At 42.7% G+C, this 115,343-nt stretch carries 106 protein-coding genes and 3 pseudogenes (2 of these 109 only partly in view); 30 read left to right on the top strand and 79 right to left on the bottom strand.

Annotation, left to right across the window (positions count from 1 at the left end):
• Positions 1-325: the 5' end (the start) of an Hsp33 family molecular chaperone HslO gene (gene hslO / locus DQQ01_RS02250; protein ID WP_111918069.1), read on the bottom strand. Its footprint begins 557 nt before the window's first position; only the first 325 of its 882 coding nucleotides appear in the window; it begins with the start codon at positions 323-325; the stop codon falls past the left edge of the window.
• A gap of 39 nt (positions 326-364) precedes the next feature.
• The gene (locus DQQ01_RS02245) at positions 365-1,138 is read right to left on the bottom strand and encodes a class I SAM-dependent DNA methyltransferase (protein ID WP_111918067.1); all 774 of its coding nucleotides are present in this window, start codon (positions 1,136-1,138) and stop codon (positions 365-367) included.
• Between the two features lie 154 nt (positions 1,139-1,292).
• Here DQQ01_RS02245 and DQQ01_RS02240 point away from each other — a divergent pair, with 154 nt between their 5' ends.
• Entirely contained in the window at positions 1,293-1,571 is a 279-nt protein-coding gene (locus DQQ01_RS02240; RefSeq protein ID WP_111918065.1) for a type II toxin-antitoxin system HicB family antitoxin, read from the top strand.
• 33 nt (positions 1,572-1,604) lie between these two features.
• Here DQQ01_RS02240 and hisD read toward each other — a convergent pair whose 3' ends face one another.
• Positions 1,605-2,870, bottom strand: a complete 1,266-nt coding sequence (gene hisD / locus DQQ01_RS02235) for a histidinol dehydrogenase (RefSeq protein ID WP_111918063.1) — start codon at positions 2,868-2,870, stop codon at positions 1,605-1,607.
• Between the two features lie 170 nt (positions 2,871-3,040).
• Between hisD and DQQ01_RS02230 the strand changes: the two genes are divergently transcribed.
• Positions 3,041-4,288 carry a MerR family transcriptional regulator gene (locus tag DQQ01_RS02230; RefSeq protein ID WP_111918061.1) on the top strand — a complete coding sequence of 416 codons (1,248 nt, stop codon included), beginning with the start codon at positions 3,041-3,043 and terminating at the stop codon, positions 4,286-4,288.
• A gap of 38 nt (positions 4,289-4,326) precedes the next feature.
• On the opposite strand, the gene ybaK is transcribed toward DQQ01_RS02230, so the two are convergent.
• Together ybaK and DQQ01_RS02220 are read right to left on the bottom strand one after the other, a co-directional pair.
• A complete protein-coding gene (gene ybaK, locus DQQ01_RS02225; RefSeq protein WP_111918059.1) occupies positions 4,327-4,818 on the bottom strand; it encodes a Cys-tRNA(Pro) deacylase in 492 nt (163 codons plus the stop codon).
• 15 nt (positions 4,819-4,833) lie between these two features.
• Complete coding sequence (locus DQQ01_RS02220) at positions 4,834-6,177, bottom strand: MATE family efflux transporter (RefSeq protein ID WP_111918057.1); 1,344 nt, start codon at positions 6,175-6,177, stop codon at positions 4,834-4,836.
• A 133-nt stretch (positions 6,178-6,310) separates the two neighbouring features.
• Between DQQ01_RS02220 and DQQ01_RS02215 the strand changes: the two genes are divergently transcribed.
• A complete protein-coding gene (locus DQQ01_RS02215) occupies positions 6,311-6,517 on the top strand; it encodes a GTPase (protein ID WP_111918055.1) in 207 nt (68 codons plus the stop codon).
• Between the two features lie 15 nt (positions 6,518-6,532).
• Here the strand turns inward: DQQ01_RS02215 and DQQ01_RS02210 are convergent, their stop codons facing one another.
• Positions 6,533-8,044 (bottom strand): CapA family protein, encoded by a 1,512-nt coding sequence (locus DQQ01_RS02210; RefSeq protein ID WP_111918053.1) that lies wholly within the window; start codon positions 8,042-8,044, stop codon positions 6,533-6,535.
• Positions 8,045-8,265: 221 nt separating this feature from the next.
• Here DQQ01_RS02210 and DQQ01_RS02205 point away from each other — a divergent pair, with 221 nt between their 5' ends.
• On the top strand, positions 8,266-9,330 hold the full coding sequence (locus DQQ01_RS02205) for an acyltransferase family protein (RefSeq protein ID WP_111918051.1): 1,065 nt from the start codon (positions 8,266-8,268) through the stop codon (positions 9,328-9,330).
• A gap of 85 nt (positions 9,331-9,415) precedes the next feature.
• Here the strand turns inward: DQQ01_RS02205 and DQQ01_RS02200 are convergent, their stop codons facing one another.
• The 13 genes from DQQ01_RS02200 to DQQ01_RS15810 form a co-directional block, all read right to left on the bottom strand.
• Positions 9,416-11,017, bottom strand: a complete 1,602-nt coding sequence (locus DQQ01_RS02200; protein WP_111918049.1) for a xylulokinase — start codon at positions 11,015-11,017, stop codon at positions 9,416-9,418.
• Between the two features lie 80 nt (positions 11,018-11,097).
• Positions 11,098-12,141 carry a GNAT family N-acetyltransferase gene (locus DQQ01_RS02195; RefSeq protein WP_111918047.1) on the bottom strand — a complete coding sequence of 348 codons (1,044 nt, stop codon included), beginning with the start codon at positions 12,139-12,141 and terminating at the stop codon, positions 11,098-11,100.
• 23 nt (positions 12,142-12,164) lie between these two features.
• Positions 12,165-13,091 (bottom strand): DUF2156 domain-containing protein, encoded by a 927-nt coding sequence (locus tag DQQ01_RS02190; RefSeq protein ID WP_111918045.1) that lies wholly within the window; start codon positions 13,089-13,091, stop codon positions 12,165-12,167.
• Positions 13,088-13,927, bottom strand: coding sequence for a DNA-3-methyladenine glycosylase family protein (locus tag DQQ01_RS02185; protein WP_111918043.1), 840 nt, complete (start codon positions 13,925-13,927; stop codon positions 13,088-13,090). Before DQQ01_RS02185 ends, DQQ01_RS02190 begins: the two co-directional genes overlap by 4 nt.
• Positions 13,917-14,351 carry an RrF2 family transcriptional regulator gene (locus DQQ01_RS02180; RefSeq protein WP_111918041.1) on the bottom strand — a complete coding sequence of 145 codons (435 nt, stop codon included), beginning with the start codon at positions 14,349-14,351 and terminating at the stop codon, positions 13,917-13,919. The genes DQQ01_RS02185 and DQQ01_RS02180 overlap by 11 nt, the downstream gene beginning before the upstream one ends.
• Positions 14,352-14,627: 276 nt before the next feature.
• Positions 14,628-15,113 carry a deoxycytidylate deaminase gene (locus tag DQQ01_RS02170; RefSeq protein ID WP_111918037.1) on the bottom strand — a complete coding sequence of 162 codons (486 nt, stop codon included), beginning with the start codon at positions 15,111-15,113 and terminating at the stop codon, positions 14,628-14,630.
• A gap of 12 nt (positions 15,114-15,125) precedes the next feature.
• Entirely contained in the window at positions 15,126-15,755 is a 630-nt protein-coding gene (upp, locus tag DQQ01_RS02165) for a uracil phosphoribosyltransferase (protein ID WP_111918035.1), read from the bottom strand.
• 26 nt (positions 15,756-15,781) lie between these two features.
• Entirely contained in the window at positions 15,782-16,210 is a 429-nt protein-coding gene (gene rpiB / locus DQQ01_RS02160; RefSeq protein WP_111918033.1) for a ribose 5-phosphate isomerase B, read from the bottom strand.
• Between the two features lie 11 nt (positions 16,211-16,221).
• Entirely contained in the window at positions 16,222-17,271 is a 1,050-nt protein-coding gene (locus DQQ01_RS02155) for an L-threonylcarbamoyladenylate synthase (RefSeq protein ID WP_111918031.1), read from the bottom strand.
• A gap of 58 nt (positions 17,272-17,329) precedes the next feature.
• Positions 17,330-18,028 (bottom strand): N-acetylmuramoyl-L-alanine amidase, encoded by a 699-nt coding sequence (locus tag DQQ01_RS02150; protein ID WP_111918029.1) that lies wholly within the window; start codon positions 18,026-18,028, stop codon positions 17,330-17,332.
• A 163-nt stretch (positions 18,029-18,191) separates the two neighbouring features.
• Positions 18,192-18,656: a hypothetical protein gene (locus DQQ01_RS02145; RefSeq protein ID WP_162624225.1), complete on the bottom strand. Its 465-nt coding sequence runs from the start codon at positions 18,654-18,656 to the stop codon at positions 18,192-18,194.
• A 251-nt stretch (positions 18,657-18,907) separates the two neighbouring features.
• Positions 18,908-19,351: a hypothetical protein gene (locus DQQ01_RS02140; RefSeq protein ID WP_207657636.1), complete on the bottom strand. Its 444-nt coding sequence runs from the start codon at positions 19,349-19,351 to the stop codon at positions 18,908-18,910.
• A 194-nt stretch (positions 19,352-19,545) separates the two neighbouring features.
• The gene (locus tag DQQ01_RS15810) at positions 19,546-19,800 is read right to left on the bottom strand and encodes a hypothetical protein (RefSeq protein WP_162624223.1); all 255 of its coding nucleotides are present in this window, start codon (positions 19,798-19,800) and stop codon (positions 19,546-19,548) included.
• A 71-nt stretch (positions 19,801-19,871) separates the two neighbouring features.
• Between DQQ01_RS15810 and DQQ01_RS02135 the strand changes: the two genes are divergently transcribed.
• Positions 19,872-20,288, top strand: a complete 417-nt coding sequence (locus DQQ01_RS02135; protein ID WP_207657635.1) for a hypothetical protein — start codon at positions 19,872-19,874, stop codon at positions 20,286-20,288.
• A 474-nt stretch (positions 20,289-20,762) separates the two neighbouring features.
• On the opposite strand, the gene DQQ01_RS02130 is transcribed toward DQQ01_RS02135, so the two are convergent.
• From DQQ01_RS02130 to DQQ01_RS02120, 3 genes are all read right to left on the bottom strand, one after another.
• Positions 20,763-22,118: a glucose-6-phosphate isomerase gene (locus DQQ01_RS02130; RefSeq protein WP_242980492.1), complete on the bottom strand. Its 1,356-nt coding sequence runs from the start codon at positions 22,116-22,118 to the stop codon at positions 20,763-20,765.
• A gap of 63 nt (positions 22,119-22,181) precedes the next feature.
• On the bottom strand, positions 22,182-22,925 hold the full coding sequence (locus tag DQQ01_RS02125) for a hypothetical protein (RefSeq protein ID WP_111918021.1): 744 nt from the start codon (positions 22,923-22,925) through the stop codon (positions 22,182-22,184).
• A 153-nt stretch (positions 22,926-23,078) separates the two neighbouring features.
• Entirely contained in the window at positions 23,079-23,777 is a 699-nt protein-coding gene (locus DQQ01_RS02120; RefSeq protein ID WP_111918019.1) for a 5'-methylthioadenosine/adenosylhomocysteine nucleosidase, read from the bottom strand.
• Positions 23,778-23,921: 144 nt separating this feature from the next.
• Between DQQ01_RS02120 and DQQ01_RS02115 the strand changes: the two genes are divergently transcribed.
• Positions 23,922-24,167: a TIGR03905 family TSCPD domain-containing protein gene (locus tag DQQ01_RS02115; RefSeq protein WP_111918017.1), complete on the top strand. Its 246-nt coding sequence runs from the start codon at positions 23,922-23,924 to the stop codon at positions 24,165-24,167.
• An 89-nt stretch (positions 24,168-24,256) separates the two neighbouring features.
• Here the strand turns inward: DQQ01_RS02115 and DQQ01_RS02110 are convergent, their stop codons facing one another.
• Positions 24,257-27,475: a UvrD-helicase domain-containing protein gene (locus DQQ01_RS02110; RefSeq protein ID WP_111918015.1), complete on the bottom strand. Its 3,219-nt coding sequence runs from the start codon at positions 27,473-27,475 to the stop codon at positions 24,257-24,259.
• A gap of 87 nt (positions 27,476-27,562) precedes the next feature.
• Between DQQ01_RS02110 and DQQ01_RS02105 the strand changes: the two genes are divergently transcribed.
• A complete protein-coding gene (locus DQQ01_RS02105) occupies positions 27,563-28,924 on the top strand; it encodes an MATE family efflux transporter (RefSeq protein WP_111918013.1) in 1,362 nt (453 codons plus the stop codon).
• A 186-nt stretch (positions 28,925-29,110) separates the two neighbouring features.
• Here DQQ01_RS02105 and DQQ01_RS02100 read toward each other — a convergent pair whose 3' ends face one another.
• From DQQ01_RS02100 to DQQ01_RS02090, 3 genes are all read right to left on the bottom strand, one after another.
• The gene (locus DQQ01_RS02100; protein ID WP_111918011.1) at positions 29,111-30,718 is read right to left on the bottom strand and encodes an MBL fold metallo-hydrolase RNA specificity domain-containing protein; all 1,608 of its coding nucleotides are present in this window, start codon (positions 30,716-30,718) and stop codon (positions 29,111-29,113) included.
• 174 nt (positions 30,719-30,892) lie between these two features.
• The gene (locus DQQ01_RS02095) at positions 30,893-31,360 is read right to left on the bottom strand and encodes a DUF6147 family protein (RefSeq protein ID WP_242980491.1); all 468 of its coding nucleotides are present in this window, start codon (positions 31,358-31,360) and stop codon (positions 30,893-30,895) included.
• Positions 31,361-31,375: 15 nt separating this feature from the next.
• Positions 31,376-32,323, bottom strand: a complete 948-nt coding sequence (locus tag DQQ01_RS02090) for a DUF4367 domain-containing protein (protein ID WP_111918007.1) — start codon at positions 32,321-32,323, stop codon at positions 31,376-31,378.
• Between the two features lie 86 nt (positions 32,324-32,409).
• Here DQQ01_RS02090 and DQQ01_RS02085 point away from each other — a divergent pair, with 86 nt between their 5' ends.
• The gene (locus tag DQQ01_RS02085) at positions 32,410-33,477 is read left to right on the top strand and encodes an undecaprenyldiphospho-muramoylpentapeptide beta-N-acetylglucosaminyltransferase (RefSeq protein WP_111918005.1); all 1,068 of its coding nucleotides are present in this window, start codon (positions 32,410-32,412) and stop codon (positions 33,475-33,477) included.
• 148 nt (positions 33,478-33,625) lie between these two features.
• On the opposite strand, the gene DQQ01_RS02080 is transcribed toward DQQ01_RS02085, so the two are convergent.
• Both DQQ01_RS02080 and DQQ01_RS02075 read right to left on the bottom strand, forming a co-directional pair.
• Positions 33,626-34,042: an RNA polymerase sigma factor gene (locus tag DQQ01_RS02080; protein ID WP_242980490.1), complete on the bottom strand. Its 417-nt coding sequence runs from the start codon at positions 34,040-34,042 to the stop codon at positions 33,626-33,628.
• 17 nt (positions 34,043-34,059) lie between these two features.
• The gene (locus DQQ01_RS02075) at positions 34,060-34,443 is read right to left on the bottom strand and encodes an HIT family protein (protein ID WP_111918003.1); all 384 of its coding nucleotides are present in this window, start codon (positions 34,441-34,443) and stop codon (positions 34,060-34,062) included.
• A 182-nt stretch (positions 34,444-34,625) separates the two neighbouring features.
• Here DQQ01_RS02075 and DQQ01_RS02070 point away from each other — a divergent pair, with 182 nt between their 5' ends.
• Positions 34,626-35,324: a sensor histidine kinase gene (locus DQQ01_RS02070; RefSeq protein ID WP_111918001.1), complete on the top strand. Its 699-nt coding sequence runs from the start codon at positions 34,626-34,628 to the stop codon at positions 35,322-35,324.
• Positions 35,325-35,327: 3 nt separating this feature from the next.
• Here the strand turns inward: DQQ01_RS02070 and DQQ01_RS02065 are convergent, their stop codons facing one another.
• The 12 genes from DQQ01_RS02065 to DQQ01_RS02010 all read right to left on the bottom strand — a co-directional run bounded on the left by DQQ01_RS02065 (position 35,328) and on the right by DQQ01_RS02010 (position 45,406).
• The gene (locus DQQ01_RS02065) at positions 35,328-35,993 is read right to left on the bottom strand and encodes a rhomboid family intramembrane serine protease (RefSeq protein ID WP_111920802.1); all 666 of its coding nucleotides are present in this window, start codon (positions 35,991-35,993) and stop codon (positions 35,328-35,330) included.
• Positions 35,994-36,094: 101 nt separating this feature from the next.
• Positions 36,095-37,402, bottom strand: a complete 1,308-nt coding sequence (locus DQQ01_RS02060) for a DUF6382 domain-containing protein (protein ID WP_111917999.1) — start codon at positions 37,400-37,402, stop codon at positions 36,095-36,097.
• 19 nt (positions 37,403-37,421) lie between these two features.
• A complete protein-coding gene (locus DQQ01_RS02055) occupies positions 37,422-37,856 on the bottom strand; it encodes a hypothetical protein (RefSeq protein ID WP_242980489.1) in 435 nt (144 codons plus the stop codon).
• Positions 37,823-38,290 carry a prepilin peptidase gene (locus tag DQQ01_RS02050; RefSeq protein WP_162624221.1) on the bottom strand — a complete coding sequence of 156 codons (468 nt, stop codon included), beginning with the start codon at positions 38,288-38,290 and terminating at the stop codon, positions 37,823-37,825. Before DQQ01_RS02050 ends, DQQ01_RS02055 begins: the two co-directional genes overlap by 34 nt.
• On the bottom strand, positions 38,287-39,120 hold the full coding sequence (locus tag DQQ01_RS02045) for a hypothetical protein (RefSeq protein WP_242980488.1): 834 nt from the start codon (positions 39,118-39,120) through the stop codon (positions 38,287-38,289). The genes DQQ01_RS02050 and DQQ01_RS02045 overlap by 4 nt, the downstream gene beginning before the upstream one ends.
• Before the next feature lie 44 nt (positions 39,121-39,164).
• Positions 39,165-40,535 carry a DUF5702 domain-containing protein gene (locus DQQ01_RS02040; protein WP_111917995.1) on the bottom strand — a complete coding sequence of 457 codons (1,371 nt, stop codon included), beginning with the start codon at positions 40,533-40,535 and terminating at the stop codon, positions 39,165-39,167.
• A 12-nt stretch (positions 40,536-40,547) separates the two neighbouring features.
• Positions 40,548-40,715 carry a Flp1 family type IVb pilin gene (locus DQQ01_RS02035; RefSeq protein WP_111917993.1) on the bottom strand — a complete coding sequence of 56 codons (168 nt, stop codon included), beginning with the start codon at positions 40,713-40,715 and terminating at the stop codon, positions 40,548-40,550.
• A 13-nt stretch (positions 40,716-40,728) separates the two neighbouring features.
• Positions 40,729-41,946 carry a type II secretion system F family protein gene (locus DQQ01_RS02030; RefSeq protein ID WP_111917991.1) on the bottom strand — a complete coding sequence of 406 codons (1,218 nt, stop codon included), beginning with the start codon at positions 41,944-41,946 and terminating at the stop codon, positions 40,729-40,731.
• On the bottom strand, positions 41,936-42,700 hold the full coding sequence (locus tag DQQ01_RS02025) for a type II secretion system F family protein (RefSeq protein ID WP_111917989.1): 765 nt from the start codon (positions 42,698-42,700) through the stop codon (positions 41,936-41,938). Before DQQ01_RS02025 ends, DQQ01_RS02030 begins: the two co-directional genes overlap by 11 nt.
• Positions 42,697-43,902, bottom strand: coding sequence for a TadA family conjugal transfer-associated ATPase (locus tag DQQ01_RS02020; protein WP_111917987.1), 1,206 nt, complete (start codon positions 43,900-43,902; stop codon positions 42,697-42,699). Before DQQ01_RS02020 ends, DQQ01_RS02025 begins: the two co-directional genes overlap by 4 nt.
• Positions 43,871-44,893, bottom strand: coding sequence for a P-loop NTPase family protein (locus DQQ01_RS02015; RefSeq protein ID WP_111917985.1), 1,023 nt, complete (start codon positions 44,891-44,893; stop codon positions 43,871-43,873). Before DQQ01_RS02015 ends, DQQ01_RS02020 begins: the two co-directional genes overlap by 32 nt.
• 3 nt (positions 44,894-44,896) lie before the next feature.
• Positions 44,897-45,406 carry a prepilin peptidase gene (locus DQQ01_RS02010; protein WP_111917983.1) on the bottom strand — a complete coding sequence of 170 codons (510 nt, stop codon included), beginning with the start codon at positions 45,404-45,406 and terminating at the stop codon, positions 44,897-44,899.
• Between the two features lie 306 nt (positions 45,407-45,712).
• Between DQQ01_RS02010 and DQQ01_RS02005 the strand changes: the two genes are divergently transcribed.
• A complete protein-coding gene (locus DQQ01_RS02005) occupies positions 45,713-46,327 on the top strand; it encodes an SGNH/GDSL hydrolase family protein (RefSeq protein WP_111917981.1) in 615 nt (204 codons plus the stop codon).
• 110 nt (positions 46,328-46,437) lie between these two features.
• Here the strand turns inward: DQQ01_RS02005 and DQQ01_RS02000 are convergent, their stop codons facing one another.
• From DQQ01_RS02000 to DQQ01_RS17990, 3 genes and pseudogenes are all read right to left on the bottom strand, one after another.
• Positions 46,438-47,124 (bottom strand): hypothetical protein, encoded by a 687-nt coding sequence (locus tag DQQ01_RS02000; protein ID WP_111917979.1) that lies wholly within the window; start codon positions 47,122-47,124, stop codon positions 46,438-46,440.
• A gap of 18 nt (positions 47,125-47,142) precedes the next feature.
• Positions 47,143-47,925, bottom strand: a complete 783-nt coding sequence (locus DQQ01_RS01995) for a histidine racemase CntK family protein (RefSeq protein ID WP_111917977.1) — start codon at positions 47,923-47,925, stop codon at positions 47,143-47,145.
• A 445-nt stretch (positions 47,926-48,370) separates the two neighbouring features.
• Positions 48,371-49,821 (bottom strand): annotated as a pseudogene (locus tag DQQ01_RS17990) (IS66 family transposase).
• Between the two features lie 172 nt (positions 49,822-49,993).
• Here DQQ01_RS17990 and DQQ01_RS01980 point away from each other — a divergent pair.
• Together DQQ01_RS01980 and DQQ01_RS01975 are read left to right on the top strand one after the other, a co-directional pair.
• Entirely contained in the window at positions 49,994-51,358 is a 1,365-nt protein-coding gene (locus DQQ01_RS01980; RefSeq protein WP_111917973.1) for an MATE family efflux transporter, read from the top strand.
• Positions 51,359-51,379: 21 nt separating this feature from the next.
• On the top strand, positions 51,380-53,293 hold the full coding sequence (locus DQQ01_RS01975) for a beta-N-acetylhexosaminidase (RefSeq protein ID WP_111917971.1): 1,914 nt from the start codon (positions 51,380-51,382) through the stop codon (positions 53,291-53,293).
• 16 nt (positions 53,294-53,309) lie between these two features.
• On the opposite strand, the gene DQQ01_RS01970 is transcribed toward DQQ01_RS01975, so the two are convergent.
• Positions 53,310-54,221 carry an AraC family transcriptional regulator gene (locus DQQ01_RS01970; protein WP_242980487.1) on the bottom strand — a complete coding sequence of 304 codons (912 nt, stop codon included), beginning with the start codon at positions 54,219-54,221 and terminating at the stop codon, positions 53,310-53,312.
• A gap of 196 nt (positions 54,222-54,417) precedes the next feature.
• On the opposite strand from DQQ01_RS01970, the gene melA reads away from it, so the two are divergent.
• Positions 54,418-55,881 carry an alpha-glucosidase/alpha-galactosidase gene (gene melA, locus DQQ01_RS01965; protein WP_111917969.1) on the top strand — a complete coding sequence of 488 codons (1,464 nt, stop codon included), beginning with the start codon at positions 54,418-54,420 and terminating at the stop codon, positions 55,879-55,881.
• 147 nt (positions 55,882-56,028) lie between these two features.
• On the opposite strand, the gene DQQ01_RS01960 is transcribed toward melA, so the two are convergent.
• On the bottom strand, positions 56,029-57,588 hold the full coding sequence (locus tag DQQ01_RS01960) for a DUF3794 and LysM peptidoglycan-binding domain-containing protein (protein ID WP_111917967.1): 1,560 nt from the start codon (positions 57,586-57,588) through the stop codon (positions 56,029-56,031).
• A gap of 53 nt (positions 57,589-57,641) precedes the next feature.
• A complete protein-coding gene (locus DQQ01_RS01955; protein WP_242980486.1) occupies positions 57,642-58,013 on the bottom strand; it encodes a protease complex subunit PrcB family protein in 372 nt (123 codons plus the stop codon).
• 228 nt (positions 58,014-58,241) lie between these two features.
• On the opposite strand from DQQ01_RS01955, the gene DQQ01_RS01950 reads away from it, so the two are divergent.
• Complete coding sequence (locus DQQ01_RS01950; protein ID WP_111917965.1) at positions 58,242-58,985, top strand: lysophospholipid acyltransferase family protein; 744 nt, start codon at positions 58,242-58,244, stop codon at positions 58,983-58,985.
• A 77-nt stretch (positions 58,986-59,062) separates the two neighbouring features.
• On the opposite strand, the gene DQQ01_RS01945 is transcribed toward DQQ01_RS01950, so the two are convergent.
• The 13 genes and pseudogenes from DQQ01_RS01945 to DQQ01_RS01890 form a co-directional block, all read right to left on the bottom strand.
• On the bottom strand, positions 59,063-60,463 hold the full coding sequence (locus DQQ01_RS01945) for an alanine/glycine:cation symporter family protein (protein WP_111917963.1): 1,401 nt from the start codon (positions 60,461-60,463) through the stop codon (positions 59,063-59,065).
• Between the two features lie 124 nt (positions 60,464-60,587).
• Entirely contained in the window at positions 60,588-61,958 is a 1,371-nt protein-coding gene (locus tag DQQ01_RS01940) for a UDP-N-acetylmuramoyl-tripeptide--D-alanyl-D-alanine ligase (protein ID WP_111917961.1), read from the bottom strand.
• 13 nt (positions 61,959-61,971) lie between these two features.
• Positions 61,972-63,000 (bottom strand): D-alanine--D-alanine ligase family protein, encoded by a 1,029-nt coding sequence (locus DQQ01_RS01935; protein WP_111917959.1) that lies wholly within the window; start codon positions 62,998-63,000, stop codon positions 61,972-61,974.
• Between the two features lie 41 nt (positions 63,001-63,041).
• Entirely contained in the window at positions 63,042-64,445 is a 1,404-nt protein-coding gene (locus DQQ01_RS01930; protein ID WP_111920798.1) for a L,D-transpeptidase family protein, read from the bottom strand.
• Positions 64,446-64,564: 119 nt separating this feature from the next.
• Positions 64,565-64,708 (bottom strand): hypothetical protein, encoded by a 144-nt coding sequence (locus DQQ01_RS15805; protein WP_162624219.1) that lies wholly within the window; start codon positions 64,706-64,708, stop codon positions 64,565-64,567.
• Between the two features lie 92 nt (positions 64,709-64,800).
• Positions 64,801-66,093, bottom strand: a complete 1,293-nt coding sequence (locus tag DQQ01_RS01925) for an aspartate aminotransferase type Ic (protein WP_111917957.1) — start codon at positions 66,091-66,093, stop codon at positions 64,801-64,803.
• 196 nt (positions 66,094-66,289) lie between these two features.
• Positions 66,290-66,721, bottom strand: a complete 432-nt coding sequence (locus DQQ01_RS18340) for a cation transporting ATPase C-terminal domain-containing protein (RefSeq protein ID WP_330407603.1) — start codon at positions 66,719-66,721, stop codon at positions 66,290-66,292.
• A gap of 19 nt (positions 66,722-66,740) precedes the next feature.
• Entirely contained in the window at positions 66,741-68,882 is a 2,142-nt protein-coding gene (locus DQQ01_RS01920) for a cation-translocating P-type ATPase (RefSeq protein WP_330407602.1), read from the bottom strand.
• A 66-nt stretch (positions 68,883-68,948) separates the two neighbouring features.
• Entirely contained in the window at positions 68,949-69,152 is a 204-nt protein-coding gene (locus DQQ01_RS01915; protein WP_111917955.1) for a hypothetical protein, read from the bottom strand.
• Positions 69,153-69,263: 111 nt separating this feature from the next.
• Entirely contained in the window at positions 69,264-69,872 is a 609-nt protein-coding gene (locus DQQ01_RS01910) for an aminotransferase class IV (protein ID WP_242980485.1), read from the bottom strand.
• Positions 69,873-70,002: 130 nt separating this feature from the next.
• Positions 70,003-71,362 (bottom strand): annotated as a pseudogene (pabB, locus tag DQQ01_RS01905) (aminodeoxychorismate synthase component I).
• Positions 71,343-71,957 (bottom strand): anthranilate synthase component II, encoded by a 615-nt coding sequence (locus DQQ01_RS01900; RefSeq protein WP_111917953.1) that lies wholly within the window; start codon positions 71,955-71,957, stop codon positions 71,343-71,345. Before DQQ01_RS01900 ends, pabB begins: the two are co-directional and overlap by 20 nt.
• 463 nt (positions 71,958-72,420) lie before the next feature.
• On the bottom strand, positions 72,421-73,353 hold the full coding sequence (locus tag DQQ01_RS01890; protein WP_111917951.1) for an RpnC/YadD family protein: 933 nt from the start codon (positions 73,351-73,353) through the stop codon (positions 72,421-72,423).
• 449 nt (positions 73,354-73,802) lie between these two features.
• Between DQQ01_RS01890 and DQQ01_RS01885 the strand changes: the two genes are divergently transcribed.
• The 6 genes from DQQ01_RS01885 (at position 73,803) to DQQ01_RS01860 (ending at position 80,164) form a co-directional block, all read left to right on the top strand.
• Entirely contained in the window at positions 73,803-74,666 is an 864-nt protein-coding gene (locus tag DQQ01_RS01885; RefSeq protein ID WP_111920797.1) for a class I SAM-dependent methyltransferase, read from the top strand.
• A 3-nt stretch (positions 74,667-74,669) separates the two neighbouring features.
• Positions 74,670-75,698 carry an asparaginase gene (locus DQQ01_RS01880; protein WP_111917949.1) on the top strand — a complete coding sequence of 343 codons (1,029 nt, stop codon included), beginning with the start codon at positions 74,670-74,672 and terminating at the stop codon, positions 75,696-75,698.
• Positions 75,699-75,701: 3 nt separating this feature from the next.
• Positions 75,702-75,980 carry a DUF1294 domain-containing protein gene (locus tag DQQ01_RS01875; protein WP_330407598.1) on the top strand — a complete coding sequence of 93 codons (279 nt, stop codon included), beginning with the start codon at positions 75,702-75,704 and terminating at the stop codon, positions 75,978-75,980.
• A gap of 14 nt (positions 75,981-75,994) precedes the next feature.
• A complete protein-coding gene (aroC, locus tag DQQ01_RS01870) occupies positions 75,995-77,098 on the top strand; it encodes a chorismate synthase (RefSeq protein ID WP_111917947.1) in 1,104 nt (367 codons plus the stop codon).
• A gap of 146 nt (positions 77,099-77,244) precedes the next feature.
• Positions 77,245-77,958, top strand: coding sequence for a response regulator transcription factor (locus DQQ01_RS01865; protein WP_111917945.1), 714 nt, complete (start codon positions 77,245-77,247; stop codon positions 77,956-77,958).
• Positions 77,930-80,164 (top strand): sensor histidine kinase, encoded by a 2,235-nt coding sequence (locus DQQ01_RS01860; protein ID WP_111917943.1) that lies wholly within the window; start codon positions 77,930-77,932, stop codon positions 80,162-80,164. Before DQQ01_RS01865 ends, DQQ01_RS01860 begins: the two co-directional genes overlap by 29 nt.
• 79 nt (positions 80,165-80,243) lie before the next feature.
• Here DQQ01_RS01860 and DQQ01_RS01855 read toward each other — a convergent pair whose 3' ends face one another.
• The 7 genes from DQQ01_RS01855 to DQQ01_RS01825 form a co-directional block, all read right to left on the bottom strand.
• On the bottom strand, positions 80,244-80,909 hold the full coding sequence (locus DQQ01_RS01855) for a DUF6320 domain-containing protein (RefSeq protein WP_111917941.1): 666 nt from the start codon (positions 80,907-80,909) through the stop codon (positions 80,244-80,246).
• Between the two features lie 2 nt (positions 80,910-80,911).
• Positions 80,912-82,192: a condensation domain-containing protein gene (locus DQQ01_RS01850; protein WP_111917939.1), complete on the bottom strand. Its 1,281-nt coding sequence runs from the start codon at positions 82,190-82,192 to the stop codon at positions 80,912-80,914.
• 19 nt (positions 82,193-82,211) lie between these two features.
• The gene (locus tag DQQ01_RS01845; RefSeq protein WP_111917937.1) at positions 82,212-83,180 is read right to left on the bottom strand and encodes an alpha/beta hydrolase; all 969 of its coding nucleotides are present in this window, start codon (positions 83,178-83,180) and stop codon (positions 82,212-82,214) included.
• Positions 83,181-83,209: 29 nt separating this feature from the next.
• Positions 83,210-84,523: a putative ABC transporter permease gene (locus DQQ01_RS01840; protein WP_111917935.1), complete on the bottom strand. Its 1,314-nt coding sequence runs from the start codon at positions 84,521-84,523 to the stop codon at positions 83,210-83,212.
• A gap of 138 nt (positions 84,524-84,661) precedes the next feature.
• Positions 84,662-86,302 carry a Na/Pi cotransporter family protein gene (locus tag DQQ01_RS01835; RefSeq protein WP_111917934.1) on the bottom strand — a complete coding sequence of 547 codons (1,641 nt, stop codon included), beginning with the start codon at positions 86,300-86,302 and terminating at the stop codon, positions 84,662-84,664.
• Between the two features lie 213 nt (positions 86,303-86,515).
• Positions 86,516-87,205, bottom strand: a complete 690-nt coding sequence (locus tag DQQ01_RS01830; RefSeq protein WP_111917933.1) for a response regulator transcription factor — start codon at positions 87,203-87,205, stop codon at positions 86,516-86,518.
• A complete protein-coding gene (locus DQQ01_RS01825) occupies positions 87,198-88,694 on the bottom strand; it encodes a sensor histidine kinase (protein ID WP_111917932.1) in 1,497 nt (498 codons plus the stop codon). The genes DQQ01_RS01830 and DQQ01_RS01825 overlap by 8 nt, the downstream gene beginning before the upstream one ends.
• 212 nt (positions 88,695-88,906) lie before the next feature.
• Between DQQ01_RS01825 and DQQ01_RS01820 the strand changes: the two genes are divergently transcribed.
• Entirely contained in the window at positions 88,907-90,289 is a 1,383-nt protein-coding gene (locus DQQ01_RS01820; RefSeq protein WP_111917931.1) for an ATP-binding protein, read from the top strand.
• A 122-nt stretch (positions 90,290-90,411) separates the two neighbouring features.
• Positions 90,412-90,645, top strand: coding sequence for a helix-turn-helix domain-containing protein (locus DQQ01_RS01815; protein WP_111917930.1), 234 nt, complete (start codon positions 90,412-90,414; stop codon positions 90,643-90,645).
• Positions 90,646-90,757: 112 nt separating this feature from the next.
• On the opposite strand, the gene DQQ01_RS01810 is transcribed toward DQQ01_RS01815, so the two are convergent.
• The 5 genes from DQQ01_RS01810 to DQQ01_RS01790 all read right to left on the bottom strand — a co-directional run bounded on the left by DQQ01_RS01810 (position 90,758) and on the right by DQQ01_RS01790 (position 95,525).
• Positions 90,758-91,711 (bottom strand): DnaJ C-terminal domain-containing protein, encoded by a 954-nt coding sequence (locus DQQ01_RS01810; RefSeq protein WP_111920795.1) that lies wholly within the window; start codon positions 91,709-91,711, stop codon positions 90,758-90,760.
• Positions 91,712-91,991: 280 nt separating this feature from the next.
• The gene (locus DQQ01_RS01805) at positions 91,992-92,888 is read right to left on the bottom strand and encodes a putative manganese transporter (RefSeq protein ID WP_111920794.1); all 897 of its coding nucleotides are present in this window, start codon (positions 92,886-92,888) and stop codon (positions 91,992-91,994) included.
• A gap of 224 nt (positions 92,889-93,112) precedes the next feature.
• Positions 93,113-93,649, bottom strand: a complete 537-nt coding sequence (gene rbr / locus DQQ01_RS01800) for a rubrerythrin (protein WP_111917929.1) — start codon at positions 93,647-93,649, stop codon at positions 93,113-93,115.
• 129 nt (positions 93,650-93,778) lie between these two features.
• The gene (locus DQQ01_RS01795; RefSeq protein WP_242980484.1) at positions 93,779-95,176 is read right to left on the bottom strand and encodes an MATE family efflux transporter; all 1,398 of its coding nucleotides are present in this window, start codon (positions 95,174-95,176) and stop codon (positions 93,779-93,781) included.
• 199 nt (positions 95,177-95,375) lie between these two features.
• Positions 95,376-95,525: a glutamyl-tRNA amidotransferase gene (locus tag DQQ01_RS01790; protein WP_111917928.1), complete on the bottom strand. Its 150-nt coding sequence runs from the start codon at positions 95,523-95,525 to the stop codon at positions 95,376-95,378.
• A gap of 368 nt (positions 95,526-95,893) precedes the next feature.
• On the opposite strand from DQQ01_RS01790, the gene DQQ01_RS01785 reads away from it, so the two are divergent.
• The 7 genes and pseudogenes from DQQ01_RS01785 (at position 95,894) to DQQ01_RS01755 (ending at position 103,257) form a co-directional block, all read left to right on the top strand.
• On the top strand, positions 95,894-96,706 hold the full coding sequence (locus DQQ01_RS01785) for a methyltetrahydrofolate cobalamin methyltransferase (protein WP_111917927.1): 813 nt from the start codon (positions 95,894-95,896) through the stop codon (positions 96,704-96,706).
• 32 nt (positions 96,707-96,738) lie between these two features.
• A complete protein-coding gene (locus DQQ01_RS01780; RefSeq protein WP_111917926.1) occupies positions 96,739-97,371 on the top strand; it encodes a cobalamin B12-binding domain-containing protein in 633 nt (210 codons plus the stop codon).
• A 250-nt stretch (positions 97,372-97,621) separates the two neighbouring features.
• Positions 97,622-99,232: an ASKHA domain-containing protein gene (locus DQQ01_RS01775; RefSeq protein WP_111917925.1), complete on the top strand. Its 1,611-nt coding sequence runs from the start codon at positions 97,622-97,624 to the stop codon at positions 99,230-99,232.
• 38 nt (positions 99,233-99,270) lie between these two features.
• On the top strand, positions 99,271-99,822 hold the full coding sequence (locus DQQ01_RS01770) for a DUF2284 domain-containing protein (protein ID WP_308778815.1): 552 nt from the start codon (positions 99,271-99,273) through the stop codon (positions 99,820-99,822).
• A gap of 35 nt (positions 99,823-99,857) precedes the next feature.
• Positions 99,858-100,493 carry a cobalamin B12-binding domain-containing protein gene (locus DQQ01_RS01765; protein ID WP_111917924.1) on the top strand — a complete coding sequence of 212 codons (636 nt, stop codon included), beginning with the start codon at positions 99,858-99,860 and terminating at the stop codon, positions 100,491-100,493.
• A 21-nt stretch (positions 100,494-100,514) separates the two neighbouring features.
• Complete coding sequence (locus DQQ01_RS01760; RefSeq protein WP_111917923.1) at positions 100,515-102,038, top strand: PucR family transcriptional regulator; 1,524 nt, start codon at positions 100,515-100,517, stop codon at positions 102,036-102,038.
• A 228-nt stretch (positions 102,039-102,266) separates the two neighbouring features.
• A pseudogene (locus tag DQQ01_RS01755) lies at positions 102,267-103,257 on the top strand (uroporphyrinogen decarboxylase family protein).
• Positions 103,258-103,359: 102 nt separating this feature from the next.
• Here DQQ01_RS01755 and DQQ01_RS01750 read toward each other — a convergent pair.
• From DQQ01_RS01750 to DQQ01_RS01715, 8 genes are all read right to left on the bottom strand, one after another.
• Complete coding sequence (locus DQQ01_RS01750; RefSeq protein ID WP_111917922.1) at positions 103,360-104,337, bottom strand: isoaspartyl peptidase/L-asparaginase; 978 nt, start codon at positions 104,335-104,337, stop codon at positions 103,360-103,362.
• Positions 104,338-104,350: 13 nt separating this feature from the next.
• On the bottom strand, positions 104,351-105,073 hold the full coding sequence (locus tag DQQ01_RS01745) for a glucosamine-6-phosphate deaminase (RefSeq protein WP_111917921.1): 723 nt from the start codon (positions 105,071-105,073) through the stop codon (positions 104,351-104,353).
• Between the two features lie 4 nt (positions 105,074-105,077).
• Positions 105,078-108,404 (bottom strand): DUF5107 domain-containing protein, encoded by a 3,327-nt coding sequence (locus DQQ01_RS01740; protein ID WP_111917920.1) that lies wholly within the window; start codon positions 108,402-108,404, stop codon positions 105,078-105,080.
• 18 nt (positions 108,405-108,422) lie between these two features.
• The gene (locus tag DQQ01_RS01735) at positions 108,423-109,361 is read right to left on the bottom strand and encodes an aldose epimerase family protein (RefSeq protein WP_111917919.1); all 939 of its coding nucleotides are present in this window, start codon (positions 109,359-109,361) and stop codon (positions 108,423-108,425) included.
• A gap of 15 nt (positions 109,362-109,376) precedes the next feature.
• A complete protein-coding gene (locus tag DQQ01_RS01730; protein ID WP_111917918.1) occupies positions 109,377-111,473 on the bottom strand; it encodes an alpha-galactosidase in 2,097 nt (698 codons plus the stop codon).
• A 19-nt stretch (positions 111,474-111,492) separates the two neighbouring features.
• Positions 111,493-112,317: a carbohydrate ABC transporter permease gene (locus tag DQQ01_RS01725; protein ID WP_111917917.1), complete on the bottom strand. Its 825-nt coding sequence runs from the start codon at positions 112,315-112,317 to the stop codon at positions 111,493-111,495.
• A gap of 11 nt (positions 112,318-112,328) precedes the next feature.
• A complete protein-coding gene (locus tag DQQ01_RS01720; protein WP_111917916.1) occupies positions 112,329-113,255 on the bottom strand; it encodes a carbohydrate ABC transporter permease in 927 nt (308 codons plus the stop codon).
• 95 nt (positions 113,256-113,350) lie between these two features.
• Positions 113,351-114,631, bottom strand: a complete 1,281-nt coding sequence (locus DQQ01_RS01715; RefSeq protein ID WP_162624218.1) for an ABC transporter substrate-binding protein — start codon at positions 114,629-114,631, stop codon at positions 113,351-113,353.
• A 273-nt stretch (positions 114,632-114,904) separates the two neighbouring features.
• Between DQQ01_RS01715 and DQQ01_RS01710 the strand changes: the two genes are divergently transcribed.
• A protein-coding gene (locus tag DQQ01_RS01710; RefSeq protein WP_111917914.1) for an AraC family transcriptional regulator crosses the window boundary here: on the top strand, positions 114,905-115,343 show its 5' portion. 401 nt of this gene lie beyond the right edge of the window; 439 of the gene's 840 nt are visible here — the first part of the coding sequence; the start codon lies at positions 114,905-114,907; the stop codon falls past the right edge of the window.

The raw sequence follows: 115,343 nt of genomic DNA, 5'->3' as shown, positions 1-115,343 counted from the left end.
CAACGTCCAGTTTCCCTTTGTCATTGGCGTGAAGCACCACATTCGGATTCCCTACATAGCCCTTTACGTTTCCTTTGGAATCCGCTGTCACAGTCATGCCGTTTAAGGGGCCGCCTGCCTTTACCTGCAAGGTCAGAAGGTCCTTCTCTCCCTTCATCATAACGCCCATCATGGCGCCGCCTGTCAAAAGGCGTCCCAAGGCTGCTGTTGCTACCGGACTTGTGTTATGGGCGGCTCTTGCATACTCCACCAAATCTCTTGTTGTTGCCGCAAACGCACGAATCTGGCTGTTTGCCGCAGTTGCTCTTACTATATAATCTCCCATTTTGTATCTCCTTGTTTCTTCATTTCTTTTTCGTTCTCTTTATTTTTCCGGGTGTTTGCCTTTTTCTCTGGCTATAATATACACTCTCTGGCTGTCTGCCCCCGGAGCCTTCCGTGTAAAGGCGTCATAAACTGTGACAAATTCCATTCCCGCCTGTTCCAAAAGCCCCTTTACAACTTCCAGGTCATAGGCTCTCTGATAATGCACTTCCTCATATTTCCGGTACAGCACTTCGTCCTTATGTTCCTCTGGAATAAACAGAGCCAACTCGTATTCATTGATCTGCTCTTCCTCATCATAATAATTATCCCAGATAAAGCTGGCGTCCTCCCTGTTTTCCGCGATGGTATTTTCCCCCAGAATCTCCTCATATTTATACTTTGTATTCATGTCAAAAATGAAAATACCTCTCGGATCCAGATAATTATTCACAAGACGAAAGACTTCCAAAAGATCTTCCTCTTCTGTAATATAATTCATACTGTCGCAAATAGACACCACAGCCTTCACAGTTCCATAAAGCTCAAACTCCCGCATATCCTGAAGAAGATAGAGGATATCTTTCCCACTCTCTTCCTTTTTTTCCATGGCAATTTCCAGCATATCCATGGAATTGTCTATCCCTATCATGTCATATCCCGCCGCAGACAGCCGCTCTGTCACGCTTCCGGTGCCGCAGCCCAGTTCCAGCACAAGCCCATCGTCTATATTATATTCCTTCAGCAGTCCGATGAGATAGCCACACCATTCGTCATAGGGGATATTGTCCATAAATAAGTCATATACCCTTGCAAAACTTTCGTAAGAACCCATAAGGGATTCCTCCTTTACTTTCAATTCCAATTCATACTATCACGAAATGCGGGGTTGTGTAAACATTTTCCCTTGTCCCATTCTAAAATTTATTATATACTCCTTAAAGAAGCATCTTACATTTATTCATAACAGGAACGAGAGGAGTTTTTTCATGAAATTTATATATCCTGCGGTTTTCCGCAAAACAGAAGACGGAACATATGAGGGGCATTTCCCTGACCTGGAATGCTGCTATGCAAAAGGCGACACCCTGGAAGACGCAGTAGACAATGCCAACGAGGCTGCTTATAACTGGCTGAGCCTGGAGCTTTCGGAAGAAGACTGCAATCTTCCTTCCGTGTCAGATGAAAGTGATATGGATTTGCAGGACGGAGATGTGGTACGGAATATTTCCGTAAATATCCGATTCTATGAAGGCTGGGACGAATGACCCAGCCTTTGCTTTTATTTTTTGTTTCTTTTTCTATTTCTTTTCCCGAACTTTTGCTGCCTCTGCATGCCCCATCAGACCCTCGCCTTCTGCTAGTCTGGCTACCAGGGGCGCCAATTCTTTCATGGCCTCCTTTGTCATACTCTGGTAAGTACAGGTTTTTAAGAAGGTTCCAACCCAAACGCCTCCGGTATAGCGGGCAGCTCGGAGGGTAGGAAGGGTGTGATTCGTTCCGGAAGCATAATCCCCGAAAACCTCTGCCGTATTTTCACCGATAAAGAGAGAGCCGTAATTATACAGATTATCTGCCATTTCCTGTGGATTCTGCATATTTATTTCCAGGTGCTCCGGGGCATAGGCATTTGCCAGTTCTGCCATCTCTTCTTCACTTTCAGCCAGAAGCACCTCTCCAAAAGTATTCCAGGATTTTTCTGCGATTTCTGCAGTAGAAAGCAGGCACAATTCCTTTTCCACTGCTGCCATGACTTTTTTAGCAAATGTTTCATCTGTAGTTACCAGAATGCCCTTTGCATTGGGGTCATGCTCAGACTGTGCCAATAAGTCTGCTGCCACCACCTCCGGCGTGCCGCTGCCATCTGCCAGTACCATTACTTCGCTTGGACCTGCTACAAAATCAATTCCAACCTGCCCATAGCACTGACGCTTCGCTTCTGTCACAAAACGGTTTCCGGGTCCCACAATCATATCCACAGCCGGAATTTCCTCTGTCCCATAAGAAAACGCAGCTACTGCCTGAGCGCCTCCCACAGCGTAAATTTCGTCTGCTCCCGCAATGTCCATGGCTACTAAAGTTTTAGGATTTATCTCATTCGTCCCCTTCATCACCGGAGAGCAGGCTGCTACCCGCTTCACCCCTGCTGTTTTGGCAGGAATAATTAACATCAGGGCAGTAGAATACAGGGGATAATTTCCTCCCGGCACATAACAGCAGCAGGATTCCACCGGAATAATCCTGTGTCCCAGAAAAATCCCCGGCATGGGACTGAAATTTGTCAACGGTCTTATGGTTTCTCTCTGCGCCTTTGCAAACGCCCTTATATTAGCTGCCGCTGTTCTTAAATCCTCGATTTCCTGAGAAGTAAGCTGGTTGTATGCTTTCTGAATTTCTTTCCGGCTTATCCGGAGCGTTTCTCTGGTGCAGCCGTCAAACTGCAGATTGTATTTTCTTAAAGCCTCGTCTTTTTTGCTTCTTACTTCCTCTATCATGCAACTTACCGTTTCTGTAAGATTTCTCCTGTCCTCTTCTGTTCTCTTTGCTGCCTCTTTTAAAATTTTCATATTCCCACACTCCTGTTCCAATCTATGATTCCTGTTCTTCTTTCTGGCAAAATTGTAAAACCTTTAGCTTCCCCTGTGTCAACTGTCTTTTTCCCGGATATTTTTCGAAAACCTTGAGTATACTCCAGATTTATGCTACAGTGATTTTAAGAAAACAGGAGGTTTCTTTTATGCGTATCGGTGAAGTATCCAGACAATACCACATTTCTGTGGATAACCTTTATTATTATATTAATTACGGGCTTTTAGTTCCCCCAAAGCCCAGGGGACAATATATTTTTAATAAAACTGTGCTTCAGGATTTGGAATGGATTCTGGAATTAAAAGAGTTGGATTTTACCCTCCGGGAAATTCATATGCTGCTTTCTCTCAAACGTATTTCCGGACTTGCAGATTCCCAGGACATCGAAGAATTAAAGGCTGTTTATGAGGGAAAGCAGGAATTTTGCCTGCAGGAAATCAACCGGAAACAGGAAATTATCCAACAACTGGATAAAAAGATTGCAGCTTTAAAAGAAAATCAGTCTGACAAAATTCCTCAGACAGGCGTTCCTGTTTCCGCCCTGCCTCTTTTGTGTTGTCCTGTGTGCGGCAGTCCTCTGTCCCTGAAAGATGTGGAGATGAATTCCCGTTTTCTCTACAGCGGCACTCTTTCCTGCAGCTGCGGCTATCAGGCTCAGATTCAGAACGGAATCCTCATGACGCCAAACAAAAATACCAGCCTGCACGATACCCCGGACATTACCAGAGAACTGTACAAGGATTTGCCTCCTGAGCTTATCACCATGTTTGAACGCTCTTATCAGCAGATGTTAAAGCAAATGGAGGAAACAAATCTCCGCGGAAAGGTGATTGCGGAAACTTATATCAATGCCTGGTTTTTCATGCACAATCATCTGGCTGCCCTCCCGGAAGACAGCCTGTATCTTGTGATTGACAAATACCCGGAAACTCTGCTGATGTACAAGCATCTCATTGAAAAACAGCGCCCGGATTTGAATATTTTGTATCTGGCGGACAGCAGCACCCGCTTTCCCCTGAAGCCGGAATGCATTGACGTGCACCTGGATTTTTTTGCTGCCAATGAGCACAACTTTTATCATAACAGCTTTCTGTATGAACGACTTCTGCCTTATCTGAAAAAAGACGCAGACCTGATTGGCACTTATTTTTATTTTGAGCATGCTGCCAAATCCATGAAGCTGCTTTTGAGCCAGTATCCGGAATGCTCGGAAAACAATTTCAATCTCCGCTATTTCCGGGAAGAATTAAGGAAAAATGGATTTAAACTGCTGTATGAGGAAGACTGCGGCTGCACCACAGATTCCGGAAACAATCTTGGATTCGGATTTCATGTAAAGGGCGAAAAAATGCACCTTCTTCCATATCATGGAAAAAGAGAACTTTCGGGAAGATAAAATCTCCTGAAAGTTCTCTCTTTTTTTCTATATCCTGTTTATTTCGCCGTAATCTCACAAAACCTCGCCCCTGTCACCTCAGCCAGCTTTTTGGGTGACAGCTTTAAGGTTGTTCCGATTCTCCCGCCGCTTACATAAATCTCATCAAAGTCCTGTGCGCTTTCGTGAATCACGGTTGTATACTGCTTTTTCATACCCAGAGGACTGCAGCCGCCCCGGACATATCCCGTCACCTTATTAATATCCTTCACATGAATCATTTCCACAGACTTCTCCCCTACTGCCTTTGCAGCAATCTTGAAGTCCACCTCCTCTGCAATGGGAATCACCAGCACATAATACTCCCGGCTCTTCCCCTGCACCACAAGAGTCTTAAAGGACTGTTCCACAGGCGCACCTGTTTTTTCAGCTGTATGCAGACCGTCAATAAACTCGTCGCATTCATACTGCAGCACTTCATAAGGCACCTTGTTCTTTTCCAGGATACGCATGGCGTTTGTCTTGATTTCCTTTTCCTTATGCTTACCCATTTTTTCGCCTCCTATTTATAGTGTCAGCTTTTTCATAAACCTTCCGTACAGCACACAGCCCACTGCGGCTGCCAGAAATTCTGCCACAGGGAAGGTAATCCACACGCCAAAAAGCCCCATGGTTTTTGCCAGAATCACAGAAAGAGGGATAATAATCACCAACTGGCGCAAAAGAGAAACTATGAGGGACTGTACTCCCTTTCCCAGCGCCTCAAACGCACCGGATAACACGCAGCCAACCGTAGAAATCAGAAATCCGGCTGCAATAATACGCAGCATGGGAACACCGATTTTCATCATTTCCTCATTAGCGTCAAACAATTTCATAATTACCTGGGGAAATGCCAGAAACAGCACTGTACCCAACGCCATAATCACACCTGTAACCTGAATACTCGCCTTTAAGGTTTCCTTCATTCTCTTTCGGTTTTTTGCCCCGTAATTATAGCTCATAATCGGGCGCATTCCCTGTATCACGCCATTGGCAGGCATGTATACAAAGGTCTGAATCTTAATATACAGCCCGAACACGGCAATGGCTGTGGCAGAAAAGGCTGCCAGCACAGAGTTTAAAGCTGCCACCAGCACAGACGGCAGGGACATCATTATGGCAGAGGGAATTCCCACTGTGTAAATCTTCCACAGCATGGTTTTGTCCAGCCGAAATCCCTTTAAACAAATGGGAACCTCTTTGCACTTCTTCACAAAAAATGTCATAGACAGGATTCCCGCCAGAATCTGGGACGCCACTGTGGCAATGGCTGCGCCTGACACGCCCATGGCAGGCAGACCGAACCAGCCAAAAATAAGAATCGGGTCTAAGATAATATTAAACACGGCCCCCACGCCCTGGAAAATCATAGGCAAGACCATATTTCCCGTTGCCTGAAACAGTTTTTCAGAATACAGATGATACATACTTCCAATACTAAAGCAAAGCACAATCCGGGTATACTGACAACTCATTTTATAGATTTCAGGATTATCCGTAAATCCTCTTAAAAACGGTCCTGTGAGAAACAGTCCCATCAACACAAACAGCAGCCAGTGAACCCCACAGAACCAGAATCCATGGGCAGCCGCTGACTTTACTTCCTTTTCGTCTTTTGCCCCTAAGGCTCTTGCCACGCAGGCATTTAAGCCGATTCCAAAACCGCAGGACACGGCAATAATCAGATTCTGCAAGGGAAACGCAATAGACACCGCAGTCAGGGCGTCCTCGCTGACCCTTGCCACATACATGCTGTCTACTATATTATAAAGTGCCTGAATCAGCATGGAAATCATAGGCGGCACAGACATGGAAACCAAAAGAGGAAGTACCTTTTTCGTTCCCATTACATTTTCAGTTTTTTCCATTTTCTATACCTCTTCTTTTTTTATACCTTATACAGGATAGTCATTTCACAAAAATTTGTCAATCCGTATAATTTTTCTCTTTTCCGCCATACTATACAACACACAGATTTTCTATCTTTCAGGAGGTGTTATTATGGAACAGAAAAACAGCAAAAAAGATGCGGCTTCCCAGGATAAATACCGGGTAGAAGCCACATCTACAAACGACCTGGACGGCTGCGCCACTACGGAAGCCACAGGCATGATTCCCACACTGCCCCAAACCCAGGGAGAATTAAATTCCTACAAGGCAATTCTGCCCTATTCCCCGGACTGCTATGTGGAAAAAACAAAGGATTAAAACGTTGATGAACTTTTATTCGTAGTCCTGTTCCCCGTCACTGTCTGAACTGCCATCTGTATTTCGACTGCGGTTCTCCCCATCAGAATCATCGCCTGCACTCTGACTGCTGTCTTCGTCATCGGAATCGCCGTCTGTACTCCGGCTGCCGTCCTCGCTGTCAGAATCACCGTCTGTATTCCGGCTGCTGTCCTTGCTGTCAGAATCCCCGCTGTCCCCGTCCTCATCAGACAGACTGCTTCCCACGGTCAGCTCCCCGATTTTTGCCGCCGCGCTCTCAAGAGCCGCCCGGCTAAAGGTTGCCTCTTCATTTACCTCATGGATACCATGGTCCTTTGCCAGAACCTCTGTATAGTCCTCCAGTTGGTACACTCCGACTTCTGTATAATCAGAATTATAATGCATAACTACCGGAATCAGACCATAGTCTTCAATAGTCACTTCCCCTGTCTTTGCATCTTTCTTTAAGGTGAAATCTGCCAGACCGCCCAGCAGGTTTTCCAGCGAAGACTGATTGCTGACAAAATTTCCCAGAGAATAATATACCAGCATATCCTCCCCATCCGGTCTTTCTCTCAGTTCATATCCCTTCAAAATATGCGGGTGAGAGGCAATTACAATGTCTGCACCCTCCTCTGCCAGAAAATCAATTCTCGTCTGCAGCTTTTCGTCCGGCTCCGGCGTGTCTGATTTTCCTCCGTGCAGATATACAATGGTAACATCTGCTTCTTTTTTCGCGCTTTCCAAATCAGCGGCAACTCTTTTCTCGGAATAGGTATCCACCATATATTCTTCGTCCTCAGGGATACTGTGATTCTCACTTAGCATACAGCTGTAATTCATCACCGCCACCTTAAAGTTTTTCTTCTCAAGAATCTGATACCGCTCTTCTTCCTTGCTGTGAATACCCAGAAGAGATACCTTTGGATAATTCTTTGTCCAGAAGGATACCGAAGCCGCAATACCGTCCTCCTGCTGGTCAAAAGCATGCTCGGTGGCCTGTGTCACAATGTCAAAGCCCGCCTTTACCAGCGCGTCGCCTACCTCTGTGGGCGTGGCAAAATCAGGATACCCTGCTGCTTCCTCATGGCTTTTCACAAAAGGGGTTTCCTGATTTACAGACGCCAAATCCGCATCTTTGATAATATCTTTTACATTTTTATACAGGAAATCAAAATTCCAGTCATTTTCTTTCCCTGCGTCAATAATGGCATCGTGAATAAGATTATCCCCTGCCGCAACCATATGTAAGGTATTCTGCTCTTCCTCTGCCTTTTTCTTTGCTTCCGCCTCTTTTTGCTGCTGCTGGGCTTCTTTTTCCTTTTTTGCTTCTATTTTTCCATGTATGGCAAAGCCTACCGCAGTTACCCCTGCGATGAGCAGAACCAGGCCTGTTCCGGCAAGCATCAGTTTCCGGCGTCTGACCTGCTGACGTCTTTTTCTTGCTCTTGCAATTCTTCTGCGTCTTTCCAGTTCTAATCTTCTTTCCTCTTCTTCCCGTTCTCTTCTTGTACGACGTTCACTCATAGTCCTGTCCTTTCTCTGCTTCTTTTTACAAATCTATGGTTTTTTGCACTTCCGTCTTTTCTTTTTATAGAAAAATATACGAAAAGTGCGATTCTATCCTTATTTTTTTCTATTTGCAATTCTTAAAAATCAGTTGTATGATAGTTTCCATGTTAAAATTATGAACAATTTATTGCTCATTTATGAACTATACTACTCATAATAATATGAAAGTGAAGATTATGTCAACGAAATCAAGAAATTATTTTTTAGACAATTACAAAGCCCTGTTGATTCTGCTGGTTGTCACAGGACATTTCATTGAGCCCTGCCACACCAACAATGCTTTTCTGGAAGCGCTGAAATGGATTATCTTTTCCTTCCATATGCCTGCCTTTATTTTTATCTCAGGCTTCTTTTCCAAAAAAGACATGGGCTTTGAAAAGCTGATTCAGAAGCTGGTGATTCCTTATTTTGTCTACGAATTTTTATACTATTTTCTGTATGTTTTCATTATACATAAGGAAACTGGGCTATATTTAAACCGTCCTAAATTTTCCCTGTGGTATCTCATGGCTCTGTTTTTCTGGAGAGTCCTGACTCCATATGTTCGGAAAATACCGGGAAATATGTTTATTGCTTTTACTGCAGGACTGCTTGTTGGATTTACGGAACTTGGCAACTTTTTCAGTATTCCAAGGACGCTGGTGTTCTACCCCTTTTTCCTTGCAGGCTACTATTTTCAGGAAAGCTGGTTTGAAGCCCTGCGCAGGCACTGGAAAGCCCTTACTTTTGGTCTGTCTGCCTTTGTAGCTCTGTTTTTGGGATTGACTGCCCTTTCCGGTACAGAACTGACCACCTTTATTTTTTACGGCAGATATTCTTATCAGGATATGAACATGCCCGGCATAGAGGGGCTTCTGGTTCGGGCAGGCTGCTATGCGATTTCCTTTTTGGCGCTGTTTGCCCTGTGTGCGTTTATTCCACGGAAACAGCACTTTTTCTCTGTGCTGGGTGTCCGCACCATGCCGATTTACCTGTTCCACGGAATGATTTACAGTGCGCTGAAGGAAACACCATTGCTTAAAAGCATAAATACTCCCGGAGAAACGGCTCTGCTTCTGGTTTCCTGTGTGGCGCTTACCTTTTTGCTGGCAGGGAATCTGCCAACCCGGTTTGTAAATGCCGTATCCTCTGTGCAGGTATCTCTTCCCAGACTGCCAAAACTGCCCGGTTCTTTCAAAAGGCCAACGCGACCGGGAAGTTTTCCATTCCTTACCCGATTCAAAAAAGGAATGGCGCCATAAAAAACTGCCTCGTGAAGCAGCAATCAGAAATATTCCTGATATGCGCTGCACGGGGCAGTCTTTTTTATTTCCTATTTCTTTTTTCTTATTTCAGATGATCTACAGCAGCTCTCTCAATGGCAAGTCCTGCCGCATATTTCTCCATAAAGGCGTCAAAGCCCTTTACATCTCTTTCGTCCGGCTGTACTTCCACGCCTTCCTGTCCTGCGAAAACCTTGTTGTCCAGATATTGCTCCAGAGTTTCATTTTCCTCTTTATTCACCAGATAAGATGCCAGCACTGCAATGCCCCAGGCGCCGCCCTCTCCTGCTGTTTCCATAACAGAAACAGGGGTGTTGATTGCGCCTGCTAAAAGATTCTGTCCCACACCTTTTGTCTTAAACAAACCGCCGTGTCCCAGAATTTTATCCAGCTTTACGCCCTCTTCTTTTAACAGAATATCCATACCTGTTTTCAGTGCGCCAAGAGCAGTAAAAAGATGCACTCTCATAAAGTTCGCCAGATTAAATTTACTCTCCGGTGTACGGACAAACATGGGGCGTCCTTCTTCAAATCCTGTAATATGCTCGCCTGAGAAATAATTGTACGCCAAAAGTCCGCCGCAATCTGCGTCCCCTTCCATTGCCTTTCTGTACAGGGTTTCAAAAAGCCGGTTCATGTCCACCTTTATGCCCATGCTTTCCGCAAATTCTTTAAAAATTCCCACCCAGGCATTCAAGTCAGAGGTACAGTTGTTGCAGTGTACCATTGCCACCAGATTCCCGGTAGGAGTTGTTACCAAATCAATCTCCGGATATACCTTAGACAGCTCTTTTTCCAGAACCACCATGGCAAACACAGAAGTTCCGGCAGACACATTTCCCGTACGCTGCGCCACACTGTTGGTTGCCACCATACCGGTTCCGGCATCGCCTTCCGGCGGACAAAGCGGTACGCCTGCTTCCAGCTCTCCTGTAATATCCAGCAATTTCACACCTTCCTCGGTCAGTCTTCCTGCCTCTTCTCCTGCCAGGAGCACCTTTGGCAGAATATCCTCCAGTTTCCACGGAAAATGGTAAGGCGCTGTCAACTCATCAAACTGCTCCATTCTCTTTTTGTCATAATTACGGATATTCATATCTACAGGGAACATTCCTGAGGCTTCTCCTACACCAAGTACCTTTTCCCCTGTTAATTTCCAGTGTACATAGCCCTCCAGAGTTGTCATAAAGTCAATATCCTTTACATGCTCTTCTTTGTTTAAGATTGCCTGATACAGGTGTGCAATGCTCCATCTCTGAGGAATATGGTAGGCAAAAAGCTGTGTCAACTCTTCACTTGCCTGCTCGGTCATGGTGTTTCTCCAGGTACGGAAGGGCACCATGAGATTTCCTGCTTTATCAAAGGGCATATAACCATGCATCATTGCGCTGAAACCCAATGCAGCCAGTTTTTTTACCGGTACGCCGTATTTTTCCTTTACATCTCTTACCATGTCCTGATAGCTGTCCTGGATTCCCTTCCAAATTGCTTCCTCACTGTAAGTCCAGATATTATTTACCAACTGATTTTCCCATTCATGGCTTCCTGATGCAATAGGTTCATTTTTCTCATTTACCAGAACTGCCTTGATTCTGGTAGAGCCCATCTCAATACCCAGAACCGCCTTTCCGTTTACTACCGTACTTTTATTTGCTTCCAAACTCATGTATGTAACCTCCTTATGGCTTACGAATTCTTCTTAACCTCTATTATACATACTTGTACGGTTGTAATGCTACTTGTTTTTCACACAATCTCGTCTAAAAATACGCCGCAAAACGGACGGATCCGCTCTCTCCAGACTCCCAGGGAATCCGGAACAGAATACCCGAAAAGCCAGGCTGTAATCTCTGAAATCTCAAGGGAAATATCTGCCTTTTCTTTGCTCTCTGACTTCTCCTCTGCTTTTGGGCAAATCCTTTTTGCCCCAGAGCTGCTCCGGTTGAGCGTCCATTTCCAAAGGCCTGCATTTTCCGGTAAAATTCTGTCCTCAACCCCCAAAATTACCGTATATTCCTCCTTTTCCGCCGTTTCTCTTAAACGGATACAGGAAAGAAACTCCGGCAGATTGACAATTCTTCCCATAATGGCAGGAGTAGCTTCTCCCTGAAGCCGACTGTAATTTTCTTCACAAAACAGCAGTCTTTCCTCCGGCTTGTCCATTCCCCAGTAAGCCTTCATTCCCGCAAGGGTATCTTTTTCAAACAAAAGCTCCAGACAGCCGTTTTCACTTTCGATTTCTCTTTTCAGTCTTTCTATATAGGAGAAATCTCTTTTGGCATAGACCTCATATCTTTTGGAAAGCCAGGCTTCCATATAAGCAGCGGCTGCCTGCAAATCTCTGTTCTCCGCTCTTCTAAGCTGCAGATTGGAGAATTTCTCCTGTTGCAGCTCCCGGCTCTGCTTTTTATAAATATAAGTAAAATCAAAAGGCAGATACAGGGCTTCAAAGGCAGGCATGAGAAAACAGAAGGGCATGCCCTCCTCTCTCATATCCTTCAGCGCCTTTTCCATAAGCTGCCTCATATAGCCCTTTCTTCTGCTGTTTTTGTCCGTTGCCACGCCTACAATATAATCGCAAACCGCCGTTTTTTCTCCCGTCTGGAGCAGATAGGGATTGCGATGCAGCATGGACAGAATCTGTCCCCCCTCTTCCAGAACCAGCAGCCTGTTATCCCTGGTCTTCTCTGTATAATAATAATCCCGGAAACAATCCGAATCTTCCGGAAACGCCTGTTCCCAAAGCTCTCTGCTTCGGTTCTTTTCCTCTTTATTTAAATAATGAAGCATCTTATCCGCTCCTTTCCAAGACCTTATTCTCCCTGAAAATCAATCTGCCGGATTTCGTATTTCCGTGCAAAATCCAGTGGATTGTAGGACATTTTGGCCTTCCTTAAACCTTCGATTCCCAGGTCGTCCTCTCTGTTAATTAAATGCACTTCCGGGAATTCATGGACTAAAAACTGCTGGTTAATATACTGATACAGACCTCTGATTTCCGGATTTGCCTTTTCAATATGAATCACCGCCATATCCTCAAAGGAATTATAACTTCCAATGGTAAAGGCCTCCAGTTTATCATCAATATACACACCGCCCATACGCACCTGAAAGCTGGAACAGTTTTTCAGGATATCGTGAATTCCATGCACCTCATAGTCCAGATGCTCCTCGGTTTCCTCTCCTTTTGCCTCTCTCCATCTGTCCAGAAATTTCCACACATCATCTCGGTCTGAGCAACAAAGACTGCGGTACTCAAACCTGCCTTCATAATTTTTCATAAAAGAATTCAGGTTGTTTTTCTTTTTATGCAGCTTTTTCCCGGAAAGGGTACGCAGTTTCTCTCCGTCATATAAATAATCCTTTAAATCTTCCTGCTCTGTTACCAGAAAGCGGTCTGTCTGCTCTTCCAGCTTTAACGCCTTCACAGCTTCTTCATCAGCCAGGTTGATAATCAGAGGCTTGTGCAGCTCTTCGTTAAAATAACGTACAAGCTCCTCAAAATAATGTTCCAAATCCTGTTCTTCACAAATGGGCATGGCGCTGCTTACCACGCCTTCGTGTTCCATCAACCACTGTATCGCCTTATTATCGCTGACTGCATAGCGCACCTGATAATAAATTCTCCATAAATAACTGTCCAAAAGCACACTGTCACAGGTCTTATTGGGACGTTTACAAAAATAAGGATTCAATTCCTCAATCGCTTCCACATCAATGGGTTTAAATTCTAACTTCATACGTTCTCCTGTTCTTTCTTGCCTTTCAGCTCATAATAAAAAATATACTGCTGCAGGATTCCCTGCATACCTTCATATTGTTCCATGGGAAAACCGTCTGCATAATTCTGCTCCAGCGCCTGACGGATATGGGTATCCACAGGAAACGCCTGCATCTGATGCAAGGCAAACAGACAAATACAGTCTGCCACCTTTTCTCCCACGCCAAACAGCTTTAAAAGCTCCTCCTTTGCGGCAGCATAATCCATTTTTGCCACCTTCTCCAGATTGATTTCTTCCGTTACCACGCTTCTCGCCGTCCGCACCACATATTTGCTGCGGTAGCCCAGATTACAGGCTTTCAGTTCGTCCTCGTCCAGTTCTGCCAGAACCTCCGGCTTGGGAAAACTGTAATAAGTATTTCCATACATATCCGGCCTTTCTTCTCCGTATTTCTCACAGATATTTTGAATGCACCGCCGGATTCTCACAATATTATTCTGCTGGGAAATCAAAAAGGAAACAATCATTTCCCATAAATCCTGCTTCAAAATCCGAATACCGCTTCCAAATCTGGCAGCCCTTGTCAAATACAAATCCTCTGCCGGAATTTTAGAAATACAGAGGGCATAATCTCTTTCCAAATCAAAGTAGGGCTTCCAAAAAGTTTCAAAATCTGCCTCTTCACAGAAAAAGGTACAGACCTCTCCCTTTTGTTCTATTTCCAGACAGCGGTCCTTTGCCAGAACTCTGTACCTTCCGTTTTCCATGGCTTCCATGCGGAAGCACTGACCGGAATTGCAGATTTCCTCTATATTAAAGTTTTTCACTGTCTTTTTTATCTTCTTATATGACATACTCGTCCGCCTTTGCTGCCTGCCAGCTGATTAAATCTTCCAAAGTAACCTCATCTACCACACTGTTTATGGCATCATTGAGTTTTTTCCAGAGTATTCTGGTTACGCATTCATTTCCCCTGCTGCAGGCTGCAAATTCTTCTTCCGCACATTCCACCGGCGCAAGGCTGCCCTCTGTAAGCCGCAGGATCATGCCTACGGTATATTCTTCTGGCGCCCGCTGCAGCATATAACCTCCCTGAGGTCCGCGGATACTTCGCACATACCCTGCCTTATTCAATACGCTGATAATCTGTTCCAGATACTTTTCGGAAATTCCCTGTCTGGCTGCCGCGTCCTTCAGACGTATGGGATTGCCGGAATTATTGGTTGCCAAATCCAGCATCAGGCGAATGGCATATCTTCCTTTTGTTGAAATTTTCATCTTGTCTTATTTCCTCCACATGTCCGATTATACTCAAATTAACCTAGTATTTCAATATGTTTTATGGATTCATAATGCTTCTATAGAAAACGGGGAACTTTCTGAAAAAAAGAAAAATGGAATATTTTTGATATTCTACTCAGAAAAAGAAAGAAAAAATAGAAAAAATCTGAAATCCCACAGGCAGCGGTTTCTGTTTTATGACTATCCCTGTTCACGGACAGACATACGTCTTACGGCAAAACCGCTGCCGGGATTTTCTCCTGTCTTACATGCTTACACTTCCAGTTCCAGCTTTCTGCCGGTATGGGTGTACTGATAATAACGGACTCCCGCCGCGTCCAGCATACGCTTGGATGCCTTTACTGCCGGAGAATCCGCATACTTGTCACATTCGTAGACAATGGTTTTAATTCCTGCCTGAATAATGGCTTTCGCACATTCATTGCAGGGAAACAGGGACACATATAGCTTTGCCCCCTCTAAAGAGCCGCCTCTGTAATTCAAAATCGCATTCAGCTCACTGTGGGTCACATAAAAATATTTGGTATCCAGCTCGTCCCCTTCTCTTGCCCAGGGAAACTCATCATCCGAACACCCCATAGGAAATCCGTTATATCCCATGGACAGAATCTTATTGTCCTGGCTGACAATACACGCTCCTACCTGAGAATGGGGGTCTTTGGAGCGCATGCCTGAAAGCTTTGCCACGCCCATAAAATACTCGTCCCATGAAATATATCCATCTCGTTTTCCCTTCATACCCTTCACCTCTTATTTTGTTCCAAAAATACGATCTCCTGCATCTCCAAGTCCCGGTACAATGTAGCCGTGGTCATTTAAGTGGTCATCCAGGGCCCCAATATAAATATCCACGTCCGGGTGCGCCTCAGACAGCGCTTTTACACCTTCCGGCGCTGCCAGAATACACATAAAATGAATGTTTTTTACGCCCTTTTCCTTCAGCATGGTAATGGCTGCCACAGCAGAACCGCCGGTTGCCAGCATTGGGTCTGTAACGAAAACCTCTCTCTCTCCGCAGTCAGCCGGAAGCTTGCAGTAATATTCCACCGGCTTTAAGGTTTCCGGGTCGCGGTAAAGTCCGATATGCCCCACCTTTGCAGCCGGTACCATGGTCAGCATACCTTCTACCATGCCAAGACCTGCGCGGAGAATCGGCACAACTGCCATTTTCTTTCCCGCCAGCTCTTTTACCGTTGTTTTTGTAATCGGTGTTTCAATTTCCACATCAGCAAGTTTCAGCTCTCTGGTTGCCTCATAAGCCATGAACATGGCAACTTCACTTACCAGCTCCCGAAATTCCTTTGAGCTTGTGGATTTTCTGCGGATAATTCCGATTTTGTGCTGAATCAGCGGGTGCTCCATAACTAATACTTTTGCCATTTTACTTCTCCTTTGTCTTTGTGTGATTATTTTTCAATCAAGTCAATTCGCTTCTGATGTCTTTCTGCATGGGAAAATTCTGTATTTAAAAAAGTATCTACAATCTTTACAGCAAGTCCCGGTCCTACCACTCTGCCGCCAAGCGCCAGTACATTAGCGTCATTATGCTCTCTGGTTGCCTCTGCACAGAAGCAGTCTGTACAAAGGGCTGCACGGATTCCCTTCATCTTGTTTGCCGCAATAGAAATACCGATTCCTGTACCGCAAATCAGGATTCCCTTATCGCATTCTCCGTCCTGAATCGCCTTTCCTACTTTTCTTGCATAAACAGGATAATCCACTGCCTCTGTACTGTCACAGCCAAAATCCTTATAAGCCAACTGATGCTCCTTGAGATACTTGATAATCTCCTGTTTCAGTTCATAACCGCCGTGGTCACAGCCTAATGCTATCATGTTCTTCCTCCTTAAAGATAAATAATATGGTGTCCCGCTGCCTTTAGCAGTCTGTTCATAATTGCCTGTCCCATTCTAGGGGTATCAAAGGATTCCGAAAAAATGCAGTCTGCCTTTTCCTCGTCAAATTCTCTTAAAATGCCGAAAAGATGTCTTGCAATTCCTTCCTCGTCCTGTCTTGTGCCAATGCTCTTTACCACAGACCCCTGATAACGTTCCCTGGTTTCATCGGTTCCGATTACACCTGTTTTCTTTCCCTCTGCCTGAAGCATCTGACACTGCTCATTAATATACTTCACAACCTTTTCCGTACTTCCCCGGACAATGGTCAGCTCTGCATTTGGCGCATAATGACGGTATTTCATACCCGGCGCCTTTGGCTTTACTTTCTCATCTGTAATGAGAAGACCCTTGTCCATGCGCACCTCTCCAATCACAGCTTCTATCATGGACTGGTTAATATAACCCGGACGCAGAATTACCGGAATTTCCTCTGTAAAATCTACAATGGTAGACTCCAGACCAATTCCAACCTCACCGCCGTCCACCAGTACGTCTATTTTCCCGGTTAAATCCTCAGCCACATGGGCTGCACTGGTGGGACTTGGACGCCCGGAAGTATTGGCGCTTGGCGCTGCAATAAAGCCGCCGCCTGCCCGGATTAACCCCAGAGCTACCGCATGATTGGGCATACGCACAGCTACGCTTTCCAACCCGCCTGTGGTTTCATATGGTACGCAGTCGCTCTTTTTAAAAATCATCGTAAGAGGTCCGGGCCAGAATTTTTCTGCCAGAAGCTTTGCTTTTTCCGGCACCTCTTTTGTAATCTTTTCCAGACTCTCCATGTCCGCAATGTGTATAATCAGCGGATTGTCAGAGGGTCTGCCCTTTGCTGCATAAATTTTCTGTGAGGAACCGGCATTTAAGCCATCGCCGCCCAGTCCGTACACGGTTTCTGTGGGAAATGCAGCCAGACCGCCTTTTTTGATAGTTTCTCCCACTTTTTGAAGTATTTCCTTATCCGGGTTTTCTTTGTCTACCCTGACTATCTTTGTTTTCAATCCGCACCCTCTTCTCTCATAAGCTTCGTTTCTCTTACGTTCCCTATCATACCATATTTCACGCTTCCTTTTCTACCGTTTTTAAAAAATTTAAAATTCCGTCACAAATGGCTTTTGCACACTTTTTCTGATACTTCTTGGTTCCCAGCAGCTCTGCCTCCCTGGGATTTGTCAGAAATCCGGTTTCCACAATGTTCAAAATTCCTTCGCTGCGCTTTAAGAGATAATAGGTCTGATTTGCCTTTTCCACTCTGGGACGTTTTGCCTCAAGCTGGGTATTCAATTCCTGCTGAATGCATTTTGCCAGCTGTGCCCCCTTTACAGAACCGGAATAATAGAACACCTGAGGACCGCACACAGACTGGTCCGGATAGCTGTTCTGATGGATACTGACTGTGAGAAGAGGCTTTGTTTCTTTAATCAGCGCACATCGGTTCTGCATATCCTGCACCTTTTTGTTCCTGCTGTCTTCCTCATAAAGTCCTTTGTCTGATTCTCTGGTCATGACTGTTTCATATCCTTCTTTTTTCAGATACTCTGCCAGGTATCCGGCAATTTTCAGGTTTACGTCCTTTTCTTCCAGTTTTCCGATTCCCACAACTCCTGGATCTATACCGCCGTGTCCACTGTCAATGACTATGCTTCCTCTGCTGCCTCCGGCTGTCTTTCCCACCAGCAGAGCCCCTTCCCCGGCAAGCAGATAAACAGCGCAGAGCATACAAAGCGCCATGATTCCCTTTAACCATTTTTTCTGCATGATTCCTCCGAAACTTCCCGTTGTCTGTAGAGTATATGCAGATGTGAGGAGGGGCAGAACAGGGGGGACTGCGTTTGTAAAGGCAAAAGGCAGATGCAACTCATACGAGCCACACCTGCACCTGAAATTTTTCCAAATAAAGATTTAACGTTTAAAATCGGTATTAACCGTCAATCCTTTTTGGACACTCTTTGGAAGTGCGCTCCCAAAGGCCATAATATTCCATTATTTCTTTTCTTCTTTTTTCGTAATATGATTCAACAAAAAAAGTAGCTCCAGGACTCTGAAATAAGGTATACTCAGAAAAAATCCGACGAGATTTACTCGGCTTATCCGGAAATATAAAGGAACCTGAAGTAAAATCCCCCCAGCCTTTCAGTTCTAAATATAACGCAAAGGGATTCTCCTTCCTATGTTCTTCCGGAGAAGCTTTTTCATCATATGTAAAAAAAGTTCTGAAATAATCTCCAAGAGATTCCGGAATGTTTTTCTTCCCTATGAAGTTCTTAGCCAGCGCTATAATTTTTTCTTTTACATCATTACGGTTTCCCAATATCCATAATGGTATCGATACAACACATACTCCGCATTTAAAACTGCCAATTTCCAGGGTTATCTTGATTTTCACTATAAATAGCGTTTATTTCTTTCTCATATTTTGATAAGTCATCTTTATGCAAATGACTATGAAGTTTCCAAAGCAACAACCATATACGGTATTGATAACACGGGTTCTTTATTTTTTGCAAAACTCTAAAACAGCTTTTTTCAATATCATCTGGATTTCCGCCAATAATACAGCCAAAAATGGATTTAGATATCCTAGTGATAAAAATGATATGACTCTATCCACATTCTACTGCTGCTAACAACTCCTCGTCATCTGATTCTATTGCCTGCAATATATCTGAAGCAGAACGCAACCATCTGATATACGGTAAATTCGTCGTAATGATTCACATAAAGAAGACAGGATTTAAAAAACGGCCAATTAAAAAGATGCGCTGTGTACCATTTGATATATGCTACTTTTTTATCCGCCACATCAGAAATGTTATAACCTTCAATGCATGTATTAAATAATGAAAATAATTCCTTCAGGTCACATTGTTTCTTTAAGGGAAGCTTTTCATATTCCATAATTTTCTTATATATTTTTTCTACTGTTAATTTCTGCTTTTCTTCCGGATATTGAGATAGTATATTTTTATAACTGATAATTGAATAATAATTTTTTTCGATATATTGAAGGTTACGAAAAATCCATGCCACTGTACAATTCTCCACCATCTGTCCATAAATAAATCTTCGTTTATCTTTCATTCCATTATAACACTCTTTAATCTCATTATCGTTCGTACATTGAAGAGATATTTTTGAAGAGTCTTTTCCCAAACAGTATTCTTCCCGTCCACATAAATATTTTGAATTCCTGACTATAGAAACTGCCTTTTCCAAAAAATAAGAATCAATCCTATTTTCTCCCTTTTCTTTTATACAAAGCAAAATAAAATCGGCTAACACTGTATTTGTAAAAACATTCTGCGTACGCTTTTCTTCTTTAAATTTGTTAGAAAAAGGTTTACTTCTGTTATCTGTCCACTGATTCCACGGAATGGAACTGTTATAAGAGTTCCATGCCCAAGGCCACTCTTGAAGCCAATTTCCCATAGGAGTATTCTCCACATCCACCAGTCCTTATCTGTTCCCTTTTGGAACCAGTTGTTTATCACTTTTTCATTTTTCCTTTTTACTTCATTCTTTTTATTCATTTTTCGCCTCCAATAAGTACACCCAACGGATCACTTATCCCGATATAACCCTTCTACCAGCATTAGCACGTTTGCTTAAAATCGACTTGAATACGTTAATGTCTTTCAATGACGATTTAACAGATATAGAAATTGAAAATTTTGTTGATGAAGTCGATAAGACCGTTCAGGAACATGATTATGATACCGCTTTTCAAAAAGCAATCAACAAAATACATGAATATCCCACTTGCGATAGATTGATATATTCGGTCGTTCTTTATTTAGAGGGCGCACTTACTCTTTACAATGTATCTGCAATTGAGCAATATCAAGAAATATATGAAACATTTTATAATCGCTTAGCCACAAGTGAAATTCCTGAAATAAGAGATACTGCAACCAGTATGTTGATTTCATATTCACGAAATCGAGGAGATTTTTCAAAAGCAGAGGAACTTATAAATTCATTGCCATTTTCTGCAATAGACCAAAGAAGAGCCAATTAGCTATCCTTTACCAACGACAGGAACGATATCAAGATGCAGAAAAATGGGAACATCGTAATAATTAAAGTATAACTGATATACAAACTGCTTTAGTAAATATGCTGGAAATCGCATTACAGGAAAAACGAGAGAATGACGCAGACTTTTTTCGCAGATGTATATGAAACTGTTACCCGTCAGTTTTATTTTCCGGAATGGCTGTGCTATAATGCCCCTTTACAACTTGCTTTGGTAAGAAAGATAAGGATAGAAGTCTGTCTATTCTTCAAAAATGTTGCCTTCCCATGAAAAAAGAATGGAATACTCCAAGACTCTCCCACTATATCGTAATGCAAATGGCAGTGATTCTACCATGGTTTTCCAAGTAAACTGGCACAAATAAGCCAGCTAAGTATGTTATCTCACTTGAGCCAAAAACAGGGACTGCCACATGAGGAGGCAGCCCCTTATTTTAAAGTTCTCTCTTACTATAAATTATAATCTTTTCAGCAATTCTTCTCTCTGTTCTTCATATCCCGGTTTTCCAAGAAGTGCGAACATATTCTTCTTGTAGCTTTCCACGCCCGGCTGATTAAATGGATTTACCCCTGTCAGGTATCCGCTGATGCCGCCATGCAAACTCAAAGAAGTAGAACCAGCTGTCCCTAAATAGAACTCGTTCTGCTGTGGAATTTTCACCATCAGGTTTGGTGTATTTCCGTCTGTATGCGCCAGAATGGTTCCGTTCATAGCGCTCTTGTTTACGAAATCCATACCTTTGCCTGCCAGATAGTTCAGTCCGTCCAAATCATTTTCCGCTTCTTTGATAACCACATCGTCCTTTGGCTCTTCGATTGCCAGAACAGTTTCAAACATATAATGCGGGAGCCGTCCTGAATAAACTGTCCCAGAGAATGTAAATCTGTAGTAAAGTCTACCAGATGCAGGATAAATACCCTTCTGGTCTTTTCCTTCACTTTCGCCGTAAAGCTGTTTCCACCATTCTGCTACATAGTGAAGAGTTGGTTCATAGTCAGCCAGAATCTCTACGGATTTGCCTTTTCTGTGAAGAATGTTACGTACTGCCGCATACTGCAGAGCATCATTTTCTGCATATGGTTTCTGTAAAGCCAGCTCTCTTCCTGATGCTGCGCCTTCCATTAATTTATCAATGGATACACCGCTTACTGCGATTGGAAGAAGACCTACGGCTGTCAGGACAGAGAAACGTCCGCCTACATCGTCCGGTACTACAAAGGTTTCATATCCTTCTTCTGTTGCAAGAGTCTTTAACGCTCCCTTTGCTTTATCTGTAGTTGCGTAAATTCTCTTTGCAGCCTCTTCCTTGCCGTATTTCTCTTCAATCATTTCTTTGAATACACGGAAAGCAATAGCAGGTTCTGTTGTTGTTCCTGATTTTGAAATTACATTAATGGAGAAGTCCCTGTCGCCGATTACCTCTGCCAGACCTTTTACATAGGCACCGCTGATGTTGTTTCCTACATAATAGATTTCCGGTGTCTTGCGGTTTTCTTTGCTCAGATTATTGTAAAATGGGTGATTCAGGAAATCAATGGCAGCTCTTGCTCCCAGATAGGAACCGCCGATACCGATAACAAGCAGTACATCGGAATCCTTCTGAATCTTTTCTGCAGCTTTTTTAATTCTTTCAAACTCTTCCTTGTCATAGTCTACAGGAAGGTCAATCCAGCCAAGGAAATCATTTCCCAGTCCTGATTTGGATACCAGCACTTCTTTGGCTGCTTCCACCATTTTTTCCATTGCTGCCACTTCTTCTGTGCCAACAACATTTACTGCTTTTGAATAGTCAAACGTAACTTTATTTTCCATGTTCTCTTCTCCTTTGACTTGTAAAAATTTCTCCCTCTAGTTTAGCAGGTTCATAATGGTTTATCAAGTTAGAAATTCCTTCACCACATCTTTTACAATCTCTTCCTCCTCTTTATTGAGCAGATGACTGTAACGGCTGTCTGTCGCCGCTGCCTCCAAAATTCCCTGCTCCATCTGACGTGCAGCCTTTTCCTTCTTTTCGCTGCTCTGCCGCTCCTTTCTTTTGTTGTCCCGGATTTCCCTGCTGCCTGCTGCCTTTCCCTCTTCTATAGAAATAATTTTCGCAGGTTCTTTCTGGCAGTTTTCCACATAATCTAAGAGATTGGTTTCCAGCTCTTCTTCCTGATATCCTGTCCCTGCAAGAAGTCTGACAAGCAAAAGCACAATCCCCATACCGATTCCCGTAAATACGGTAAGACTCATAAGGGGCATTTCACTTCCCGGAAACAAAACAGGCTCCATGATATTCTCTCCCTGACGCAAAAGTACAAGCTCCACTCCCACAAAGAAAAAAGAGAGGAGAAAGGTTCCCCATGAAATCCCTTTTATCTGACGGATATTCCACAGCGCTATCTTTCGTCCTCTCATTCGTTTTGTTACATAAACGGAAGGGTTATGTATTTCTATCTTGTCCTTTAACAGCTTTTGATACTCCTGTATAAAGCCGCTTAACCACTTATCCTTTGTTTCCCTCGGATTTTTTAAATCTCTCAACACTCTTTTGTTACTGCTGTAAATTGCCAGCATACTTACAAGGCTTGCCAGTCCCATAAGGCAGGCGCCCAGGTAGAAAATCAGGTACTTCATAGTTCCTCCTTTTGGCAGATACTCTGCCCTTTTTCTGACAGGCTGTCCTCTTACAAAATACCTGTCCGTGAAACTATTATACAGCACCCGGTTCTGTTTGCAAACCAAAATCGCTCGACAAATCCGTGGCTTCTGCGACATCTTTTTCGCATCTTACAGCGCCTTCATCATGCCTTCCACCAGTCTTACACTATGGCGAATCGCCTCTTTTTCAAAGGTAGGATAATCCATATGTGCACTGTCATCTGCTTTGTCAGAAATGGCACGGATAACCAGATACGGAAGCTTATTCAGATAGGCTGCCTGTCCAATGGCCGCCCCTTCCATTTCTGTACAAAATCCCTCTGTGTTCTGAATAATTTTTTCCTTTGTTCCATGGTCTGCCACAAACTGATCGCCGCTTGCCACTCTTCCCTCAAAGACCTGAATATCCGGATTTACCTCACGGCACACTCTTACTGCCAGGCTTCGCAGTCCTTCATCTGCAGGGAAAGTCAAAGTATCCATACGGGGAATCTGTCCAATGGCATAGCCAAATTCTCTTGCGTCCACATCATGCTGCATGGTGTCTGTGGAAAGTACAATATCCCCAATGTTGATTTCTGCTTTTAAAGAGCCTGCAATGCCTGTGTTAATGACAGCCTCTACCTCAAACTTATCTGCCAGAATCTGTGTACAGATACCTGCATTGACCTTTCCGATTCCGGAACGGACAACAACAACCTCATGTCCGCTTAATCTTCCGCTGAAAAATTCCATTCCTGCTCTCTCAAGCACAGAAACCTCTGTCATTTTTTCTTTTAAAATTGCCACTTCCTCTTCCATGGCTCCGATAATTCCAATTCTGTTCATTTTTCTCACCTCATATTCTGGTTTTTCATAATGTCCTTATTGTACACTGTTTTTCCTTTTTTGGCTACAACTTTCCTTTACCTTTAGAGGCAGCCATGCTATAATGCTTTTGAAAACTTTTGAAAAACAAAGGAGGACATCAGCATGGCTGTATACAAAACAAAAGGCGTATGTTCACGCTCTATTGAATTTGAAATAGAAAACGATACGGTTAAATCCGTAAAATTCAACGGTGGCTGCAACGGCAACACCCAGGGAATCGCAAGTCTTGTAAAGGGAATGAAAGTAGACGAGGTAATTGCCAGATTAAAAGGCACGGACTGCAACGGAAGAGGAACCTCCTGTCCGGACCAGCTGGCAAGAGCGCTGGAAGAAGCAAAGGCTCAGTAAAACAGCTTTCTGTACAGATTTCAAAAGGGTATCACACGAAACTGCACTCCTGCTATTTCGTATGATACCCCTTTTTCTACCTGTTTTTCTTAAAGAAATTCAAACAGACTCATCTGTTCTCCCTGCTTCTCTTTCGCCGCTTTCCCTGCTCTTTCCTTTCGGATACACGCCTCTGGGATATCTGCCAAAAACGGGGAAGGCTTATCTGCATAAGTCAGAATCAGCTCTTCCTTCGCTCTGGTCATACCTACATAAAACAGTCTTCGCTCTTCCTCTATATCTGTTTCATAAGCCGCGCTTTCCAGCGGAACCTTTCCCTCCTGCGCGCCCAAAACCAGCACCACAGGAAACTCCAGCCCCTTTGCCCCATGCATGGTCATCAAAGTCACTGCGTCAGACGCATAGGATTTTCCGCTGCAACAAAGAATATCGCTTTCCTGACCTGTGCTTAAAGTTTCCAAAAGCTCTCCCATATTTTTATGCAGAATTGCCATGCGCTCCAGGCAATCCATGGCCGCATCTTCCTCCTGCCTCATCTCCTTTCTCCAACGCTGAATCAGCTTGTGAGGCTTTGTCCGCTTTAAAAGAGGCTCATACGTTTCTCTCTGGATTTCATAAACCTGACTGGTCACTGCGTTTTCCGGTAAATCCCACAAAAGCTTCAGCGCCTCTCTTCTGGCAAGCAAATCCTTTGGGTTTAAAATGCTTCTGAAAAAACTGATACAGCCCTGTACCTCTAAGCTATCCAGAAATTCATCTCTTCCTGCAATCACATAGGGAATGCCCTCCTGTTTCAGACATTTTTCCAGAAGCCGCGCCTGATGATGGGTTCTGTAGAGAATAGCAATGTCTGAAAAACGCCTTTGTCTGCGCTCGGTCTCCCGCTCAAAGCTGTTTTCAATGTCCAGCATATCAATGCCTCCGATTTGGCGGTTGATTTCCTTTGCTGCAAAAATGGCCTGTGCCATTTCACCGGAGGCTTCTACAATCCGCACTTTTTCTCCGTCCCCTTTTACCGCATGAAGCTTCCGCTCCTGTCCGGGGTTTTGAGAAATCACTGCCAAAGCGCTGTCCACTACAGAAGATACTGAGCGATAATTTTCCTCCAGCCGTATCACCCTGGTCTCCGGGTAATCCTTCTGCAGATTCTCAAAACATGCTGCGTCAGAGCCGCGGAAGCCATAAATAGACTGTTCCGGATCTCCGATGACAAAAAGCTCTCTGCCGCCCTGATTCCAAAGCTCCATTAGCTCATACTGTACAGGATTAATATCCTGAAATTCATCTACAAACAGATAGGAAAAACTTTTTCCCTTCACTTTAGGATCATCCTTTAAAAGCCTGATAGTTTCTGTGAGAATATCATCAAAATCCAGCGCCTTTAAGCTGCCAAGCCTGTCCTGATACTGCCTGACACATGCTTCCGGAAGACTTTCCCCCTTTGGAATCCGATGCTCCTGCCTGTTCTTTATGAGAGAAAGACTGCTTTGAAACTGCTTCACATTCAGGTTCAGTCCATACTCCCCTATCAGTTCCTCTGCCAGTTCCCTTGTCTGCATTTCATCTGCAATGGTAAATTCCAGCCCCTGCTTTTGCAGAAGCTCTATACAGATTTCATGAAAGGTTCCTATGTGCATATTTTTCAGAGAACGCCTGGAACCAAGCTGACTCTGCAGGCGCTGCCGCATCTCCAGAGCTGCCTTGTTGGTAAAGGTAACGGCTGTTATTTCCGAAGGCTTCACCTTTCTGCGTTCCATAAGATACTGGATTCTGGAAATCAGAGTTTTCGTCTTTCCTGTACCCGGACCCGCAATTACTGCCATGGTTCTCTCCAACGCTTCTACGGCTTCCTGCTGTTTTATATTCAGAATTTCCACCTGACCCTTTTGTGCAGAATTTTTATTTTCCCGCTGCATGTTTTCTTTCCGTGCGTTTCCCTTTTCCTGTCCCTGTGCCTTTTCCTCAGAAAGCTGCTTTTTCCCCGAAAGTAACATTTTCAGAGCTTCTTCTGCTTTTCCCTCATGGGAAATTCCCAGAGAAGAGAAAAAGTCAAGCTGTCCTTCTGTATCTTCCAACTCCTGCTTCCGAAACAGGCTGATTGTGCCGTATTCTCCGTCAAATCCGGGGTGGCGCTCTACCTCGCCGTTTCTTAACCTGCGGATTCCCTCTGCAATTCTGGTACCTGCTGCTTTCTGAATATCTTCTATGGGAACCTCTCTTAAAATCTCAAATTCTGCCCCCAGATTTTCCAGCATATTCCGATATTCCTTTTGTACCTTCATACTTGCGGCAGAATGACCGGTCGCCTCTGCAAGAACTTCAGGCAGGGGCATTAAATTTTCAAAGGGCTTTCGATTCTGCTTTTCATATCCTTCCGGACGGTCTGCAAGAGCCTCTATACGATGCTCTACGCCTATGGTCAGCTTTCTTCCGCACACCGGGCATTTCCCACCATAGGCTTTGGTCTGGGCTGGCGTCAGGCATAAGTGGCATTTTCTGTGTCCGTCATAATGATATTTTCCCTCTTCCGGAAAAAATTCAATGGTTCCATACAACCCTTCTCCTGTTTCCACTGCCTTTTTCAGATTGTCATAAGATAGCTCTATTTCCATAAGATTTGCCTCTCGTCCCAGTTTCGCAGGAGAATGTGCATCTGAATTGGAAATAAGCTGATATCTGTCCAGATTGGAAACCCTCCAGTTCATAGGCGGATCTGAGGACAGTCCGGTTTCCACAGCATGAACATAGGGCGTCAGGTCTTCAAAACATTCCTCCACAGAATCAAACCCGGAAAATGCTCCAAACATAGCAAAGTGAGGCGTCCAGATATGCGCTGGCACATAAATTCCCTCCGGCACAGTTTCCAGCATAATTTCCAACAAATCCCTGCAGTCCAGACCCAGAATCGGCCTTCCGTCTGAATGAAGGTTTCCAATCAATTCCAGCCTGGCTGACAGCATATCTGCCTCCTCCAGGCCCGGAAGCAGCAAAAGACTGTGTACCTTGCGAACCTTATCTCCCTTTTTATAAATAGAACTGATTTCTCCGGTGACAGCAAAACGGGGTTCCATGGTATCCGGGACGCCCTCCTCCTGTATTCGATATTCCTTTTTCAGCTTGTATAGACCTTCCTCTGCCGGTTCCAGCTTTTCTTTTAATTCTTCTCTCCAAGATGGGTGGGTAAAATCCCCTGTTCCAATAATGTGAATCCCCTTTTTTCTTGCCCAGAGATCTAAATGCTCCGGATCTCCTTCTTTGCTGGTTGCTCTGGAAAACCGGGAATGTATATGCAAATCTGATATAACCATAATACTGTTCTCCTTTTATAACATCTTGCTTTTCTTCTTTTCTGCTCTTATACTGTATTATAGTATTAAAACGGAGGCATCACAATTATGAACAAAAATTCTTCAGCTACTCTTATGACAAACGGCTCCATCTGGAAAAGAATCATTGCTTTTGCCATTCCACTCTTCTTTGGAAATTTGTTTCAGCAGCTTTACAACACTGCTGACTCTCTGATTGTGGGAAATTTTCTGGGAAGCAGCGCACTGGCTGCAGTCAGCTCGTCGGGAAATCTGATTTTTCTTATGGTGGGATTTTTCAACGGCATTGCTATCGGCGCCGGTGTAGTGGTTGCCAAATATTTTGGGGCAAAAAAATTTGATATGGTGCAGAGAGCAATCCATACCATTGTGGCTCTTGGCATTGTATCCGGTATTCTGCTTACCCTTATTGGCGTCCTTGCCGCACCTCAGATTCTGGTGCTTATGGGTACTCCTGCTGACGTATTGCCAAATTCTGTTACCTATTTCCGCATTTATTTCTGCGGTTCTCTGGCTTTTGTCATGTACAACTTCCTGGTTGGAATTCTTCAGTCTGTGGGCGACAGCAAGCACCCTTTAATCTACCTGATTATTTCCTCTGTAATTAACATTGTGCTGGATTTAATCCTGGTTGCAGGCTTTCATTTCGGTGTAGGCGCGGCTGCTCTGGCAACCATTATCTCTCAGTTTATCAGCGCGCTTTTATGTCTGCGTCAGCTCTTAAAAAGCCCGGAGGAATACAGAATCTATCCCTCTCGTATCCGCATGGACTGGCTGATGCTCAGACAGATTGTCAGCAATGGACTGCCTGCCGGTCTGCAGAACTCCATTATTTCTCTGGCAAATGTGGTTGTACAGTCTAACATTAACAAATTCGGACAAATGGCTGTGGCAGGCTGCGGCTCTTACTCTAAAATTGAAGGCTTCGGCTTCCTTCCGATTACCTGTTTTGCCATGGCTCTGACTACTTTCATCAGCCAGAACCTTGGGGCAAAAGAATACAAACGGGCGAAAAAGGGCGCTGCCTTTGGGGTGCTTTGCTCTATCACCATTGCAGAGCTGGTAGGTGTTGCGATTTACTTCTTCTCCCCTTATTTTATTGCTGCCTTTAATGATACGCCAAAAGTAATTTCCTACGGTACTGCCCAAGCTCATGTGGTTACACTTTTTTACTTTCTCCTTGCATTTTCCCACTGCATGGCCGGGATTCTGCGAGGCGCCGGAAAATCCACGGTTCCCATGTTTGTCATGCTTATCTGCTGGTGTATTATCCGCGTAACCTATATTTCCGTTGCTGTAAAGTTTATTCCTGACATACGGGTTATTTTCTGGGCCTATCCGCTTACCTGGACGTTAAGTTCCATTGCCTTTATTCTGTATTTCCTGAAATCAGACTGGCTGCACGGACTGGAAAAGAAAGACAGCCTCTAAAAACAGAACGCAGAACCGAAAAACAAAACTCTTTTGCTTCCATATGAGATTTTGTCCCTATAACATGCTGCAGGCAACAGTGTTCTGCTGTTCCGCTCCAGTGAGGTCAGACCTTCTGTCTACTCAGGTCTGGCCTCACTGCTTTATATAAGGCAGTTCTCTGCCTTTCTTTTAACTTTTGAATTGTCATCTGTCCCATTTATCACAAAGGGAATTAATCTGGTCTGCAAATCTTGCCAGATCCTTATTTGCCCCACCTTCATTATGACGGATAACTGCCATAAGCCGCTGGCCTGCTGCCACCAGTCTGGCAAATACCCCTGCTGCTTTCCGGCTTCTTGCCTTCTGCTCTGCATGGGTCACAACAATTCCCACAGTTTCTTTAACAATCTCATTAGTAATTAAATCCACCTCTGTACCGCTGTAAGGCGCCATGGCTGAATATCCCAGCTCATCTTCCAGACGTTTTGCAAAAATATCACACACCTGGTCATCACCATGAGCTACAAATACTCTTTTCGGCTTTTCCTTAAAAGCTGCCGCCCAGCGCATCAGACCTTCATTGTCCGCATGACCACTGATTCCCGGCAGACGGATAATTTCTGCATTTACATGAATTTCCTCTCCGAAAAGATGAACGTCCTTTGCACCCTCCACCAACGCTCTCCCCAGCGTATTAACTGCCTGATATCCTACAAATAAAATCGTGGATTCTCTTCGCCACAAATTATGTTTCAGATGATGTTTAATACGACCTGCATCACACATACCACTGGCAGATAAAATAACCTTTGGCTGCTCATTAAAATTAATGGCTCTGGACTCATCGCTGGTGATAGAAAGCTTCAAGCCGGGAAAGGTAATAGGGTTGATGCCTCTGTTAATCAAATCCATGGCTTCTTCATCATAACATTCCCGGTAATGCTCTTTGAAAATACTGGTGGCCTGCACTGCCAGAGGACTGTCTACATAGACTTCAAAATCTGCATATTCGGGAAGCAGATTATCTGCTTTGATTTTTCGGAAGAAATAAAGCATCTCCTGGGTTCTGCCCACTGCAAAGGAAGGAATAACCAGGTTTCCTCCTCTTGCAAAGGTTCTTCGCAGTATTTTTACAAGCTCACCCACATAATCCGGCTTTTCCCCATGGCTTCTGTCCCCATAAGTAGACTCCATAATAACATAATCCGCACTGTCCAGATATTCCGGGTCTTTGATTAAGGGCTGCTCTGTATTTCCGATATCACCGGAAAATACCAGCTTGCGCTCTTCGTCCCCTTCCTGAATCCAAATTTCAATACTGGAGGAACCCAGCAAATGTCCTGCGTCCGTAAACCTTACCTTAATGCCTTCTGCCAATTCAATCACAGTGCTGTAGTTACATGGAACAAACTGCTGAATCACCCCTAAAGCATCTTCCATGGTATAAGCTGGCACAAACTCCGGCTGTCCGTTTCGTCTTGCCTTACGGTTTCTCCACTCTGCCTCAAACATCTGAATGTGGGCGCTGTCACGAAGCATAATATCGCACAGATCGCAGGTGGCTGCTGTGGCATATATCGGCCCTTTGAATCCCTTTGCATATGCCAGAGGGAAATTACCGGAGTGATCAATATGTGCATGAGTCAGCAGTGCAAAATCCAAATCCGAAAGCGCTACCGGAATATCCTGATTTTCGTACTGATCCGGTCCCTGTTCCATACCACAGTCAACAATGAATTTCTTCCCCGCCGCTTCCAGGAAATAACAGCTTCCTGTTACCTCATGGGCAGCCCCTATAAAAGTCAATCTCATAAGAAAACCCCCTTTGTGGTAAAATGAATATTGCTATACTCATTATACCCCAACAAAGGGAGTTTTGACAGAAATTTATTTAATTTTTAGAAAGAAATAAGCAGAGTTTGGAAATAACTGTAAATTAGTAGACAGTTTATAGAATGGTGTGGCTTTTTCTGGAAATGGGAGAGGTTAATCTACCCAAATGCCATCGGTAATGGGCACTCTACTCTCAGAAACCCCATTTTTTTGTGCTACACATGCAGCTTTTACTCGATACGAATATCCTTTTGCAACTTTCACATTATAACTTTTCGTCAATAAAGAAGTGTTGTATGCTGTATCTGAAAATGATTTCACATTTATCCATGAGCCATTTGAATATCTCTGTAGAGTTATTTCTAAAATCATTTTATCACAAACGACACTTCCGAACACAGCTCCGTATACATTAACCGTTCCGTTTTCATTATCCGATATACTTGCTGTGCCCTGATTTAAAATATTCCCTTTTGCATTATTTTCCAGTGTGGTTGTGGAACTATTTTTTCTTAATTCTTCACTATTCATACCACTATCTGCTTTTATACCTGTAGTTGTTCCTATTGTAGCAAAAATCACACAAAATAATACTAACATATATTTTTTTAGACGCTTCATTTTTCCCTCCATTAATTAATATGCTAATTTTTGAGCTATCCTTATTATTTCCCTTTTTTCTATTTTTCCAAAAATTTGATTATATACATTCTTATAATTCCACTGTAATGTATAAGTTTCCTTTTCATCTCCCTCTTCTTTCATTTCCCACAATTCAGATTTAAGATTCAATGTTAGACTACTCTCTATAAGTTCCACATGTTCTCCCTTATATCCTTGAGAGTATCTACTGGATTCTTTATCATTGGAAACAATCAACCAATTAACAATCTGTTCACCATATGTATATTGCATAATAGCCATCTGCGCCTCTGTATCAATACTGCAATCCATATATTCCATACCGTCTGGCATATAAAACAGCTGCGGCATTTTAATATCAAAAGCATCTTCAATACTTTTAATTGCCTCCGCCTCTGTTCTATTAGACTGCATGACTTCGCTATTATTGACCTTGGTACTCACATCATTCCCAATCAGCTTATTTACTTCCTGCATAACATAAGTCCTGTTTGCCTCGCTGCTCATGCTGACGCCAAAAATCCCAAATACCGTCACTGCAGCATAAGCAGCATATTTTACCACTCTCCTTCTCCAATATCCACCTTCTCTACGGCAGTTCCTGTTCTCTGCCTTTTCTTCCATATTCAGTTTTTCTGTTTTTACATTTTCTTCTTTTAATGTTTTTTCTTTTGTAATTGCTTCTCTATCATCTATCTCTCTACTGTCTGCAGAATTGTTCTCTTCAAAAAATCCCTGCTCTCTGGCTTTACTCATCAGCGCCTGAAATTTTTCATCTGTCGGCTTCCAGTCTTCGGAATCAGGAATCCTGTTCAATTCGCTTTCAATATCCGCAGCCTCCTCCAGAAATCGCTCATGAATCCACTGATTGAATTCTTCATCACTTAATTCCCGGGGTAAAGAAGATATTTTATCTTTATTTTTTTCTTTTAATTTACCCATGAAACTCCTATCTTTCCTTGACTTTTCCTGACAAGTGTATCATATTATCTTATAGCTACTATTTTGAACCAATCAGGAGGAACACCATGAAACATATCGTACTTACCGGCGGTGGTACTGCCGGACACGTTACCCCAAATATAGCAATGATTCCACGTTTAAAAGAACTGGGTTACCAGATTTCCTATATCGGTTCTTACGAAGGAATCGAAAAAAAACTCATCGAAGAACTGGGAATCCCTTACTATGGAATTTCTTCAGGTAAGCTAAGACGTTATTTCGATGTCAAAAATTTCACTGACCCGTTCAAAGTTCTGAAAGGCTTCTTTGAAGCAAAAAAACTTATGAAACAATTAAAACCCGACGTCGTATTCTCCAAAGGAGGGTTTGTCACAGTACCTGTTGTTATCGCATCAAGCAGGAAAAAAATTCCTACCTTTATCCATGAATCAGATATGACACCCGGACTTGCCAACAAGCTTTCCATTCCCTTTGCCACTAAAGTATGTTGTAATTTCCCGGAAACTGTCGAACACCTTCCAAAAGAAAAAGCTGTTCTTACCGGCACACCCATCCGTCAGGAATTGCTGTCCGGAAACCCTGAACGGGCAAGAAAATTCACAGGATTTTCTTCTGACAAACCTGTTATCATGATTATAGGAGGCAGTCTGGGCGCTGCTGCTGTAAATGATGCAGTCAGAGCTATTCTTCCTCAGCTTCTTGAGGACTTCCAGGTTGTTCATCTCTGCGGAAAAGGCAAGCTGGACGATTCCTTAAATAACACCAAAGGATATGTACAATACGAATATATCAAAAAAGAACTGGCCGATTTATTCGCCCTTGCGGATATTGTAATTTCCCGTGCAGGCGCTAACGCTATCTGTGAACTCAGTGCACTGAATAAACCCAATCTTCTGATTCCTCTTTCTGCCCGCGCAAGCCGCGGCGACCAGATTTTAAATGCACATTCCTTTGAACGTCTGGGATACAGCAAGGTTCTGGAGGAGGAAGAAATTACAAAAGAAAGTCTGTTAGATGCAGTACGCGATTTATACGAAAACCGCGAATCCTACATCACCGCAATGTCTTCCAGCAAACAACAGAACTCCATCGAGCAAATTGTTCAACTATTTGAAAATGCAGTAAACAAATAACTACAAATTTTCGAACTGCTCTCTGTAATATTTGTTTATCCATACTTTTATCCTGTGCCTCTTGGCTCTCAGATTTTCTATTGAGATGCCAAGAGAACGGGCTGTTTCTTCTGCACTTTCTCCTTCTACATTCATCTTCATAACAATTTCATACCAGGTGCTGTTCTTTTTTTTCTAAATCTTCAAACAATCTCCCTGTCAGCTCATTCAGTGCCATTTTATGAGTTACCTCATCTTCCGCAGACTTACAGGTATCCTTTCTGTCGGAAGCCCACAGAATGCTCTGTGTCCGGAGTCCGTTTTCATCTTGTGAAGGTACTGCTGCAGTTGTTTCATGTACCTGATATGATTTTCTGCAAAAATCAATTGCTTTTCTTTTGGCATTTACCAGAAGCCATTGCTTATAATACTGTTCTTCAAGAGAATCTGCTTTCTCTAAAAAGGCAAGAAATACCTCCTGGCAAATATCTTCGGAAAAGCCTTTATCATGCAGCACGTTATATACAACTTTTATCACCAGTTGATAATATTGATGATAGATTTCACGAAATTTTTCCTCTGTCATCTTTTGTATATCCAATTTTATTCCATTGAAAACTTTGTCAGAATTTCATCTCTGTCCTCAGAAGTTAAGGTCCCTGCGTTCCATGTAATTCCTGCATGATCGCCCTGATTTCTGGGAATCAAATGCATATGAAAGTGGAATACAGTCTGACCTGCTGCTTCTCCGTTGTTCTGCACAATATTATAACCGTCGCAGTTTACAACTTCTTTCATTTTCGTGATGATTCTTTTCGCAAGCACCATCGCATGCGCCGCAAGTTCATCTGGAAGTTCATATAAATTCTCATAATGCGCTTTGGGCAAAATCAATGCATGACCCTTGTTTGCCGGGCCCAAATCCAGAATCACTCTGAACTCCTCGTCCTCATATAAAGTGGCAGACGGAATTTCGCCATTTGCAATGTTACAAAAAAATACAGTCCTTCATTTTCATTTCTCCTTTCATTAATATATCCGAATTTAAAACGGATATTATTACTCCTCTTTTGTCGAATTTTGACATTTTTTGTCCTATGAATTTCATTGCTATTTAAAACCATCAGTGCTACACTACTATTGAAAAAAATAAGGGGGTTCTCAACTTTATGTCTTCAAGAAACATAACACCTGATTACAAAACATTGTATCAAGAGCTTCAAGCGCAGCACCAGTTTACTTTATCTCAAATATCTCATGAAATCAGAAATCCTGTTGCATTAATCAACAGTTTTTTGCAGCTCTTAGAAAATCATCACCCGGAAATCTCTCAGGATTACTGTTGGGATAAAATCATAGAAAATATGGACTTTTTAAAAGCTCTGCTAAATGAATTTTCTGCCTTTAATAATTCCGGAAGGCTTCACATGCAGAAATTAGAACTTGCACCACTCTTTCACGAAATCATTGCTTCTGTTACTCCGGCTTGCCAAAAGCAGAACATTTCCATTTCCCTGACAACAGATTCCTCCATTCCTCCCATATATGCAGATAAGACAAAACTCCAACAACTCATATTAAATCTGCTCAGAAATTCTATGGAAGCCATGGATTCAAAAGGCTCTATTGTATGCTCTTTAACAGCAGATCATGACATGGTACATATTTCTGTCAAAGACACCGGGGAAGGCATTCCTGACGATTACCGCAGCACACTTTTCGAGCCTTTTATTACACATAAACAGGAAGGAACAGGACTTGGCCTGGCAATCTGCAAACGCATTGTCATTGCACATGGAGGCACTATCTCTTATACATCTGCTCCCAACAAAGGGACAGAATTTAAAATCCTGCTTCCGATTGCCTGAGTTTTATTGAAAGCTCTTTCTTACTGGCTTTCGATACAACAGCAACCCCAGCAAAAACCCACAAAGAAAGCCGCCAAAGTGTGCTGCATTATCCACACCTGTACTGGTCACACCAAAATAAAGGCTCAGACCTGCCATAAGAATTAACTGCCGGGTAGTAAAGTTTTCAATTCTTCCTCTGTTGACAATGACTACATAAATTAAAGCGCCAATAACTGCAAATACTGCTCCCGATGCACCCGCTGAAACAAAATATTCTCCATTTTGCAGTTCCAGCCATACAGAAAGACAGTTAGCGCCCACTCCTCCCAGAAAATAAATCAAAAAATACTTTATTTTTCCTACATTGCGTTCCAGACAATCACCCAGAAAAAGAAGCACCAACATATTATTACATAAATGCTGTATTCCGAAATGTAGAAACATTGCTGTTATCAGTCGATAATATTCCTTTTGCTGCAGGATATCCGGCACATAAGCCGCACCCCAGTGTAGCATATGGCTGGTATCCAGTGCGGAACCTGTCAGTTCTACTGCCAAAAACACCAGGATATTTATCAAAATCAGTCCAGTATTTACCGGAACTCTTTTTCTGGTTCTTAAAAACTGCCGGATTTCATTTGCAGTTCCCTGAGAGGGCGGCTGTCCATGCCTATTACTTTGCTCCATTTTCTTCCGCCTTTTCTTTTTTTCATAAAAACCTTCGCAGTATTTCATATATTGATATTATAAAACTTTTTATTTCTCAATGCAAGATATACAAAAGTATACTATGAGCCACAATAAACAAATCTGCTCTCTGCAAAAACAAGCGTACTTCCGTCTTCCAGAAGATATTCCTCTTCCGGATTCAAATATCTGCCATTTAAAAGAGTTCCGTTTCTGGAATTCAAATCAACCAAAAAATCGCCTTCTGCTTTTCTTACAATTTTCGCATGTATACGACTGACAGTGGGAATATTAAGCCATATATCCACACACTCCCTTTTCTTTCCTATCAAATTTACTTCTTTTTGTAAAAAATATTGTCTGCCATACTCGGTATCTGCCTGCCTTAAATACGGCATACTTTCCTTTTCACCATACAGCACCACTGTCTTTCCCACCTCTTCGTAATCCGGCTGTACCACCGGTATAAACTCCCCACTTTCACGCCCCTCTGTTTCTTCTTCTCCCTCTTCCTCATCTTCTTCAGTACCAATGTTTTTATACGATTTATCCCATCCCCGTCCTTCTTTCCTTCGACTCTCCAAAAAATACCAGATTCCTGCTCCTCCACCCAGAATAGCTATAAATACAGCAACGACAAGACAAATCTTCCCTATGGAAATTCCAGTCACATTACGCAGTAAGAAAAATAAGGCCAAAATCAAGGTCAAACCCGTGCCTGCAAAAATCTTTTCTTTTAAAGAAAATCTGTCTTCAGCCTCCTCTTCATCATTATAAAAATTATCCAGAATTTTTTGACGTTCCCATTCCTTCTGCGTATCTTCCCTGTCCCCGGAATCTTCCTTTCTGCTTTCCTTCTTTTCCTGCATGCCTCCGTAAATATGTTCCTTTATACGTTCCGTTTTCAGCCCAATCTCCACAGCCTCTTTATAAACACTATAGCCCATTGTTACTGCAGCCTCGTCCTGATGATCAATACGGGGAAGTATATATTCTGTTAAATTCTGAAATTCTTTATCTGCGCATTCTTCTCCCAGTGGAAACCACATAAACAGATAATCCTCTGTATCCAGATTCTGATAAATGTATGCCGGATTTAGCAAAAGGCAATCTCTGCTCATTAAATACTGATCCAAACTTTCCATCATTCGGACAACCGCCAGAAAAAGAGTTTCCAGGTTCTTCCTGGAAAATTTTCGGTTCTCAAACAGATGATATAAGGTCTGACAACCTGTAATTTCATAATAAAAATGCTCCTTCCCATCTATTTTCTGGTGCTTACAGGGAAGCAGACCCGGCATCTGATTCTCCAGCAAAATACGGGTCTGATAAGTCTTTAAAGCCTCTCCTTCTGACCCCTGCAGGATAATATAATTGCAGCTCATACTCCGTTTATATGAAACTTCCATGCCTTCTGCCTCCTCTCCTCTACGGTACAAGCATATCCCTTATTTTTCTGGCTTTCTGCACCTTTTCTATAAATAAAACCGGACGTATAACTTTACTTCTCAAGATCTCTGATCTTCTCCACTCCAAATTTTGAAACGGTATCTGCAGCTTATGATCAAAGGTCACGGTAATCTCTCTTTTGCTTCCCGCTATACTGTAGCTCTTTCCTGTCATTCCGGCTCTCTTCCTTGCCGCATCTACGCCGTCAGATACTCTATTGACTGCCTTCCCGCTTCCATACACAGCAGCCTCCGCTGCCGCTGCCGTATCCGTCACCTTCTGCATACTTCCCAGAATCAAAAGCAATGACGCAAACACAACCAAAAGCCATACCCCACTTATCAAAGCCATCTCCACAGTATAACTCCCCTTCAGACGCTTCATAGCTTTCCGATTTTCAAAGCCCCTGTCCATAGTCCCGCACCTGCCATTCCCAAAAATAAAAAAGGAAGAAACGCTATCTGCCTTTTTCGTCCGCACTTACGACGCAATATTAAATACAGTGACACAAAACATGCTCCCACACTGGCTGTAAAAAGAATCCCCAGCGCTTCCCAAAAACCCATGGAAATTCCTATGAGCAATACGGCCAGACCATCTCCGTATCCCACTGCTTCCTGAGATATTTTACCGGTGATAAGTAAAAAAGCTCCTGGAATACTGCCCAAAATACTACTCAGTATCCATCTTCCATGTTCTTCTCCCTGTGTGCTGTATTCCCAGATTCCATACAAAAATACGAGCCCTGCATACAAAAGTAACTTCCATGAAGAAATCCTTTTTTCTCTGTAATCCTCTGCGCTGCATATTCCCAGCATCACCATATGTAATATCCATTTTCCTGTCATGAATCTTTTCCTCCGCATCTGGTACATACCTTCAGGTTTTTCAGTTCTGATTTTTTTATCAGCTTTACATGTCTGGTGAGTCCGCTGCACCCAGAAAAACTATGATAGTGATTTCCACTTTCCGTAATATAGACATTCCGCTGAACCGTATTTTCTCCCCAGCATTTCCCACATTTGTGATAATGCTCTCCGTACTGATTCATTCTCTTATCCAGACTGTCGTAGGATACCTGATTTACAGAAAGATGCAGATAACTGCAAGATTCACTTTCATGGTATACACTTTCCCATTCTGTTACATATACCATTTCCTCCTGCTCTCCAACGCCATATTTTTCGCCCTTATAGCCAACCCATGCTCTTGCCTGCCCTGCAGTTTTTATCGTTAAAGGAAAACTTCTGAAAATATCGGCTGGCATACAATATACAAAAGAAGCCTTTAAAACTATGGTGTCATTTTCATACGATGAAGGCAAAAGGCTGATGCCCTGCACGCCTCCCAGAATCTGGGGAAGAGATTCTTTTTTTAACACCTCCCTCACCTTTCCTGTCCCATATGCCATACAGACTGCCTGATTTACTGCACCTACCGGAGATTCCGTATCTCCCTCTACACAATACGAGTACATACCCAGTTCCTTTGCCCCTTCACACAAGGCGGTCTGTACCAGAATCGTAGTATGGTACAAATCTAACATTCCTGCAATCATAGTTACTGCAAAAAAGAAAAATGGCAGAACAAAAGCACTTTCCACAGTCATACTTGCCTTGTGCCAAAGAAATTGCTCCTCCTTTTTCCATATTTCTGCCTTTCTGCGCATCCATGCCATATTCTGCCATACCTCTTTCCTTTGTTATAAGCGCTGTCTTCCTTTTACATATCGTAAGTATAGACCCTGTCTGCCTGCCAGTTTATATTTTCCGGCCCTTTGATGAGAAAAGACATAGAAATCGCATCAATACAGGCATCAAAACGAAACCTTTCCTTTCCCTCTATCTGCCGTATATTCAGTTCTATCATATCCATGGTCCGCATAACACTCTTCTCTTTTGAAGTAAAGGTAAATAAGATACGAAGATAATCCTCATAATCCATTCCTCTTCTCCCTTTGGCAGAAGCACGGAAATCTAAACTGTTTAATTGCGTATTCCAGGCTGTACTGTCTTTCATAAGCGGTACCTTTCCTCCTGAAAGCAAAATTCTTACATCAGCCAGACTTTCCACATATGCCCAACCTGCCGCTAATACGCCCTGTACAAGCTCCATTCCTTCTGGTATCAGAAGCAGAAAGGACAGCGCAGCCGCACAGGTCTGCAGCTCTGCTCTCTTTTGTGCGTCCGTGTATAAAAAAGCCAGATTTGCAGTTTCCCGGATAATCAAAAGACGATTTATCACATAAGACAGATTTTCTTTGTCGCTGTTTTTTCCTCCCAGCACATATTCTGCCTGATAGTCCAGTCCTCCCTCTTCCTTTGGTCTGGTGAATGTCCCTAACTTTTCCAGTATATATTCCTGTATGAAAAGTCGGTCTGTGATATTGCTCTTTGTATCCATATAAGAAAAATCCCCCAGTCCCTGTCCAATCTCTCTCTGAGAAAGAAGCGCTCCTGATACCTGTTCTTTTTCAGATACCTGACTGCCCTCTGGCAGCACCAACCCTAAAATTCCGTTCTTTCTCAGACTTTTGACAATTTCCAAAGGATTATTGTCCAAAGAAATTCCTTCCATGGGAACTACATTTTCTGTATCCACCTCCTCCATTCCCTGGGCCTCAATCTGCTCCTGATGCTCCATAATACTCTGGTTCTCTTCCGTTTTTTCTTTTAATTTCTGTATTCCTGCCGTCCCCAGATTTCCCTTCATATATCGAATAATCTGCTGCTCCACTGCTTTTCCCTGACGGTCAGAGGCAAGACGAAAGCCGTCTGATGCACAGGCCTGTATTTCGCATCTGGTTATACCTGAGGACAGCACCGGATCTGCATAATATTCTGTCTGACTGATTAGCTGTCCCATATCCAAAGTTCCGGTGCCGTACCCGGCGTCCAGAAAGAACAAATTATAAGTTTCCAGAAGCACCTTATCATATTCTGAGAAAAGAGAATACAAGCCTGTATCTATCCCGTTAACCGCCTGTACCCTTGCACAGGCAATCTGTGACGCACGGATACTCACCCCTATCAACGGCAAAAGGGTAAAAAGCAGAAGACTCATGGCAACTGTCATACTCCCTTTTTGCTTCATGCCCTCACCGCCCTAGATGCTATTGCTCTGTTTTGTGATTTTTGAAAGAATATTCTTCACCAGACTGGTAAGCTGTTCTTTAAAAATAAGGACAAGACCAATCAATACCACCAGAATTAAAATAATCTCCACAACACCTACTGCATCCTCTTCCTTCCAGAATTCTCTTAATAAATTCATGCTTCTCACCTCCTTATAAAAAGCTTAAAAACGCCGGAACCATTAAAATAATCAGCACAACAATCAACTGTAGCATCATAGGAAGCAAAAGCTTTACAGACGCCTCTTCCCCTCTGACTCTGGCCTCCCTTCTACGCTCCTCTCCGGCTGATACCGCTTCCCTTTCCAGCAGTTCCAAAAGATTTTCATTCCCCTTTCTCAGATTCTGTACCAAAAGCACAGAAAGAATCTTATACTGAGGAACTCCGCATCGTTTCCCCATTCTTTCATATGCCTCTGCCTCGTAAACACCTCCTTCCATTTCCCTGCAGGTTTTCACAATTTCTTCATAAGCGGCTCTTTCTCTGATGTGATATTTCTGTCGGTTTTTCAGATAATCTGATGCCAGCCTTTCCATGGCTTTTCGGATACTAAGACCTGCCCGTAAAAACAATACCAGCCTATCCAAAATATCCGGATAATCTCTCTGCATTTCTTTTTTCTTCTGCTCTGCTGCCTTTTTTTCACGCTCTCTCTTCAGCGGAAAAATACCGATTCCTAAAACAAAAGAAAGCATACATACCAGATATCCTGTATTTTCCTTTATCCGATGATAATATATGGGCTCTCCCTGATAAGTTTCCGGCAAATACAGCTTATCTGAGCTTTCCTGGCTTAATCGGTCTGCCTCTTTTTGAATCCCCTTCTGCAGCTTTTCTTTTTCAGTCAGTCTGGGCGGATAGACACGAACTTCCCTTTGCCAGATTTCTGTCTGTTCCTCTAAGCTTATGGTACACATAAGATCTACTGCTTCTCCCCCCTGTTCAATTTCTGAGCCTAAAATCCCCTCCCAGTCTAAAAGCTCCGGCTGACTTGTGCTCCAGAATAACACTGCCGGATTCTTCTCCAGCTTTTTAGGAAAAGAAAGAGATACATCTGTTTCTCCCTTTTTCCCGCAACTTTCCTGAAACCACTTATCTAACTCCTGCTTTGCCTGTATCAAATATTGATCTTTTTCTTTCTCTGTGTATTTTTGCTCCTCCACATAAAGCTGTATCTCCTCTTTACGGTCTTTTGTTTCCACCTGCAAACGCTCTTCATAAGCTCCCTCTCCATAAGAATTTCTCTTAAGATAATCCGTCTTAGCAGAGTACCTCTGAACAGCCAAAATCCCAATTCCCAGAAAATTTCCGGCAATTATAAGAAAAACTGCTGCACATAATTCCTTTTTTCCGGAAAACTTAAATTTCAATTTCCGTCAACCTCACTCCCCACAAAAATGCCGCAAAATAAAGAACCAGGCATACGGTCATAATACACACTCCCATTCCATTCCCGTATAAAACATCGAGAAATCCAGGAGAAGTAAACTGCATATAGAAAATAATTCCCAAAGGAATCACGCTCATAATCTTCTGCTCCATTTTCCTGGAGGATAAAATTGTCTGTATTTCTTTTTTCACCTCCAGCCTTTCTTCTATAGAAGTCATGCAGTTCTGCAGGACAATCCGCATATTTCCGCCCATTTTTTTAGACTGTATCAATATCTCGGAAAAATTCAGAATATCTTCTGCTCCACTGCGAATTCCCAGGTCATATAAGAGCTGCTCCAGAGGTACACTGTGCTTCATCTGACTTTCCATATAGGCAAACTCCTCTGTCATTTCCGCTTCCTTACCATAGAGCTTTTCCAAATCCTTCCGTGCCTCATGAACCGTATTTTCCAGAGAATATCCTGATGAAATTCCCACTTGAATAGCATTTAACGCATCTTTAAACTGATTCTGCAACCGTCTTTTTCTGAGTGTTATCTGCTGCCTTCTTCTCTGCCGGATATACCATATGGGTACGGGTATCATAAAAAGAAACACAACTGGACTTTTATAAAACAAATAATTAATCCCCGAACACAGTGCCACAGACTCTGCAAGATACTGTATCCACTGCTGCCAGGATAAGATATACACATGATAGTCTGTTTTCTCTCTTTTTTTCTTTTGCTTCATAATTCAATCCCCGCCTTCTTAAACTTCTCCTGATGCAGCATCTCTCCTGTTTTTTCCAGAGCTGTACCACGTACATACAGGGAATTCAGAATCACCTCACCCTCCTCCACTCTGTCAATCTCACAAATCTCCTGTACCTTCCTGCTTTTATCCCTCATTCTTCCCAGATGAATAAAAACATCAAAACCTGAAGCAATCTGCCTTCGAATAACCGGCACAGGAAGATCCATCCCCATAAGCACCATGGTTTCCAGACGGCTCACCATATCCCTGCAGCTATTTGCATGAATCGTGGACAAACTTCCGTCATTCCCTACATTTACGACCTGCAGAAGCTCTGCTGCTTCCTTTGACCTCACCTCTCCTACAATGATTCTGCTCGGCCGCATACGCAGACAGGTCTTCAGTAAATCTCCCATAGTAATCTCCTGTGATTTTTCAATATTTGCCTGCCTGCATTCCAGACGCACCAGATTTTCAATTCCCTGAAGCTGCAATTCTGCATTGTCTTCAATGGTAATTACTCTTTCGTCTTTTGGAATAAATTCTGATAAAGCATTTAAAAATGTGGTTTTTCCTGAACCTGTCCCTCCTCCGATTAAAATGGTGTACCCTGCTTTTACCAGCTTTTCCACAAAATCTGCGGTTTCCTGATCCAGGCTGTCCATTTCTATCAGCTTTTTCATGGTAATCGGCTCCTTTGGGAAACGACGGATTGTCAATATGGAGCCGTCCAACGCCACAGGCGAAATCACTGCGTTCACCCTTTCCCCGTTTTTCAGTCTGGCGTCCACAATAGGCTGGGTCGTGTTTATCACCCGATTGCACCGGGCAGCCATTTGCTGAATCACATCATCCAGCTTCTCCGGCGAAGAAAAGCTCTTTCTCCATGGAAAGATACGCCCTTCCCTCTCAATAAAAATTTTGTCCCAGCCATTAACCATAATTTCTGTAATACTGTCATCTTCTAAAAGCTCTTCCAGGATATCCATTCGCCTCACAGACTGAAACAATTCTTTTCTCAGATTTTCTCTCTGTACAATGGACAGATACACCTCTCTACTGTATTCCAACATAAGACCGTCAATCAATTCCAATACCTCTGTATCTGAATCCTCCCAGCTTTCCTCCAATCTCTGCAAAAGCCGATTCCTGAGTACACAGAAATGCTCATGGCTTTCCTGCTCCTTTAAATTCTCCATTTTTTTCTAACACCTTTCTTACACAGCTTCCCCATTTTCCCCAGGACAGAGCTTCTATCAGATTATTGTCCCTGCCTTCCGGCTGAAAGGCAGGCAGACGGACTTCCCTGATTCGCTCCTCCTCTATAGCTCCCCAGCTCTTTATCAGCTTGCGAAACTGTGAAAGCTTACACCTTGCCATAAGGTCCTCCTGTACAGGCATATACACGCGACTGCACAAATTTAAAACACGAAAAAGCTGTTCTACACTGTTCCCGACATCCAGAATCATAATCTCATACCTGCTATTTTTACGAATGAGTTCAAAGAGCTGCATCCACTCTGAAAACAAAATTTCTCTTATATCCTCCGGTGATTCCACAGGCGGCAGATAATCCATCTTCCCCATAGGACGGATTAATTCCTGTACACCGTGAAGCGCCTTTCCTTCTTTACAGCGAAGTTCATAGAAAAAATCCGTGAGACTCTTTTCTGTCTGCATGGAAAACAGTTCTCCAAACCCGGAATACTCCTCCATATTCACATATAAAACAGACTTCGTTTCTCCCAGAAGCTGTCCTGCCGTAAGGGCAAACAGTGTTTTTCCACACCTTGCTACAGGAGAATAAACCCCCAGTACAGACATACGCCTCTCCGACATGGCATAAAAAGCAGGCGATGAACTGTTGGCATAATAGGTCATAACCTCCTGAATTATACTTTCTGCAGACTGATATTTATACACACACTTATGCTGTTCTTCCTCCCTGTCCCTCTCATCAGACAGCACAATCAGATTCTCCGCTCCCAGATTTTCTACCCGGCTGTCTACATCGCCCTCTGCAATTAACAGAATCTCCGGAGGATTTTTCCCTGCATAATCGCAAAGCGTCTGTGCATTAGTAAATGCCTCTGCCTGAAAGGGCAGTTTTTTCTTATTATTCAGATATTCTGCAAAATTACAGGCATATTCCGCATCACTATCGCATACTGCTATGATATTTTTCTTCATTTTTCAATAAAAACCTCCTGCATAGAGCATGACACTTAACAGAATGGGAACAGTAAAATGAAAATTTTCTACCTGTTTTCCCTTTCTGATATAAGGTCGTGATTGACCTGTTACAAAATACTGATAAAAATAGTGGATAAAGTAAGAAATACGTTCCCGCAAATTTCCACAGGAAATCAGAAATGCCAAAGATAAGACAGCACCCAGAAAAAAAGCGCCAAGTATAATGTGTAAAATTCCGTAAATACCGGTAATTCCACCCAGCACGGCAAAGACCTTAATGTCACCTGCCCCCAGCATATGAAAATAAAACAAAGGGAAAAGCAGAATACACGGGATCAAAACACCTGCCGCATATACAGGAACTCCCCCGATTCCGCCTGACCGCAGACTGAGTGCAAGTCCCAACAGCAATCCCAGACAAATAAAGCTGTTTATAACCCTTTCCATTAAAAAGTCCATAAAAACTGCTGTGCCTGCAACTGCCAAAACAAAATACGACTCCGCAGACATAAAACCACCTCTTCTCTCTGAAACACCTTTATAAAACTGTAACTTTGTTTGGAAATTCCAGCCGAACGGCCGATGTAAAATGAAATGCTTTCTTTGAAGTTGACTCTGATTATACCCCTGCTTTTGGGATTTGTAAAGCAAAATAATCAATAAATTTACTATTTGTCCAGACTCCACAAAATTATCGTTTGCAATACCGTGGATTTTCAGTTAAAATGTATTATATAAACGGCAAAATCTAAACAACAGATTTCCCGCCGCAAAATAAATCTAGTGTGTTGCTGCACTGATTAAGGAGTATGGGATATGGGACTTATTATATTTTTAGGTGACAGTATTACCGCTGCTGACAGAGAAGAATCTTCCAATGAACTTGGCTGCGGATATGTAAATATATTTTCAGAAACATTAAAAAAACAAAATCAGGACTGGACTATTCTAAACAAAGGTGTTGCAGGCTATATCACAGAACGGGTTGCACAGACACTCCACGCAGAATGTATTTCACTCAACCCGGATTATGTAAGTATTCTGGTAGGTATCAATGACATTGGTCTGATTGTAGATGCAGATGCTTCTGAACAGGACAAGCTCTACATGCTGGAGGACAGTATCCGCGCTTACCACGAGATGCTCTTTGATTTATCCAGAGAAACCCAGGCAAAGGTCATTATTCTGGAACCTTTTATTTTTTCCAAAGACGGAAAATATGAGGACTGGATTCCCTGGCAGAAAAAAATGTCCAAAAACATTCATAAGCTGGCGCGCAATTACGGCGCTTACTTTATTCCTCTTCAGGAGCCAATGAATAAAAAAATCAAAGAAATGGGCTTTGACACCATTACTACAGACGGAATTCATCTCACAGAAACAGGGCAGCACATGTTAGCACAAGTGGTAAAAGAATCCTTCTGTCTGTAAAGAATTCCCTGAGCGATTCCTTCTGATTCGCTGCACTATAAAAAGCAGCAGAGCTTTCCCCAAAATGAAAATCTCTGCTGTTTTTCCTATTTTTGTCTATCTATTACTTTCTATTTTCTTTTCCGAATATAAAAAATATTGCTGACCAGAAAAAAGCTGTATCTTCGCACATAAGTCTGATATTCTGAAAGATTGATATAGTAAGTCTTTCCCCAGGAAGATATCTGCAGCCACTCCCCTTCCATTGCTGTGACTACTACAAAATGTGCCGCAACGCTGCACATTTCCTCATAAGAATTTCCCTTTTTTTCATAAAAGGACAATTTCTGTTTTTTCACCGGAACAGGAAAATTGGGTCCCACTGCCAAAATAACAGGGATATCATGTGCCAGCATGGCAGCAACCCGATTTCTCAGATTTCTGCCCCACACCCCAAATGAAACCTTCAGGGGAATTCTGTTTATATGAAAATAACGGTTAATCCCTCCCGCCAGAAGCCACACTGGCATTCCCAGCCCGAGAATCACAGGAAAATAATGGCGCTTCATCTTTTCCGCCAGCTCCATATACTCTTCTGCGTCCAAAATTCCGTTTATACCTTCTGAATCCTTAAATTCTTTCCCTTTGCAGTAATCCTTATGTAAGCTTAAATACAACAGCAAATCTGTTCCGGCAATAACACCGCAGCCATATTTCTGTATCGTCTTTTTGCTGCTCCACTGCTGATTTCCTCCATAGGACAGACTTCCCTCCTTCATAACTGCTATATAGGGATATTTCAGCCTTCCATACTCCATGATTCTTTCAACCTTTCTCTATACGTTTACTTCTATTTCCATTTCCCCGGAAATCTCAACGGGACCTCCCATTTTACAGGATATGACTTTTCCGTTTTCCTTACACACAGATGCTTCAATCACACCGCCCGGCTGGTGCAGTCTGTAAACAAAGCTTCCGTCCTTCTCCTGCTCTGAAAGATACACAGCTGCCCCCATACTTCCGCTTCCGCAGCTGCTCTCCCATACCATGGAATCTGTTTCCTTTACATATACTACCGGAACCATGTGCTCCTTCTGCAGAAACATGACGCCATATGCATCGCAGGGACAGATTTTCTCTGCTTCCGCTATAAGACGATCCACCAATTCCTGCTCTCCCGGCGCTCCTTCTGCAATAATGTGGCAGATACCATCGAATACCACAACCGGATAGACTGCTTTCTCCCCCAGCCGCAGCTCTTTTCTGTCCACAGGAAGAGGCATTTCCACCCGACTTGTCCCTTTTTCCGGATTTATCTCAGCCTTTAAAGGCCTGTCCGAGCCGCTGACATCAACAAGCACTTCCTCCGGCTTTTCATCAGAAAGCATACTCAGAAGATAGGCAAAGCTTCTGGTGGCATTTCCGCAGAATTCTCCTCCCATCATCTGCATATGCACAGCTTTACCCTCCTGTTCAATAAATCCTACCTGCTCTGCATGCAGCTCTTTCCTGTCCAGTATCTGCGCAGATATCTTTGCGTAATCCTCTCTCTGCACTTTATCCATGACAAAAACCGTAATATTTCCTGCCGGATTTGCTACACGAATTTTCATTTTCATAACCAATACCTCCTCTTTGCTTCCCCCGTTTTGATATGTTTATCATACCATAAACCACACCAAAAAAGAGTAAAATTATTATAAAAGAATCTGTGTAAAAAACTTTTCTTTTCATTATCGACATTTTCAAAAACCTGTGATATATATACATTATATATCTGTTTTTTATGGGGTAGTGTCAACTGAGTTATGAAAAACTGAGCGATAAGAAAAAGGCTCAGATGAACCTTGAAAATTGCAGATATGTTAGTTTGAGGTAAGTTTACGCCACCCTTGACAGCACGCAAAAGAACTGCTGTAGATAAATCACCGACGGCGAAGAACTCAAGAACAGTTAGAACTTCTTCCGTCGAATACAGCAGTGTAGCAGTTCTTTTGCGTGCCATCAAGGGCAAGCCGAAAGCGTTGCTTTCGATGGCTGGATATATTACCTCAGGCTCGGAATCTAAGAACAATTAGAACTTTCAGTTTGAAGGTTTAAGATGGTCTGTTGTCCTAAGAAAATGAGCAGTTGCCATTTACCTGGCATATTATCAGCGCCATTTAGCATATCAGCTTTGTTGAGTACCTGATAATGATTGTGCTTGTGTGGGCGCAGAAAATTATAGTAAGCAACCCATAAGGCTAAATCGTAATTGGCACCTTCATAATTATCAAAACCATTGGTAGTTCGGTAGGAAACTTTGTAGGTGCGATTGAGACGTTCGATCATCTGTTTATAAGGACGAAATTCTTTTGAAACTTCGTCATCATTGGTTAAACCGATAACCTGTGTGATGGTAAATTTAAAATCATCTTTAAATTTTTTAGCAAACTCCATGGCAGCTAGTGGATATGCACTATATCCATCTGCAATGAATTTAAATTTTTTCGGTAGTTCTGTGAGATGTCGAAAAGCCATTCTCATTGCAAGGATACAGGGACCGACACTTCGGTTGTCTGAGACCTGGTATCCGATGATAGAACGACTTGCAGCATCCATGATAAACCAGATATAAGCTTTGATTCCTCTTACTTTGATATAGGTTTCATCAGCGGTAAAAACATCTCCTGTTTTATAGTCATAATGATCAACAAAGGGCTTAATGCAAACAGCCGCAGTTTTGCAATAGTTAGCAATCTGCTGATGGGAGATGCTGATGTTGTAAAGGTCTTTTAGTGCTTGGGATGTTTTCTTAGAGATAATCCAAGGTTGATATGTAGGGTCAGGCAAAGAGACATGACGTGTGCGTTGTGTTTGGAAAATTTTAAGGATGAAGCATTCTTAGGTAGTGAATTTAAATCCATGGTAAAGAAATCTACAGTGAATTCACGGTAGATGTAATGGAGTTTATATTTATTTTTGCCATAGTCCTCTTTTAGATCCTTCTTCTCAACTTTTTTGAGATTGTGCAGATAATAAGGACATTTCGGATTTACACATTTATGTATACGAAAGAACTTGCGATCTTTTTTAGCTACAAGGGTCTTACCACAGTGAGGGCAGATGAAACGAACAGGTGCAGAAGCTACTTCACCTGAGATGAAAGTCTGACCACAAACTTTACACTGGTATTGTCCGTTTCCACCATTGTTGTCATAGATGAAATGGTGTGGAGCACCGCATAAGGGGCAGATGGTATCTTCAGGAATGGATTTTCCATTGCGTCGTTGCACTGGTTTGAGTGATTTGTGATACTTCCATGTATAGTATTCTAGAAGGAATTGCCAGTCCTGTTTGACAAAGGTTTTAATGACCGGAAGTTCATCAACTTTGAATTTTTGATATTTGGGAGAATGAGAATCATCGAAAGCCCACTGTTTAAGAGGGATATATCTGCAGATAAAATTTAAAAGCCAGCAGATTTGTTGGTGTTGGTATTGAATAAAAGAAAGTAAGTATTGTATAATGTCCATGAGCATTGGCTCCTTTCGGGGATGTTGGTTTGGCGATTGACATTATACCAAAAAAGGGAGGTCAATGCTCTTTTTATTGCAGATTTCCCTAAAAATCAAGGTTTTTAATAGATTTAAACAATAAAAAATGGGTAGTTTTTGACACTACCTTTTATGGATAAGGGGGAATTTTATGAAGACAAAAGAAACAACAGGAAATCAGATTACAGAAGGCGTTATCTGGAAACAGCTTCTGTTTTTCTTTTTTCCCATTATGCTCGGAACACTGTTTCAGCAGCTCTATAATACGGCTGATGCTGTAGTTGTAGGCCGATTTGTAGGCACAAAAGCGCTTGCAGCGGTGGGTGGTTCTACAGGACAAATGGTAAACCTGATTGTTGGATTTTTTGTAGGACTCTCATCCGGTGCAACGGTAATTATTGCCCGCTACTATGGAGCCAAAAACAAAAAGGATTTAAATGACACTTTACACACTGCAGCGGCTTTATCTGTTGCCGGCGGTATTTTAATTACCATTGCAGGCATTTTATTGACGCCCGCCATGCTGCAAATTATGAAAACACCTGCTGATGTCATGGCAGATTCTGCCACTTATCTGCGAATTTATTTCGGCGGTATCATTTTTGTATTTATTTATAATGTGGGTTCTTCCATTCTCAGAGCTGTGGGAGATTCGACCAGACCTCTTTATTTTTTGATTGTGTGCTGTTTCATCAATATCTTTCTTGACATTGTTCTGGTAGTTGGTTTTGATATGGGAGTTGCAGGAGCCGCTATTGCCACTGTGGCTTCTCAGGCAGTCAGCGCCGTGCTGGTGATTCATGCTCTGATGAAATCCAAAGATATGTACTGCCTGCGGCCAAAAGCAATCCGCTTTCATAAGTTTCTGCTGCTTTCCATTATTACCATAGGTCTTCCTGCCGGAATTCAATCTGTCATGTATAATCTTTCCAACATGATTATACAGACCTCTTTAAACGATCTGGGAACCAGCACAATGGCAGCATATACTGCTTTCGGAAAAATAGATGCCATTTACTGGATGATTTCCGGCGCTTTCAGCGTTGCCATTACGACTTTTATCGGGCAAAATTACGGCGCCGGAAAATATGACCGCATGAAAAAGAGTGTCACCATCTGCCTTTTTATGGATTTTCTTGCCTCTGTTCTGGTAAGCGCACTGCTCCTGTTTTTCGGAGAATATCTGTTGCGGCTTTTCACCGCAGACCCAGAGGTTTTAAAAATCGGTATGAAAATTATTCATATCATAGCGCCCTCTTATGTGCTGTTTATTTTCATTGAAATCCTTTCCAGCACTTTAAGAGGTATGGGAAATGTCCTTGTACCTATGCTGATGACCTGCGGCGGTGTATGTATCCTGCGTATTGTCTGGATTTTCTTTGTAGTGCCTCACAAGCCGGACGTTTCCAACATTCTGTTGTGCTATCCCATTTCCTGGGGACTCACAGCCGTACTGTTTATTTTTTATTACTATACACAGCAGAAAAAATTTTTTCAGGAACATCAGAAAATTTAATTTCTAAAGGAGAACAAATCTATGAAATTTTTTTATAATACTGACAGCAAAACTGCAGCCTTACTTGAAAAAGGAACAACACTTTTACTGGAGGAATATGCTGATTTGCCAAAAAATTTTGAATCCCTTCAGATTTCTGTCACAACAGACTCTGCCTTTGAAAAACTGCTTGTTTCCAGGACAGGGCAGTGTGCCGAAATCACCTGTAAGGAACCAGCACACTATTTTCGCGGGCTGAATTACCTCCTGCATCACGCAGAAGAAGATTTTGAACTGAAGGAAACTCCCTTCTTTACCCATAACGGCTTTATGCTGGACTGCTCCCGAAACGCAGTTGCCACACCAGATAAGATAAAAAAACTGATACGCGTTCTGGCAAAAGCCGGCATGAATCAGCTCCTTCTGTATACAGAAGACACCTATGAAATACCCGGTCAGCCTTATTTCGGTACTTATCGCGGCCGTTATTCTCAGGAAGAGCTGCGCCAACTGGATTCCTATGCACAGAATTTCGGTATTGAGCTGGTTCCCTGTATTCAGACTCTGGCACACCTGAGAAATGCTCTGAAATGGCCTATGGGACAGGAATTAAAGGATACCTCTGACATTCTCATGGTAGGTTCAGAAAAAGTATACGCTTTTCTTGAACAGGCTTTAACCTCTTTGAAGGACTGTTTTTCTTCCAGAAATATTCACATTGGAATGGACGAAGCCCTGATGCTGGGACTGGGCAATTATCTGAAAGAAAACGGATATAAAGAAAGCTCTCTCCTGATTCGCGAACACAGCCAGAGAATTCTGGAAATCTGCCGTAAGATGGGCTGGAAGCCAATGATGTGGAGTGATATGTATATTACCTCCAATACAGGAAAGGGGTATTATGACATTGATGAAAATACAGATACCTCTACCTGGACAAAACCAGACGAAGAGCTTGGACTTGTTTACTGGGACTACTATCACGCAGACAGAGAAACCTATCACCATATGCTGCGCGTTCATAAGGAGCTTTCTCCACGCACTATTTTTGCCGGCGGAATCTGGAACTGGAACGGTATTGCCCCAAACTATGGAAAGGCTTTTCAATGCACCATAAGCGCTTTAAAAGAATGTCAGAGTCAGGGAATTTCTGAAGTCTTTGCTACCGGCTGGCTGGACAATGGAGCTGAAACGCCTCTGGACGCCCTCTATCCCGGACTGATTCTGTTTGCCACTCTCTGCTTCAGGGAAAATCCTTCCGGGGAAGAGGTTGCTCAATCCTTTGCAGACTGTGTTGATGCGCCGCTGGAAGATTTTTATCTTCTGGATAATTTTGATGCACTCTTCCAGGGAACTGGAGAAAATCTCTCTGCTGATAATCCTTCCAAGTACTTACTGTATCAGGATCCAATGCTTGGCATATTTGATTACCACATTCAGGGCGTAGACACAAAAACATACTATGGAGAACTGGCTGACAAGCTGGCAAAAAGTCAGGAAACCTCTCCGAAATACGCAGACTTCTTCTCCTTCTATGAAGCATTTGCCAAAGTGCTGGCGCAAAAAGCAGACCTGGGCATCTGCCTTAAGGATGCCTATGATAAAAAAGACTTATCCACACTCCGGAATATTTGTACACAGATTATCCCCAATATTCTGAAAAATTTCCAGACTATGCACCTGCTTAGAGAAAAGCTGTGGCTTCAGGACGCCAAGCCTTTCGGCTATGAGCTTATGGATATCAAGCTGGCCGGCGTAAAAACACGTCTGGAAAGTACGGCAAGAAGAGTCATGACTTATGTGAACAAAGAAGTGGATTGTCTGGAAGAACTGGAACAGCCGCGTCTGCCTTACTGGACAGTGGAAGCAAAATACCCCCATGATAGGAAAACAGAATTAAGGGAAAATCTCTGGAATAAAATTATAAGCGGTTGTGATTTAATTGATACTGTCTGATAAAAAGTCACAAAACTTATTCCCACAGTCTTATTTTCTGTATCTGCGCTGTATCTCCTAAAATATACTGCTTTTTCTCTGTATCCGGCACCAGGGTTCTGGAATGAAGCTTTCGATACTGCAAGGGACTCATACCATAATACTTTTCAAAAGTATGCCCAAAATGCTGCCTGCTATTATATCCTGTGGAAAAAGCAATATCTGTTATCTTCATAGAACTGTTTACCAAAAGGAACTCTGCTCTCTCCATACGCTTCCGATTCGTATACTCTGTAATCGTACAGTGCAGATTTTCAGAAAACAATCGTTGCAAATAAGATTTATTGATTCCTGCATATGCTGCAAGCTCCGGGATTTTTATGGTATCAAAAAGGCGTTCCTGAATATAGCTGCATGCCTGCTTTAGATAATACAGTCCTGAAGCCTTCTGCATATGCTCTGTACAATATGCCAGCTCCAAAAGCATTCTCTGAAAAAGAATGGAAATCAAACACATCTCGCTGCCGCCCTTTTGCAGACACACAACTAAATCCTTTAAGGCATATCCCATATTTCTCAAATCTTCTGCAGCAAAGGCGGATAATCTTTTTCCACAGAAGTTGAGAAAATCCTCACTGTTCTTCCACAAAGACTCTATATTCATTTGTGTTTCCTTTCTCTGACATAAAAATTCCACATTCAAAACAGCACAGGGTCTGCCCTTTGGAATACTCAACTTATGGGGGACCTCTGCGTCCAGAAAAATGAATTCATTGGCAGACAGCCGGATTTCTCCTCCCTCATACTGCACCATACAACTTCCGCTGGTTACATACATAATTTCACAACTTTTATGCGTGTGCATAGACATATGGAATTCCGGGAGAGAAATGGCATAAAATGCTGTAATCGTTATAAAAGAATTTTTACTGCTGTAAATACTGTTCAAAAAATTCACCTGCCCGTTCTTTAAAATATAAATAAAAAATACCACACCTCTTTCTTACTGACAAGATTTCTGTTCAAAATTAAATGCAACAATATCTTGCATTTTTTCTACAGCAGCCTAATACTTTCCACCTCCTTCTTTCCTTTTCTATATAATACAAGTCATAAAACAGCAAAACATACAGGAGGGCTTTACTATGAGTTTTAAAATTGCTTTTATCGGTGCCGGCAGCCTGGTTTTTGCCCGCACACTTTTTACAGATATTTTATCTGTACCGGAATTTAAGAATATCCGCATTTCCTTTACAGACATCAATGCTGACAATCTGGAAAAAACCCGTGCCTTATGCCAGAGAGATTTAGATGCAAACCGGATTCCCATTACCATTGAGGCAACCACGGACAGACGGGAAGCTTTTAAAGATGCCAGATATATTGTAAACTGCGTCCGTATTGGCGGACTGGAGGCTTTTGAAACTGATATTGAAATTCCTTTAAAATACGGTGTTGACCAGTGTGTCGGCGATACACTCTGTACAGGCGGAATCATGTACGGTCAGCGTGTTATTGCACAAATGCTGGAATTTTGTAAGGATATCCGGGAAGTTTCAGAACCGGGCGCTATTATGCTGAATTATTCCAATCCCAACGCCATGGCTACCTGGGCATGCAATAAATACGGAAAAGTCAGAACCATTGGTTTATGCCACGGAGAAATTCATGGAGAAATGCAGATTGCAGAGGTGCTGGGTATTCCCAGGGAAGAACTGGACATTATCTGTGCAGGAATCAATCATCAGACCTGGTATATTTCTGTAAAGCATCACGGAAAAGAGCTGCTGGATAAAATCCTTCCCGGCTTTGAAAAGCACGAAAAATTCCGGGAAGAAGAAAAGGTTCGCATTGATATGTTAAAACGCTTTGGATACTATTCCACAGAGTCTAACGGACATCTGTCTGAATATGTTGCATGGTACAGAAAAAGACCGGAGGAAATCAAGAACTGGATTCATCTGGGTAACTGGATTAATGGAGAAACCGGTGGTTATCTTCGCGTAACTCGTGAGGAAAGAAACTGGTTTGAAACAGACTATCCAAAAATTCTGACAGAAGAGCCTAAAAAATTGGACGGCTCTCAGCGCGGAAAAGAGCACTGTTCCTATATTATCGAAGCTTTGGAAACCGGAAGAAAATACCGGGGACACTTTAACGTTATGAATGAAGGCTGCATTACCAATCTGCCTGCGGAATCTGTGGTGGAGGTTCCCTGTTATGCAGACGGAAACGGAATCAGTGTTCCAAAGGTGGGCGATTTGCCTCTTGGCTGTGCTGCTGTCTGCTCACAGTCCATCTGGGTACAAAAGCTGGCTGTGGAAGCTGCTGTAAGCGGAAATGTACAGCTTCTGAAACAGGCTGCTATGATGGATCCTCTGACAGGTGCTGTATGCAATCCGCCTGAAATCTGGCAGATGATTGATGAAATGCTGGTAGCACAGGAAGAGTGGCTGCCGCAGTATACAGAGGGTATTGCACAGGCAAAGGAAAATCTGTCAAAAGGAAATCTGATTCCTACCCGGGAATACCATGGAGCTGCCAGACTGCGGGAGAAGACACCTGAGGAAGTGGCAATTGAGCATGAAACACGGAAAATTACAGTGTAAAATACAAAAAATCTCGCTTTCCAGATTCTTCGCCTGCGGCGAGCCGCATCAGCGACATATTTCCTATAAAGAGAAGAGAGGACAGGGGAACTGTTTCTTACATACCCCTGCCCTCTCTTCTCTCAAAGCTGTTGACAACACACTCCTTTATCTCTCTACTTTCTTCATCAATATAAGACTGTCCAGAGGCTTTACTTCCTCACTCTCCAGTCCATTTAATTCCATAATATTCTCAATGGTGGTATAGAATTTTTTTGCAATATCCCAAAGCGTATCGCCCTGCTGCACCTGGTATCCCACAATCCCCGGCATACTCCGCAGTTTTTCTCTGTCCAGCTCCTGTTCTTCAATTTCCTGAATAATTCCCATTTCCGTCTGCTTCATAACCAGTACGTTGAGATTCATCACAATTTTAACTTCAATCTCATCGCTGTCAATCATGGTTGTGGAAAGCTGCTCCAAATCTGTCCGCAAATGGTAAATACACTGCTCGTCAATCCCCTTTGCCTCAATAACATGAGTAAAAGGAATCATGGTTTCCATAGCATAAAAGGGCATTTCATCATCACTGATAATGTACAGAATCCGTATCCGCACCACGCCCTCTGCTTCAATTCCGTTTTCTACAATTCGAGTACTGTCTACCTTTACATTGCCATCACTATGACAAATCTGTAGAATTTTCCCCTGACTGTTCTCCACCTTTATCCTGTCATTCATCTTACACTTGGAAAAATTCTTTACCAGCAGACTTTCCAGCTTCTGCTTCTCCCGTATGGCACGGCAATCCTTCACAGGTGTGTAAACGTCCATGAGAAGAGATAGCTCCTCTTCTTCATAAATTTTCATTTCCAGCTCCAGCACTGCGTCCACACTGATAATGCGCTCTTCCCCGTCTTCATCCTGCTTTACCTTCAAATCACTTTGAGGCACTGTCACCTCTACATTAGGAATCATGTCACTGCTGCAGCCCGGACATTCTGCCTCCTCGTAAAACGGCACCGAATGCTCCAGCCACTGCAGAGAATTGTTGTCGTCATTGCCGCTGTAAAGTGCAAAAACAAAAAGTTCTCCTTTGACCCCGATTTTATCATTTTCGGCTCTGATATCCAGCCCCCGGATTTCCACTGTATTCCACAAAAGCTCATAAATATCCGGCTTGTTGGAACTCAGTGCAATATCCTCCTTTACCCGCATAGTATCCCTTTTATGTACAGCCGCTTCCATAATGGAAATATCCTGCTTTTTTCTGGAAATTTCATCGTCTTCCACATTGACCGGAAGGGAAGTCTCCAGCATCTCCTCTACATAAGCCGTAAAGGTTACCAATGCTTTGATATTCAGTTTTCGGGAATTAATAAGCTGTACGCTTAAATCCTCAATATCCCATTTAAGCTGTACCTTATCTCCGTTTTCCAGCCCTTCCAGATTCAGGGTTTCCCCTATGTGCAATGTTCCCATAAGACTTTGAATCTTTCGCTCCTGACTGTCGCTGACATATAAAAGACACACTGCCAGAACTCCGGTAATATATGCCTTACCCTCTGAAATCTGGATATCCTCAATCTGAATCTCTCCCTTTTTCTGAATCATTCTGCCAATATCCGGTTTCACGTCCGGCACATTTAAATCCTCATCAAATGTAATCTGATTTACTGCCTCACACTTTCTTTTCAGCATGCTTACCTTTTTTGTTATCAGCTCCACACCTTAACCCCTTTTCTATTCAAATATCACCGGTTCTTCCCGATATTTCATCTTCACCACAGACAGGGATAGGAAGGCTCTTCTTTCAACTCTTCCCCGTCCCTTGGTCCTATAAGCACAGTCTGCAAATGAATGGCGTTTTCCCACAGGGATAAATCCTCAATCTGTATGCTGTATCCTCCTGTTTCCTGTTTTCCGTATCCCTTTAAAAGGTAGAGGTAGCCTGCGTCCTGATACGTCATCTGAAATTCTGTTTCCTGATTCTGTGCAATGAGTTCCTTTACCTTTTCCGGAAAATCCTCTTCCTTCATGACTGTATACTCCGGCTTGACTCCGTCCCCTGCACGTACCTTTTCAATACTGCAGCCGTACAGCAGACAGGAAAACAATACCAGTAGCAAAAGCCCCGTTGCTTTTTTTCCCATGCTTTACCGCCTTTCCTTTACCAGCCTTATCCTAAATGTATGCAAAAAGAATGGAGAATATGACAAAAAGTAACTGACCGCTTTGAAAGCTGAAAGTTACTTTTTGGAGGAATCTGTCATTTCGTTTTCCTTCTTATTTCCCTTGCATATCCCCTTCACATTCATTATAATAGTAGAAGTGTTTCATACAACTATCTTATTATTTGTGAAAAGGAAAAGGTGCTTATTATGCTGCGATTTATCATGGTATGTATCTGTGTAATCGGATACCTGATTTTATCTATTCCAATCCTTCTGGTGGAATGGGTAATCGGAAAATTTAACAAACGCGCCAAAGATATCAGTTCCCTGCGAATTATTCAGGCAACCTTTCGTTTTATCCTGAAGGTTACAGGCGCAGAAATTACGGTTATCGGCCACGAAAATGTTCCAAAGGACCAGGCAGTTCTCTATATCGGAAATCATCGAAGCTTCTTCGATATTCTGCTGACCTATGTCCTTTGCCCGGATTTAACCGGATATGTGGCAAAAAAAGAAATGGAACCTATTCCTCTGCTTTCCATCTGGATGCGCTATCTTCACTGTCTGTTTCTGGACAGAAAGGATATTAAGGCAGGAATGAAAACCATTCTCACAGCTATTGAAAAAGTGAAAAGCGGAATCTCTATCTGCATTTTCCCGGAAGGCACAAGAAACAAAGGAAACGATGAACTGGAGCTTTTGCCCTTCCATGACGGAAGTTTTAAAATTGCCACAAAGACAGGCTGCCCGATTGTTCCCATTGCTATTAACAATTCAGCGGAAATCTTTGAGGCACACTTCCCTAAAATCAAACCCTGCAAGGTCGTGGTAGAGTATTGTAAGCCTATTTACCCGGAACAACTCGACAGGGAAGATAAAAAACATCTGGGAGCTTACACACAAAAAATCATTCTGGAAACTCTGAAGAAAAACAGGCATCTGACAAAATAGAAAATACGGATACAGGTACTGCTATTAAAAACAGCGCCCGTATCCGTATTTTTTACTGCACTCTGACAACACAGATTTTACCAACAATCCGTATGATCAATCCCCACGTCTTTTGCCTTAAACACAGGGTCTTTTCCTTCTTTTCTCTGTTTCTCATAGTCCTTCAGCACCTTAATGGCAACATTTCCCAGAACCAAAATCACCAAAATATTCACCGTTGCCATACAGCCCATAGTAATATCTGCGATATTCCACATCATGGAGAAATCCGCCTGCGCGCCCAAAAATACTGCCACCAGACAACTGATTCTGAAAATCAGAAGCAGGGTCTTATTATTTTTAATAAACAGAATATTGGACTCTGCATAATAATAATTTCCAATCAGGCTGCTGAAAGCAAAGGCAAAAATCGAAATGGTAATAAAATGAATGCCCCAGCTTCCCACATTCGCGGAAATAGCCTTCTGCACAAAAGGAATTCCGTCCAGAACACCGGGTTCCCCCTGTACACCGGACAAAAGCAACATCATTGCTGTAGCAGAGCAAATCAACAGAGTATCAATAAACACAGACAATACCTGTACCATACCCTGCTTTGCCGGGTGGCTGACAGAGGCGCTTGCAGACGCGTTCGGTGCGCTTCCCATACCTGCCTCATTGGAAAAAAGTCCTCTCTTAATACCAATTACTACTGCGCTGCCTGCCATTCCCCCGGCAAACGCCTGAAAATCAAATGCCTGAGAAAGAATCATAGAAAACACAAGAGGCAGTTCTTTCAAGTTCAACACAATCGTCACCAGACCAATGAGCAGATACGCACCTGCCATAATCGGCACAATCACAGAAGTGATGAATCCGATTCTGTGTACACCTCCGAAAATAACAAATGCGGTTCCCACTGCCAGAACCAATCCCACAATCATAGGATAAACGGTATCTCCATACCCGGGAATATAATATTCCAGAGAAGAAGACATATTAAAAGACTGCAGTCCGTTAAATCCATAAGCAAAACAGATGATCAGCAAAACAGAAAACAGCACACCAATCCAGCGTTTTCCCAATGCTTTTTCCATGTAATAGGAAGGACCTCCACGAAATTCTTCCTTATCCTTTACTTTGTAAACCTGTGCCAGAGTACTCTCAATAAAAGCAGATGCGCCGCCAATCACAGCCATAAGCCACATCCAGAACACAGCTCCTGCGCCTCCTGCTGCTATAGCAGTTGCAATCCCGGCAATATTGCCTGTTCCCACACGGGACGCTGTGGAAATCATCAAAGCCTGAAAAGAAGACACTTGTTTCTTTCCGTTTTCCTCTCCTGCACGTTCCTTTAATACACGAAAAGATTCTTTCAAAAGCCTTACCTGTACAAAACGTGTCCGAACCGTAAAGTAAATGCCTGTCCCTACCAGCAGAAACAACAGCAGATAGGTATACATAAAGTCATTCACTGCACCTAAAATCTCATTCAGCATGTATCATGTCCTCCTTATGTTATAGTATCCTCCATGGCACCGAAGCCATGCACACTTTTGAAATTATAACAGAAAATCGGACACTTCGCAAGAATTACAAAGTATTTGCTATAACGCAATGTATTTACAACTCTGACAACCTTTCCACAAGCTTTCCAAACTCCATAAAATGGGAAGCTTTGACCAGAACTGTATCCCCTTGCTTCAAAATCTGAGGAAGCTGTTCCATTAAGATTTCTTTGTCTGCAAAATACAGAACTTCTTTTTTCTCTGCTTTTGTCCTGGCTGCCTCTGCCATGTATTGGGATAATTTGCCCACGCAAACCAGCATGTCGATGTCCTTTGATACTGCATACTCGCCTACTTCCCGGTGCATTTGGACTTCTTCTTCGCCCAGCTCTCCCATATCACCAAGCAACGCTATCTTTCTTCCCAGCGCGTCTGCCAACACGTCTAAAGACGCCCTCATGGATACAGGATTGGCATTATAACAGTCATCAATCACGGTATACTTTCCTGTTTCAAGAATATGGAACCTTCCGCTGACCGGCTGCAGACTCTCAATGCCTGCCCTGATTTCCTCCAAAGTCAGTCCGTAGGTCAGCCCTACAGCAGTTCCTGCAAGAGCATTGTATACCATATGATGTCCCGGAATCGGAATCAATACAGAAAAACTTTCCTCCCCTGCGTGAATCCTGCAGGAAATTCCCTTTAATCCTTCCGGCTGAATTTCGTCTGCCCAGATATCCTGATGATTCTTAATACCAAAGAATACAGGCCGGATTCCTTTTGCTTCCCGCACGGTTATGAGTTTGTCATCATCACCGTTTAAGATAATGTGTCCGTCCTCTTTCAAATAATCAAAAATTTCTGTCTTTGCCTTTAAGATACCATCTCTGGACTTGAGAAATTCCAGATGACACAAACCGATATTCGTTATCACACAGGTGTCGGGTCTGGCAATTTTCGCCAGTCTGTGCATCTCTCCGAAATCACTGATACCCATTTCCAGCACAGCAATTTCATGCTCCTCCCGTAAACGAAACACAGTAAGCGGAAGCCCCAGCTCGTTATTAAAATTCCCCTGGGTCTTCAGCGTATTGTATTTCTGAGAAAGTACGGCTGCAATCATTTCCTTTGTGCTGGTCTTTCCCACGCTGCCCGTAATTCCAACTACAGGAATCTGCAGCTGTTTTAAATAATATTCCGCAATCTCTTTTACTGCCAGAAGGGAAGACTCTACCTGAATATAAGGATATTCCTGTTCTCCTAAATCCTTCTCAGACAGAGTTGCCAATACTCCCTGCTCCATAACCTGAGGAATAAAATCATGAGCGTCGACTCTTGCCCCTTTAATCGGCACAAAAAGTCCACCCTTTTCTGCTTTTCTGCTGTCTGTAAAAATACTGGCAACTTCTTCTTTCTTCATTGCTTCTGTTCCATGGTAAATACCGCCGCAGGCTTCGGCGATGTGCTCCAGGGTAAGATTTTTCATGAATTTTGCCCCCTTACTGATACTTTTTCAGAGAAACTTCAATCAGCTTTTCACAAAGCTGCGGATAATTCATACCAATCGCCTTTGCTTCCTGAGGAATCAGACTGGTGGGGGTCATACCCGGAAGGGTATTGGCTTCCAGACAGTACATATTTCCCTCTTCGTCCATAATAAAATCCAGTCTTGCATAGGCCTGTAATTTTAAAGCCTCATAGCCTTTCTCTGCATAATGTTGCATTTCCTTTGTAAGAGAAGCAGAGATTTCTGCCGGACAGGTTTCCACGCAGGAGCCTGCCTGATATTTATTTTTGTAATCATAAAAGCCCTCAATAGGCGCAATCTCAATCACCGGATAAGCCTTGCCGTCCACAACCGCCACAGAAAATTCCCGTCCGGTAATATACTGCTCTACCACAACTTTATCTTCATAGGAAAATGCTTCTAAAAGCGCCTGTGCATACTCTGCTTCATTCTTTACAATAAACACACCTACACTGGAGCCCCCGCAGCAGGGCTTTACCACAACAGGAAATTCCATGCCATAGTCTATAAGACGGCTGCTGGCTCCCTTTTCCAGGGTAATTCCTTTTGGTGTGGGAACGCCGTTTGCCTCAAATACCATCTTGGTAATGCCCTTATCCATTGCCATGCCGCTGCTTAAAGGATTGGATCCAGTGTACTTAACACCCATTAAATCCAGCACGGACTGCACCTTTCCGTCCTCTCCGTTAGAGCCGTGAAGCGCCAGAAAAACAATATCTGCCTTTTCACACAGAGCCAGGACATTGGAACCGAAAAATCCTCTGCGGCTTTTCATGGTTTCTTCCAGAAGTGCGCTCTCTTTACGCATTTTTTCTGCTGCTTCTTCTATATCATATTCTGCGGGAAACAAGTCTTCCTCCAGCTTTTCCATACCAAAATACGGGTCTGCCATAACAGCGCGGTGGTTTCTCTCTCTCAACGCTTTGCAAATTCCCTGTCCTGAGGCAATGGAAACCTCTCTTTCTGTGCTGTTTCCTCCTGCTAAAACTACTATATTCATCTTATAAACTCCTTTGATTGGATTTTTCTTATGCTTATCTTTTAATATACCACTACAGGAACGCCTTTTTCAATGTTATTGAAAATCTTTTCTGCATTGGCAGGCGGTGTGTTGACACAGCCATGAGAACCATTATTCATATATTCAGAACCACCGAAGCTACTTCTCCAGCTTGCGTCATGAATTCCTGTATTGGCATAAAACGGCAGCCAGTATTTTACCGGGGAACTGTAATTTTCACCCACTAAGGTTGCCTCTCTTTCCTTATACATAATTGCATACACACCAGTGTGTGTATCCCAGCCTTTATTATGATTTCCGGTTACCACATCTGTATCCACCAAAAGCTGTCCGTCCTTAAAGAACCACATATGCTGCTTTGCCAGACTGATTTCCACATAGGTATTGCCAATTTCATCTGTTTCTCTGTGATAACCTCTGTATGTATATTCCGGCTCAATGGTCTGGGACTGTCCGCTTTTAATCGCTTCAATAATCTTTGCTGTAGTATCGTTTGGTGCAATCAGCCAGCCGTAATCCCCTCCTGATACGGTAATGGTTTCACCTGTTGCAGTTTTAAACTGACGGGAACTTCCGAAGGTGTCATATTTGTACTTTAACTGCTGTACATATTCCTTTACCTTTGCCTGGTCTAAAGTCACATTGCCCGCTTCATCGGTTGCCAGCCAATCCTTCATAACCTCTGCATTAATAACTTCCTTTCGGTCTGCAAAGTCCACGGTCACGGTTATCTGCAGGAATTGATTTCCCTGCTCTCTCTGTTTTGCCAGATTTTCATCTGTGCTTAATACCTTTGGACTGGTATAACAGCCCTCGTCCTCCAGATTCACTTCCTGGGCGCCGCTGTCTATGGCTTTTTTGATAACCTCTTTTACCTTTGCCTTGTCCACCTCTGTTCCCTGTGTTTCCGGAACAATTTCATATCCGGATTCCTTCACCTCCAGATGGGCATCCACAGGCTTTGTCATATTGGCGTCCTGCATACAGGCAAGAGCATCCACTGCCTGATTCAGGGCTTCCTCGTCATAGGAAGTTGCCGCGGACATGGTATAGTCCTTGTGATGGGCAAAGGATAAAAACCAGGTGAATGGATTCTGCTGCTTTTTCAGCTTCTTCACGGTATCGTCTTTGTGATATTCCATGCCAATCTGAGATGCGGAAATACTCTCTGTCTTGTCTTCCCGTTCCTGAATCACCAACTCAAAGGAAGCAATCTGCCCTTCAATGTCCCGCTCTACTTCCTCCACGGTCTTTCCGGCACTGTCTAAGCCGTTGATTTTAGAGCCGGGATAAAAATGCCCGGAATAATAAAACACACCGCCTGCATAAACAACTGCCAGTATTGCAAGATAGGCAATGAGAATACCCAGAACGATTTTTTTGGCTTTTTTATAGTTGCGTTTTTTTGATTTCTTTTTTGCCATATTCATCTACCCCTTATTCCTTTCTGTGCGTTTCAGTATAACATATTTTCAGAAAGATACCAATATGAAGAATGCCAAAAAAGCTGCCCACTAATCACTTAGTGCAGCAGCTTCTGAAATCAACCTTCCAGCATTGCCTTTAAGTCAGATATCTTGTTGATTTCCAAATAACTTACCAGCCCGTCCTTATCTAATTGTGCGCTTGCCGCCATATCCTGGGCTGTGCTTCTGTATCCCTGCCTTATAAAAAACCACAGCTTCAAAGGCATCTCCTCCCCCCCCAAAAAATTCTGAGAGTAAAGATACCTTTGCTCTGTGGTCTTCTCTTAATTGCAATCCACTTTTTTCTGTTTTCTTACGCTGTTTTTTCCTCTAAAAGCTTCTCAACGCTCACCAGCTTTACGCTCAGCACAAAAATTTCTGTAGCCAGCTTTAACTCTTCTACCGTAGGGAAACTTGGCGCAATACGGATATTGCTGTCATGCGGGTCTTTTCCATATGGATAGGTTGCTCCAGCGTCTGTCATCTTTACGCCTGCCTCCGCTGCTTTTGCAATAATCTTCTTTGCACAGCCGTCCATGGACTCAAAAGAGATAAAATATCCGCCCTTCGGTGTTGTCCATGTTCCGATTTCCGCACCCTGCAGTTCATTTTCCAGTGTAGTTTCCACGATTTCAAACTTCGGACGGAGAATCTCCGCATGTTTTTTCATGTGTCTGTGCATACCCACAATACCACCAAAGAAACGCACATGACGAAGCTGATTAATCTTATCATGTCCAATGGTCTGTACGGACATGTGCTTTCTGAAATCGTCCAGGTTTCTCTGAGAAGCCGCTACAGCCGCAATACCGGATCCCGGGAAGCTGACCTTTGAAGTAGATACAAATTTGTAAACCATATCCGGGTTGCCTGCCTTTTCACATTCGTCCAGAAGTTCCAGAAGAAAATCCTGCTTGTCATCATATAAATGATGTATACAATATGCATTATCCCAGAAAATACGAAAATCTTCTGCTGCCGGTTTCAGTCTTGCAAATCTCTTTACGGTTTCTGTGGAATAGGTAATTCCCTGTGGATTGGAATATTTCGGCACACACCAGATTCCCTTAATCGCCGGGTCTGTACTTACCAGTTCTTCTACCATATCCATATCCGGTCCTTCCGATGTCATGGGAACATTAATCATTTCAATTCCGAAATATTCTGTAATACGGAAATGGCGGTCATAACCCGGTACCGGACAGAGGAATTTTACCTTATCCAGCTTGCACCATGGAGTGCTTCCGCACACACCATGAGTCATAGAACGGGAAATGGTATCAAACATAACGTTCAGACTGGAATTTCCAAAAATTATAATATTTTCAGGAGGTACTTCTGTCATTTCCCCCAGCAGACGTCTTGCTTCAGGAATACCGTCCAAAAGCCCGTAGTTACGGCAGTCAATTCCGGCTTCGCATTTCAGTTTATCTGTACTTTTCAGTTCTTCCAGCATATCCATGGCAAGCTCTAACTGCTGCTTGGAGGGTTTTCCTCTGGACATATCAAGATTTAATCCTTTTGCTTTCACTTCTTCAAACTGCACTTCCAATTCGGCTTTCATTGCCTGCAGTTGTTCCTGACTGAGTTCTCTGTAAGGTGTCATGGCTTTCCTCCCGGTGTTTTATTTTTATTCGTTGCTTCCTATTGTATGATAACATATGACTTTATGTCAAGGGATTCCTGCATTTTTATTACATTTCCGCCAATATACGCCTTACAGATTTCTATATATGCAATTTTTTATATTTACACCTGCATTTTACTTAACATAGTAGTGTATTAATGTGTTCCGAAAGTCTTTAATCCCCCTCCCTTTTCCCTCTTGGTCTGCATTTTCCCAGAAGCAGTAAAAACTCATGCATCAAAAGAGGCACTGCAGAAAGCCCCAGAAGAAACTGCCACTGTGGAAACGACAATCGCACAGTACCAAAAGCCTGCACAAGGCAGGGAATTTCTGTCACCATGAGCTGCAGCCCCAATCCCAGACCAAACGCGACAATCATAAAAGGATTTTCCAAATGTTTCATGGCGAAAACGGATTTTCTGTTATCCCGCATGCCAATGGCATGAAAAAGCTGTGAAACACCCAGCACAGTAAATGCATACGTCTGTCCTCCCCTGTAAAAAGCATACAGTGTGATTCCGGCAATCAGCATTCCATAGAAAACCGTAAAAAGCCAGCCGCCATGAGCAAACAATCCTTCCCTGGGATTTCGAGGTTTCTCCTTCATCAAAGCTTTGGAGTCATTTTTATCCACTCCTAATGCCAAGGGCAGGAAGCGAATCTGTAATCAGATTCACCCAAAGAATGTGACTGGCTTTCAGTGGCGTAGGCAGCCCCAGGCAGACGGCAACAAACATGGTAATAATTTCTCCGAAATTGGAAGACAACAAAAAGAGAATGGATTTTTTGATATTTACATAAATACTCCGGCCTTCTTCCATCGCCTTTTCTATGGTAGAGAAATTATCGTCTGTGAGAATCATGTCTGCCGCATTTTTTGCCACATCTGTGCCGTTTTGCCCCATGGCAATGCCGATATCTGCTGCCTGCAGAGAGGGCGCATCGTTTACACCATCTCCGGTCATTGCCACAATTTCCCCGTTTTTGCGAAACCGCTGGACAATTTTCACCTTATGGGCAGGGGTAACCCTGGCAAACACCCGAATATTCTTCATGTTTTGGGCAAATGCCTCCTCGCTCATTTCGTCCAGTTCCTGCCCTGTCACACACTGACTTATGGACTGGGCAATACCTGTCTTCTGCGCAATAGCAAAAGCAGTGTCCTTATAATCTCCGGTAATCATAACAACCTGCACCCCTGCCTGCTTTAAGACTTTTACGGACTGCAGAGTTTCCTTTCTGGGCGGATCCAGCATACCTGCCATTCCTGCAAAAATCAGATTTTCTGTCAGACCTTTTTCTGTTTTATTTGAAATTCGCTCTCGATAAGCAAGGGCAAGGACACGAAGTCCGTCCCGTGCCATACGCTCCATTGCCATACGGATTTTCATTTTTCTCGCCTGAGTCATCGGTTCTGCCCGGTCACGCAGTTCCACAAAAGAACATTTTTCCAGAATATAGTCACAGGCGCCTTTTACATACACGGTTTCATAATTCTGAGTTTTATGCACACTTGCCATATATTTTTTCTCTGAATCAAAAGGGATTTCAAAGGTGCGGGGATATTGATGTAAAAGCTGTTCTCGGTCATAGCCCAATTCTTTTCCCATGTGCAGAAGCGCCAGCTCTGTAGCATCCCCGATTTCCTGCTCTCCCAGCACACTATTATTACATAGAAGAAACCCCTGTATCAGTCTGGGAAATTCCCATTTCCGCACACTGGACAGGGACAACTGCGTATCGTTGGCATAAACCTCTGTAACCTTCATTTTATTTTCTGTAAGAGTTCCTGTCTTATCTGAACAGACAACCCCTACAGAACCCAGGGTTTCTACTGCAGGCAGTTTACGGATAATGGTATTTACCTTTACCATGCGGGCAACGCCAAGAGCCAGAACAATGGTGACAACTGCTGGAAGCCCTTCGGGAATGGCTGCCACAGCCAGGGAAATGGCAAGAAGCAGCATTTGCAGAAGATTTCTGTGCTGTACCAGACCCAGCAAGAACAGTGCCCCACAAAGAACCACAGCTACAATGCTAAGAAGCTTTCCCAGATCTCCCAGACGCTTCTGCAAGGGTGTCAGTTCTCCGGTAACTTCGTTTATCATACCTGCAATTTTTCCAAGTTCCGTATCCATACCCGTGGCTGTAACAACACCTTCTCCGCTGCCCTTCATGATTTCAGAGGACATGTATGCCATGTTTCTCCTCTCTGCTGCGGTAAGATTTTTCGGCATAACTGCCGCTGTTTTGGATACAGGGAGGGATTCCCCGGTAAGAGCAGATTCATTGACGGAAAGTCCCTGAACAGACAGAAGACGAATATCTGCCGGTACCTGATTGCCGGCTTTTAGCTGTACTACATCTCCCTTTACCAGATGTGCGGCAGGAATCCTTTTATATATGCCGTCTCTTTTTACAATTGCCGAGGGCGCAGTCATTTTTTTCAGGGCTTCCATCGCTCTTCTGGCTTTTCCCTCCTGTATGACCCCCACTGTAGTATTCAAAACAATCACTGCCAGAATAATCGCGGTATCACTGAACTCTCTCAGCAATATGGAAATGGAAGCTGCAATAAAAAGAATGAAAATCATGGGGTCGTTTATCTGCGCCTGTATCATATCCCATATGGTCTGTTCTCGGGCCTTCTTCAAAACATTGCCGCCGTCTTTCTGCAGGCGATGCCCCGCCTCTGCTTCTGACAGACCGTTTTTCTCATCTGTGCCAAAGGACTTGCACAGTTCTTTGGGAGTTAAAGTTTCGTACATGCTGACACCTCCTGCAAGAACAAAAGCTCTAACTCAATGTATGCGGGCAGGAGGTGGGGATATGCCTTATCTCTTTTGCTTCAAATATTGATATTTTCGTATCTGCCCCCGCAGTACTTCCAATACACGCTGCTTCACAGTGTCATCATAGCCTTCTGCCTTTTCCAGATAATCGGCTTTATACCACAATTTTCCGTCAGACCACTTCAGCTGATTGCCTTTAGAAGAATTTCGTATATTCACCAGCTGTTTTTCCTGCAGCTTAATCACTCTATCACCTCAATCCACTGCTGATCCTCTGCCATGCGCCCTTGCGTTTTCCCAATAATCTGTAATGGGTCATAGCAATCCAGTCTGCAAGTAAAGAGCCGTTTCTATCCTCTAATACCTCATACCTGTATGTTGTCTGTACTCCTCCAGCAGCTTTCTTCCCATTTCCATACCAGGAAACACAAAGTCCTCCAGACTTCTTACCGGCATAATCCCCAGAAGAGAATTGGTCACAAACATTTCGTCAAAGGAATGCACCATTTCCGGTAAAATAATTTCTTCCTGAATGTCATAACGTTCATACATATACTGCCGCAAAATTCCCGGAAGCATACCACAGGATAAAGGAGGGGCAAAAATCTCCCCCTCTTTTACAAAGAACACATTGGTCGTTGCGCCTTCCGAAAGCTCTCCTCTGGTGTTTAAAAATACAGGTTCCTGAATTCCTTCCGCTTTTACTCTGCGTTTTTCTAAAATACAATCCCCGTAATTTAAGGTTTTATGATACGTCAGAGGAGAAGTTTCATTTCTGCGAACATTGGCATAGCCTGTTATAAATCCCTGCTCATAATCCTGTTCCGTATAAGTATTTTCCCTTACGCTCACCAGTCTGTTCTCTTTAGAAACTGTAATTTTCAGCGCTTTTCTTCCTGTCTGTATTTCCGGTTTTTTAAGAACTTCCTGTACATTTTCCCGAATCTCTCCGAAATCTATATGCAAATCAAAAAATTCCAGAGCATGCTCAAGAACGGGTGTAATGCTCTTCTAAGAATACAGGTTCTCCCTCTTCCACTGCAATGGTTTCAAAAGCGCCCAGTCCAAAATAATATCCCTCGTCCGGTGTCATCATTTATACTTCCTCCCAAAGCGCTTCCAGAACGGCTCTGGCCTTCTGCAGCGTTTCCTCGTATTCAAATTCCAAATCCGACTCACAGGTAATACCGCCTCCAACGCCCAGATAATAACTATTATCCTTATGCACAGCCGTACGAATGACGATGTTTAAATCACAATTCCCGTCAAAGGAAAAGTACCCCATGGAGCCAGTATATAAATTGCGTCTGTCATTCTCCAGCTCGTCAATAATTTCCATTGCACGGATTTTCGGCGCCCCGGTAATCGAACCGCCGGGAAAAGCGGCAGGAATTAAATCTACTGCGCTTAAACCTTCCTTCAATTTTCCCACAATGGTTGTTACCAGATGAAAATACCGTGGCATAAGTTTCCACTGCAAAATGCTCCGTAACCTGCACACTGCCCGGCTGACACACATGATTTAAGTCATTCCGTTCCAAATCCACAATCATCAAAAGTTCACTGCGGTCCTTAGAAGAATTTTGAAGCTCTTCTTTCAGATTTGCATCTTCTTCTGGGGTTTCCCCTCTTCTTCTTGTTCCTTTAATAGGACGGGTTTCAATTTCTCCATTTTTCACCTGCATAAAACGTTCTGGAGAAGCACTGACAATCTGAAAATCTCCTCCCTGGAAATACCCGCCAAATGGCGCAGGATTATGAGTTCGCAGATAGCGATAGACGTCATACGGCTTCTTTTGGCTGTTTACCGTAAGCTGCTGGGTCATATTTGCAATATAAACGTCCCCTTCTATAATGTAGGAAATCATGCGGTCAATGGCATTTTTGTAATCCTCTTTTGTAAAATTAGGGGAAAATTCTGCAAGTTGAGTATGCTTTACAGGCCTTTCAACCGGAGTGCAATTACGGATTTCTTCCATAAGATGAGCAATTCCTGCGTCCGCATCGCCTGTTTCCCCTCTTGCTGTAAGATACAGAGTCTTCTCCTGCTTATCCTCAATAATAAGAAAATCATAAAATACAAACAAAGCCTCTGGAATTTCCAGTTTCTTATCATGATGGCTCTCTATATGTTCAAACTTCCTGCCGTAATCATAAGAAAAATACCCTAATGCCCCGGAAACCAAAGGCAGCTTTGTAGGATTCTCTTCCCTGTATTTTATCAGATACTGTTTCAGAAGAACTTCCATAGTTTCCTGGCAGGGCTCTCCGTTTTTATAACAAATCCCATCTTCCTCCTTGAGAATCAAATAGGGATTTAATCCAATTATGGAATACTGTCCCAGTTGGTTTTCCAGAGAGGAATCCAGAAATATTGCCATATTCCTATCCTTATAACACTCAAAAATATCTTCTGCTTTTCTGTAAAAATCCAGCTTACATACCTTTGTTTTCATGCTCTCTCCACCACTCCCTACTTATTTTTACAAAATTTTCCAAAAGCTCATGTCCATACTGTGTCAACACTGCTTCCGGGTGAAACTGAACGCCATATACAGGAAATTTGCTGTGATGAAGCCCCATAATCACACCGTCCCCGGTACGGGCATCTACCTCCAACTCCTGCGGAAAATTCTCATTACCCACTACCAGAGAATGATACCTGGTAACCTCATAGCTTTCCGGAAGCCCTTCAAAAAGCCCCTGCCTGTTTGTAAAAATCTCTGTAACCTTCCCATGCATGGGTCTTTCTCCCTTGTGAACTTCCGCACCAAATACATGACCGATAATCTGATGTCCCAGACATATCCCCAAAATAGGAATTTTCGGTGCCAGTTTTTCCACAATTTCATTGCAGTTTCCACAGTCCTTTGGGCTTTTAGGCCCCGGAGAGATAATCACCCCCTCCAGCATTCCCTGATTCAGCAATTCTTCGATTTTTTCTGCCGTGATTTTATCATTTCGCACCAATTCCACCTGTTCTCCACATTCTTCCATATAACAGGCAAGGTTGTACACAAAAGAATCATAATTATCAACCATTAAATACATACACTTCTCCTATCTCCTTCAATACATAAAAAGACTGCCTGAAAAAGACTCTTCCTTTTGAAAGAACCTTTTCCGGCAGTCTTCCGAATATCGGGCACACCTGATATTTTTTTGTTGCTTCATTGTATCACAAGTGTGTTCGGGCTGTCTATTTATTTTTTATAAACCACTTTTATTGCTTATATGTGGCTCTGTTGATTTTCCCTTGCATTTTTGACTAAATAATCCCCTTATCCTTTATCCATTCTGGCAACGTATGGGATAACCGAACAACTTTCCCCTTTTTTAAGATAGCAAAACGACGAAACTCCTCTGTATTATCATAAAAAGCAACCAAATCACACACTTGAAAAGTTTCTTTTAAATTAGAGATTCCTTTCAATAACTTCTCGCTGGTTCTGCTTCCAGTACTAATTACAGAGTATCTTCTGGTTTTAATTTTTCTATTTCCTGGTATAATTTTTCATATTTTTTCACATTTCTGCGCCCTGACCTCTTCCAGCCTTTCTTTTGAAATATGCAGCTTTTCCATTAACACCTCATCGTCCAAAACCCCCAGAAGATTCCGGATTACTTCTGCTTCCTTTTCGTTCATTCCCTCTTCTCTTCCCTCTTTTCTTCCTTCTTTTCTCCCTTTTGTTTCTCCCTCTATCAATCCGGCCTCTCTTCCTTCTTTTACCAGCATTTCTCCCAATCTCGTCATCTTCATTCCCTCCACAAACTCTTCCATATCAATACTTTCTAAAAACTTATCTGCCATTGCATATATCACCGCCTCTATCTTCTGTATTTCTTCTTTTGTAACTGCCGTTTCTCCCTTGGTAATCTCATAGGCTGTCTGCAGCCTCTGTTTCATTCCCATTTCTCCTCCCATAAGAGGACACAGAGTCAGACGCACCAGCTCTTCCCTTGTAATTGCTTTCCCTGTCTTCTTTTTCTCAATCAGTTCCTCCAGAAAAGTATCTGCATTTTCCTTGCTCATAATGAGCGGCACAATGCGATAGGTGTTAATTCCCTCTGTAAATTCTGTCATGGGATTCTGTATCTTCCCGGAAAACAGCACATAAGTGGTCACGCTCACCCCATACTGCCTGCTGGCAGCTGCCTCATACTGGCGGAACCGCTTCAGTCCTGCAAGTCCTTCATTTTTACTCTGGAATTCAAAATGCTTCCAGGAACCGTCCTCCATAATCAGGTTGGTGTCCTGATACAGTTTCTGAATTTCCAGATGTACCTGCTCTGTAGGGGCAAAGCCCACTACCTTTCCCTCAATCCCCCAAAAGGGCAGCAGCTCTTCTGCAAAGAAATGCATAGCTGTCTTTAAAGCCGCGTCCTCATGCTGGGATGCTCTGGAAACAGATCCTTTTGTTCCTTTCTTCCTTTCGTTTTCTGACATATTTTGTCCCTTTCCGGTAAAAAGTGTACAGAGAAAGCTCTTTGCCTACAATATAGCAAAGAAAGCCTTTATGGGCAATGTTTTTACCGTTTCCTTTCTTCTCTTTTCTTACCATTAAAAATGAAATACCTGTTCTGAATATCCCGCTGATTTGCGGATAAAGATGCTACTTTGAAATAGCTTAAATGTGTTTATGAAATGAATTTCTCTCTGTCACAGTGCCATTGCCGATGAATACATTTTAGCCCCTGATAATCTTTCTGTCAATCTTTTTCTCTCTGTCTACTTGAACTTGAGCTCCCCTTGATACCTCAATCCCTCCTTGCCTGCTTCCCTTCCTTCTGTTATACTAAGAGCGACCATATTGCAGCGTTTCTGACGCTGTCCACTTATTATAGAAGAAACACGTTATGAATAAATACAATATTTACAGAAAGGACGATTCTGCCATGTGGATTGCCAATCAATGGAAAGATTATGAAATTATAGACACTTCAAAAGGAGAAAAGCTGGAACGCTGGGGCGATTACCTTCTGGTGCGCCCGGACCCACAGGTCATCTGGGACACCCCAAAAACACACAAAGGCTGGAAGAAAATGAACGGTCACTACCACCGCAGCAAAAAAGGCGGCGGAGAATGGGAGTTTTTTGACTTGCCGGAGCAGTGGACCATTCAGTACAAGAGCCTGACCTTTAACTTAAAACCCTTCAGCTTTAAACACACCGGTCTTTTTCCGGAGCAGGCGGCAAACTGGGACTGGTTCTCCGAAAAAATTAAAAATGCCGGACGTCCCATTAAAGTATTAAATCTCTTTGCCTACACCGGAGGCGCAACCCTGGCAGCCGCTGCGGCAGGCGCGGCTGTTACCCATGTAGACGCCTCTAAAGGCATGGTTTCCTGGGCAAAGGAAAACGCAGTATCCTCAGGACTGAAGGACGCACCTATTCGCTGGCTGGTGGATGACTGCGTAAAATTTGTAGAGCGGGAAATCCGCAGAGGAAACAAATACGATGCCATTATCATGGACCCGCCTTCTTACGGAAGAGGCCCCAAGGGGGAAATCTGGAAAATTGAGGACGCCATTCACCCTCTGATTAAACTGTGTACCCAGATTCTCTCTGATGACCCACTGTTTTTCCTTGTAAACTCCTATACCACAGGACTTGCACCTGCAGTACTGACCTACATGCTGGCAACAGAATTAAGGAAATTCAACGGAACCGTAGATTCACAGGAAATCGGACTTCCTGTAACCCAGAGCGGACTGGTACTGCCCTGCGGCGCTTCAGGACGATGGGAAGCAGGAAAATAAACCATGAAAAAGAAAATTCTGATTATTACCACAGGCGGCACTCTTGCCTGTGTACCCGACGAAAAAGGACTGACGCCGGGACTCTCCAGCAAGGATATTCTCTCCTATATTTCCGATATCACAGATTTCTATGATGTGGATTTTCTGGAGCTTTTCCAACTGGACAGTGCAAATATTCAGCCCTCCAACTGGCAGACCATTGCCAAAACTATTTACGAGCAGTATATGACCTATGACGGAATCGTAATTTTCCATGGAACAGACACCATGGCATACACTTCCTCCGCCTTGTCCTTTATGCTGCCCAACATTCCTATTCCTGTAGTTATTACAGGAAGCCAGCTTTCTATTATGAATCCTCTGGCAGACGCTGTGGAGAACTGCCGCTGCGCCATTCACATGGCAGGCAGCGAAATGCCGGGAATCTTCCTTGCTTTTAACCGCAAGGTAATCCTTGGAACCAGAGCGTCCAAGGTACGCACTACCAGTTTTCATGCCTTTGAAAGCATCAACTATCCCTATGTGGGAGAAGTCAATTCCTGGGGACTGGACTTGCGGCGTTCCTATATCCCCGGCCCAAGGGGCAAATGTACACTGGAAACAAAACTGGAAGAAAAAGTCTTTCTTATTAAATTAGTGCCCGGCTTTGACGGTAAAATTTTCCAGCTTCTCTTTGAACAGGGCTACCGGGGACTGATTATCGAAGCCTTTGGCATGGGCGGCATGCCCACGCTCTCCTCTGAGGTTATTGACGACTTAAAGGACGTAATCCAAAAAGGCATGATTGTGGTAGTAAAAAGCCAGTGTCCTTATGAGGGCAGCAATCTCTCTCTTTATGAAACAGGGAAAATTGCTCTGGATGCCGGAGTTTTCCAGGCCTATGACATGAGTACAGAGGCTGTGGTCACAAAGGTTATGTGGATTCTCGGAAAGCACTGGGAACGCAAAAAAATAGAAGAAATGTTTTACCGAAATCTGGCAGGGGAAATCACCCTTCCCGATGTTGCGGGAAACAGCTACAAAGGAGTGTAATTCTTGATTGTTAAAAATATTGTAATGTACCTGGTTGTTGTAAATCTGCTGGCATTTGCCTGCTTTGGCATTGACAAGCAAAAGGCAAAAATGCATCAGTGGAGAATCTCAGAAAAAGCCCTTCTGGGCATTGCCATTTGCGGCGGTTCCCTGGGCGCTATCTGCGGCATGCGGATTTTTCATCATAAAACAAAGCACCCCAAATTTTCTGTGGGGCTGCCGGTGATTCTACTGATTCAGGCAGTAGCGGCAATTATTGCATACACCATGTTCGGCTTATAAGGGGGAGATAAATTATGTACGGTTCAACATTTGGAAATATTTTTCGTATTACAACCTGGGGGGAATCTCATGGAAAAGGCATCGGCGTTGTGGTAGACGGCTGTCCTGCCGGACTTTCCCTTTCAGAAGAAGATATTCAACAATTTCTGGACAGAAGAAAGCCGGGACAGTCCCGATACACTACAAAGAGAAACGAAGCCGACCGGATAGAAATTCTCTCCGGCGTTTTTGAGGGCAAAACCACAGGGACTCCCATTTCCCTTATGGTATTCAATACTGACCAGCGTTCCCGGGATTACGGTGAAATTGCCAACTCCTACCGCCCCGGACATGCGGATTTAAACTATGACCGCAAATACGGATTTCGGGATTACAGAGGCGGCGGACGCTCCTCCGGCCGGGAAACTATTGGACGTGTAGCTGCCGGCGCCATTGCCGCAAAATTTTTAAAGGAGCTGGGGGTTTCTGTATCTGCATACGCCTGCTCCATCGGTCCTGTACAAATCAATCGGGAATACTTCTCAAAGGAAGAAATTTTAAACAATGCCCTTTACATGCCGGACGCACAGGCGGCACAGAAGGCACAGGAATATCTGGAAAAATGCATGAAGGAAACCAACTCCTCCGGGGGTATGGTAGAATGTGAAATCACCGGAGTTCCCGCAGGATTGGGAGAACCTGCCTTTGAAAAGCTGGACGCAGCTCTGGCAAAGGCCATGTTCTCTATCGGGGCTGTAAAAGGCTTCGAAATCGGGGAAGGCATGAACGCTGCCCGCCTGACCGGACTGGAAAACAATGATGCCTACCGCATGGACGAGGAAGGAAATATTGTCAAAAAGACCAACCATTCCGGAGGTATTACAGGAGGAATCAGTGACGGCACACCTATCCTTTTCCGGACAGCCTTTAAGCCTACCCCTTCTGTTGCAGCTCCTCAGGAAACCGTGAACCGACAGGGGGAAAACATAGAGCTTTGTATTAAGGGACGTCATGACCCCATTATTGTGCCAAGAGCCGTTGTTGTGGTGGAATCCATGGCAGCGCTGGTGCTTGCAGACGCTATGCTTGCCTCAATGACCACGCGTCTTGACAGAATCAAAGAATTTTTCGGAAAATAACCGTATTTTATACCTTCGCAGATTTCTCCTTTTCCTGAGTTTTCTGGGAAGGTTTTCTTTAGAAATTCTTTTGTTTTTTTACACGTCACTTTTTCATTTTGTATTTTATCATCTATAGCATAGACAGAGGAACAGGAGATAGTACCATGGACATGAATCACATTTTAATTGTAGAAGACGACAAAGATATCAGGGAAGGAGTTGCCATTTATCTGAAGAGCCAGGGATATAAGGTTTTCATGGCAGGAGATGGCATGGAAGGGCTGAAGGTTCTGGAAAAAGAAGAAATTCATCTCGCCATTGTGGACATTATGATGCCCCGCATGGACGGCATTACCATGACTATGAAACTGCGTGAAAAACATGACTTTCCAGTGATTATGCTCTCCGCCAAATCCGAAGAGGTAGATAAGGTTATGGGATTGAACATCGGTGCAGATGACTATGTTACAAAGCCTTTCACCCCCATGGAATTAATGGCAAGAGTAAATTCCCAGATGCGAAGATATCGCCGTTTTATGGAAAAACTGCAGGCAAAGGAAGAGGAACGCACAGACACCATTTACACCATAGGAGGGTTGGAAGTAAATGAAAATACCTTTGAAGTCCGTGTAGATGACGTACCTGTAAAAATGACTCCCATGGAGTTTAAAATTCTTCTGTTGCTTATCAAAAATCCCGGAAGAGTATTCTCAGCCGATGAAATTTATGAGCGGGTATGGAACGAAAGAGCCATTAACACAGAAACCGTTATGGTGCATGTGCGGAATATCCGTGAAAAGATTGAGATTAATCCGAAGGAACCAAAATATTTAAAGGTGGTGTGGGGAGTTGGATACAAAATTGAAAAATTATCATAAACTGACAGCCGTTATTATGGCATTGGTGATTTTGCTGCCATCACTTGCCATGATGGTGATACGGCCTCATTATATCAGGCAGCAAAACAATCAGACAGATTCTTCTTATACAGATTCTGAGCTGATGTATCAGTTAATCAAGGACTGCTATGTACTCTATGGAGAAGAGGTGCAAAATGAAAGCGGAAAGGCCTTGCGCCCTTACGATATCTTCTTTGGCACAGGAAGCAAACAAGAAACGGAAAGTGATTTTGATAATGATAAGGAAGATTCGGAATACTCCGATTCTGAAAGTGTGGCCTATGATATGGAAAACAGATACGATGACTGGGAATCCGACTTTTCTACACTTCGCACCTACATGGAATACGATGTACTGGATACAGAAGATAAAGGCATCATTGATACCAACCGGGAAAGCACAGACAAAAGTCATTCTCTTTACCAGAGCCTTTCCCGTATGCGCTCTACCGGAGTGCTTGATAAAAATTCTGAATACGCCTTTGCTGCATTTGTAGAATACGGAAAAAGCGGAACTGTAAAATCTACTGCCTTCCTCTCTCACCAAAAAGACAATGCTTCTCAGATGCTCAATGAAATTGCAAAGCAAAACCCGGTAGAAGACTATGAGGACTATTACAATTTCCAAAAGCCCTTCCAGAAGCCATCAGAAAGAATCTACTGCTTTGCCATGACAAAAACAGCCATGGCTGCTTTCCAGGAGGACGGCTACGCAGACTTTTTCCTGACTGATGCGAACGGTGACAGTGATGATTTAATCGTTCTGTTTCTGGCTTTGGCAGGCTTTGTGGCTCTGGTGGCACTTCTGCTTCCGTTTATTAAGCCGCTGGAAACGGGCGATGAAAAAATCTTCCATGTACCATTTGAATTTGTGGCAACAGCCGGTATCATCGGTATGGGTACGGCCGCTGCCGTACTTTCTGATATCCGTGCGCTGAATTCCCGCTCCATTTACAATGTACTGACCAGCATCGGCGCACCGGAGGATATTTCAAATGTACTGCAATACGTTTGGGGACTTTTTGGCTGGATTTTCCTCTTTACCCTGTGCTACTGGGTTGTGGGTTGCCTGAGAAATATCTTTACCATGGGTGTCAAACAATACATCAGAGAACGGGTTCTTACCTATCGCCTCTGGCCGTGGCTGTGTAAAATCTGCCGTAGAACCTATGACAGTCTTCTACATATCAACCTGAAAGAAGACGGCAACCGCGCCTTACTGAAAATCGTGCTGATTAACTTTATTATCCTTGGCGTTATCAGTATGATGTGGGTCTTCGGAATCGGCGTGCTGGTATTTTACTCCATTGGTCTGTTCTTCCTGCTGCGGAAATATCTGCGGAAAATCCAGGGACAGTATGAGCTTCTTCTGGAAGCCACCAATGAACTTGCAAAGGGCAATTTAAACGGTACCATTCCAGAAGATTTAGGCGTGTTTGAACCCTTCCGCGAGGAAATCACAAAGATTCAGAATGGATTCAGCAAGGCTGTAGAAGAAGAGGTAAAAAGTACAAAGATGAAAACAGACCTGATTACCAATGTTTCCCATGACCTGAAAACACCTCTGACAGCGATTATCACTTATGTGGATTTACTGAAGCAGAAGGATTTACCGGAGGACGAGCGAAACCGTTATATCCAGATTCTGGATCAGAAAGCAAACCGTCTGAAATTCCTTATTGAAGACTTGTTTGAAATCAGTAAGGCAACCAGCAAGACCGTGACTTTAAACATCATGGACATTGATATTGTCAGCCTGCTGCGTCAGGTAAAACTGGAGCTTCAAGACAAAATAGCTGCCACAGACCTGGCATTCCGCTGGCAGCTTCCGGAAGAAAAAGTGATTCTTCCGCTGGACAGCCAGAGAACTTACCGGGTATTTGAAAACCTGCTGGTAAACATCACGAAATATGCAATGCCCGGAACACGCGTTTATATCAATATGGAAAACACAGAAAACCATGTGAAAATTTCCATGAAAAATATTTCCGCAACCGAGCTGGATTTTAATCCAAATGAGATTACCGAACGTTTTGTACGGGGAGATTCCTCCAGAAATACGGAGGGAAGCGGACTGGGTCTTGCCATTGCCAAAAGCTTTACCGAGCTGCAGGGCGGACGGCTGGAAGTCTTCACAGATGCTGATTTGTTTACTGTGGAAATTACGTTTTTGAAAAATTACTAATAAAATCGAGTAATAAAGAAGGCTGAATCCTTATACCAACCTTACCTTGTTCCATAAGAATTCAGCCTTGTTTTTGCTTCTACATATGTGTCTTTTTCCGCATTTCTTCTACCACATATTTCCCCCGAAAAATCCAAAGTCCGACAAAAACCAGGGCGGAAACAGCGCCGCAAAGCACGCAGAGGCGATGCATTTCAATCAATCCCACTGCCCAAAATAAAAGCTGCAAAAGCCCTGCTGCACATGTCAGTAAATAATAAATCATATAATAGGCTGCGGGTAGCTTCATAAGCTTTACCATTACTGTAAGCACCGGAAAAACCGCCAGAATCACAACCGGAATTCCGTATTCCAGGGACCAACCGCGGTAACCTGTAAGGAAATCCCAGAACACAAAAACACCACACAAAAGTACCATTTGCCAAAGTGTATTTTTCAAAAGGTTTCTTCTTTTTACAAAAGCCACTGTGGTAAGTATCCACATACACGTCACGGCTGCTGCCAAAAAACCGGCCCAGAATATTTTCATAGGAAACATAACATTGGCTGCCAGCCCAAGCACAATCAGTGCAATACAGCAAAAGGTGAACATCCGAAATCCAAGAAAAAGCCTGTTCTTCTGCTCTGTCAAATCTGGAAAAAGCTTCTCTTCCTCTTTGGCTTCTCCCTCTAATTTCCCCTGACAAAGAGGACATCTTTCATGAGGATTTTCTATAAAAACTCTGCACTTACTGCAATACTGCATGACTATTTTCCCCCTTTCCAGTCTTCTTCATTCCAGGAAATAATCCGTACCTTTGTACCGTTTTCTGTGAGTATACGGAAGAAATTCCGCTCCACAGGACTGTCTGCAAACTGGGAAGTAAAACTAATCGTCAGGTTATCCTCAAAGGAACACATGCAGATTTCCATTTTCGGCGTTGTGGTATAAAAATCGAACCAGTCTATATACTCCCCACATTCCTCCGGCATAGTGATTTTTCCAATATTGGAAAACACTGCCGTACCGTTTGCAGAGGACAATTTCGCCCCTGCCTGCATGCCCCACAGCTTCACCGGAAGAGGCAAAAGGCGCATAAACGGATTCTTTTCCATACGCATAAATCCATTCATTCTGGCAGCAATCCGCTCCGGCGTCAATTCCTTCTTAAAGAAGGCTGCTGTAAAGGCAATCACGTCCTCCAACTTCTCACTCTGTCTGGAAAAATCATATCCAATGTCAATCCACCCAAAGAAATTCCGCACAGAATCAGAAGGAAAATAGTTTCTCAGATTCACAGGAATCATCAGCGCCACCGGCTTTCTCTTCTGTTTTTCACTCATATCCTTTGCAATGGCACACAGGTATACAGCCGTAAGATATACCGTAAGAGTCGTACTATGGGCACGGGCAATTTTCAACAGCTCCTTTACAGATACAATCCCTTCTGTCAGGTGCAGCATGTGATATTCACTCTTTCTGTAATGCATTTGATGCGCCCGGTATCTGGGTATTTTTTCGTCCTTTCCCCTGTTAGAATAATACTTTTCAAAGCTGTCCTCTGAAAGCTCCGCCGCTGTGGCGTCCGGACGTATTTTTTCGGCAGATTCTCTGATTTTGTCAGGGTGTAATTCCTTCAGATAATAATAAAGCAGAGATTTCAGAAACTGCAAAGCCCCTGTTCCGTCTGTGAGCGCGTGATAAGTTTCCAGATTAATTCGCTTTTTGTAATACGTTACCTCAAACAGCAGATTTTTCTGATCACGAACATAAAGCTGGCTGCAGGGTGGCTTGTATTCCTCTCTTACCACAGGTCTTAAATAGGTTTCCTCCAGATAATTCCAAAACAATCCTCCCCTTAAAACACAGAGAAAAAGCTCATAGTCCTTTACGCATAAATCCAGAGCCTTCTGCAGCTTTTCCGGGTCTATTCCCTCCTTCATCTGACAGGAAATCCGAAAAACCCTCTCATCTTTTTTTCCGCTGGTAGCCGGAAATATCTTTGCCGGATTCTCCAGCGAACGCCATTTTCTTTCTCTTCCTGGCATACCTGCTCCCCCCTTCCTTTCAGGTATTTTCCTGCTTTTCTCTCAAAAATTCATTGATATATTCATAAGCTTCTTTCACTGCTGGATAAAATGGCTCCAGCAGGAAAAAGCCATGGAAACCATCTGCAATTCTATGACAAACCACCTGATTTCCCCCCTGCGCCAGCTTTTCTGCAAAGGCTTCCCCTTCATCTCTTAAAGGGTCAAATTCTCCGGTAATCACCAGAGTTTTAGGCAGATTTGTAAAATCCTTTGCCAGTAGAGGCGCAAAATACGGATTCTTTCTGTCTTCCTTACAGGACTGGTAATACTCCAGATAATCCATCATATTCTGTCTGGTAAGCAGATAATCCTTTCCGTTTTCCATAAGAGAAAGAAAACCGTTATGCTCTTCATAATTGTTGTTCACACAGGGATAAATCAGAATCTGACGGGCAGGAGAAAACTCTCCCCTGTCCCTTGCCATAAGGCACAGAGCTGCAGTCAGATTCCCCCCTGCACTGTCCCCCATAATAGTAATAGAATCCGGGTCTGTATTTAAAAGACTCCTGTCTGCAAACACAGCTTTTGCCACTGCATAACAATCCTCTATCTGCGTTGGGAATCGATATTCCGGCGCCAGAGGATAATCAATGGCAACCACCACATGCCCCGTATGCTTTGCCAGATTCCAGCACACCCTGTTATAGGAATCCACACTTTCCGTCACAAATCCGCCGCCATGAATATATAAAATCACAGGGTAAACATTGTCCTCCATGGTTCCCTTTTCCATATCTTCCAGAGCCTCATAAGACTCTGTATCCGGAAAATAAATGCGAATAGGAATTTCTCTGCCCTCCCGGTAAAACTTTGTATCTAACGTTCTGTAAAAAGGCTTTAATGGATCCAGAGTTTTTAAATTCATCAGCTTCCTGGACTTCTCTACGTCCAGTCTTGCCTCTGGATCAGACAGAGCCCTTAAAAGTATTTGTTTGGCTTTATTCATGCTTTTTTATCCTCATCTTCCCTCTATCCTCAGTCTAAGATCTTGGCATTTGGGTATCGTCTGTCCATACGTGCGTCATCAAAATGGGAATCCAGAAAGCTTTCCAGCACATTGTCCGGGGTGGGATTTACCTGCCTGTCACTGTAACGGTATAATGCCAGACCAGAGATAACAATATCTGCCAGCATCAGGACAATGGCTGTCCAGGTCAAAATTTTTCCTACCTTTTGCGGAAGCTTTTCTATCCAGCCGGAAAATACAGGATAAAGGATTTTCAGCCATACCACTGCTGCAATCCCCCAGAAAAAGCAAAACAAAAGATTGATTCTCCCTCCCAGATTAAAGGGAATTTTACTGTAATCCCAGAACACTGTACCGAAAGCCAGCTCTGTAAATACACTGCAGATATACTCATATGCGCCACCGAGAACCGTTCCGTAAAGAAAAATCCAACGGTCACTTTTATCCTTATATTTGTATAAAAAAGCAGTCAAAAAAGCACAGCCAAGTCCCCAGACAATGCTGAAGGGTCCGTATACCACGCTGCTCCTGCACATCCATTTTCCCGCTGTAATTCTACAGAAAATAGTTTCTGTAATATCTCCCAGAAATGCACCAATAAAAAACAGTCCCACTACCTTATAAAAGCAGCAGCCCTCTGCAAAGATATTACTTTTTTTCTCCTTTGCAGGCGTGTGCAGCACTGCATTCTTCTCAATATTGGGATAAGCCTTTTCCATTCTTTTTTGCACTCTTCTGGTCAGTGCATTACCAAAATCATCAGTAAAGTCCTGTACATAATCCATGAACCGCATGGTTTCAACCACATGGTGTAGCTGAAATAATGTGGCAATACAGCACAACGCATCTGCCAGAAGAAGCGCCCCCAACACTGCCATAAGCACCAGCTCTATCTCATAAGGTATCATATGCACCAGACGAATCAGAAATGGATTGATAAAACGGATTCCTACCACTGCACCAATACCAAAAAGCAACAGATGCCACAAGGTCAGATACCCCTGGAACTGAAATCTGGTCTTACTGTAATCCCACCATTTCCGGTGAAATACCTGCTCTAAAAGCACACCTGTACATACTACAATAACAAGCCCCAGGACACTTCCTCCTAAAAACAGGAAAAACAATTCCCCAACAAGTTCAGGAAGGAAAATACTGTATGCTATCCCAATAACGCCATAAACCGGACAAAGAGGCAGATTCAAAAATCCAGTATTTACAAAGCGCTTTCTTCTGAGGGCATTGGCAACTACACCAGCACACCAGCCTGCAAAAGAATAGATGTAAAAAATCCAGAATAAATCACTCCATGTATAGCTCATAATAAACTCCCTTCATCTTTTGTGTTTTTTATCATACCACACACACTTGAAAATGTACAATAAGGCAGGTACAAGAAAGGCAAAAAAAGAACGCCGACCCACTCCGGTATCGACGCTCTTCTTTATCATTCTTTTTCCTTATGCACCAACTTTTCCCATACCCATTTCCTGTCCGATGTTCAGAATATGGTCACCAATTCGTTCAAAGTCTGTCAGCATTTCAGAGTAAATAATACAGCCCTCTTCTGAGCAGGTTCCCTTCTGCATACGAATCAACTGTTTCTTTCTGTAATCCTCTGTCATGTCATCAATCTTCTGCTCGAAGTCCTCAATTGCCTGGATATTCTTTCCTGAGTTATCCTCAATCTCAACCAGAAATTCCAGAGCTTTTCCGCATACTTCCCGCATTTTGTCAATTTCTTCTTTTACTTCCTCAGAAAAAGTAATGCCCTGTTTTTCTATCATATTTGTGTATTCACAAATGTTCATGGCATGGTCACCGATTCTCTCTACATTTCCACAGACCTTAAACAAGGCACTGATATACTGAGAATCTCCAGGGTTACTTTCATTTACCAGTACCTTGGAAATATACTTGGAAATCTCTTTGTTCAGATAATCAATGTAATCCTCTCGCTCTCTGACTTCTTCTAAAAGTCCTGCCTTTCCGTCCTTCACACATACAAAACTCTTGTCCACATTTTCCTTTGCCATACCAATCATACGGTGAAGTTCATTCTTAATACCTGTTACGGCAATAGCTGAAAGACCAATCTGTGTATCTCTCTTGGTTTCCATTGGGCGAATGAATTCCATATGCATAACACCTTCCATTTCCTCTTTCTTCTCAGGAAGAATCTTAACAGCAAGATCTGCCAGATAAGTTCCAAATGGAAGAAGCAGTAAGGTTGTCACAATGTTAAATAATGTATGCATATTTGCAATCTGTGCAGACACATTTCCTGGTGTAAAGCTTTCTACCAGAGAAGTCAGCGGTGTCAGGATACATACAATTGTAAAAATTGTAGTTCCAATAACATTAAACAGCAAATGAATGACTGTGGTACGTTTTGCATTCCTGTTTGTACCAATAGCAGCCAGAATCGCTGTGATACAGGTACCAATGTTCTGTCCAAACAACACAAATACCGCATTTGGCAGTCCAATCAGTCCGCTGGCTGCAAGCGCCTGCAGAATACCTACAGATGCAGAGGACGACTGAATAATTGCTGTAAATATCATACCTGCCAGAATTCCCAGTACCGGATTGGAAAACTTCGTCATAAGAGAAACGAAAGCCTCAGATTCTCTAAGGGGCATCATCGCACCACTCATCATTTCCATACCAATAAACAGAATACCCAGTCCGGCTACAATCAGGCCATAGTGATGAACCTTCTGTTTCTTTACAAACACAATCAAAGCCACACCTGCAAAAGCAAAAAGAGGTGCCAACTGACCTACATCAAGGGCAATCAACTGACCGGTAATAGTTGTACCGATATTGGCACCCATGATAATCCACACTGCCTGCTTTAAGGTCATCATACCTGAATTTACAAAGCCTACCACCATAACAGTAGTAGCAGAAGAAGACTGGATAACCGCTGTGATTCCGGCGCCTACCAAAACTCCCAGGAAACGGTTGGCTGTAAGCTTTTCCAGAATCTGCTTCATCTTATTTCCTGCAGCGGCCTCAAGCCCGTTGCTCATCATCTGCATTCCGTAAAGGAATAATGCAAGTCCACCTAAAAGGCTGAAAAAATCTGTAATCTTCACTTTTTTCCTCCCATTGCACTTCATGCAATTTTTACGTTTTTTTAATCTCTTCCTTACCTTTATACCTTTTATAAGCGGATACTGCAACATTTTATACAGAGATTTAACATTTTTTACATAGATTTAACATAAAAAGACTGCAGCCCCATTTCCTGTATCACACAAGAAACAGAGCTGCAGCCTTTCCCCAAAACTTTCTATCTCACAGTTTTCTCACACCTTAAAGCGGTATCCCACACCCCAGATGGTCTCAATATACTGCGGCTTTGCTGTATTAAATTCAATCTTTTCACGAATCTTTTTAATATGCACAGTCACGGTAGCAATATCTCCGATGGACTCCATATCCCAGATTTCCTTAAAAAGCTCGTCTTTTGTAAATACCCGGTTGGGATTCTGCGCCAAAAAGGCCAGAAGGTCAAACTCCTTTGTTGTAAAATTTTTCTCCTCTCCGTTTATCCAGACTCTTCTTGCTGTCTTATCAATCTTCAGACCGCGAATTTCAATAATATCATTTTCCTGCATGCCGGTTCCAATCAGTCTTTCATAACGCGCCAAATGAGCCTTCACCCTTGCCACCAGTTCGCTGGGGCTGAAAGGCTTTGTCATATAATCATCAGCGCCAAGCCCCAGTCCGCGGATTTTATCAATATCATCTTTCTTTGCAGAAACCATAATAATCGGCGTATTTTTCTGATTTCGGATTTCCCGGCAGATTTCAAATCCATCTACCTCCGGAAGCATCAAATCCAGAATAAACAGGTCATATTCCCCTTCCAGAGCCCTTTTCAGTCCTACATCGCCCCTGTTTTCAATTTCCACTTCAAATCCGCTTAATTCCAGATAATCCTTCTCTAAATCTGCAATCGCCTCTTCGTCTTCAATAATCAAAATCTTACTCATTGACTGGTACCTCCTGATATTTTCTAAGAACAAAATACATCACTGTTCCAATATTTTCTTTGCTTGTTGCCCAGACCTTTCCGCCATGATCCTCCATGATTTTCTTTACAATAGAAAGCCCGATACCGCTTCCTCCCTTGGAAGAGTTCCTGGAGGAATCCGTGCGGTAAAAGCGGTCAAAAATGTTCGGCAAATCCTTGGCTGCTATACCCTTTCCGTTGTCTTCGATTTCCACCTGAATAAAATCTCCTACGTCCTTTACCCGCAGGTTAATCCGCCTGGTCTTATCTGCACTTGTATACTTCAGAGAATTGCTTACAATATTATTGACTACCCTCTTTATTTGCTCCGCATCTGCAATAACCAGCACCTCTGGTTCCACATAATTGGAATAAGAAAATTCCACATTTTTGGAATCCAGCTCCATTTTCAAATCCTCTGCACAGTCGTCAAAAAACTCTGTAACAGAGATTTTATTAAAGGTATAAGGAATCTTATTTGTATCCATTTTTGAATAAAAGGTCAGCTCATTTATGAGTCTGTCCATTTCATTTGCCTTATTGTAAATAGTTTTAATATAACGCTCCATTTTCTCCGGCGTATTTGCCACACCGTCCATAATGCCTTCCACGTACCCCTTGACCGCGGTAATGGGCGTCTTTAAATCATGGGAAATGTTGCTGATAAGCTCTTTGCTCTCCCGGTCAAACTCTATTTTTTCTTCTGCATTTTCCTTTAATCTCTGGCGCATGTCCTCAAAATCCTGACAAAGCTCTGCAATTTCGCTGACACCTTCTGCAGAAATGGAAAAGTCCAGATTACCCTCCTTAATCCTTCTGGTTGCTGTACGGAGTTTATCCAGAGGAGAAATTACACCCCGGTAAATCCACCAGGTCAGACCAAGGGCTGTAGTAGAAAGAATAATTATCACAGCCACCAGCATATTCTGAAACAGCTCTTCAATCTGAGGAAGAGTTTCCAAAATATTGGATACAATAAATACGCTTCCCTCCTGCACCTCATCTGTATGGAAATCTACCCGCTTTACAAGAGCCTGAACCTTTCCCCCCAGATACATACCGTCTGAGGTTCCCATGGTAAACTCCGGCACCTTGGCAAGCTTTTTCACCAGTTCTGAAGGATAATCCTCGCAACCATAATAAATAATTCTTCTGTCCTCACATACCAGCAAATAGGAATACATGCTTTCCAGTTCTTTGTTCAACTCTGTCAAATACTGGATATTTTCAAACCTCTCCGGCTCCACATCTGCTACCTGCTGTATGAGCTGCGCCTGTTCATTTGTCAGATTATTCACAAGCTCTGCCGTATTCGATAAACTCTGATAAGTGGGATTTTCAATGCCGTACTGTTTTTCAATCGCCTTAAACTGATATTGAGAAAATGCCCAAAACGCCAGTCCCGTAAAAATCAGAGGTTCCAGCACAATAATAAAGAAAGAAATGATAATTCTCGTTTTTAATTTCATAACCACTGTATCTCCGCCAAAGTTATTCTAAAGCTTATCATAGAGCTTAAATTGCACTTATATAGTTATTATACCATAATTCTCTCTTTTTTCTTCTAAAGAAAATCGAATCAAATCTAAACTTTCTATAAAAAAACTGTCAAAACCTTTTGACTTTCTGTAAAACGGACTCTAAAATAGTAGAAAAACCAGTAATACAAAAAGGAGAAATCATGTTTATAGATAAAGGTCAACTGCTTTCTGATTTGAATCAATTATATACCTCCCAGATTACCCGGACAGTTTCCCTCTATTCTCACCCTGGCATGGGAAAAACACGGCTGCTGCAGGAGTTTTCACAGGGCAAAAATATACTGTATTTTAAAACACCTGCCCTGCCTTTTGAGGAAATCTTTTCTCTTTTCAAACAACTTTGTATCCGCAGGCTGGGAGCTTCCTGTGAAAATGCAAAAAAATTTACAGATCTTTTCAAAGTCCTTTCCAAAGCTTCTGTAAATGAACCTATGGTTTTAATTTTAGATGATTTTACAAACTGGACAGCAGGAAATCGACGTTTTCCTTCCATGCTGCAGACTCTGGTGCAGCGGGCAGACCCCAAATCCCGACTTCTGGTTCTCCTGTGTAAGCCTGCTGCTCTGTATGAAAAGGAACGCGCAAAAGAGGCTTCCGCCTTCCTTCTGACCCCCTTTTCCTTCTTTGAAATGCGGAAATTATATCCGAATATGACGCAGGAAGAGCAACTTTTACTCTACTATATTACAGGCGGTGTTCCGGCTTATTTGAAATATTTTCCTGCAGACTGCTCTGTACAGGAAAAAATCCGAGAATTATTTTTCAGAACCGATGGTATTTTTTATCGCCTTACAGAAACCCGCACAAGAGAATATTATTCTGCCTCTCCCATTATGCGGGCAATCCTGGCATCTATTGGAAACAGCACCAGAAAGCTTCAGGAAATTTGCGACTGCACAGAGCTGACTCCCAGCGCAGCCGGAAGCCTGCTCTCTTCTCTGGCTTCCCGAAATCTGGTCAGCCGCATTGTCCCGGTTACGGAAAACCAGGGCAGCCGAAGAGCGCTCTATTTGATTTGCGACCATGTTTTCCGCTTCTGGTATACCTGTGTACTGCCTTATCTGTCAGAGATCGAAATGGGGGAAGGGGACAAAATTTTTGAAGAACAAATTGTTCCTTTGCTGGAAAATTATGAAAAAGATACCTTCCCTGACATCTGCCGGGAATTTCTGGAATTGGAAGAAAAAATGCATACAGCGCCTTTTTCTCTGCAGAGAATTGGTCGCTGGTGGGGACAGCACCCTACCAAAAAGCGAACGGAATACATCTCCATTGCAGCCTGTTCCAGAGATAAAATCCTTCTGGGAGCCTGCTTCTGGACAGAGGAATGGCTGGACGTCGACACCCTGTACGATTTGCAAAAACATGCCAGCCTTTTCCCTGATGAAGAACAATGGTATTATCTTTTCTCAAAGTCCGATTTTGTAAGCGGATTTGAAACCATTTCCGGAAACCATGTACACGTATTCAGTCTGGAAAAGATGTGTTCTCTGGCAGACGCTTATCTGGATTCCACAGTTTAAGGCTGCATATTTCAATTTTTATTTATCTTTTGCAACTTATATGTTTGCTTTTGCATGTTTTTAGTTTGTTTTTAAATATTCCTGTCAATGCTATACTCTAGTAAGACAAGGAGAAAACAACTATGGATGAAAAAAGAATCCGCCAGTTCCGGGAACTTGGACTGACTATCTCTTATTATCGAAAATTAAAGGGACTGACGCAATCCGAACTGGCTCAGAATGTAGGGTTAAGCAGAACACACATCAGCAACATCGAAGCCCCGCAGGTAAAGACCTCCCTTTCTCTGGAAAGTCTGTTTGATATTGCAGATGCCCTTGATGTACCTGTAAAAGATTTTTTTGATTTCAGAAATTAAATATGGAAATGTATGAAAACACCTATCAGGGCTGCCGTAAGAAACGCATACTGCGAATTTTCTACGACAGCCCTGATAGCATTGAAACATAGAACTTTGCTGCATATTCTGTTTATGCAGCGCTTCCGGAACCGCTGCTTCTTCGGCATAGCTGTTCAAATTCTTTCAATTTCTGCTTTGCTTCTCTGCTGATATTTTGAGGAACCTGAATTTCCACAACTGCATACTGATCTCCATGGACAGATGCATTTTTCATGGAAACAATGCCCTTACCCCTCAGCCTGATTTTAGTACCTGACTGAGTTCCTTCACGAATTTTACATAAAACAGTTCCATAAATCGTAGGAACTGCAATCTCTCCTCCCAGAACTGCTGTTGTAAACGGTACTTTTACTGTGGTATAGACGTCCATGCCCCTACGCTCAAAGCCTGGTTTCTCCTGTACATGAACCTTTAAGAGCAAATCTCCCGGTTCTCCTCCTCCTGTTCCGGGCGCACCCTTTCCCTTTAAGCGAATACTTTTGCCGGATTCCATTCCTGCCGGAATCCGCACCTGAAGAGTTTGAGGCGCACCGGAAGCCTCGTCCCGAAAACGAAAGATTTTCTCACACCCAAAGGCTGCCTCATCAAAAGTAACCGTCACATCTGCATTCACATCAACGCCTCTGCGTCTGAAACTGCGGTTTCCATAAAAATCACTTTCGTGAAATCCTCTGCTCCCAAAACCATTTCCGAAAATATCCCGGAAAATATCTCCCATATCATCTCCTGTGAAATGGTACTCCCGATAGCCTCCCTGCTGTGATCCCTGTGCATTCTGACTTCCCGGGCCGCTGCTGTCAAATGCCCCGTACCCAAACTGATCATACATGCTTCGTTTCTTCTCATCACTTAAAATTTCGTAAGCCTCTGTAGCTTCTTTAAATCGCTCCTCTGCCTGTGTATTGCCTACATTGGTATCCGGGTGATACTTTTTCGCCAGTTTTCTGTATGCCTTCTTTATCTCACTTGCTGTAGCATTTCTGCTCACTCCAAGAATTTCGTAGCAATCTCTTTTTGTTTTCAATTTTGTCACCTTCTCACTTTCCCTGACACTTCCATTTGACTTCTACTTTGTTCTATATGAAATATAACACTTATCTTTATTATTGTCAAGAATAAAGAATTTCATCTGCGGCAGGTCGTATCAACGGCATATTTCCCTCCCACCGCAATAGGATCCTCGCGGAGCATTTTTACTTTATAGGAAATAAAATTTCCTATAAAGTAAAAAATGCCAGGACACAGCCTTTAAGCTGCGCCTGACATTTGCGCTACATATGCAAATCTTGCACCAAATACACCCTTTAAACCACAATGCCCGAAACTTCAAACAAAATGCCCCAGAACACACTAACTCCATACAGGATTCCTATAATACCCAAATTTTCTTTTGCGCCTTTATTGGTTTTGCAAAGCACCAGTACACCAACGCCTGCACCTGCCAGAAGTCCGGCAAGCATCTGTCCTGTTCCCAGAATTCCGCCTAAATACATCTGCGTAATAATAACAGAAGCCGCACAGTTTGGAATCATTCCAATCAGGGCTGCCAGAAATACTCCCAATACCGGCTGATTTACAATAAAGCTTCCAATCGTTTCCTGTCCTACTGTTTCTACCAGAAAACCAATGCCCGCAGATACCAGAAAAATAAAAACTGTTATCTGCGCTGTATGTATCAAAGCCGACTTCAGTATACTTCCCTCTTCACAGTGACAATGCTCATGTTCGCACAAATCATGGATATCTTTTTCGTGATGTTCCTGGTGTTGGTGATGCTGCTCTCTGTATTCTGCCCGCTTCCTGCTTCCAAGCCTCCAGAGAAAATCAATGGCAAAGCCGGACACCGCGCCAATTACCACCTTTAAACCTAAAATTTTAAAAATCGTACCTGCTGCTACAGATTCTGAAAGAAAAATGGGCAGCATCTCATCTGAGGTGGAAAGAAAAATAGCCAGAAGCGTTCCCACAGAAATGACTCCTCCGGCATAAAAACCCGAAGCTGCAGCAGAAAAACCGCATTGCGGAAATGCCCCTGCCATACCGCCAATGAGCGGGCCGAATCTGCCGGCTTTTCTTACCATTTGCTGTGTAGCTGCCTTTGTCCTGTGTTCCAGATATTCCATAAGAAAATATGTCAGGAACAGGAAGGGAATCAATTTTATTGTATCCAGAAATGCGTCCAGAAAAACATCAATTATAATAGACATATCCGCCTCCTTTTATTTTTTAAGGAGGCTGTTCCGTGAAACAACCTCCACCCACTTGCTACAGATTCTGAATTTACCACAAATTCCTGAAAAAAGCAAGATGTCCGCTTTTTTCAACGGTTTTACATGCGGGGAATGTGCATCTGCTGTCAGGGCAAAGGTGTTCCTTACATATCTATTCTACTTTAAAAATCTGCATAACAGGCAACGCTCTGTTTTTAGTAGTTCTCTACTTTTCTCTCAAAATATGCTTTCGGGTGTGCACATGCCGGACATACTTCCGGCGCTTCATCACCCATATGAATGTATCCACAGTTGTTACACTTCCATCCTAAAGGAGCCTCTCCTTTAAAGGTTTCTCCCTGTTTCAGGGATTCCAGAAGCTTTAAGTAGCGCCTTTCATGTGCTGCTTCAATTTCTGCAACCAGTTCAAACTTCTTGGCCAGTTCTGTAAAGCCTTCCTCCCTCGCTTCTTCTGCCATGCGTTTGTACATATCTGTCCATTCTTCATGTTCTCCCTGAGCCGCATCAGTCAGGTTTTCTTCCGGTGTTCCGATACCATGAAACTCCTTAAACCACATTTTTGCATGCTCTTTTTCCTGGTTTGCGGTTTCTTCAAAAAGATTTGCCATCTGTACAAATCCTGCCTTTTTTGCTGCTGATGCATAATAGGTGTATTTATTGCGTGCCTGTGACTCTCCTGCAAAAGCTTCCATAAGGTTTTTCTCTGTTTTTGTTCCTGCGTATTTTGACATATCAGACCTCCTGTTTTTTATTTGTTTTCAGTGTAATAAACAGGGACTCCTATGTCAAGAGATAGGTCTATATAAAAAACAATTTAACAGAGAATATCCCGGATATCTCATAAATAAAGTCTTATCACCCTACACCTCTACAATATTCTGTAGCCACACGCCCTTTTTCACCAGAATAAAGCCAATCACACACTTAATAATATCTGCAAGCTGCACCGCGATAAAAATATACACCACATACAAGTCTGTAAAATGACCCAGCAGATAAGCAATTGGCACACTTACACAACAGATAAATACACTATCGAAAAAGAAAGTGACAATAGTCTTTCCCCCGGAACGCAGAGTAAAGTATGCGGCATGCAAAAAGGCATTCTGGGGCATAAATACAGCCGTTACCATAATAAAATATTTGGCAAACTCTCTGGACTGGACATTGGTGTTATAAAGCTGTGGAAACAACGGTGCAATCATCAGCATAACCAGCGCCACCAGAGTACAGCATGCCACGGAAAATACAATCATCTTTCGATCTGTATCTTTTGCTTCTTCCATCTTGCCTGCTCCTAAAAGCTGCCCTACTACAATGGCAACAGAATCCCCCAGGGCAATAAACACCACATTAAACAGATTTGAAATCGTATTGGAAATATTCATACCTGCCACCACATTCATACCTCTGACGGAATAACACTGCAGTAAAATCGCCATGCCTGCTGCCCAGAGTGTTTCATTGAGAAGCAGAGGTGTCCCCTTAATCAAAATCCGCTTTACCAGATATCCCGGTATCCGCATGGTTTTATAAAGCCCCGGAATATAGGTATTAATTTCTTTGTGTCTGTGCGTCCATCCCACAACAATAAAGGCCTCTACATAACGGGACATCACAGTGGCAACAGCCGCACCTGCTACCCCTAATTCAGGAAATCCGAATTTTCCGTAAATCAGAAAATAGTTAAATACCAGGTTTACCACTACGGCTGCAATTCCTGCTTTCATAGGTGTTATGGTTCTCCCGCATTCTCTTAAGGTACTGGCATAAACCTGCACTAACATAAAGGGCGGCAGACCAATCAACATAATTCCAAGGTACTCTTTTCCATAGCGCAGAGCAGCGGCCACATCTCCGCCGTCCTGATTTCCTTTTAAATACATCTGAATCAAAGGTTCACCAAAGGCAAGGAACAACAGGATTGTCACACCTGTCAGAAGAATTCCCATATACAGTTTAAACCGCATGGTATTGGCAACCCCTTCGTCATCTTTCTGCCCGAAAAACTGCGCGGTAAAAATTCCGGCGCCGGACACACCGCCGAAAATGCACAGGTTGTATACAAAAATCAACTGATTGACAATGGCAACACCTGTCATCTGTTCTGTTCCAACCTGACCTACCATAATGTTATCCAGAAGGCTTACAAAATTGGTAATACCATTCTGAATCATAATAGGAACTGCAATCAGCAGTACCATTTTATAAAATCTCTTATCTCCTATCAGCTTTTCTCTCCATGTACCAGCTCTCATACTCTCCTCCTCTTTTGTCTGTTTGTACTAATTGTGAAAGACATTATACTCCATGTATCTGAAAAAATTCAAGATGTTTTCACAGCAAAAAACCACTGCACAGACAGCCTCCGAAATCTCCCCCTGTTTCCCTTTGGGATATCTCTTTCTGCCGTTTGCGCAGCGGTTCTTTTTCCTTCATATACTTGAAAGCTTTTCTTTATTTCTCAAAGTTAAAAATACTGTGATAATATTTGTCTTCCTTATCATTCAGTCCTATTGGTGCAATATGTGACTGCCTCATGCAGTAATCGTGAAATTTCTGTTTAAAGCTCTTTTTTCCCTCTGTTTTCTTTTCTTTTGCTGCCATATAGCATTGCCTCTTTTCTTTTTCTTTCTTAACTATTTTTTAAAGTTTCTCTTTACGGTTTGTTATCATAGCACTTTTAAAGCCCGGAAACAATACCCTTTCCGGCACTTCTCCCTTTTGACTTTTCGCACTTTGACGTGCTAACGCGCTCAAAATTATTTTTTCTTTTTTTCCCTGTCCTCCGGACTTTTCTTTTATGCAAATTCCTCAATTCTTCTCTTTTGTTTCATCTGAGTAAAGAGCAGTTTTTGTTCTCCTACACTCTGTATGAAGACTCTTCTCAAATTACAAACACTTTATAGAATATCTCCCCTGCCTGCTTTCTGTTAAAATACAGGTAGAAAGAACGAATAAGGAGGCTGTATATCATGATTATTATTGGTGAAAAAATCAACGGCTCCATTCCCGCTGTCGCTAAGGCCATTGCCGACAGGGACGCGGACTTTATAAAGAACAGAGCAAAAATACAGGCTGATGCCAATGCTTCTTATATTGACTGTTGTGCCTCTGTACCGGAAAATATGGAAGCGGAAACTTTGAAATGGCTGATTGACTGTATACAGGAAGTTACAGATTTGCCCATTTCCATTGACAGTCCAAGCCCTGATGTGCTGGCACAGGTCTACACCCATTGCAAACAACCGGGAATCTTTAATTCTGTATCAGGCGAAGGAGAAAAAATTGACAAAATCTTTCCGATTCTGGCAAAAGAAGAAAATAAGGACTGGCAGGTTATCGCACTTTTAAGCGACAACACGGGAATTCCTAAAACAGCCGAAGATCGTCTTCGTGTTTTCCGTCATATTATGGAAAAGGCTGAGGAATATCATATTTCCCCTTCCAGGATTCACATTGACCCTCTGGTGGAAATGCTTTGTACTTCTGAAGACGGAATTGCCATGAATGTAGAAGTGATATCCACAATCCGGAAACAGTATCCTTCCATACACATCACGGCAGCTATCAGCAATATTTCCTTTCATCTGCCTGTGAGAAAACTGATGAACTGCTGCTTTTTGACACTTGCCATGAATGCAGGACTGGACAGTGCTATTTTAGATCCCGCCAACCGGGATATGCTTGGACATATTTATGCCACGGAGGCGCTTCTCGGGCTGGACGACTACTGCATGGAATACATAGGAGCGTACAGAGAAGGCCTACTTGGACCTGTAAAATAACATAAAAAGCTATATAAAAGGAGGATTTTATTATGAGTCAGATTCAAACTGTTGCGGACGCAGTTGCTGCCGGAAAAGCCAAATTAGTACCCAATCTTGTACAGGAAGCCCTTGACGGAGGGTGCGCTGCACCGGAAATTTTAAATGCCATGATTGATGCCATGGGACTTGTTGGAGAACGTTTCAAAAAAAATGAAATCTTTGTTCCTGAAATGCTCATTGCTGCAAAAGCCATGAAAAAGGGTGTGGAAGTCCTGAAACCGCATCTTGCCGGAGATAGCGGCGCTGTGTGCGGCAAAATGATCATCGGTACAGTTGCCGGAGATTTACACGACATCGGAAAAAACCTGGTTGCCATGATGATTGAAAGCGCCGGATTTGAAGTCATTGACCTTGGGGTTGACGTATCCGTGGATAAATTTATGGCTGCCATTACCGAAAATCCCGACGTAAAAATCGTAGGTCTGTCTGCTTTGCTCACCACCACAATGCCTGCCCTGAAAGATACGGTAGCTGCTTTAAATGAGGCAGACTTCCGCAAAAATATCAAGGTAATGGTTGGCGGCGCGCCTATTACCCAGAAATTTGCAGACGAAATCGGTGCAGACGCCTATACCCCTGATGCCGCTTCCGCTGCCCAAAAAGCAAAAGAACTGGCTGCATAATCATAAAAAAGACACTGCTGCAGAAACACAACGCCCGGAGTATGAAAAAACTCCCAGCATCACCTTCTGCAGCAGTTTTTGTGTGGTATAATGTTTGCATTACATGCAAACCAAGCCGAATTCTTCGGCTTGCTGCTACTACCGTAGCAGATTATACCGGCAGTCCACGGCTTGATAAGGAAATGCCTATGGCGCTTCCTTTTCTGCGCTCGTGGTATAATGTTTGTATTACATGCGAGGAGGATTCTTTATGGAGAAAATTTCAAAAAACAGGGATAATGCCGCTCTCTGTCAGGTGACTTTTCTTCGGGAAGGGCGTACTGTACAGGTTTCGGCAGGAAGCACGATTATGAATGCTGCCAGAAGCACGGGAATCTTTCCGGACGCACCCTGTGGGGGACAGGGAACCTGCGGCAAATGTCTGGTACAGCTAAAAACAGATGGAGGAGAAACTAAAACCGTCCTTGCCTGCCAGACAAAAGTATGGAAAAACCTGACTGTAGACACACAAAGGCTTCCCCAAAAGCATCAGATCCTTACAAACACATCTATAAGAAGGGTAAAGTTTTCACCCTCTTCTTTCCCCAAAGATGTGAAAAATCCTTATCTGGTTGCTTTTGATATCGGTACCACCACCATTGCCTCTTATCTGATAGACGGCAATTCCGGCAAAGAAATCTGTACTGCCGGCATGGTAAATCCCCAGACAGCCTATGGCGCTGACGTAATTTCCAGAGCTGATTACTGCATGCAGCACAAAAACACAGAACTCTCCTCCTGTATCCATCAGGCTCTTGATGACTTAATTACTGCTCTGGCTGAAAAACAACAGATTTCCCGGGAACAGATTGTACAGCTTTGTCTGGTAGGCAACACCTGTATGCATCATATTTTCTTTGATTTTCCCATGGATTCTCTGGTATTGGCACCTTACAGACCGTATCAAAAAGGGCTTCTTCAGGCAAAGGCCGCTGATTTTGGAATACAGATTCACCCCCAGGGACAACTGTTCTTTCTTCCTGTTATTGCCGGTTTTGTAGGCGCTGACACCATGGGCTGTCTGCTGGCTCTGCGCCCGGATTTATCCAGGGACATAACACTTTTAGTGGACATAGGAACCAATGGAGAAATTGTTCTTGGAAACAGAGAAAAATTGGTATGCTGCTCTACTGCCGCAGGCCCTGCCTTTGAGGGCGCTAAAATTGAGTGCGGTATGCGAGGCGCAGAAGGCGCCATAGACCATGTAAACTTTTCACATGGAAAATTCCAGATTTCTGTCATAGGAAACCAGCAGCCCACAGGTATTTGCGGTTCCGGACTCATTGACGCAGTTGCCTGTCTTCGGAAACTGGGAATAATAGACGAAATGGGTCGCCTTCTCGCCCGGGACGAAGTACAGACACTTTATGGGGAAGAACTTGCCTCACATATGACGACACAGGGAAATCTGACCGCTTTTGTTTTTCAGAAAGAATACCCTTCTGTTTACCTGACACAAAAGGATATCCGGGAAGTTCAGCTTGCCAAAGGAGCAATTGCCGCCGGAATTCTCCTTCTGGAAAAACATCTGGGTATCACACACAGCCAGATTGACCGCGTCTGCATTGCCGGAGCTTTTGGCACCTATATGTCCCCGGACAGCGCCTGTGCCATCGGTCTTCTGCCTTCTGCTCTCCAGAAGAAAATTGTTCCTGTTGGAAATGCAGCAGGAGAAGGGGCTAAAATTGCTCTGCTGAATAAAGCGGAACGAGAATACAGCCAAACACTGATGAATCAGTTGGATTTCCTGGAACTGGCTATGCTGTCGGAATTCCAGGACTGCTTTATTGATGAACTGGAATTCCCCCCAACAGAACCATAAAACCGCAAAACAAATCCACGATAAAAGGACGTGTTCATATGAAAATAAGAATCGAAGAATTAAAACGTTTAGGAAAGCAGGCTGGCTTTACCCATATTGCACCTCTGGACTGTTCTACCATAAAGCTCTTACCAGAGGTGCGCCAGATGTGTGCAAGTAACGCCTGCCATATGTATGATAAAAACTGGTCCTGCCCTCCCGGCTGCGGCGCCCTGCAGGAATGTGAAGAAAGAGTGCAAAAATACAGCCATGGAATTCTGGTACAAACCGTAGGGGAACTGGAGGATTCCATGGACGGAGAGGGCATGATGGAAACAGAAGCTGCACATAAAGCCCACTTTTCCACAATGGAAAGCCTTCTACGTCCTCTTTATCCCCATATGCTTGCCATTGGCGCAGGCTGCTGTACCCGCTGCACCTCCTGCACCTATCCAGATGCGCCCTGCCGCTTCCCTGACAAATCCTTTGCGTCCATGGAAGCATACGGTATGCTGGTTACACAGGTATGTCAGGACAATAATCTGCCCTACTACTACGGCCCCTGTACAATTTCATATACCAGTTGTTTTTTACTTACTGAAAAGCTATAATAGAAATCATAAATTCAGCAATTACGGGGTGTAGCATGACAACATTGGAAGAGATTAGACAATCCGTGGAAAACGGACATTACAAGATAACAGAACAGGTAATAACACAGGCGTTAAAACAGCATATTCCCGCCATTAAAATTCTGGACGAAGCCATGGTTCCCGCTATGCGGGAGATGGGAGAACGCTATAAAAATAATGAAGCAGATATTCCCAGAATTTTATCCTCTGCCCGCTGTATGCGTAAAGGGCTGGATATTCTCACTCCCGGCCTGGAATCTGAGCGGGGATTGTATGTGGGCACAATAATTCTGGGAACTGTGGAAGGGGATTTGCACGACGTAGGCAAAAATCTGGTAGCTATTATGTTCCGCAGCGCAGGCTTTAAGGTCATTGATTTAGGGGTGGATATTTCAGAAAAACAGTTTTTAAAGGCAGTGCGCCAGAACCCTGAGGTATCCATTGTCTGTCTGTCCACTCTGCTTACCACAGCATGTCCCAGTATGCAGCATGCAGTGAAGGCGCTTCGTCAGTCTGATACGGAACACCGCCTGAAAATTATGGTAGGCGGCGGCGCTGTAACAAAAGAATTTGCAGAACACATTGGTGCCGACGCTTATACCGAATCTGCTGTAGATGCCGCAGAAATGGCAAAAACTTTTATTGTCTGAAAACCACAGGAGGAATACACTTTGCAGCTTACATCAATTTTACTGTATCAGAATCTGAAAGAACACTTTCAAATTGCCGATTACAGACTTCTATCCAAAAATCAGCCCCTTGCCCGCCCTTTTTTCCTTGAGGCAGACAAGGGGTTTAAAAACAACCACATTTATCTTACAGACGCCATTCTGGATTTAGAGGTATTCCGATCCATACCGGAAGATGCTGTACTGATTATCTGCCAGAGAGATGAAACGTCCTTTCTTCCAGATGGACGTTTCTCCTGTCTGCTCTTATCCTGCCATACCTCTGTGATTCACGTATTCAACTGTATTCAGTCTATTTTTGATTACTATGAAGAATGGGAGCAGCAGTTAATCTCTGTCTGTCACCAAAACGGTTCTCTTTCCGATTTGCTTGAGATTTCCCAGCCTGTGTTTAACAATCCGCTTTGCATTATGAATATGGACTTTTCTCTTGTAGCTCACCGTGGCTTGTCCCAGCTTCCTGACTCCGGACAGATTTTTGAAAATGATTCCCTTCGCCTGGACTATATCCACGCGCTGATCCAGGACGGAAATTTCCGCTCAGAGGAAGCCTCACCAAAGCCATTTTTGTTCCCTGCTTATCTTACAGGACACTGTTCCTTAAATATGCGCCTGTTTCTGGACGAAAAGCCTGCTTACCTGCTCTCTGTTTTGGAAAATAAAATACCGCTTACAGATGCAGACCAGTATCTCATTACTATTCTGGCACAGCATGCAGAATATCTTCTGAACCGTATGCACTCAGAATCCTCCTCCCGCAGTACAACACTCCAGTCTATTTTCCAGAGTATCCTGTCAGACCGTACTGCAGATTATATGGGTATCAGCCATTTGCTTACAAATGTAGGCTGGCTTCCTGAGCATACCTATCTTTGCTCTGTCCTTCAGACAGAGGGTCCTTCTTCCTTAAATGGAAACATGGTCTGCCAGTTTATTAAAAATAAATTTTCTGCTTCCTGCAGTCTTGTATTTAAAGACCATGTCGTCACCTTTTATAATGAAACACTTCTTCATATGGAGGCAGATGACATCTTTCGCGAACTGGTATACTTTATCCGGGACAGTATGTTAAAGGCAGGTTACAGCCGTTCCATGTGCGGACACATGAATCTTCGCAGGCAGTATTTACAGGGGCTTACCGCCCTTAAACTTGGACTGGAAATCCGTCCTCAACTCTGGATTCACCACTTTAACCAGATTGCCCTGCCCTATATTCTGCGTCAGTCTGTAAAAACCCTTCCCGGATATATGCTCTGTTATGAAAAACTGTTGGATTTACAAAAATCCGACAAAGTGCAGAATACGGAATACATGAAAACTCTGAGGGTCTACCTGGAGCATAATCTGAATACCGTACAAAGCGCCAAGGCCTTATTTATCCACAGAAGTACCTTTCTGTACCGGCTGGAGCGGATTAAGAGTATTTTGGAAACAGACCTGGAAGACCCGGACGAACTTTTTTATCTGAACCTCTCTTTTCGGCTTCTGGAAGGAGAAGACATTTAAGTTCTTATCAAACCTTGTGGCTCTCCTACACTTTGTCGTAATGCTACAGGGTTTTTACCTTATTTATACGGATTTACAGAAAAGCCCTATTCCTGTTATCATAAATCTAAGAATGAAGAGGCTGACGCACGAAACAGCAAGCAAGTATTTTTTATACCCGATGCGGCAGTTCTCTAACAGGAATTTATGGGTGTACGGGCTGCACCCAGTCACAAGGAGGTATTGCGTATGCTCACAAAAAGGCAAAACTTATTGGAAACTATCCGTGGGGGAAAACCTGACCGTTATGTAAATCAATATGAGGCATTGGCCATGATTACTGACAATCCTTACTCTGTAAACAATCCCTCTCCGGAATACGGAAAAGGCCCCGTAAAAAATGCCTGGGGTGTCACAAATGTATGGCCGGAAGGAACACCCGGCGGTTTCCCGGTACATGACGAAGAACACATTGTCTGCAAAGATATCACGAACTGGAAGGAATCTGTACATGCACCAAAGCTGGACTATTCTGACGCAGAATGGGAACCTTATATCAAAGCAGCAGAAGAAATCGACCGGAAAGAATATTTTGCCACACAGTTTATAGCACCAGGTATTTTTGAGCAATGTCACCATTTGCAGGAAATCCAGAACTGCCTGATGAATTTCTATGAAGAACCAGAAGCTACCCGGGAATTAATCGACTATCTGACAGAATGGGAATTACAGTACGCAGAAAAAATCTGTAAATACATAAAACCTGATGCTATTTTCCACCATGATGACTGGGGAAGCCAGACTTCTACCTTTATTTCACCTGCTATGTTTGAAGAATTCATTCTTCCTGCGTATAAGAAAATTTACGGATATTATAAATCACACGGCATAGAATTGATTATTCATCACTGCGATTCCTATGCAGCAACCCTTGTGCCTTATATGATTGACATGGGTGTTGATATCTGGCAGGGAACCATGAGCTCCAATAATATTCCGGAACTCATTGAAAAATACGGCGGCAAAATCACCTTTATGGGCGGTATTGACAGCGCTTCCATTGACAGACCGGACTGGACGCCTGAACTGGTAGATACAGAAGTACGGAAAATCTGCAAAGAAAATGGCAAAAAAATACTATATTCCATGTCTGACACAGGGGCTTGGAATCAGTACATTCCCGGGAGTTTATGAGGCTGCCAGTGACGTAATCAAAAAAATCAGCAAAGAAATTTTTTAGAAAAACCAGACACAGTCCTATACCTAACTAAAAATTGCCTTTCCTTTCTGCCAATATAAGCCTGAATAACTTTATTGCAGAAGGGAAGGCAATTTTTTCTGGTTAATTCATAAAAATCCAGTCTGCACTGCACTCTTCCAGCCACTGGGAATCCGGAATAAAAATTTTATGTTCCCCGTTCTCCTGATTTCCGGAGGCGATATAGATTTTACACTCTTTACCATCAGATATAACAAACGGAAAGGCGCTCAGAGTCGTTGCTGCCCCTGTATTTCCTTCTTTATCCATAGCAATTACCGACATTCCCCCATTACCGTATCCCAAAGTTTCCAACCTTCTTAAATGCTGCAAAAGGCATTGTTCACAAGCTTCCTGTACTGCCACACCTTCTCTGATTTTCTCAGTAATCGCAAAGGATAAGCAGCCCTTCATGATATCTTCTCCTACTCCGGTAGCTGCCGCTGCACCTGCAGAAGAATCTGCATAAAATCCGGATCCTATAAGAGGACTATCCCCAATTCTTCCCGGATGCTTCATATACAAACCAGAAGTAGATACTCCGCAAGCCATATGTTCTCCGCTTCGTCCAATCACACATACGGTATCATGTCCCTCATAGGCAGTTCTTTTTTCCTCATCTTTATCCAGCGTCCGTTCTTTCAGATATCGTTGAAAAGAAGATTCTGTCAACATATTTTTAAATGCAAACCCTCTTTGTCTGGCATACATTTCAGCGCCTGTTCCAACCAATACACTGCTGCGCTTCTTATGACTCAAATCATAAGCTACCTCTATGGGATTTTTTATCTGTTTTACTGCCATAACGGCACCAACCTCTAGCGTATTTCCATCCATATAAGCAGCATCCAGTTCTACTTCTCCTTCTCTGTTTGGCAATCCTCCATATCCAACAGATACATATTTTTCATTATCCTCTACAGACTTTACACTGTGAAGGATCGCTTCAGGAAGAGTCGAACCTGATACCAGTAATTTCCCTGCTTCTGTAAGCCCTTGATAGGACATTCTCCAGGTTGAAATCATAATTCCCCTGGGAGGTCTTTCTATAACAATGTTCATCGTGTCGCCTCCTTTATTCTAAAAGAGATGCTGCTTCCTGGTCAATGACAACAACTGCATTCGGATGCATTCTCAAATAACTTGCGGGCAGATTCTCTGTAATCTCTCCCTCCAGCATTTTTTGTACTGCTTTTGCTTTTTCTTTTCCTGATGCCGCCAAAATCACACATCTTGCAGCCATAATTTCCTGAAATCCCATAGTATACATCTGCTTTGGTGTTTCTTCCCACGTCAGACCAAATAATTTTTGTGTGGCAATCCGTGTACTTTCCTCACTGTCAGCCACAAACAAAGTAGATAAAAAAGAGGTTCCGGGCTCATTCGCACCAATATGACCATTGGTTCCCAATCCAAGAAGCTGTATATCTCTCGGGTATCTTCCCAGAATTTTTCCATACCGTTCTATCTCCTTTTGCTGATCCTCAGCTTCTGCATTCAGCATATGTATCTCTTTTGGCTGCATCTTAATCCTGTCATAAAAATGTTCATGCATAAATCGAAAAACACTATATGCACCATCACGCTTCCCCACATATTCATCTAAGTTGCAAAAAATGCTCTGGCTGATATCCAACCCTTCATTTACTTTTTCTGCCATAGCTTCCAAAAGTCCTCTGGGGGTGGCTCCTGTAGTAAACGAAAGTACAGAATCCGGCTTTTCTGCCAGCTGTTTCGTAAATAATTTCAGTAAATAAGCAGTCATTTCATCATAGTCTTTTACTTTTACAACTTTCATATCTCTAAACCTCTTCTGGTATATTCAAAGCTCCCTGATGGTTTCCATCTGTTTTTAAAATCTGAGAAAAATACTCTTCTGCTTCTTTTTTCTGACCCATACCTAATTTTCCAAGCCCCATCATAAACAAACAGTGCATTTTATTTTTCAGATTCAAATCCTCGTCAAAAATCAATAAATCCGGCAAAGATACAGCAAAATAATCAATTCGCATCTCATCATATAAATGTTTTTCCCCGTATCCTATAAGTTTATGGAATCTGCCCCTGGCCGCTTCATCTTTTCCTAATTTTGCAAGGGCTGCACCCTGATAATAAATCATTTCAGGCGGCTGGTCATTGTAATACATGGCGCCTACAGGTTCAGAAATACCAGTAGAAGCGGTTTCAAAACAAGACTCTGCCTTTTCCTGTTCTCCCATTCTCTCATAAGCAATTCCCAGATAATAATAAATATGATTTTCCTGCGCCCCGTACAACTTTCCTTCTCCCAGGTTATACGGATAAGAACCAGATGCTTTCAGAAGATAAGACTCTGCCTTTTTATTCTCTCCTGCTTTCAAAGCCTTTTTTGCTAACTGAACCAAAGCAGTCACATACTGTTTCGGAATCTTTCCTTCTCCGCCTTCCCATGGATGGAATTGTCTTGTTTCTGCAAGACGCAGAGCCTCTTCATAGGCACCGGTGATATTTAACAGGGTAATATACTCTACCATTAAATCATCTCTGTCTTCCACCTGTTCCATATGCTTACTTAAGATTTCCAAACGTTTTTTTGCCGGAACTCCGGTCTTTTTATAAAGTTGATCTAACTCCATTAATACTCTGGAATCTGTTTCATCCATTTTGTAGGCTGTTTCCAGTTCTCTTCTGGCCTTTTCCGGATTCTGTTCTTTATTGTAATAAGCCAGCGCCAAATTTCTGTGTGCTGTTGGGAATTCCGGTTTTAATCTTGCCGTCATTTCCCAGTTTTCTACTGCTTCTTTATATTGCTTTTTATCGTACCATAAATTCCCCAAACAATAAGCTGCCATAGGTACCGGTATTTCTAAATTTTGCATTGCTTCCAGAACTTTAATATCTTCCAGTCGATGTGGAAAACAATAATCTGCTGCTGCCTGCTCTCCTTTTTCAGCCAGAGAAATCGCCTGCGCTCTCTTTCCTCTTATCATCGCACAGAAAGCCAGATAATAAAATACCATTGGGTATACCGCGTCTTCTGCCTGGTTCAATGCTCTGCTTCTGTTCAGGATCACCTCTGCCTCTTCTACCATACCGGCTTCCAGATAATCAATTGCCAGTTCTAAATAGGTCTGATAATTTCCTTCCAGTATTTTGTCAGCTTCTGTTCTGTAGATTTCCGGATCTTTCCCTTTTACTTCTGAAATAAAGGACTGTTCAAACCTGCTTCCTAAATCTAACACATCAATATCGCCGGCCGTTTTCAGCCAGGCCTCTGCCTTGTCCGGAAATCCCATTTTTCTTAATATCGCTGCTTTTAAATTTCTCGCTTTCATGTTGTGATAATTTCTCACAATAGAACGCTCAATATGCTCCAGTGCTGTTTTGTAATCTTTCTGAATACAGGCAATACAAGCCATTTGATAAAAAGCAGCGTCTTGCCATGCACCATTCCAGGTGGCCTTATAAAAAGCATCATACGCCTCAGATAATCTTCCCTGAAATTTTAAACACAATCCTAAATTATACAGAGGTTCTCCATCTTCCGGATTGGGATTGGAGCGGGTTAATTTTTCTATCGCCTGTCTAAAATATTTCTCGCTTTCTTTAATCTTACCTCTTCTGAATAACAGACTGCCATAAGCATTATTTAACCGCACATCTGTTTCATCTCTTCTCAATCCTTCTAAATAATAGTCTGCTGGTTCGTAAGTTGCATGACGGTACTGCTCCAGATGTTTTCCATATAAATATAAATCCTCTGTGGTTTTTGCATCTTTTGGCAGAGGCGCTTCTGTTGCAGGGTCTGGTATTTTTTCTATTTCCGGTTTTTTACCTTCATAAGAAATCAACTCTTTTCCTTCCCGATTTTGAACACTGATTTTCAGTTCCCATTCCTGCATTTGTTCTGGCTGTTCCAAGATATCCTGAAATGCTTCTGCCGGAGAAAGCGTGAGTCTCTTGTTGTAAATTTCCTCTCCATTTCTATATACACATACCTGTGCATCCGGTTCTTCCCCGGTAACGTATACTGTCACTTTTGCTTTATTTCCTTCCACTTCCACACCTACAGCTGCATCTGTGGAAGCATTTTTTACCATTCCTACCCCTTTATAAGGCATAAAATACTGAGTAAATACTTTCTCCTCATATGGCTGCATCCAGGTGAAATCCGGCTGATTATCTGTAAAACAACCTGTCATCAATTCCACATATGGGCCATCTTCATCTGTAAGATTTCTGTCCCATGCCTGACCGAATTCTCCACAGCCCCAGGTCCACTGTTTCTTTCCAGGAGAAATATGATGATCTGCCACATGAAGAATACCTGCTTTTTCTTTATAATCATAGCCTCCGACGAAATTATAATCTGAATGATACGCCATATAGGAAGTAGGTACAGGAATATTTTTATATCTGGAGATATCCACACCAGCAGAATAATCCATTTTGTAATAGGTTCCTGTTGCAATAGGAAATCTGGAAACTGCTCTTTTTCCATGATCCATAACCGCATGCACATCTGGCGGAAAAACAGATTGCGTATACTCATTTACCGGTACCGCCGGATTCGCCCACCAAAGAAAGGTCTGCTGGGTACTGGTTCTGTTATAAAGCTGCGCTTTAATTTCCAGATAGGCTTTTCCTGGATACAGGGTAAAAGCAGCCATTCCTTTGGTACGGAACATATTTTCCACTTCACTGACATATACGGTGCAGCTTCCATCTTCATTTTCTGCTGTATAAAAACTTACTGGATCATACGTGCTTGGTCTGTGATGCTGCGGCCAGTTAAATTCTATTCCGCCGGAAATCCATGGCCCTGCCAATCCCACAAGCGCAGGTTTAATAACATGATTATAATATACAAAGTCATAATTATTTGTTTTATCTGTAGCTCTCTGGATTCTTCCTCCCAATTCCGGAAGCACCATAATCTTCAAATATTCATTTTCCAGATAAACAGCATGATATGTTTTATCAACTTTCTCATCATAGATTTTATCAATAACCGGATGCGGATATACCTTTCCACTGCTTCCCTGGTATACTCTTTTCTCTAAAAACATAGGGTTTTTATTTGGCTTTCCAACAGGATATGTTGGAATCACCACATCTTCTTCCCAAACCGAAACTTTTCTCTCTCCCATAATAATCCTCCTGTTTCTTTACCTGCTGACTTTGTTCATTTCCCTCATTGTAATTTTTATATGAAAGTCTAAAGGATTTTCTTTTTCTAATAAATACAGGCTGTTATTTTTTTCTGCAATATAAATATCATCATAATATCCATTAGCAGGTTCCATGGCACAGTTATAATCCCCACGATAGCCGCCTGCGGTAATCCATGTTCCCAAATAAGGCAGCTTCTGTGCATTGTATTCTATCACACATTCCATCCCATAACTGGGATAACGATATCCGCAAAATCCAGACTTTATTTTTTTATCTGCATAATATTTCACCATGGTTCCGGATTCTCTTGCCGGCACCTTAGAAAAATCATATTCTTTATTCCAAATGGGAACATGCCTTTCTGCTGCTCCCAGTTCCTGACTGAAAAGAACATTTTCAAAGCTGTCGACTTCCTTGGGATACCATAACTCCATATCCTCTTCATACCGCATTAACCCATGAAAAGCCCAAAGGCAGGGAAATGGTTCTTTCTGTTCGTTGCAAATATGATAATAAATAATCACCTGATTTTCTTTCAGTTCTAATGTCTTCTCATACGTATAAGAAAATCTTGTGCTTCTGAAGGATAAATGTACACACTCTCTGCCAATCTCATATTCAAAAGGACTGCTCCAGATTTCCCCATGGTCCGGATAAACTTTTTCTCCGTTTCTGCTCATAACCCTGCTGCCTGCAATGCTGGGAAATGCATCGTCCAGCCCTGAAGCATCAAATTTTTCGAATTCAGCATCCCTTCCGGGAATCTGATACTGTTGTTCTTTCATCTGAGCCGCAAATTCAAACTTTGTCTTTTTATATTGCAAAGATGCCAGCTTTCCTCCAAGCCTTGGAAGAATAACAACCGAAACCGTATTATTTTCCATTTGAATTCCTTCTAAATTTTTCCATTTTATACATTTAATCTCTGTCATAAGGAACCTCTGGAATTATCCCTTCTTTTTGAATCGAAGCAGTTTGCTGTCATAGTCACCATACAGTTTCACCTGAACTCCTCTGTTCATAAGAAAAGCGCCTGTTTTTTCATACTGTATGCCTTCCAATTCAAACTGATATACCTGATTTTCTTCTAAACCACGAAGTTTCACACAATGGAAAGCATCTCCATACTGTTCATGATCCAAAAAGATAAATACAACACTTTCTCTATCTTTCACATATTGTACCGCCTGGATTTTATCTGTCTTTAAAGAACAAAGTCTGTATAAATCTCCAAACTGCACGGTTTCTCTGATTTCTTTATATACTTTTATATAAGAAGCAATCTCCTCCATTTTTTTATCAGACGTACTGTTTAAGTCGATTCCAATGCCCAAAGAACCGCACATAGCGCTGTACATGGAGAACTGAAGAGGAATTTTTCTTCTGTCCATGCCAAAATCATCTGTAAGCCATGCCCGCATGTATTTTACTGGGTATAAATAGCTATAAGACTCCTGAATAGATAACCTGTCCAGAGCATCTGTATTGTCACTTGGCCAGTATTCATCAAAATACCGCATTGCTCCAAAATCCACTCTTCCGCCTCCAGACGCACAAGCTTCAAACTCCACTTCTGGATGGCGTCTGCGAAGTTCCTCAATTAACCGATACACACCTTTTGTATTTCGTACCGAGAGTTCTTTCCACTGATTCTTATCCAATGATTCAGAACCCATTTCACTTGCATAACGGTTCATATCCCATTTAATATATTCAATTTTTGTTTCTGTCAAAAGCTGGTCAAAGATTGTGATCAGATAATCCACCACTTGAGGATTCGCCATATCTAATTCATATTGGTTCCTGCCCATGAGTACTTCTCTTCCCGGGTATTGATAAATCCATTCTGGGTGTAACTGGAATAACTGACTCTTGGGATTTACCATCTCCGGCTCAATCCAAACGCCAAATTTCATTCCCAACTCATGTACTTTATCCGCCAATTCTGACAGTCCTTTTGGAAATTTTTCTTTGTCTACATGCCAATCTCCCAGACCGGCTGTATCATCTTTTCTTCCTATAAACCAACCGTCATCAATAACGAATAATTCCACTCCCATTTTGGCTGCCCTTTTGGCCAGTTCTATCTGCTCATCACAATGAACTGCAAAGGTCGTAGAATACCAGGAATTATAGAGTACCGGCAACGGCTTCTTGGCAAATTCTTTCGGCATAAGGTACTTTTTACAGAAATTGTGTATGGTATGTGTCATCTTCTGAAATCCTGCATCTGAATATCCCGCATAAACAGCCGGGGTTTCAAAACTTTCTCCGGCGCCCAGTTCCCATGCAAAATCTGTATCACTGATTCCTATGAGAATGTTTAGAAAATTACTGTTCACGGCTTCTATAACTGTCTTAAAGTTTCCAGAATATTCTAAAGCCCCGTAATATACCTCTCCACAGGTTTCTCCTGCCTGTTTATGAATCATAAAAATCGGATTGACTGTATGTGCTGTTAATCCATAAAGACTTTCATATACCTTTTTTCCTGAATTTACCGGTTCACTGTGAGCTAAAAACTCAGCTCCCCAGCGCCCCTTATAGTTAATGCTTTCATATCCTTCCCCAGGAAGCCCGTACTCAGCAGAATAAAAGCGTTCTAATACAACCGGGTCTTCTCCTTTATTTACCGCAACTCTCCATTTTTTTATCACATCTTCTTCCGGGAAGACCTGATAATGAAGATGTACTTCAAAAGGATATTTTATATCTTCCAATATAAACTCCAGATGATTTTCTTCTCTTACAAAACCCTCTGCCTTACAGCGAAAATCTCTTACTCCATCTGAAAATAACACTTTCAAAGATGTTTCCTTAAAACGCATTCCGCCAAAAGAAGAACATTCTTCTCTTACATTTTGCGGTTCCTGCATATTAATAGTTGGATTTTTGCCGGATTCTCCGAGAAAATCTTCTCCATGCTCTATTTTTTTACCCCAATACAAGTTTTCCAATGTTCCATTTTCTGATATTCCCAGAATATAGCTGGTATTCTTTGTCTGAAGTGCAAACACTCTATTGTCATAATTCATAATAGCCATAATTTTCCTCCTCTTTTCTTCACCCTTTTGTTCCTGAAGTTGCAATTCCTTCTACAAATTGTTTCTGGAAAACAAGGAACAGAATAATCATAGGTACAATTGCAATAAGAGATCCGGCCATCAACTGAGGATAATCCACAGAATACTGTCCCATTAAATTTACTAACCCGGATGACAATGTCATTTTTTCTATAGACATGTTTACAATCAACGGCCACATCAAATCTTTCCATGCAAATAATGCTGTGAAGATTGCTACAGATACCAAGCCTGGTTTTGTAAGGGGAAGCATAATTTTCCAGAAAATTTTCCATACACTGCACCCATCCAGCACCGCAGCTTCCTCCAGATCCTTTGGCAGACTCATAAAAAACTGTCTGAGTAAAAAGGTTCCAAAGGTACTTACAATACCCGGAAGAGCCAATGCCTGTATTGTATTTAACCAGCCCAGCTTGCTGACAATCATATATTGAGGTAAAATAAAAATCTGTCCCGGAACCATCATTTGCAGTAAAACAAGTCCAAAAAGTAAATTTCTTCCCGGAAATTCTAATCTGGCAAAGGCATAGGCTGCCATTGCACTAAAAAATACAGAACCTAAAACACGAAACAATACCATTAAAAATGTATTTTTAAAAAATGTAAGAAATGGTAATGCCTCCATAACTGCAGTAAAGTTTCTGGGACTCCAGGAAGAAGGCAAAATCTGAGGCGGTACTTTCAAGGCCTCTGACTGTGTCTTAAAAGCAGTTAAAATAGTCCAAACAAAAGGAAGAACCATAATAAAAGCCATAAGAATTAAAACTGCATATACAAAAATATTTCTTCTCTTCTTTGTCTTCATTTTCATCCCTCCTAATCGTTATAATGAACCCATTTTTTCTGCAGTTGCAACTGAATGACAGTCAAAATCATAATAATAGCAAATAAAACTACAACGATTGTAGAACCGTATCCTTTATTGTAATTTGTAAAAGTATAGCGGTAGAACAAATATACAATAGATTCTACGGAACGAAAGGCCGGCGCAGACGGTTTAAACATCATAAAGATTACGTCAAACACCTGCAGCGCACTGATAATAGAGGTCACAATAACAAAAAATAACGTAGGAGAAACCATTGGCACTGTAATTTTCAAAAATCTCTGAAACGGACCTGCCCCGTCTATTTCTGCTGCTTCATAAAGTTCACCGGGTACGTCCTGTAAGCCTGCAAGTAAAAGAATCATATTATAACCTACCATACTCCAGATTCCCACAATTGCCACTGAAATCATAGCCATTCCCGGATCCCCCAACCAGTCCGGTCCTGAAATTCCCATCTCGTTAAGTATCTGATTAAAAAGACCAAAATCTTTGTTATAAAGCCATTTCCATACTAATGCTACCGCTGCCGGAGCAGAAACTACCGGTAAAAAATAAATACAACGGAAAAAACTTTTTCCCTTAATTTTTGCATTAAGTAAAACGGCCAAAAGCAACGACAACATGACTCCGATAGGAACCGTTATAATTGCATATACAAATACATTTTTAAGAGAAATCCAAACTTCTTTGTCTGAAAACAGTCGAACATAGTTATCCAGCCCTATAAAAATAGGGGCATTAAATCCTTTGACCTCATGAAAACTATAATAAAAAGACTGGATAACTCCCCAAAGATTCAGAATTAAAACACCAAGAACCGTAGGGGCAATAAATAAGTAGGCATAACCCCATGTCTTTACATTTCTTTTCGTAAGAGCCAATCTGGGATTTTTATTTTTCGCTTTTCCCTTCATCCTGTCATTTCCTCCTTAATTCTGCCAAATTTCTTATAGAAAAGCCGCATCCTGCTTCCCTATTGGCTTCCTGAACAGGTGCGGCTTATCTTGTTTTACTGAAGAGTTGCATTTATCTTTTCCGTAATTGTTTTCATGCCTTCTTCTACCGGAAGTTCTAATGAGAAAATCTGAGGCATATATTCATCTAAAATAGCAGTTGCTTCTGTAGTACTTGCTGTAAGACCAGGGCTTGTGTGTCCGTAATCTTCTACCTTTACAAAAGGAGCGGCATCAAAATCTGTAAATTTATCAATCCAGGGTTGCTGTGTTCCCTTATATGCAGGAATTGCTACACCAGATTCTGCCTGAATCGTTTGTGCTTCTTCGGATCCAAGATATTCTGCTAATTTTTTTGCTTCCTCCGGATGTTTTGTGTTCGCAGATACGGAAAATGCCATACCACTGCAAATAGCAGCTTTTTCTTTTCCTGTTGGCAGTTCTGCTACACCAAAGTTTAGTTCTTCTACATTTTGATATTCTGTGAGCATCCAGGAACCGGCAAAAGTCATAGCTGTTTTTCCGGATTCAAAATACTCATCTGCAGTCAGATTCGCAAAATCTGCGGGTGTTGGAGAATAGCCCTTTTCTACAAAAGAAACTGCATATTCCATAGCTTCCACTGTTTCCGGAGAATCAAAGGTACAAACTCCTGTTTCTTCATTCCAGATATCTCCGTTATTCTGCCAGATTAAATTCCAGTAAAAGTTCTGTCCGTTATTATCTGCATTCAGACCGTAAATTCCGGCGTCTTTATTTGTCAGTTTTTCTGCTGCTGCAGTAAGATCTGCCCAAGTCCAATCACTGGTGGGATACTCCATATTTGCTGCATCAAATAAATCTTTGTTATAAAACAGTGCTACCGTTCCAATATCTTTGGGAATTCCGTAAAGCTTGTCATCAATAGAAAAATCTTGTACTACATAGTCCGGAAAATTACTTCTGTTTGCCACATCACCTTCTAAAATATCTGTTAAATCCATGAGAATTCCACCACTGGCATAATTTTCTACCTCGTCCGGGTGCATGACTACAATATCGGGAAGATCTCCTCCCTGTGCAGCTGCCTGTAATTTTGTCCAATATTCATCCCATGGTACTGTTTCTACAGTTACTGCAATATCAGGATTTTTTTCCATAAATCCATCTGCCATAGCTTTTAATCCAGGTTCCTGATTAGAATCCCAGAAAATCATTTTCAGTTCTGTCTTTCCTCCCTTTTTACTGTCGCCCGAACTTGAACTTCCTTCTGCATTACCAGAACCACCACAAGCGCCCAAAGCTGCTACCATACTTCCTGCTGTCAAAAGTGTTATAATTTTCTTGTATTTTTTCATAAATTTTACCTCGCTCCCTGTTTTCCCATAATAAACACGCACTAATGCCAAATAAAAACTATAAACTTCCCCTTGTTTTAACTTTGTTTTTATAATGCTGATTGGTTATTTTAACTAATCCGGATTTGTTTTTATAGCTTTATTATACACAATACCTATATGCAATCCTATAACTATCCCATGTACTTATTTATATAAATCTTGTATTTTTCTGCTTTTTTTGTTATATTTATTATACTTACAGATAAAACTATCATACCAGGAGGCAAAGAAATGCTTGTATATGATCAATATATTTATCCCGAAAAACCGGATTCTGATGATGATATCGTAATTTTTCATTCTGGCTTTTCTTCCACTCTGCCTAATTATAGTTATGGAAAAGACACCAGGGATTATTATCTCATTCACTACATCACAAAAGGAAAAGGAACCTACCAGACGGAAAATCAGCGCTTCTCTCTCCAGGAGGGTGATGGTTTTCTGATTCTACCTGAAAGCACGATTGTACATACTGCAGATAAACAGGAACCTTGGGATTTATGTTGGATTGCTTTTTTCGGAAAAAAAGCAGAAAACTTATTAAAATCCGTTGGATTAGACAGCGAACATCTGATTTTCCATTATAATGATGATGATTTTTTAGAAGATTGCATCAAAAATATCTATAATGAAAGTCGTACCAATAAAAATCTCTTTTATATAAATGCTT

This window comes from Blautia argi (assembly GCF_003287895.1).
Lineage (GTDB): Bacteria > Bacillota > Clostridia > Lachnospirales > Lachnospiraceae > Blautia > Blautia argi.
This window is presented reverse-complemented; position numbering and strand designations above follow the sequence as displayed.

What these genes read in the sequence shown, in the direction of transcription:
- DQQ01_RS01840 (WP_111917935.1), bottom strand. Translation starts at nt 84,523, where the DNA reads ATGAGCTATACATGGAGTGATTTATTCTGGATTTTTTACATCTATTCT.
- DQQ01_RS01850 (WP_111917939.1), bottom strand. Translation starts at nt 82,192, where the DNA reads ATGCCAGGAAGAGAAAGAAAATGGCGTTCGCTGGAGAATCCGGCAAAG.
- DQQ01_RS02050 (WP_162624221.1), bottom strand. Translation starts at nt 38,290, where the DNA reads ATGACAGGAAAATGGATATTACATATGGTGATGCTGGGAATATGCAGC.
- DQQ01_RS02005 (WP_111917981.1), top strand. Translation starts at nt 45,713, where the DNA reads ATGGGACTTATTATATTTTTAGGTGACAGTATTACCGCTGCTGACAGA.
- DQQ01_RS01830 (WP_111917933.1), bottom strand. Translation starts at nt 87,205, where the DNA reads ATGAGTAAGATTTTGATTATTGAAGACGAAGAGGCGATTGCAGATTTA.
- DQQ01_RS02115 (WP_111918017.1), top strand. Translation starts at nt 23,922, where the DNA reads ATGGCTGTATACAAAACAAAAGGCGTATGTTCACGCTCTATTGAATTT.
- DQQ01_RS01770 (WP_308778815.1), top strand. Translation starts at nt 99,271, where the DNA reads ATGAAAATAAGAATCGAAGAATTAAAACGTTTAGGAAAGCAGGCTGGC.
- DQQ01_RS15810 (WP_162624223.1), bottom strand. Translation starts at nt 19,800, where the DNA reads ATGAATAAAAAGAATGAAGTAAAAAGGAAAAATGAAAAAGTGATAAAC.
- DQQ01_RS02065 (WP_111920802.1), bottom strand. Translation starts at nt 35,993, where the DNA reads ATGGAGCAAAGTAATAGGCATGGACAGCCGCCCTCTCAGGGAACTGCA.
- DQQ01_RS02170 (WP_111918037.1), bottom strand. Translation starts at nt 15,113, where the DNA reads ATGAAGGGAAAACGAGATGGATATATTTCATGGGACGAGTATTTTATG.
- DQQ01_RS01890 (WP_111917951.1), bottom strand. Translation starts at nt 73,353, where the DNA reads ATGTCAGAAAACGAAAGGAAGAAAGGAACAAAAGGATCTGTTTCCAGA.
- DQQ01_RS02190 (WP_111918045.1), bottom strand. Translation starts at nt 13,091, where the DNA reads ATGAAGTTAGAATTTAAACCCATTGATGTGGAAGCGATTGAGGAATTG.
- DQQ01_RS01765 (WP_111917924.1), top strand. Translation starts at nt 99,858, where the DNA reads ATGACAACATTGGAAGAGATTAGACAATCCGTGGAAAACGGACATTAC.
- DQQ01_RS01935 (WP_111917959.1), bottom strand. Translation starts at nt 63,000, where the DNA reads ATGAATATAGTAGTTTTAGCAGGAGGAAACAGCACAGAAAGAGAGGTT.
- DQQ01_RS02110 (WP_111918015.1), bottom strand. Translation starts at nt 27,475, where the DNA reads ATGGTTATATCAGATTTGCATATACATTCCCGGTTTTCCAGAGCAACC.
- DQQ01_RS01750 (WP_111917922.1), bottom strand. Translation starts at nt 104,337, where the DNA reads ATGAACATTGTTATAGAAAGACCTCCCAGGGGAATTATGATTTCAACC.
- DQQ01_RS02055 (WP_242980489.1), bottom strand. Translation starts at nt 37,856, where the DNA reads ATGGACAGGGGCTTTGAAAATCGGAAAGCTATGAAGCGTCTGAAGGGG.
- DQQ01_RS02245 (WP_111918067.1), bottom strand. Translation starts at nt 1,138, where the DNA reads ATGGGTTCTTACGAAAGTTTTGCAAGGGTATATGACTTATTTATGGAC.
- DQQ01_RS02070 (WP_111918001.1), top strand. Translation starts at nt 34,626, where the DNA reads ATGTCTTCAAGAAACATAACACCTGATTACAAAACATTGTATCAAGAG.
- DQQ01_RS02220 (WP_111918057.1), bottom strand. Translation starts at nt 6,177, where the DNA reads ATGGAAAAAACTGAAAATGTAATGGGAACGAAAAAGGTACTTCCTCTT.
- rbr (WP_111917929.1), bottom strand. Translation starts at nt 93,649, where the DNA reads ATGTCAAAATACGCAGGAACAAAAACAGAGAAAAACCTTATGGAAGCT.
- DQQ01_RS01735 (WP_111917919.1), bottom strand. Translation starts at nt 109,361, where the DNA reads ATGACAGAGATTAAATGTATAAAATGGAAAAATTTAGAAGGAATTCAA.
- DQQ01_RS02090 (WP_111918007.1), bottom strand. Translation starts at nt 32,323, where the DNA reads ATGGGTAAATTAAAAGAAAAAAATAAAGATAAAATATCTTCTTTACCC.
- DQQ01_RS02015 (WP_111917985.1), bottom strand. Translation starts at nt 44,893, where the DNA reads ATGAAGAAAAATATCATAGCAGTATGCGATAGTGATGCGGAATATGCC.
- DQQ01_RS02025 (WP_111917989.1), bottom strand. Translation starts at nt 42,700, where the DNA reads ATGAAGCAAAAGAAAAAAAGAGAGAAAACAGACTATCATGTGTATATC.
- DQQ01_RS02195 (WP_111918047.1), bottom strand. Translation starts at nt 12,141, where the DNA reads ATGCTTCATTATTTAAATAAAGAGGAAAAGAACCGAAGCAGAGAGCTT.
- DQQ01_RS01925 (WP_111917957.1), bottom strand. Translation starts at nt 66,093, where the DNA reads ATGACACCTTACAGAGAACTCAGTCAGGAACAACTGCAGGCAATGAAA.
- DQQ01_RS01720 (WP_111917916.1), bottom strand. Translation starts at nt 113,255, where the DNA reads ATGAAGGGAAAAGCGAAAAATAAAAATCCCAGATTGGCTCTTACGAAA.
- DQQ01_RS01885 (WP_111920797.1), top strand. Translation starts at nt 73,803, where the DNA reads ATGTGGATTGCCAATCAATGGAAAGATTATGAAATTATAGACACTTCA.
- DQQ01_RS01730 (WP_111917918.1), bottom strand. Translation starts at nt 111,473, where the DNA reads ATGGCTATTATGAATTATGACAATAGAGTGTTTGCACTTCAGACAAAG.
- DQQ01_RS01950 (WP_111917965.1), top strand. Translation starts at nt 58,242, where the DNA reads ATGCTGCGATTTATCATGGTATGTATCTGTGTAATCGGATACCTGATT.
- DQQ01_RS02085 (WP_111918005.1), top strand. Translation starts at nt 32,410, where the DNA reads ATGAAACATATCGTACTTACCGGCGGTGGTACTGCCGGACACGTTACC.
- DQQ01_RS02210 (WP_111918053.1), bottom strand. Translation starts at nt 8,044, where the DNA reads ATGAGTGAACGTCGTACAAGAAGAGAACGGGAAGAAGAGGAAAGAAGA.
- DQQ01_RS02095 (WP_242980491.1), bottom strand. Translation starts at nt 31,360, where the DNA reads ATGAAGCGTCTAAAAAAATATATGTTAGTATTATTTTGTGTGATTTTT.
- aroC (WP_111917947.1), top strand. Translation starts at nt 75,995, where the DNA reads ATGTACGGTTCAACATTTGGAAATATTTTTCGTATTACAACCTGGGGG.
- DQQ01_RS02035 (WP_111917993.1), bottom strand. Translation starts at nt 40,715, where the DNA reads ATGAATTTATTAAGAGAATTCTGGAAGGAAGAGGATGCAGTAGGTGTT.
- DQQ01_RS02130 (WP_242980492.1), bottom strand. Translation starts at nt 22,118, where the DNA reads ATGGAAAATAAAGTTACGTTTGACTATTCAAAAGCAGTAAATGTTGTT.
- DQQ01_RS01715 (WP_162624218.1), bottom strand. Translation starts at nt 114,631, where the DNA reads ATGAAAAAATACAAGAAAATTATAACACTTTTGACAGCAGGAAGTATG.
- DQQ01_RS01725 (WP_111917917.1), bottom strand. Translation starts at nt 112,317, where the DNA reads ATGAAGACAAAGAAGAGAAGAAATATTTTTGTATATGCAGTTTTAATT.
- DQQ01_RS01740 (WP_111917920.1), bottom strand. Translation starts at nt 108,404, where the DNA reads ATGGGAGAGAGAAAAGTTTCGGTTTGGGAAGAAGATGTGGTGATTCCA.
- DQQ01_RS02200 (WP_111918049.1), bottom strand. Translation starts at nt 11,017, where the DNA reads ATGAGTTTGGAAGCAAATAAAAGTACGGTAGTAAACGGAAAGGCGGTT.
- DQQ01_RS01785 (WP_111917927.1), top strand. Translation starts at nt 95,894, where the DNA reads ATGATTATTATTGGTGAAAAAATCAACGGCTCCATTCCCGCTGTCGCT.
- DQQ01_RS01780 (WP_111917926.1), top strand. Translation starts at nt 96,739, where the DNA reads ATGAGTCAGATTCAAACTGTTGCGGACGCAGTTGCTGCCGGAAAAGCC.
- DQQ01_RS01930 (WP_111920798.1), bottom strand. Translation starts at nt 64,445, where the DNA reads ATGGCAAAAAAGAAATCAAAAAAACGCAACTATAAAAAAGCCAAAAAA.
- ybaK (WP_111918059.1), bottom strand. Translation starts at nt 4,818, where the DNA reads ATGGGTAAGCATAAGGAAAAGGAAATCAAGACAAACGCCATGCGTATC.
- DQQ01_RS02150 (WP_111918029.1), bottom strand. Translation starts at nt 18,028, where the DNA reads ATGCAGAAAAAATGGTTAAAGGGAATCATGGCGCTTTGTATGCTCTGC.
- DQQ01_RS02215 (WP_111918055.1), top strand. Translation starts at nt 6,311, where the DNA reads ATGGAACAGAAAAACAGCAAAAAAGATGCGGCTTCCCAGGATAAATAC.
- DQQ01_RS02010 (WP_111917983.1), bottom strand. Translation starts at nt 45,406, where the DNA reads ATGTCTGCGGAGTCGTATTTTGTTTTGGCAGTTGCAGGCACAGCAGTT.
- DQQ01_RS01980 (WP_111917973.1), top strand. Translation starts at nt 49,994, where the DNA reads ATGAAGACAAAAGAAACAACAGGAAATCAGATTACAGAAGGCGTTATC.
- upp (WP_111918035.1), bottom strand. Translation starts at nt 15,755, where the DNA reads ATGGCAAAAGTATTAGTTATGGAGCACCCGCTGATTCAGCACAAAATC.
- DQQ01_RS01820 (WP_111917931.1), top strand. Translation starts at nt 88,907, where the DNA reads ATGTTTATAGATAAAGGTCAACTGCTTTCTGATTTGAATCAATTATAT.
- DQQ01_RS01845 (WP_111917937.1), bottom strand. Translation starts at nt 83,180, where the DNA reads ATGAATAAAGCCAAACAAATACTTTTAAGGGCTCTGTCTGATCCAGAG.
- DQQ01_RS02125 (WP_111918021.1), bottom strand. Translation starts at nt 22,925, where the DNA reads ATGAAGTACCTGATTTTCTACCTGGGCGCCTGCCTTATGGGACTGGCA.
- hisD (WP_111918063.1), bottom strand. Translation starts at nt 2,870, where the DNA reads ATGAAAATTTTAAAAGAGGCAGCAAAGAGAACAGAAGAGGACAGGAGA.
- DQQ01_RS02120 (WP_111918019.1), bottom strand. Translation starts at nt 23,777, where the DNA reads ATGAACAGAATTGGAATTATCGGAGCCATGGAAGAGGAAGTGGCAATT.
- DQQ01_RS18340 (WP_330407603.1), bottom strand. Translation starts at nt 66,721, where the DNA reads ATGAAGGAGAAACCTCGAAATCCCAGGGAAGGATTGTTTGCTCATGGC.
- rpiB (WP_111918033.1), bottom strand. Translation starts at nt 16,210, where the DNA reads ATGATAGCATTAGGCTGTGACCACGGCGGTTATGAACTGAAACAGGAG.
- DQQ01_RS01865 (WP_111917945.1), top strand. Translation starts at nt 77,245, where the DNA reads ATGGACATGAATCACATTTTAATTGTAGAAGACGACAAAGATATCAGG.
- DQQ01_RS01745 (WP_111917921.1), bottom strand. Translation starts at nt 105,073, where the DNA reads ATGAAAGTTGTAAAAGTAAAAGACTATGATGAAATGACTGCTTATTTA.
- DQQ01_RS01945 (WP_111917963.1), bottom strand. Translation starts at nt 60,463, where the DNA reads ATGCTGAATGAGATTTTAGGTGCAGTGAATGACTTTATGTATACCTAT.
- DQQ01_RS02020 (WP_111917987.1), bottom strand. Translation starts at nt 43,902, where the DNA reads ATGGAGAATTTAAAGGAGCAGGAAAGCCATGAGCATTTCTGTGTACTC.
- DQQ01_RS02105 (WP_111918013.1), top strand. Translation starts at nt 27,563, where the DNA reads ATGAACAAAAATTCTTCAGCTACTCTTATGACAAACGGCTCCATCTGG.
- DQQ01_RS02045 (WP_242980488.1), bottom strand. Translation starts at nt 39,120, where the DNA reads ATGGCATGGATGCGCAGAAAGGCAGAAATATGGAAAAAGGAGGAGCAA.
- DQQ01_RS02040 (WP_111917995.1), bottom strand. Translation starts at nt 40,535, where the DNA reads ATGAAGCAAAAAGGGAGTATGACAGTTGCCATGAGTCTTCTGCTTTTT.
- melA (WP_111917969.1), top strand. Translation starts at nt 54,418, where the DNA reads ATGAGTTTTAAAATTGCTTTTATCGGTGCCGGCAGCCTGGTTTTTGCC.
- DQQ01_RS02080 (WP_242980490.1), bottom strand. Translation starts at nt 34,042, where the DNA reads ATGACAGAGGAAAAATTTCGTGAAATCTATCATCAATATTATCAACTG.
- DQQ01_RS02240 (WP_111918065.1), top strand. Translation starts at nt 1,293, where the DNA reads ATGAAATTTATATATCCTGCGGTTTTCCGCAAAACAGAAGACGGAACA.
- DQQ01_RS01790 (WP_111917928.1), bottom strand. Translation starts at nt 95,525, where the DNA reads ATGGCAGCAAAAGAAAAGAAAACAGAGGGAAAAAAGAGCTTTAAACAG.
- DQQ01_RS02230 (WP_111918061.1), top strand. Translation starts at nt 3,041, where the DNA reads ATGCGTATCGGTGAAGTATCCAGACAATACCACATTTCTGTGGATAAC.
- DQQ01_RS01825 (WP_111917932.1), bottom strand. Translation starts at nt 88,694, where the DNA reads ATGAAATTAAAAACGAGAATTATCATTTCTTTCTTTATTATTGTGCTG.
- DQQ01_RS01815 (WP_111917930.1), top strand. Translation starts at nt 90,412, where the DNA reads ATGGATGAAAAAAGAATCCGCCAGTTCCGGGAACTTGGACTGACTATC.
- DQQ01_RS01855 (WP_111917941.1), bottom strand. Translation starts at nt 80,909, where the DNA reads ATGCAGTATTGCAGTAAGTGCAGAGTTTTTATAGAAAATCCTCATGAA.
- DQQ01_RS01940 (WP_111917961.1), bottom strand. Translation starts at nt 61,958, where the DNA reads ATGAAAAATCTTACCCTGGAGCACATCGCCGAAGCCTGCGGCGGTATT.
- DQQ01_RS02180 (WP_111918041.1), bottom strand. Translation starts at nt 14,351, where the DNA reads ATGAAAATTTCAACAAAAGGAAGATATGCCATTCGCCTGATGCTGGAT.
- DQQ01_RS01775 (WP_111917925.1), top strand. Translation starts at nt 97,622, where the DNA reads ATGGAGAAAATTTCAAAAAACAGGGATAATGCCGCTCTCTGTCAGGTG.
- DQQ01_RS02100 (WP_111918011.1), bottom strand. Translation starts at nt 30,718, where the DNA reads ATGAGATTGACTTTTATAGGGGCTGCCCATGAGGTAACAGGAAGCTGT.
- DQQ01_RS01900 (WP_111917953.1), bottom strand. Translation starts at nt 71,957, where the DNA reads ATGTATTTAATGGTTGATAATTATGATTCTTTTGTGTACAACCTTGCC.
- DQQ01_RS02000 (WP_111917979.1), bottom strand. Translation starts at nt 47,124, where the DNA reads ATGGAGTATGGAAGGCTGAAATATCCCTATATAGCAGTTATGAAGGAG.
- DQQ01_RS02205 (WP_111918051.1), top strand. Translation starts at nt 8,266, where the DNA reads ATGTCAACGAAATCAAGAAATTATTTTTTAGACAATTACAAAGCCCTG.
- DQQ01_RS02060 (WP_111917999.1), bottom strand. Translation starts at nt 37,402, where the DNA reads ATGGAAGTTTCATATAAACGGAGTATGAGCTGCAATTATATTATCCTG.
- DQQ01_RS02185 (WP_111918043.1), bottom strand. Translation starts at nt 13,927, where the DNA reads ATGTCATATAAGAAGATAAAAAAGACAGTGAAAAACTTTAATATAGAG.
- DQQ01_RS01955 (WP_242980486.1), bottom strand. Translation starts at nt 58,013, where the DNA reads ATGGGAAAAAAAGCAACGGGGCTTTTGCTACTGGTATTGTTTTCCTGT.
- DQQ01_RS01795 (WP_242980484.1), bottom strand. Translation starts at nt 95,176, where the DNA reads ATGAGAGCTGGTACATGGAGAGAAAAGCTGATAGGAGATAAGAGATTT.
- DQQ01_RS01995 (WP_111917977.1), bottom strand. Translation starts at nt 47,925, where the DNA reads ATGAAAATGAAAATTCGTGTAGCAAATCCGGCAGGAAATATTACGGTT.
- DQQ01_RS01920 (WP_330407602.1), bottom strand. Translation starts at nt 68,882, where the DNA reads ATGTACGAAACTTTAACTCCCAAAGAACTGTGCAAGTCCTTTGGCACA.
- DQQ01_RS02140 (WP_207657636.1), bottom strand. Translation starts at nt 19,351, where the DNA reads ATGAAAGATAAACGAAGATTTATTTATGGACAGATGGTGGAGAATTGT.
- DQQ01_RS01880 (WP_111917949.1), top strand. Translation starts at nt 74,670, where the DNA reads ATGAAAAAGAAAATTCTGATTATTACCACAGGCGGCACTCTTGCCTGT.
- DQQ01_RS01975 (WP_111917971.1), top strand. Translation starts at nt 51,380, where the DNA reads ATGAAATTTTTTTATAATACTGACAGCAAAACTGCAGCCTTACTTGAA.